The organism is Ruegeria sp., assembly GCF_965199275.1.
GTDB lineage: Bacteria > Pseudomonadota > Alphaproteobacteria > Rhodobacterales > Rhodobacteraceae > Ruegeria.
Genome location: NZ_CBDAQX010000035.1, coordinates 226,797 through 324,917 on the forward strand (window position 1 = coordinate 226,797; position 98,121 = coordinate 324,917).

93 protein-coding genes (1 of these 93 cut by a window edge) are annotated in these 98,121 nt (G+C 62.9%); 46 read left to right on the top strand and 47 right to left on the bottom strand.

The genetic code is table 11. The features are described from left to right. The 20 genes from ACOERD_RS29700 to ACOERD_RS29795 form a co-directional block, all read right to left on the bottom strand. Positions 1 to 386, bottom strand: the beginning of a protein-coding gene (locus tag ACOERD_RS29700) for a phage portal protein family protein (RefSeq protein WP_419741375.1). 1,186 nt of this gene lie to the left of the window's left edge; 386 of the gene's 1,572 nt are visible here — the first part of the coding sequence; its start codon is at positions 384 to 386; the stop codon falls past the left edge of the window. A gap of 3 nt (positions 387 to 389) precedes the next feature. After that, positions 390 to 1,817, bottom strand: a complete 1,428-nt coding sequence (locus ACOERD_RS29705) for a hypothetical protein (RefSeq protein ID WP_419738685.1) — start codon at positions 1,815 to 1,817, stop codon at positions 390 to 392. Beyond that, positions 1,814 to 2,383, bottom strand: coding sequence for a phage protein Gp27 family protein (locus ACOERD_RS29710; RefSeq protein ID WP_419737724.1), 570 nt, complete (start codon positions 2,381 to 2,383; stop codon positions 1,814 to 1,816). The genes ACOERD_RS29705 and ACOERD_RS29710 overlap by 4 nt, the downstream gene beginning before the upstream one ends. 1 nt (position 2,384) lies before the next feature. Then, on the bottom strand, positions 2,385 to 2,684 hold the full coding sequence (locus ACOERD_RS29715; protein WP_419737723.1) for a hypothetical protein: 300 nt from the start codon (positions 2,682 to 2,684) through the stop codon (positions 2,385 to 2,387). Beyond that, the gene (locus ACOERD_RS29720; RefSeq protein WP_419738523.1) at positions 2,681 to 3,109 is read right to left on the bottom strand and encodes a hypothetical protein; all 429 of its coding nucleotides are present in this window, start codon (positions 3,107 to 3,109) and stop codon (positions 2,681 to 2,683) included. Before ACOERD_RS29720 ends, ACOERD_RS29715 begins: the two co-directional genes overlap by 4 nt. Before the next feature lie 49 nt (positions 3,110 to 3,158). Beyond that, positions 3,159 to 3,413, bottom strand: coding sequence for a hypothetical protein (locus tag ACOERD_RS29725; RefSeq protein WP_419737721.1), 255 nt, complete (start codon positions 3,411 to 3,413; stop codon positions 3,159 to 3,161). Continuing rightward, positions 3,403 to 3,684: a hypothetical protein gene (locus ACOERD_RS29730; RefSeq protein WP_419737791.1), complete on the bottom strand. Its 282-nt coding sequence runs from the start codon at positions 3,682 to 3,684 to the stop codon at positions 3,403 to 3,405. Before ACOERD_RS29730 ends, ACOERD_RS29725 begins: the two co-directional genes overlap by 11 nt. 94 nt (positions 3,685 to 3,778) lie before the next feature. After that, on the bottom strand, positions 3,779 to 4,141 hold the full coding sequence (locus tag ACOERD_RS29735) for a hypothetical protein (protein ID WP_419737792.1): 363 nt from the start codon (positions 4,139 to 4,141) through the stop codon (positions 3,779 to 3,781). Then, positions 4,138 to 4,455, bottom strand: a complete 318-nt coding sequence (locus ACOERD_RS29740; RefSeq protein ID WP_419737793.1) for a hypothetical protein — start codon at positions 4,453 to 4,455, stop codon at positions 4,138 to 4,140. Before ACOERD_RS29740 ends, ACOERD_RS29735 begins: the two co-directional genes overlap by 4 nt. Continuing rightward, entirely contained in the window at positions 4,455 to 4,793 is a 339-nt protein-coding gene (locus ACOERD_RS29745; protein WP_419737794.1) for a hypothetical protein, read from the bottom strand. Before ACOERD_RS29745 ends, ACOERD_RS29740 begins: the two co-directional genes overlap by 1 nt. Beyond that, complete coding sequence (locus ACOERD_RS29750) at positions 4,790 to 5,473, bottom strand: hypothetical protein (protein WP_419737911.1); 684 nt, start codon at positions 5,471 to 5,473, stop codon at positions 4,790 to 4,792. The genes ACOERD_RS29745 and ACOERD_RS29750 overlap by 4 nt, the downstream gene beginning before the upstream one ends. Further along, a complete protein-coding gene (locus ACOERD_RS29755) occupies positions 5,470 to 5,691 on the bottom strand; it encodes a hypothetical protein (RefSeq protein WP_419737796.1) in 222 nt (73 codons plus the stop codon). The genes ACOERD_RS29750 and ACOERD_RS29755 overlap by 4 nt, the downstream gene beginning before the upstream one ends. 60 nt (positions 5,692 to 5,751) lie before the next feature. Continuing rightward, positions 5,752 to 6,462 carry a DUF3164 family protein gene (locus ACOERD_RS29760; RefSeq protein ID WP_419741376.1) on the bottom strand — a complete coding sequence of 237 codons (711 nt, stop codon included), beginning with the start codon at positions 6,460 to 6,462 and terminating at the stop codon, positions 5,752 to 5,754. Positions 6,463 to 6,535: 73 nt separating this feature from the next. Further along, on the bottom strand, positions 6,536 to 6,703 hold the full coding sequence (locus tag ACOERD_RS29765) for a hypothetical protein (RefSeq protein ID WP_419739066.1): 168 nt from the start codon (positions 6,701 to 6,703) through the stop codon (positions 6,536 to 6,538). Then, a complete protein-coding gene (locus ACOERD_RS29770; RefSeq protein WP_419737913.1) occupies positions 6,700 to 7,716 on the bottom strand; it encodes an AAA family ATPase in 1,017 nt (338 codons plus the stop codon). Before ACOERD_RS29770 ends, ACOERD_RS29765 begins: the two co-directional genes overlap by 4 nt. Positions 7,717 to 7,732: 16 nt before the next feature. After that, a complete protein-coding gene (locus ACOERD_RS29775) occupies positions 7,733 to 9,418 on the bottom strand; it encodes a Mu transposase C-terminal domain-containing protein (RefSeq protein ID WP_419741377.1) in 1,686 nt (561 codons plus the stop codon). Positions 9,419 to 9,630: 212 nt separating this feature from the next. Next, complete coding sequence (locus ACOERD_RS29780; protein ID WP_419737916.1) at positions 9,631 to 10,440, bottom strand: hypothetical protein; 810 nt, start codon at positions 10,438 to 10,440, stop codon at positions 9,631 to 9,633. A 275-nt stretch (positions 10,441 to 10,715) separates the two neighbouring features. After that, entirely contained in the window at positions 10,716 to 12,458 is a 1,743-nt protein-coding gene (locus ACOERD_RS29785) for an IS1634 family transposase (protein WP_419737624.1), read from the bottom strand. Positions 12,459 to 12,571: 113 nt separating this feature from the next. After that, a complete protein-coding gene (locus tag ACOERD_RS29790) occupies positions 12,572 to 12,802 on the bottom strand; it encodes a hypothetical protein (protein WP_419741378.1) in 231 nt (76 codons plus the stop codon). Next, positions 12,799 to 13,536 carry a helix-turn-helix domain-containing protein gene (locus tag ACOERD_RS29795; protein ID WP_419737804.1) on the bottom strand — a complete coding sequence of 246 codons (738 nt, stop codon included), beginning with the start codon at positions 13,534 to 13,536 and terminating at the stop codon, positions 12,799 to 12,801. The genes ACOERD_RS29790 and ACOERD_RS29795 overlap by 4 nt, the downstream gene beginning before the upstream one ends. Before the next feature lie 273 nt (positions 13,537 to 13,809). Between ACOERD_RS29795 and ACOERD_RS29800 the strand changes: the two genes are divergently transcribed. Beyond that, positions 13,810 to 14,079 (top strand): hypothetical protein, encoded by a 270-nt coding sequence (locus tag ACOERD_RS29800; RefSeq protein WP_419737805.1) that lies wholly within the window; start codon positions 13,810 to 13,812, stop codon positions 14,077 to 14,079. Between the two features lie 400 nt (positions 14,080 to 14,479). Here the strand turns inward: ACOERD_RS29800 and ACOERD_RS29805 are convergent, their stop codons facing one another. Both ACOERD_RS29805 and ACOERD_RS29810 read right to left on the bottom strand, forming a co-directional pair. Continuing rightward, complete coding sequence (locus ACOERD_RS29805; protein ID WP_419738681.1) at positions 14,480 to 14,761, bottom strand: hypothetical protein; 282 nt, start codon at positions 14,759 to 14,761, stop codon at positions 14,480 to 14,482. Then, positions 14,758 to 14,976 carry a hypothetical protein gene (locus ACOERD_RS29810; RefSeq protein ID WP_419737919.1) on the bottom strand — a complete coding sequence of 73 codons (219 nt, stop codon included), beginning with the start codon at positions 14,974 to 14,976 and terminating at the stop codon, positions 14,758 to 14,760. The genes ACOERD_RS29805 and ACOERD_RS29810 overlap by 4 nt, the downstream gene beginning before the upstream one ends. 333 nt (positions 14,977 to 15,309) lie before the next feature. Between ACOERD_RS29810 and ACOERD_RS29815 the strand changes: the two genes are divergently transcribed. Further along, positions 15,310 to 16,728 (top strand): S24 family peptidase, encoded by a 1,419-nt coding sequence (locus tag ACOERD_RS29815; protein ID WP_419741379.1) that lies wholly within the window; start codon positions 15,310 to 15,312, stop codon positions 16,726 to 16,728. 40 nt (positions 16,729 to 16,768) lie between these two features. Beyond that, positions 16,769 to 17,164: a hypothetical protein gene (locus ACOERD_RS29820; protein ID WP_419739072.1), complete on the top strand. Its 396-nt coding sequence runs from the start codon at positions 16,769 to 16,771 to the stop codon at positions 17,162 to 17,164. Positions 17,165 to 17,196: 32 nt separating this feature from the next. On the opposite strand, the gene ACOERD_RS29825 is transcribed toward ACOERD_RS29820, so the two are convergent. Continuing rightward, positions 17,197 to 17,931 carry a DNA adenine methylase gene (locus tag ACOERD_RS29825; RefSeq protein WP_419741412.1) on the bottom strand — a complete coding sequence of 245 codons (735 nt, stop codon included), beginning with the start codon at positions 17,929 to 17,931 and terminating at the stop codon, positions 17,197 to 17,199. On the opposite strand from ACOERD_RS29825, the gene ACOERD_RS29830 reads away from it, so the two are divergent. Further along, positions 17,885 to 18,007 (top strand): hypothetical protein, encoded by a 123-nt coding sequence (locus ACOERD_RS29830; protein ID WP_419737925.1) that lies wholly within the window; start codon positions 17,885 to 17,887, stop codon positions 18,005 to 18,007. The two genes, ACOERD_RS29825 and ACOERD_RS29830, sit on opposite strands and share 47 nt — an antisense overlap. A gap of 90 nt (positions 18,008 to 18,097) precedes the next feature. Beyond that, positions 18,098 to 19,198, top strand: a complete 1,101-nt coding sequence (locus ACOERD_RS29835) for an ISAs1 family transposase (RefSeq protein WP_419737926.1) — start codon at positions 18,098 to 18,100, stop codon at positions 19,196 to 19,198. 367 nt (positions 19,199 to 19,565) lie between these two features. Here ACOERD_RS29835 and ACOERD_RS29840 read toward each other — a convergent pair whose 3' ends face one another. The 3 genes from ACOERD_RS29840 to ACOERD_RS29850 all read right to left on the bottom strand — a co-directional run bounded on the left by ACOERD_RS29840 (position 19,566) and on the right by ACOERD_RS29850 (position 21,831). Next, the gene (locus ACOERD_RS29840) at positions 19,566 to 20,252 is read right to left on the bottom strand and encodes a hypothetical protein (RefSeq protein WP_419737927.1); all 687 of its coding nucleotides are present in this window, start codon (positions 20,250 to 20,252) and stop codon (positions 19,566 to 19,568) included. 224 nt (positions 20,253 to 20,476) lie between these two features. Beyond that, a complete protein-coding gene (locus tag ACOERD_RS29845; protein ID WP_419739128.1) occupies positions 20,477 to 21,175 on the bottom strand; it encodes a 3TM-type holin in 699 nt (232 codons plus the stop codon). Between the two features lie 11 nt (positions 21,176 to 21,186). Continuing rightward, entirely contained in the window at positions 21,187 to 21,831 is a 645-nt protein-coding gene (locus ACOERD_RS29850) for a holin-associated N-acetylmuramidase (RefSeq protein WP_419737930.1), read from the bottom strand. Positions 21,832 to 22,021: 190 nt separating this feature from the next. On the opposite strand from ACOERD_RS29850, the gene ACOERD_RS29855 reads away from it, so the two are divergent. The 6 genes from ACOERD_RS29855 (at position 22,022) to ACOERD_RS29880 (ending at position 27,233) form a co-directional block, all read left to right on the top strand. Next, positions 22,022 to 23,485 (top strand): hypothetical protein, encoded by a 1,464-nt coding sequence (locus tag ACOERD_RS29855; RefSeq protein WP_419741380.1) that lies wholly within the window; start codon positions 22,022 to 22,024, stop codon positions 23,483 to 23,485. Beyond that, positions 23,482 to 24,051, top strand: coding sequence for a hypothetical protein (locus tag ACOERD_RS29860; RefSeq protein WP_419741381.1), 570 nt, complete (start codon positions 23,482 to 23,484; stop codon positions 24,049 to 24,051). The genes ACOERD_RS29855 and ACOERD_RS29860 overlap by 4 nt, the downstream gene beginning before the upstream one ends. Positions 24,052 to 24,297: 246 nt before the next feature. Then, positions 24,298 to 25,329 carry an IS110 family transposase gene (locus tag ACOERD_RS29865; RefSeq protein WP_419737613.1) on the top strand — a complete coding sequence of 344 codons (1,032 nt, stop codon included), beginning with the start codon at positions 24,298 to 24,300 and terminating at the stop codon, positions 25,327 to 25,329. Between the two features lie 21 nt (positions 25,330 to 25,350). After that, positions 25,351 to 26,442, top strand: a complete 1,092-nt coding sequence (locus ACOERD_RS29870; RefSeq protein WP_419740356.1) for a hypothetical protein — start codon at positions 25,351 to 25,353, stop codon at positions 26,440 to 26,442. A gap of 12 nt (positions 26,443 to 26,454) precedes the next feature. Then, positions 26,455 to 26,973, top strand: a complete 519-nt coding sequence (locus ACOERD_RS29875; RefSeq protein WP_419739133.1) for a hypothetical protein — start codon at positions 26,455 to 26,457, stop codon at positions 26,971 to 26,973. Continuing rightward, a complete protein-coding gene (locus ACOERD_RS29880; RefSeq protein WP_419741382.1) occupies positions 26,970 to 27,233 on the top strand; it encodes a phage protein Gp36 family protein in 264 nt (87 codons plus the stop codon). The genes ACOERD_RS29875 and ACOERD_RS29880 overlap by 4 nt, the downstream gene beginning before the upstream one ends. 26 nt (positions 27,234 to 27,259) lie before the next feature. Here ACOERD_RS29880 and tnpC read toward each other — a convergent pair whose 3' ends face one another. The 3 genes from tnpC to tnpA are packed head-to-tail and all read right to left on the bottom strand — an operon-like array spanning position 27,260 to position 29,782. Next, positions 27,260 to 28,966: an IS66 family transposase gene (tnpC, locus tag ACOERD_RS29885; protein ID WP_419737621.1), complete on the bottom strand. Its 1,707-nt coding sequence runs from the start codon at positions 28,964 to 28,966 to the stop codon at positions 27,260 to 27,262. Between the two features lie 55 nt (positions 28,967 to 29,021). Then, positions 29,022 to 29,375: an IS66 family insertion sequence element accessory protein TnpB gene (gene tnpB / locus ACOERD_RS29890; protein WP_419737608.1), complete on the bottom strand. Its 354-nt coding sequence runs from the start codon at positions 29,373 to 29,375 to the stop codon at positions 29,022 to 29,024. Then, a complete protein-coding gene (gene tnpA, locus ACOERD_RS29895) occupies positions 29,372 to 29,782 on the bottom strand; it encodes an IS66-like element accessory protein TnpA (RefSeq protein WP_419737609.1) in 411 nt (136 codons plus the stop codon). The genes tnpB and tnpA overlap by 4 nt, the downstream gene beginning before the upstream one ends. A 290-nt stretch (positions 29,783 to 30,072) precedes the next feature. Between tnpA and ACOERD_RS29900 the strand changes: the two genes are divergently transcribed. Genes ACOERD_RS29900 through ACOERD_RS29915 form a run of 4 tightly spaced genes read left to right on the top strand, consistent with a single transcriptional unit; the run spans position 30,073 to position 32,409 of the window. Further along, positions 30,073 to 30,642: a phage virion morphogenesis protein gene (locus ACOERD_RS29900; RefSeq protein ID WP_419737936.1), complete on the top strand. Its 570-nt coding sequence runs from the start codon at positions 30,073 to 30,075 to the stop codon at positions 30,640 to 30,642. Continuing rightward, positions 30,639 to 31,070: a phage tail terminator protein gene (locus ACOERD_RS29905; RefSeq protein WP_419737937.1), complete on the top strand. Its 432-nt coding sequence runs from the start codon at positions 30,639 to 30,641 to the stop codon at positions 31,068 to 31,070. Before ACOERD_RS29900 ends, ACOERD_RS29905 begins: the two co-directional genes overlap by 4 nt. Positions 31,071 to 31,094: 24 nt before the next feature. Next, positions 31,095 to 31,877 carry a hypothetical protein gene (locus tag ACOERD_RS29910; RefSeq protein ID WP_419737938.1) on the top strand — a complete coding sequence of 261 codons (783 nt, stop codon included), beginning with the start codon at positions 31,095 to 31,097 and terminating at the stop codon, positions 31,875 to 31,877. A 4-nt stretch (positions 31,878 to 31,881) separates the two neighbouring features. After that, a complete protein-coding gene (locus tag ACOERD_RS29915; RefSeq protein WP_419737939.1) occupies positions 31,882 to 32,409 on the top strand; it encodes a DUF6631 family protein in 528 nt (175 codons plus the stop codon). Between the two features lie 243 nt (positions 32,410 to 32,652). Here the strand turns inward: ACOERD_RS29915 and ACOERD_RS29920 are convergent, their stop codons facing one another. Further along, positions 32,653 to 33,648 (bottom strand): hypothetical protein, encoded by a 996-nt coding sequence (locus ACOERD_RS29920; RefSeq protein WP_419740842.1) that lies wholly within the window; start codon positions 33,646 to 33,648, stop codon positions 32,653 to 32,655. A 221-nt stretch (positions 33,649 to 33,869) separates the two neighbouring features. Here ACOERD_RS29920 and ACOERD_RS29925 point away from each other — a divergent pair, with 221 nt between their 5' ends. The 17 genes from ACOERD_RS29925 to ACOERD_RS30005 all read left to right on the top strand — a co-directional run bounded on the left by ACOERD_RS29925 (position 33,870) and on the right by ACOERD_RS30005 (position 55,067). Continuing rightward, the gene (locus ACOERD_RS29925) at positions 33,870 to 35,192 is read left to right on the top strand and encodes a phage tail tape measure C-terminal domain-containing protein (protein ID WP_419740843.1); all 1,323 of its coding nucleotides are present in this window, start codon (positions 33,870 to 33,872) and stop codon (positions 35,190 to 35,192) included. Next, complete coding sequence (locus ACOERD_RS29930; RefSeq protein ID WP_419737943.1) at positions 35,192 to 35,596, top strand: hypothetical protein; 405 nt, start codon at positions 35,192 to 35,194, stop codon at positions 35,594 to 35,596. Before ACOERD_RS29925 ends, ACOERD_RS29930 begins: the two co-directional genes overlap by 1 nt. Next, complete coding sequence (locus ACOERD_RS29935; protein ID WP_419737944.1) at positions 35,593 to 36,096, top strand: DUF1833 family protein; 504 nt, start codon at positions 35,593 to 35,595, stop codon at positions 36,094 to 36,096. The genes ACOERD_RS29930 and ACOERD_RS29935 overlap by 4 nt, the downstream gene beginning before the upstream one ends. Before the next feature lie 13 nt (positions 36,097 to 36,109). Continuing rightward, the gene (locus ACOERD_RS29940) at positions 36,110 to 36,574 is read left to right on the top strand and encodes a hypothetical protein (protein WP_419737945.1); all 465 of its coding nucleotides are present in this window, start codon (positions 36,110 to 36,112) and stop codon (positions 36,572 to 36,574) included. Continuing rightward, positions 36,571 to 40,401, top strand: a complete 3,831-nt coding sequence (locus ACOERD_RS29945; RefSeq protein ID WP_419741383.1) for a host specificity factor TipJ family phage tail protein — start codon at positions 36,571 to 36,573, stop codon at positions 40,399 to 40,401. The genes ACOERD_RS29940 and ACOERD_RS29945 overlap by 4 nt, the downstream gene beginning before the upstream one ends. A gap of 233 nt (positions 40,402 to 40,634) precedes the next feature. Next, on the top strand, positions 40,635 to 41,666 hold the full coding sequence (locus tag ACOERD_RS29950) for an IS110 family transposase (RefSeq protein WP_419737763.1): 1,032 nt from the start codon (positions 40,635 to 40,637) through the stop codon (positions 41,664 to 41,666). 231 nt (positions 41,667 to 41,897) lie between these two features. Continuing rightward, positions 41,898 to 43,484 (top strand): hypothetical protein, encoded by a 1,587-nt coding sequence (locus tag ACOERD_RS29955; RefSeq protein ID WP_419741384.1) that lies wholly within the window; start codon positions 41,898 to 41,900, stop codon positions 43,482 to 43,484. Between the two features lie 28 nt (positions 43,485 to 43,512). After that, the gene (locus ACOERD_RS29960; RefSeq protein WP_419737949.1) at positions 43,513 to 44,223 is read left to right on the top strand and encodes a DUF4376 domain-containing protein; all 711 of its coding nucleotides are present in this window, start codon (positions 43,513 to 43,515) and stop codon (positions 44,221 to 44,223) included. 45 nt (positions 44,224 to 44,268) lie between these two features. After that, positions 44,269 to 44,445, top strand: coding sequence for a hypothetical protein (locus ACOERD_RS29965; RefSeq protein WP_419737950.1), 177 nt, complete (start codon positions 44,269 to 44,271; stop codon positions 44,443 to 44,445). Further along, positions 44,435 to 45,031: a hypothetical protein gene (locus ACOERD_RS29970; RefSeq protein WP_419737951.1), complete on the top strand. Its 597-nt coding sequence runs from the start codon at positions 44,435 to 44,437 to the stop codon at positions 45,029 to 45,031. The genes ACOERD_RS29965 and ACOERD_RS29970 overlap by 11 nt, the downstream gene beginning before the upstream one ends. Before the next feature lie 137 nt (positions 45,032 to 45,168). Then, complete coding sequence (locus ACOERD_RS29975) at positions 45,169 to 45,909, top strand: dCTP deaminase (protein ID WP_419737952.1); 741 nt, start codon at positions 45,169 to 45,171, stop codon at positions 45,907 to 45,909. Positions 45,910 to 46,245: 336 nt separating this feature from the next. Beyond that, complete coding sequence (locus ACOERD_RS29980) at positions 46,246 to 47,484, top strand: aspartate kinase (protein WP_419741385.1); 1,239 nt, start codon at positions 46,246 to 46,248, stop codon at positions 47,482 to 47,484. A 46-nt stretch (positions 47,485 to 47,530) separates the two neighbouring features. Further along, positions 47,531 to 49,774 carry a phosphoenolpyruvate--protein phosphotransferase gene (gene ptsP / locus ACOERD_RS29985; RefSeq protein ID WP_419741386.1) on the top strand — a complete coding sequence of 748 codons (2,244 nt, stop codon included), beginning with the start codon at positions 47,531 to 47,533 and terminating at the stop codon, positions 49,772 to 49,774. A 161-nt stretch (positions 49,775 to 49,935) separates the two neighbouring features. Then, positions 49,936 to 51,381 (top strand): glucose-6-phosphate dehydrogenase, encoded by a 1,446-nt coding sequence (gene zwf / locus ACOERD_RS29990; RefSeq protein WP_419741387.1) that lies wholly within the window; start codon positions 49,936 to 49,938, stop codon positions 51,379 to 51,381. Between the two features lie 2 nt (positions 51,382 to 51,383). After that, positions 51,384 to 53,189, top strand: coding sequence for a phosphogluconate dehydratase (gene edd, locus ACOERD_RS29995; RefSeq protein WP_419741388.1), 1,806 nt, complete (start codon positions 51,384 to 51,386; stop codon positions 53,187 to 53,189). 3 nt (positions 53,190 to 53,192) lie between these two features. Beyond that, positions 53,193 to 53,825 carry a bifunctional 4-hydroxy-2-oxoglutarate aldolase/2-dehydro-3-deoxy-phosphogluconate aldolase gene (locus ACOERD_RS30000; RefSeq protein WP_419741389.1) on the top strand — a complete coding sequence of 211 codons (633 nt, stop codon included), beginning with the start codon at positions 53,193 to 53,195 and terminating at the stop codon, positions 53,823 to 53,825. A 51-nt stretch (positions 53,826 to 53,876) separates the two neighbouring features. Next, on the top strand, positions 53,877 to 55,067 hold the full coding sequence (locus ACOERD_RS30005; protein ID WP_419741390.1) for a pyridoxal-phosphate-dependent aminotransferase family protein: 1,191 nt from the start codon (positions 53,877 to 53,879) through the stop codon (positions 55,065 to 55,067). 79 nt (positions 55,068 to 55,146) lie between these two features. Here the strand turns inward: ACOERD_RS30005 and ACOERD_RS30010 are convergent, their stop codons facing one another. Then, a complete protein-coding gene (locus ACOERD_RS30010; RefSeq protein WP_419741391.1) occupies positions 55,147 to 56,256 on the bottom strand; it encodes a pyridoxal phosphate-dependent aminotransferase in 1,110 nt (369 codons plus the stop codon). Between the two features lie 125 nt (positions 56,257 to 56,381). On the opposite strand from ACOERD_RS30010, the gene ACOERD_RS30015 reads away from it, so the two are divergent. After that, entirely contained in the window at positions 56,382 to 57,164 is a 783-nt protein-coding gene (locus ACOERD_RS30015) for a crotonase/enoyl-CoA hydratase family protein (protein WP_419741392.1), read from the top strand. On the opposite strand, the gene ACOERD_RS30020 is transcribed toward ACOERD_RS30015, so the two are convergent. The 3 genes from ACOERD_RS30020 to ACOERD_RS30030 form a co-directional block, all read right to left on the bottom strand. Next, on the bottom strand, positions 57,165 to 57,497 hold the full coding sequence (locus ACOERD_RS30020) for a DUF1992 domain-containing protein (RefSeq protein ID WP_419741393.1): 333 nt from the start codon (positions 57,495 to 57,497) through the stop codon (positions 57,165 to 57,167). A 39-nt stretch (positions 57,498 to 57,536) separates the two neighbouring features. Next, on the bottom strand, positions 57,537 to 58,700 hold the full coding sequence (locus ACOERD_RS30025) for a benzoate/H(+) symporter BenE family transporter (protein WP_419741394.1): 1,164 nt from the start codon (positions 58,698 to 58,700) through the stop codon (positions 57,537 to 57,539). Positions 58,701 to 58,843: 143 nt separating this feature from the next. Further along, entirely contained in the window at positions 58,844 to 62,005 is a 3,162-nt protein-coding gene (locus tag ACOERD_RS30030; RefSeq protein ID WP_419741395.1) for a valine--tRNA ligase, read from the bottom strand. 589 nt (positions 62,006 to 62,594) lie between these two features. On the opposite strand from ACOERD_RS30030, the gene ACOERD_RS30035 reads away from it, so the two are divergent. Then, positions 62,595 to 63,671: a DUF2235 domain-containing protein gene (locus tag ACOERD_RS30035; protein ID WP_419741396.1), complete on the top strand. Its 1,077-nt coding sequence runs from the start codon at positions 62,595 to 62,597 to the stop codon at positions 63,669 to 63,671. A 210-nt stretch (positions 63,672 to 63,881) separates the two neighbouring features. After that, entirely contained in the window at positions 63,882 to 64,325 is a 444-nt protein-coding gene (locus ACOERD_RS30040) for an MBL fold metallo-hydrolase (protein ID WP_419741397.1), read from the top strand. 132 nt (positions 64,326 to 64,457) lie between these two features. Here ACOERD_RS30040 and istB (ACOERD_RS30045) read toward each other — a convergent pair whose 3' ends face one another. Together istB (ACOERD_RS30045) and istA (ACOERD_RS30050) are read right to left on the bottom strand one after the other, a co-directional pair. Further along, entirely contained in the window at positions 64,458 to 65,189 is a 732-nt protein-coding gene (gene istB / locus ACOERD_RS30045) for an IS21-like element helper ATPase IstB (RefSeq protein ID WP_419737606.1), read from the bottom strand. Then, positions 65,176 to 66,684 carry an IS21 family transposase gene (gene istA, locus ACOERD_RS30050; RefSeq protein ID WP_419737605.1) on the bottom strand — a complete coding sequence of 503 codons (1,509 nt, stop codon included), beginning with the start codon at positions 66,682 to 66,684 and terminating at the stop codon, positions 65,176 to 65,178. Before istA (ACOERD_RS30050) ends, istB (ACOERD_RS30045) begins: the two co-directional genes overlap by 14 nt. Positions 66,685 to 66,783: 99 nt before the next feature. On the opposite strand from istA (ACOERD_RS30050), the gene ACOERD_RS30055 reads away from it, so the two are divergent. From ACOERD_RS30055 to ACOERD_RS30070, 4 genes are all read left to right on the top strand, one after another. Beyond that, the gene (locus tag ACOERD_RS30055) at positions 66,784 to 67,404 is read left to right on the top strand and encodes a hypothetical protein (protein WP_419741398.1); all 621 of its coding nucleotides are present in this window, start codon (positions 66,784 to 66,786) and stop codon (positions 67,402 to 67,404) included. A 38-nt stretch (positions 67,405 to 67,442) separates the two neighbouring features. After that, a complete protein-coding gene (locus tag ACOERD_RS30060) occupies positions 67,443 to 68,282 on the top strand; it encodes a SapC family protein (protein ID WP_419741399.1) in 840 nt (279 codons plus the stop codon). A 100-nt stretch (positions 68,283 to 68,382) separates the two neighbouring features. Further along, complete coding sequence (locus ACOERD_RS30065; RefSeq protein ID WP_419741400.1) at positions 68,383 to 68,694, top strand: hypothetical protein; 312 nt, start codon at positions 68,383 to 68,385, stop codon at positions 68,692 to 68,694. Between the two features lie 335 nt (positions 68,695 to 69,029). Further along, positions 69,030 to 69,365 carry a plasmid mobilization protein gene (locus ACOERD_RS30070; protein WP_419741401.1) on the top strand — a complete coding sequence of 112 codons (336 nt, stop codon included), beginning with the start codon at positions 69,030 to 69,032 and terminating at the stop codon, positions 69,363 to 69,365. Between the two features lie 435 nt (positions 69,366 to 69,800). On the opposite strand, the gene ACOERD_RS30075 is transcribed toward ACOERD_RS30070, so the two are convergent. The 3 genes from ACOERD_RS30075 to ACOERD_RS30085 form a co-directional block, all read right to left on the bottom strand. Beyond that, complete coding sequence (locus tag ACOERD_RS30075) at positions 69,801 to 74,357, bottom strand: beta strand repeat-containing protein (protein ID WP_419741402.1); 4,557 nt, start codon at positions 74,355 to 74,357, stop codon at positions 69,801 to 69,803. Positions 74,358 to 74,509: 152 nt separating this feature from the next. After that, complete coding sequence (locus ACOERD_RS30080) at positions 74,510 to 75,691, bottom strand: ISNCY family transposase (protein ID WP_419737631.1); 1,182 nt, start codon at positions 75,689 to 75,691, stop codon at positions 74,510 to 74,512. After that, positions 75,645 to 83,153, bottom strand: coding sequence for a beta strand repeat-containing protein (locus ACOERD_RS30085; RefSeq protein WP_419741403.1), 7,509 nt, complete (start codon positions 83,151 to 83,153; stop codon positions 75,645 to 75,647). Before ACOERD_RS30085 ends, ACOERD_RS30080 begins: the two co-directional genes overlap by 47 nt. Before the next feature lie 175 nt (positions 83,154 to 83,328). On the opposite strand from ACOERD_RS30085, the gene istA (ACOERD_RS30090) reads away from it, so the two are divergent. After that, positions 83,329 to 84,837 carry an IS21 family transposase gene (gene istA, locus ACOERD_RS30090; protein WP_419737605.1) on the top strand — a complete coding sequence of 503 codons (1,509 nt, stop codon included), beginning with the start codon at positions 83,329 to 83,331 and terminating at the stop codon, positions 84,835 to 84,837. Continuing rightward, positions 84,824 to 85,555 carry an IS21-like element helper ATPase IstB gene (gene istB, locus ACOERD_RS30095; RefSeq protein ID WP_419737606.1) on the top strand — a complete coding sequence of 244 codons (732 nt, stop codon included), beginning with the start codon at positions 84,824 to 84,826 and terminating at the stop codon, positions 85,553 to 85,555. Before istA (ACOERD_RS30090) ends, istB (ACOERD_RS30095) begins: the two co-directional genes overlap by 14 nt. A 132-nt stretch (positions 85,556 to 85,687) precedes the next feature. Here istB (ACOERD_RS30095) and ACOERD_RS30100 read toward each other — a convergent pair whose 3' ends face one another. Beyond that, complete coding sequence (locus ACOERD_RS30100; protein WP_419740135.1) at positions 85,688 to 87,013, bottom strand: hypothetical protein; 1,326 nt, start codon at positions 87,011 to 87,013, stop codon at positions 85,688 to 85,690. Between the two features lie 862 nt (positions 87,014 to 87,875). On the opposite strand from ACOERD_RS30100, the gene ACOERD_RS30105 reads away from it, so the two are divergent. Then, the gene (locus ACOERD_RS30105) at positions 87,876 to 89,057 is read left to right on the top strand and encodes an ISNCY family transposase (RefSeq protein WP_419737600.1); all 1,182 of its coding nucleotides are present in this window, start codon (positions 87,876 to 87,878) and stop codon (positions 89,055 to 89,057) included. A gap of 147 nt (positions 89,058 to 89,204) precedes the next feature. On the opposite strand, the gene ACOERD_RS30110 is transcribed toward ACOERD_RS30105, so the two are convergent. The 7 genes from ACOERD_RS30110 to ACOERD_RS30140 all read right to left on the bottom strand — a co-directional run bounded on the left by ACOERD_RS30110 (position 89,205) and on the right by ACOERD_RS30140 (position 94,442). Then, positions 89,205 to 89,621, bottom strand: a complete 417-nt coding sequence (locus ACOERD_RS30110; RefSeq protein WP_170375009.1) for a hypothetical protein — start codon at positions 89,619 to 89,621, stop codon at positions 89,205 to 89,207. After that, positions 89,608 to 90,942: a cell division protein FtsA gene (gene ftsA, locus ACOERD_RS30115; protein ID WP_170375007.1), complete on the bottom strand. Its 1,335-nt coding sequence runs from the start codon at positions 90,940 to 90,942 to the stop codon at positions 89,608 to 89,610. Before ftsA ends, ACOERD_RS30110 begins: the two co-directional genes overlap by 14 nt. Before the next feature lie 8 nt (positions 90,943 to 90,950). After that, on the bottom strand, positions 90,951 to 91,958 hold the full coding sequence (locus tag ACOERD_RS30120; RefSeq protein WP_419741328.1) for a cell division protein FtsQ/DivIB: 1,008 nt from the start codon (positions 91,956 to 91,958) through the stop codon (positions 90,951 to 90,953). After that, positions 91,946 to 92,863 (bottom strand): D-alanine--D-alanine ligase, encoded by a 918-nt coding sequence (locus tag ACOERD_RS30125; protein WP_419741329.1) that lies wholly within the window; start codon positions 92,861 to 92,863, stop codon positions 91,946 to 91,948. The genes ACOERD_RS30120 and ACOERD_RS30125 overlap by 13 nt, the downstream gene beginning before the upstream one ends. Positions 92,864 to 92,971: 108 nt before the next feature. Further along, complete coding sequence (gene murB / locus ACOERD_RS30130; protein WP_419741330.1) at positions 92,972 to 93,898, bottom strand: UDP-N-acetylmuramate dehydrogenase; 927 nt, start codon at positions 93,896 to 93,898, stop codon at positions 92,972 to 92,974. A gap of 56 nt (positions 93,899 to 93,954) precedes the next feature. Next, on the bottom strand, positions 93,955 to 94,197 hold the full coding sequence (locus ACOERD_RS30135; RefSeq protein WP_419741331.1) for a DUF2484 family protein: 243 nt from the start codon (positions 94,195 to 94,197) through the stop codon (positions 93,955 to 93,957). Beyond that, positions 94,194 to 94,442 carry a DUF2484 family protein gene (locus tag ACOERD_RS30140; RefSeq protein ID WP_419741332.1) on the bottom strand — a complete coding sequence of 83 codons (249 nt, stop codon included), beginning with the start codon at positions 94,440 to 94,442 and terminating at the stop codon, positions 94,194 to 94,196. Before ACOERD_RS30140 ends, ACOERD_RS30135 begins: the two co-directional genes overlap by 4 nt. Positions 94,443 to 94,605: 163 nt before the next feature. Between ACOERD_RS30140 and ACOERD_RS30145 the strand changes: the two genes are divergently transcribed. From ACOERD_RS30145 to ACOERD_RS30160, 4 genes are all read left to right on the top strand, one after another. Continuing rightward, positions 94,606 to 95,736, top strand: coding sequence for a tyrosine-type recombinase/integrase (locus ACOERD_RS30145; protein ID WP_419741333.1), 1,131 nt, complete (start codon positions 94,606 to 94,608; stop codon positions 95,734 to 95,736). A 62-nt stretch (positions 95,737 to 95,798) separates the two neighbouring features. Beyond that, the gene (locus ACOERD_RS30150) at positions 95,799 to 96,845 is read left to right on the top strand and encodes a tyrosine-type recombinase/integrase (RefSeq protein ID WP_419741334.1); all 1,047 of its coding nucleotides are present in this window, start codon (positions 95,799 to 95,801) and stop codon (positions 96,843 to 96,845) included. Between the two features lie 280 nt (positions 96,846 to 97,125). Continuing rightward, positions 97,126 to 97,857, top strand: a complete 732-nt coding sequence (locus ACOERD_RS30155; RefSeq protein WP_419737770.1) for an ISAs1 family transposase — start codon at positions 97,126 to 97,128, stop codon at positions 97,855 to 97,857. After that, positions 97,772 to 98,121: ISAs1 family transposase (locus ACOERD_RS30160; protein ID WP_419741404.1), on the top strand; the 350-nt coding region annotated here is incomplete at its 3' end. The genes ACOERD_RS30155 and ACOERD_RS30160, both read left to right, overlap by 86 nt.

Here is a 98,121-nt window from a genome sequence, read left to right on the forward strand (position 1 = left end):
ATCGCGTGCAGAAGCGCCCGGCTGACCCGGTTCATGTCGAGGCCGCCCAACTGCAAGCGCAGATCGTCGGCGGCCGCCACGTCCCGCGCGCGCGTGCCGCCGGGTTCGATCACCAGGGGGGCCGCCAGCAACCCGTCGATGCGCTGGCCCAGCACGGCGGTGGCCTTGCTGTCGGTCAGGGCGATCTCGGCGGCGTCCAGTCCGGCGTCATCGCCCGGGACACCGCCAAAGCCGCCCGGCCCGCCGGCCAGCGCGCTGCCCAGACCTTCCAGCCAGCCTGCGGTCTGACCCCAGATGCCGGTTCCGCCCAGCCGGGCGGTCTGGGCCGGTGCGGCCCGCTCTGCGGTATCGGGGCGCTTGGGGACATCACTGTCACGGGGATCCATGGCTTACCTCCAGCCAACAGGGCCCGCCAGCGGCGAGCGGATGATGTCGAGATCGGGATCGGCGCGGTAGCCCGCGCCCGCGCCTGGCCCGCCGCCCAGCCCGGCGGAGCTGAGTTGCGGACCCGGCCGCATCTCGAAGGGTCCTGCCACCGAGGCGGCTCCGAAGGCCGCGAGCGCCAGGGCCCAGAAGCGATCGGCATGCCCGTCACTGTCCTTGCGGTCGGCAACAAGGCGCGGCGCCCCGGAGACCGAGGGTTCGGCGCGCACGGAATGCAGATCATCCCAGAGCGCGGGATCGGCGGGAATGCGAATGCGGCGATCCTCGAAGGCCTCGCGCAGGGCGCCGGCCACATCGAGCTTGCGGGCCGCCGACAGGAGCACCCCTTCCACGGTGAGCGCGCCATGGTCTTCCTGGTACTGCTCGACCACCGCCTCGCCCATGCCGGTCTGATCGACCAGGATGCGCAAGGGGCGGTGCGCGCGCGCAAGACGGCGCATTTCGGCGCGCTGTTCGGCAAAGGTTTTGTTGTCCAGTGTGACAATCTCGCGCAGCCAGAGCGTGCCCCCATCATCTTCCAGCACGGCGGCCACCCAGAGGTCGCGACGGCGCGCCACATCAACACCGATATAGCAGGGACCGGAGCCGCGATGGTCGGGGTTTCCGGCGCGCGCGTCGCGTGAGGCGGCGCGGATGAGATCATAAAGCAGCCAGGCCCCGCCGCCCGCCGAAGGCACGCAGTCGAGCTCTTCCGGCCCGTGGCGGCCATATTGGGCGCGGATGGCGGCCTCCCAGGCGGTTTCGGCCGGCTGCGTGAGCGGTTGATCGGTAAGCTGTGCAATCCGCCCATAGAGCCCCTGAGCGAGCGCGTCACGCAGTGTCACCCGGTGGAGCGTGCCCGGCTGGCGAGCCTCCCGGATATCGCGCACCAGCGTGTTGAACGGGTTGGCCTCGCCGTTATGGGTGGAGATGATCCGCACCCGGCCGCCCCAGGTCAGAAACGCAAGCGCCGCTTTCAGCACCGCGTCGAGCGTGTCGACAAAGGCGGCCTCATCGATCACCGCCACATCGCCCGGACGGCCCTTGCCCCGAAACCCGCGTGGGGAAGAGGTCATGGCGAGGATCTGTTTGCCCGAGGCCAGCGCGATCCGGAAGGCCTGGATGTCGCGGCCCTCATCATGGATCAGAACCTCGCCGGCCGCCCCGGCCGCGATGTCGAGGTCCTCGGCCCAGCCCGCGCAATCGTCGATGAAGCCGCGCGTCATGTCGCGTGCGTAGCTCTGATAGTAGATATCGCCCCGGCCCGTGCCTGCATGCATCACCGCGTGATAGGCCTCGGCCCAGCTGATCCCGATGCGGCGGGACTTCTCGATCACGGCCAGCGGGGCGGGGTCCCCCACCCAGGCCGATTGATAGGGCAGAAGGGTCCTCATGCATCACCACCCTCGACCGCCTGCCGGATCAGGGCGGCAACATCCGGGCTGAGACCGGCCCCGCGCGCGGCCGCCCCGGCCCGTTCTCCCCCGGCGCGGCGCTCGGCCTCGGCCAGGCGTTTGCGTTCCTTGTCGGCCATTGCCTCGCGCAAGCCCGATGAGCTCATGACATCCTTCATCATCCGGCCCAGGAAATGCAGATCACGCGGATCGATCTCCCCGGCCTCCCGGGTCATCTGCGCTTTCATCACCTTGAAGGCCACGGTGGTGATCATCTCGAAGAGCACCGATTGGCGGCGGGCTTCCTCTTCCAGCCCGATCTCGTCCAGCCACCCCGCCGCCCAGCCGGTGGCCTCCTGCTGAAGGCGCGAGAACTCCCGGTGTTCCTGGCCGAACCGCTGCACCGTTGAGCGCCCGATCGTGACCAGCAGCCCCTTCTCGGCCAGGCGGTCATTGAGCGCGTCGGTGATCGTGTCATAGTCGGCAAACCCCTGCGCGGCGAGCTCTTCGCGCAGCCAGTCACGGATGGCCGAGGGCAGAAGATCGATCTTGCGCCGTCGCGGCATGTCACGGCCCCTTTGGTGCGGGCCGCCTCACGCCGGGATGGAGGGCCCGGCCTTGCGCGATATCCACGCCGCGCGCGGTGGCCGAGGCCAGAACGAAGCCCTCATGGTCCTCCAGCGTCACAAGCTCCTGTTCGCTGAGCCAGGCCAGCGTTGAGACCAGCCGGTCGCGCGAGGTGGTAATGCCCAGCCCATTGCAGACATCCATGAGGATCTCCGAGTTGGAGGCATATTCGAGACAGGCCGAAAGATGGGTGAGGATGGCCAGGCGGCGGTGGGCGTCCAGTGTTGCGGCATAGCTCATCTGCGGCTCTCTCCCAGAAGATGGTCCTCGATCCGGGTGATGGCGGCCGAAAGGGTGCCCACGGCCCTGGCATCGCGCTCCATGGCGGTGCGCAACTCCGAGACCGCGCCCGCCTGGCGTTCGATGGCAAGCTGCAGTCCGTGAATGTCCTCGCGGCTGGCCAGTCCGGCCACCGCGCCTTCCAGCCGCGTCAGCCGTTCGGCGTGGCGGTCGAGCCGGTCGGTGACATCTGCCCCGGGTTCGGATCGGGATGGGTGCGGGGAGGCGCTGCGCCGCAAAAGACCCAGCCGCTGCAGGGCCACCACGGCGCCGCCCAGAAGGCCCAGGATCGCAAGGAGCGCGGCAAAGCTCTGCCAGTCTTCAGGGGTGGGCATCATCAGCAGGCCTCCGGGAAAGATATGCGGGCAAAAGGGTCCTGCCCACATTAGCGGCTTTGCGCCACATCAGTCAGCGGACCATGGTCCGCTGCTCTGGTTATACCCGGGGCGGTGCGGGATCGTTGCAGACCGGACAGGGCACACCGCGCCGCACTTCACTGTCGGTCATGTCAAAAAGCCAGCCCGCCTCATGGCCGCAGCGGCCACATGTGAAATGCCCGCCCTTTGCGGTGCGCCAGCCGGGCATCAGGCCCGGAGCCTGCCCCCGGTCATCGGCATGCATCATCACGCGGCGCATCCGGGGTGGGGGCGTCAAACCCGGAAGCCAGGGCTGGCGGCGTTCAGTCTTCACTGTGAACCGCCCGCGCCGCCTCCAGCCAGGCCAGACAGGCGGCGCTCAGATCACCCCCGTGGGCGACGAGGCCGTGAAGCTGTATTTCCACGATGCCGCAGGCGAGCTGGGGGATTTCCACCTTTGCCCCGGTCTCGATGAGCGCCGTGGTTACCGCCTCGGTGATCGTCTCCACATCCTCCATTCTCGAAAGCCGCTCCAGAAGGGCGGCGCGGGCTGTGGTGCCGGGATCGGCGTTTTTGTCCTGTTCTTCCATATCCATATCCTTCATCTAGGTACATTCTCCCGCTTCCGCCTGGTACAGCGCCCGCCGGAAAAGGCGATCTGCGCCCGCCCCCCGGGCCGGCGGAAGGCACCCTGCCGGCTCATGGCTTGCGCGCCTCGCGCCGGTAGCGCCGCACGGTGCCGGTTGCAATACGCAAGGCGCGGGCGATCTCGCCTGTTCCCATGCCGCGCCCTGCCAGCCACAGCACCACCGCGCGGCGCGCCAGCGGCACCTCCAGCACATGACCGCCACAGCCCTGCATGAGCGCCTGTGCAGGCGCGTGACCCAGAAGGGCGATCAGGGCCTGGCCGTCGGGGCTTTGATCGCGCGCGGGCACCCGCCAGCTCTGCCCGCCATGTTCCAGCGCGATGGCAAGTGCTGCCTCGCGCCCGGCGTGATCGGCAATCTCGGCCAGGGAGGCCGGCAGGGGCGCGGATGCGCAAGTCTGATGCGGGCGGGTCAATGCTCAGGTCTCCGGCGGGCACCCCTTTGGTGCCGCAGGCTCAGCCGTTCGGCGCGGTTCGAGATCGGCCCGGCCTGGGCGTTGGTTATGGTGACGAGTGCGACCGTGCCATCTGCCGTGCGCCGCAGATGAAACCGCAGGCCGCCCCGGATCACCGCGCCCTCGCCAAAGGTGCGCATGGCGGCCTCCGCGCCCGGCACCTGCGCCGCAATCCGCGCCCTCAGCCCCTCCACATCCACACCCCAGCTGCGCTCGAGCCAGCGCAGCACCGCGTGTTCGGTGACATGCAGCGAAAAGTGGCTTGACCTATCCATTACGCAGCCCCCCGGTCTGGCGTCTCGCGCGACATGCGCCGCGCGGCCATCTTCCGGCGTCCGTATTCGGCAGGGGTGAGGCGAAGCCGCTTTGCCTCGATCCGCGTCTGCGCGCGCCGCTGCTGGCGGGTGAGGCGGGAGGCAGGCGGGATGGCCCTGTTGGCCTTCAGCTTTGCAACCCACCGCCTCTGCGCGCGCCCGACCCCTGCGCCCGGTGCGGCGCGCGTATACTGGCGCGTGTGCTGACCCGGGGGTGCGGGTGTGGCACGTCCGGCCTGAAGCGGCATGGAGGTCAGCCCCGCAAGCAGGGCGCCATAAAGCATCTGTGCCATCTTCATGGGGAGACCTCCGCATCTGCATCTGCCTGCGCCTCTGCGCGGGCCAGCATCGCGCGCAGCGACCGGATCACATCGGTGATGCAGCCCGTATCGGTCAGCGCATCCACATCGATGGGCACAAAGGCCCAATGCGCCCCGAAGCGCGCGCGGATGAAGGCGTTGAGCCCGGCGCGGCCCGGGCGTTTCAGCGCGCCCCGGCGCCCCAGTTCGCCCCAGAGCGCGTGAATGAGGCGCACGTCGCCCCTTTTGGCTTTGGGGCGGGGGTTTGCGCCGCTGTGGCTGTCCCGGTGGGCCGCGCTGGCGCCCTTCTGACCGCCCCTGTGGCCGCCCCCTGTGCCATCCGGGGCTCCGCCCCTGTGGCCGCCCCCTGTGCCATCCGGGGCTCCGCCCCTGTGGCCGCCCCCTGTGCCATCCGGGGCTCCGCCCGTTCGGCGCTTCATCCGTCCACTGGACGGATGACCGGTTGCACCGGACCGCGCCTCACCCTGCAGCGTGTTGAGATGGGCCAGTAGTCGGGCCAGGTCGCGGGCGGACATGTCCCGCATCGACGCCTTGCCGGTCACAGCCAGTTGCACATCATGGCGTGCGTCCGCATCGAGCCCGAGGGCGCGGCAGGCCCCGTGCGCCGCGCGCATCAGCCGGGCGCGGTCCCCTTCGGCATATCGGCGGGTGCGGGTCATGTCACCGCCGCCCCGCCCTGCGCTTTGCGCGCCGCGCGTTCGAACCTCTTCTGCCGCCGCGCGATCCGCATCCGCTGCGCTTTATGTTCGGGCGCCTTCATCGGCAGGCGCGTGACGGGCAGACCGGAGACCCCCTCGGGGATATGCCTGATCCGCCCGGCCGCCACCGCCGCGTCGATGAGCCTGCGCGCCTCGGCGGAGAGCGGGGCGCGCGTCATGCGGGTGCCAAAGACCGCCACCGCTCAGCCCGCCTTGGCCAGATCGATGCTGATCGGCTCCTAGGCCGCATCGGGGGTGGCGCGGCGATAACAGCGCATATAGGTTTTCGAGCCCACCACCCGCATCGCATCGCGGATCGCTTCCATCGCCCTGCGCCAGCGCCCGTCGGCGATATCGAGCCGCAGCAGGCTGTAGATGCCGGCGCGCGCGATCTCGCCCTCCTTGTCGACCTGGAAGGCGTGGGAGACGATGGTGCGGATCTCGGCGCGGCTGCCCTCGGCCCATTCGGCCAGGCATTCCTCCACCAGGTCGCGCGCCACCTGCAATTCGGGGCCGAAGGCGATGCGATCTGCGATCTGCACCTGCACCTTCATGGTGCCGTCATAGGACATATAGGTGCGGTTGCCCTTGACCGAGCGGCGGCTATGGCCGCCATATTCGGCCTCCAGGATCGCATCAAACCCGCCGATCTCGTCAAAGCAATGGGACCGGAACCGCCCGATCTGCCCCGAGAGATCACCGGCAAAATGAATGACCCGGCGCACCATCTCGTCCTGCAACTGGTCCTGCGGGCGCACCATCTCGAGCGGTGTCAGGCGCCCTTGTGCATCGCGCATGTAGCGCGCACCATCAATGTCCACCGTGGCCGCATCGATCCAGTTCAGCGGCGGCAGGCCCAGAGATACGGGACCGGCTTCGCTCTCCGGGTCACAGCCCTGGTCGATCCGGGCCTCGGGGCCCCTGTCGGGATGCGGGTTTGTCTGTGCCATAACATGTCCTTTCGATGTGTGAACTGTTGCAGGGGGTCTTTTGCAGCGGGGGTGCGGTCCCGGATCGGGGTCCTCAGCCCTCGGCCGCGTCCTCAAAATCCACATGCGCGAAGATCGCCGGCACCCCGTCTTCCAGCCCGACGTCATCGATCTCATGCAAGCCGCCCAGGATGTCGGCGATCCAGACCTCCTCATGGGCGGGCAGCTCAGAGAGCCGTTCGATCAGCTCCTCTACGCTCATGACAGCTCTCCCGCCGCCGCTTCGATATCGGCCTCCGTAATGGTCTCACGCCCGGCGCCGCGCGCGATCATCCAGGCCCGCGCCAGATGGCGGCGCAACCCGTGCAGCCCGCCGGGCCCTGCAGCGGCGGCGATCAGATGCTTCATCTCGCGGGCGCCCGGTTTGCGTCCCAGCGGTCCTGCGGCAATGGCGGCCACATCGTCGCGGGCCAGCGCCTTGAGATCGACCCGCATGCCGATCCGCCCCGTCACCTGCGGACAGCGCGCCAGCGTCATGCGGATGGTGTCATCGCCGATGAGCGCCAGCCCGCAGCCGGCCATGTCGCGAATGCAGCGGAGCTCATCAAGCAGGGGTGCGCGCAGATGATGCGCCTCATCGACCACGATGAGCGCGCCGCGCCCCTCAAGGCCGGCCACAATCGCCTGCTCGGCCTCCATGGAATGGGTCGGGCGTGCCCCCGCGCCAAGGGCTGTGCCGAGCCGCGAAAGCAGCCGGGGCAGGGTCGTGAGCGTCGGCGAGGCGCGCAGCCAGATCGCCTGCGCCCGGCCCGCGCAATGGGTCTCGGCCGCCCAGGTCTTGCCGCGCCCCGAGGGGCCATGGATCAGCGCCAGATCGCCGGCGGCCTGGGCATAGGCCAGCGCCGCGCTGACCGCCCGCGTGGCACAGGTCTCGGCATGGGCATCGAGCCGGGCCCCGCCAAAGGCATGGGCGGCGCGCTCGGCGCGGGTATCAAGCCAGCGCCCGATCCGCGCCTCCACGGCGTCATTGTCGCCGCCATAGCTGCCGTTCAGCCAGCTTGAGAGCGTGGGGGCGCTGACCCCGGGACCGATCTCGGCAGCAGCCCTGGCGCGCGACAGGCCAAAGGCGGCCATTTCCGCCTCCACCCGGGCGCGCAGCTCCGCCGGGGCGGGGGCCGCAGAGGCGGGATCGAGGACGCCAGAGGCGGGATCGGGGTTCGCAGACGGGCCGCGCGCCTCACGCGCAAGGGGTGTGATGTTTTCTGCCGGTTCCATCGGGGGTTCTCCTCTCTCAGATGCCTTCATCCAGAAACAGTTTCGCGGCCGCCTCCAGCGCAGGGCTGGCGCCCCCGGCCCCGCCAGCGGTGCGGCGGGAGGCTTTGGGTGCGGCGCTGGACGCAGACCCGCCTGCGCCCGCACGCGCCTCGGCCGCCTTGCCGGCCTCCTTGAGTGCCGGCGTCTCATGGGGTTGATCCGCCCGTGCCCCGCTGCGCGGCCCGACGCTGGAAAAGGCAATCACCTTGCCCGCCGCCGCCTCACCCGCGCTGAGCACATCCTCCATCGCCCCTTTGGGATTGTGGGCGCGGGCCAGATCGCGGGCGTCCTTGCGGGCGGCACTGTCGGCCTTGCGGGCCCGGGTTTTCGCCTGCGCCGCGATCCGGGTCAGATCAGCCCCGGTGCGCGCGGGGTCCTCGGCCATGAAGAGAAACCGCCCCTCAGGCGAAAACACGAAAAGACGCGCGGGATCAGCAGGGTCATAGCGCAGCTCCACCCGCTCACCCACGCGGGTGCCCATCTCCGGGGCGATGTACCAGATACCCCCCACCGAGAGGCCCTGCTTGGAGATGGTGCGGCGCGGCCCGTCTCCCGAGCGGCTCACCGGCTCGGCCAGGAGCGGATCAAGCGCGCGCGGATCACCGATCCGGCGCAGGGGCCTGTCCGGGTCTCCCGGCCAGGCCGCCATGCGCTGAAAAGGGCTCTCGCCGGTGCCGCCATGGGCGCGGCGCCCATAGATGGCCTCGACCCAGATGTCGCATTTGCGCTGCAGCTCCGCCCCGGAAAGCGCGATGTCAAAGGTCTCGGCCGCGTCCGTGCCGCGTCTCTGGGACATGGACTTTTTTGCCTCAAGCTTCTTGCGGTCCATCACGTCATGGCCGGTAAAGCCCGGCAGGAAGGCAAAGAGATCGCGCGTCATCGTGCCGAAGAAGCGCTCGATATAAGGTTTTGCCTCGGGCGTATAGGGCGGGCAGATGTCATGTTGGATGCCCAGGTCCGAGAGCACCCGGGTGAGATGGCGCGAGGTGTAGTCCCGGCCCTCATCGGTGCGCGCCACCTCCGGCACGCCCCAGTCGACAAGGCAGCGCCGCAGGAGCGCGCAGATCGCCGTTGCCCGGCTGGTGGGTACCACCAGAACCTTCGCCCGGCGCGCCCAGACATCAATGGCCCCCACGATCGTATGCCGCCCGTCGGTGCAGATCACATCCGCAGGCGTCGAATCCAGTTCCCAGAGCGCGTTGGGCGCGCGCACTTCCGCCGCCGCGCACCCAAGCGCAGGGGCCAGCCGCGCGCGATGCCCGTCAGGATCAGAGACGGCCGAGAGCGCACGGGCGTTCTCCGCATCGCCCCGCCAGGTCTTCAGCCAGCGCTGTGTCGCGCGCAAGGACGGCGTCTTGCCATAGCGCGCCTTCAGCACCCGCACCACATGGGAGGCGGTCAGATGGGGCCCATGCTCATGGATCAGCGCAAGGGCGCAGTCGCGCATCTGCGCGTCACTGAGCGGCCCGCAGCGCCCGCGCCCGGGCCGGTCGGTCAGCACCACCAGCCGCGCCTCGGGTGCCAGGCCCTGGCAGGTCAGACGCCAGCGGCGCACGGTGTCACCTGTCACCCCGGCGCCTTTTGCGGCCCGGGCATCCGCATCCGCCCGCGCTATCCCTGTGGCTATCAATCGCTCGGAGGCCGCCACCGCATCCAGCCGCATCCGCGCCTGCGCCAGTGCGGCAGACGAGCGGGGTGCGCTCGGGGGTGCGTCTGAACGAGACGGAAGACCGGCGGAAGGCACCGTGCCTGAACGGGTCTTTGAGGGGGCCTTGAGGGGGTTTGCATTTGACAGGCCTGGGGGCGTGGAGGGGCCTTGCAGGGGCGCTGCAGGGGGCGGGCTTGGCGATATGGCGGGTTTGGGTGGTGCGAATGTCATGGGCTATGGCCTGAAATCCCTGCCGGCAAGGGGCCGGTTTGTTCCGGGGTGGCGTCATCAATCGTCATGGCGTCGTGACGGTTTGCATCCGTCGCCAGGCGGGTGAGCGACGCGCTGACTTTTCCGGCCAGCTTCGTAACCCTCTCCTCCAGCGCCCGTCCGATCAGGGCCTCCAGTGACGGGGCCAGGCGGCGGCGTGCATTGCCGTGCAGACTTGCAACCGCGACCGCAAGATCCTCCGATTCCGTCGCAGCGAGAATGCGGCGATAACCCTCCTCCACCATATCAAGGCCTGCCTCGATATCGGCGCGCACACCATCAACCACGCGCCGCGCCGCATCGGGCCCCGCCCGCTCGGCCTTCAGCGCCTCGATCTCCGCCTTCAGTCGCGCGTTTTCACGCTCGGCACGGCCCCTTGCGGAGCGCTCCGCCATCACGCCGCGCAGCCGGTCCACGGACCAGTTGTAAAGCGAGGCCTCGGCCAGAACCGCGTCGCCCTCTTCCGGCTCCAGCCCCGCCACTTCGGCATGATGCGACCAGCTCAGTTCGTCCCGGCGTCGGGACGGTTCGATCCGCCGCGCCACCGAGGCGCGGTTCTTCAATGTGCCCAAAGGCACGTCCAGCTTTTCCGCCAGCCGCGTCATGTCGCCATAGGCCGTCGGGCGCTCGGCAACCCAGTCACCCATCTCCCAGGCAATGCCGTCAAGGCCACGGTCGAACGCCCTTTCGCGCGCCACAATCGAAAGACCCTTCTCTTCCCATTCGGCATCAAGGCGCGCCTCTATCTGTTCGCGGGGCTCAATCATTGCGCGTCCTCTTTTCCAGTGTGGCCTTGCTGATCTTCGGGTTCCGGCAACACGGGGGCGCGTTCGGGCGCCCCTTGAGCCGGTGGCGGGACCGGCCTCACAAGCCGGTAGAGAAAGATGCGCTCCATCGTCATCGGATCGATACCCTGGCGGCAGGCAATCTCCTGACTTCCGACATTTTTTCGTATAAGTCATTGATATTATTATGCCTTGGTTGCCAAAAGGCACTACACGGACTTTTTTCGCCAGCGATTGTTTCGGAGTGTTGAGGGAGCTCAGGCTTTGGTCTGGCCAGTTTTTCGGGTGCGCCCGGGGGGTATCTTGAAAGGGGCTTCGTTCCAGGTCAGGCCGACGCAGGTGAGGATGCGTCTGGCATCGACCGTGGCATGGCTTGGCATGCCGTAGCGGTCAGGGGTGCCTTTGTGGCGCAGGATCGAGAGCTGCAATGCGTTCAACTCGTTGCGGATACGAGCCGGGCTCATCGGGTGTCCGAGCAGGTCCAGATGCTTGCGCAGGTGCTGCAGGCAGCAGAAGGCCATGTAGCAGATGGCGATATGGGCCCGGACCCGACGCGGCGACCAGTGATAGATGGGCCGGATTTTCAGATCGTGCTTGTTGGTGCGGAAGCAGGCTTCGATCTCCCACAACTGGTGATAGCGGGCAATGACGTCCTGTGCCTCCAGTTCGTCCGCACCATGAACAACAATGGCATGCAGCCCGTCCCATTGTGCCGCTGCCTTGATCTTTGCATCATCCAGCGTGACGTCCCCGCTGTCGGGGAAGGCCAGGAAGCGGCCATATCCCCGGCTGCTGAAGCTGCCGGGTTTGCGAGAGCGCTTGAGCTTCTTGTGCAGCTTTTCGATTGCCTTGTCGCGCTTGTGGGCATCATTGCGTGCCCGGGTGGGTGACCAGGTCACAATGACCCGCGCTCCCTCCTGGTCGATCACCTTGTACCAGCCCTTCTCGGTTGCCTCTTCAGAACCGTGTCCAGCCCAAGGCTGGCGTCCCTCCGGGCTCAAAATGTTCGCCTTCACGGCGGCCGGGGCGGACTTCATGCGATAGCCGAGGATGTAGGGCAGACCCTTGTTCTGCAACATCTGCTGGTTGTCCTTGCTGAGCATGGCGGCATCGGCCACGAACGTGACCCTGGCCACGTCGAAGCGTCCCTCCAACGCCTTCAGCGCAGCTTCCAGCGTATGACCTTCCCAGGTGTTTCCCGGGAAGAGTTCATAGCCCACAGGCAGCCCATCGGAGGTGACGATCAGCGCCAGCATGACCTGAGCGCGGTGATGCTTGCCATCCTTGCTGAAGCCCTTGGCCAGAAGATGATCCTGCTCGACCCCGTCCGCATCCTCGGCCGGGTCCTCGCGCTCGGTGTCAAAGGCCAGGGTCGTGCAATCGTAGAACAGCACGGTCACTGGCCCGCCCAGCAACTTCTCTGCCGCCGCGTGAGAGGTTTTGCAAATCCCGTCTATCACCGGCGTATTGATGTAATCCATGCTCCGATAGACCACGTCCAGATTGAGCGTGATGCCTGCCTGGTTCTCCAACGCCTCCACGGTCGCGCGCTTGCTCTCGGGCTGTGCGATCCGCGCCATAACCAGCTCTTTCACAATGCGATTGGCACTTTTACGCGCCGCCCCCAGAAGGGCCCCCCAACCCAGTTGGTCATACATCGTCCCCATGACATCCCGCAGACCCAGAGAGACCCGCGCCTCCTCACGGCACTCGGCAAGATCAACGCCAAGCTTGTCCGGCCGCGGAGCGCGGCGCACCAGCGCCTGCAGATCGGCATATTCCGTGGGCGTGAACAGTTCCATTTGCGGCGAGCGATCAATGCGTAATTGCTCCATCAAGCGGCCCGCCAGACGCTTGATATCCTCAATCTCGCTGTCGTTATGGGCCACACCCACATGGCGCAGGATCTTCTGGCGTACCTTGGAGCCGGTGCGGACGGATTCAACGATCTGGATCCGTGTGCGGTTGAGCTTTGCGTCATGTTTGGTGCGGATGAACATGGGCGAAGAGGTTAGCCATCTGAAGGCCCATGTCAATACTTTTTATAATAATGGGGCACTACAACGCGCCTCTGAGCAACCACACCTGAAAACAAACCAAAAACCCAGTCAGATCAACAAAAAGGTCGGAAGTCAGGAAAGATGCGCTCCATCGTCATCGGATCGATACCCTGGCGGCAGGCAATCTCCGCGCCGTTGGCGCGCAATTCCGCCACGGCCGCATTCACGGCGCAGACATCCGCCCCCGTCACGATCTCGCGCGTCGAGTGCTCCCGCCCGTCGCGCAAAAACGCGTGCAGGCGCTGCAGGCGCGGGGAGCGGGAGAGGCGCGCCGCATGCATCATGAGCGCCCTCCCCCACAGGGCGCACCGCCACCCGCAGGGGTCTCGTTGAGATGCGCAAGCACCTCCGCCACCATCAGCGCCGCCCCATCACAGGCCTCGATGCGCGCCTGCGCCCGGGCAATGCCACGGGTCACCGCCTTATGATCGCGCCCGCCAAGGGCCGCACCGATGCGCCCATACGTGGCTTGCGTGAGGGCAGCGCACAGGCACATGGCCATCTGCCGCGCCTGTGCAACCTCCCGATCCTTGAAACCCCCGCGCAGCGCATCCGCCTCCAGCCCGGCCACATGGGCGCTCACCAGGACAATCCGCGCCAGCGCGCGGTCCTGCCCGCCCGGCAGATGCGGCAGCGGCGCAAGCTCGCTGAGCAGGGCGCGCAGCTCCGCGCGCGAAAGGGGCGGTGTGTCGCTTTGCGGGACGGGTGCGTGCCCCGTCGCAGGGGATGTTTCCGGGGTTATCTCGGGGAGTGTTTCGGGGGCGGTCTTGTCGTCCGCCTCGCGCCCGATCCTGTCGCCCGTCTCAAACGCCATCACGCCGGTGAGCGCCGCCTCTGCGCGGGCCATCGCGCCGCAGGCTTCAAGCTCTGCGCCAAGGGCCGCCGCCTTGCGCAGTCCGCCCAAGGTGGCTTTGGCGGTGCGGGCATCCATGCGGCCGCAGGGTTCGGCCGGGCCGATCGACCGGCCCGCCTCCGCAAGGGCGCGGCGCAATTGCCGGAAATCGGAGGCGGCGCTCATGGGCTCACCGCCCAGGCAAGCACCAGCAGAACCCAGAGTGCCCCGAACAGCGAGACCGCGCCAATGAGATCGCTCAGCCAGTGATCGTCCAGGGCGCGGACGAGCCGGGCAAGAAGGCCTCCACGGACAGGGCCGTGGGGGCAGGTGCTGCGCGCTACAGGCGGGCGCGCAGAGCCAGGGAGTAACCGGTCAGGGGTGGCGGCCGGGTCAGGCGTGACGCCCTCCCCCGCCGCCGGTACCATCGGAGATGCAAACCAACCGATGGAGGAAAAGATGGATCCAGATAACGCCGAAATAATCGCCAAGGTCGCAAGCCGCTCAGCCCGAAGCACACACCATTTACTGATCGCGCTGATTGCCTCCCTGATCGACAGCGGCGCGCTATCAGCGGAGGTATTTGCGGAAAAACTCAACGATATGGAGCGCACCATTCGGAGCGTCAGCCCCGAAGACGCCTGGGATGAACTGGAGATGAGGGTCACGATCAGCCTCATTGATCAAATTCGTGATCTTGTTTCTGGCGGCGAGAAAACGTCACCCTGAGCGCGGCGGCGATCGGCCCCCTGCAATCCATCTCGTCGACGAGCACATTGATCAGCCGATCAGCCGGATCGGCAATCTCGTCAAGATTCGGAGTAGGATGGTTATGCATGGCCGTTACCTCGTTGCTGCAGGGGTGTCGGGCGGGCGGATCATGACAGACCCTCCGCTTTGGCAGGACCGGGCGTAACGCCTGGTCCCGCCGCCGGTTCCATCGGAGATGCAAACCAACCGATGGAGAGATAAATGGATGCGGAAAAATACATGTTAATGACGGAGATCGACCGGCGTATAAGTGAGGCCGGCAATCGGGATTTTGAAACGATCATGAGCATTATGCGCCCCCTCATGGCTGTGGTCAGGGCAGGCCTGCTTTCGGGCGCGATTTCTGTTGATGACGCCATTAAGCTGCTGCCCCCGGGCCGGAATGAGGATCAGGATCGCGGGACGATTGAGCAGTGGGCAAACCCGCGATCCGGCGAATGAACGCACGATCATAGTCGTTTATCTCGATACCCGCCCCGGAGAGATCGTACTCAATCCAGAACACGCCAAGGTCCGAAGATGCGGTGGCAAAGGCGGCGATGACCTTGCGGGTCGCAAGGCGTTCCACCGGGTCTTTCCGGGTTGCCAGAACATCCACGCCACAGATGTATTGTTGCCTGTCGAAGAGTGTGGTGATCATGCAGTCCGGTCCTTGTTCATAGCGGGATCGCCCTCCCAGACCGGCAAGAGGCCCGCCACGCGGGTGGCCAGCGCATCGCGGCAGGGTGCGCAAAGTGCTGTCATGCGTGCGCAGGCCACGGCGTCCGGCTCCATCAGGTGATCATCCACCCGGATCAGCGCCAGCTCGTAGACGCCCGCATCGCGGCCGCCGCAGTGATCGCAGCGCCCGCTCATGCAGCCGCCTCCGCAGCAGGCGAGCCCGGCGTCGGGGTCGGGCGCGGGATGTCAGAAGGCCAGGCAAGGTCCAAAGGCCAGTGGTCGGAAAACCATTGCAGCGCGCGACTGTAAGTTCGATCCGTAAACCCGAGCCCTTGTCGAATGCGGCTGAAAAGCCGGGCATGGCCGACAGCCCAACCGGAAATTGTCGCTTCGCTACGGTCAACTCTGGTTCGGAAAGTGTCTACAAGGGCTATGAGTTCAGATCGCTGCATAAAAGCAGCATTGCATAATTGCAGTAATCATTCAATGTATATTTGCAACGCGCATAACTTGTGTAATTTTACAGCAATGCAAACCGCAGAATTACACAAGTTATTTGATAACAGACGTATTGACCTCGGCATTTCGCAAGCGCGCGTCAGCGAATTAGCCTTTGGGAGCCGAAAAAAAACACCAATCCAAGCAATGCGACGGGGAAGTTCGCCTACGGCTGAAACGCTTAGCGCTCTCTGCCGCGCCCTTGGTCTCGAGTTCTACATCGGCCCGCCGCGCGATGGCGTACCTGTCGAATCGCCGCGCGCGCCGAACTGGGAGCGCTTCACCGAGGCGACCCTGCCGCACCGGGGGCTGGCCACCTGCTCGGTGCAGGGCTGGTCGAAGAGCCAGCCCTTGCGCGACCCCCTGCCCAGACCGGAGGATATCATGGACGATCAGGCTTTCTGGGTGTCTGCCACGGGGCAGTCGATGATCCCCGAAGGCATCGACGGGTGCTGTGTGTGCCTTGTCTCGCCGGGCCGTGAGGTGCGGGACGGGGACCGGGTCTGGATACTGGATTTTCAGGGGCGCGCGGCGATCAAGCGTCTGGTGGAAAAGACAGAAACCGGTTCCCTCAAGCTCCGGGGCTGGCTTCCCAAACGCGACGGCGAGCAGCAGAGCTTTGACGAGGAGCGGCTGCCGGCGGGCATCCGCGAGGTCTACCCGGTGGTGGCGGTGTTCCGGGGCAAGCCGGGTACGGAAGGGGCCGAATATATCCCCGACCCGAAAGCGCCTGCCCCCGCCGCGCCACCCGAGGGATCAAATGTCGCCCCTGTGGAGCGGGTGCCGAAGGCGATCACCGACATGCTGGGCCTGCCCGAGGGCGCAAGCGCGGATGCGGTGCTGAAAGCGATGGAGGCAAAGATTGCCACCCGGGGCACGGCCCATGCCACGCCCGTGGCGGCGCTGGAGCGGAAGGTGGCGCGCGCGCTCAAGTCCGAGACGCGGTCCCTGAAGGACGATCTGGAAGCCAAGCTGGATGCGCTTGCCGCCCGCCTGCCGCCCGCAGCGGACGAGGACGAGACCCGAATCAGTCTGCCCTTTGCCGGCGACGTGCGCGCGGCGGCGGGTGCGGGCGAAGAGGTGTTCGAGGAAACGGAAATGAACTTAAGCATTCCGAGCGAGGCCCTGCCACCGGGCCTGAAGCCCGAGCGGGCCATTGCGCTGCGCGCCGAGGGCACATCAATGCACCCCACGATTCGCTCGGGCGATATCCTGGTGATCGATCACGGCGACCGGGAGGCGCGCGAGGGCACGGCTTTCGTAATCCGCACCGGGACCGGTCTTGTGGTCAAGCGGCTCAGACAGAAGGGGCACGGGGGCACGGGGGAATGGATCATGACCAGCGACAACCCTGAGGGCTACCCGCCGCGCCCGGTCGGGCCGGGGGATCACATCCTGGGCCGGGTGATCTGGTTCGGGCCGGAGAAGGCCGTTGTGGTGGGGGGGTGATGATAGGATCAAACGGCGAATCAGTGATGAGGATGGGGATATGGACAGCAACCGAATTATTAACGGCGCTATTAACGGCGCGATAAGTGCAGTATTGGCAACGGTGTTTATTGGGCTGCTCACCGCCGCCGCAAATTTATTGTCCAACGGCAAAATGGCTGAAGCCCTGGGCGCGGTATCTGATCGAGAGATGAAACAGGTCATCAGCGATTTCGACAAAAAGATCGCACCGAAGCTTGAGGCTTGCAGGGTGTGTTTTCGGGAGGTGGCTAAATCACCAAATCAGTGCAAGCCTCAATATCCGGAAGCGGAAACTTGTAGCGGGTGGAGCACATCGTCTGCAAAAGGCCCGTGGACGCAGATATTTCTCGACGACACAGACGATGGTGCGGGCGGTTGCAAGTATCAATGGCGTCTTGAGTGCCGCGCGAATTAGCCTTCATCAATGGCTTGAACTCCAGCAGTGCCTCACCCGCCGCCTGAGATCAGCAACTCGCTGACCCGCTTGCTGGCCTTTGCATTGGCCGAATAGCGCGTCTCGACCTCTTCGCAATCGGCCCATGCGAAGATCTCGCGAATCTCTGCCCGGTCATTGATCGACAGGATGAACCTTCCCTTGATGCCTTTCAGGATCTGAGCCATGCGCGCAAAATCGGCGCGTGCGAACATGTGCGGGCCATAATCGCCCTCATGGCCCAGGTAGGGCGGGTCGAGATAGAACAGCGTACCCGGCGCGTCATAGCGGGCAATGAAGGCCTCCCAGTCCAGGCATTCGATCACGACCCCTGCCAGGCGGGTGTGCAGGTCTTCCAGCAGGGGCTCCAGCGTTGTGAGGTTGAAGCGCGCGGGCCGCTCCTTGCTGACCCCGAAGCTGCGCCCGGTGACCTTGCCGCCAAAGCTTGTGCGCTGCAGGTAGAGAAAGCGCGCGGCGCGTTCGAGGTCCGTGAGCGTGTCGGGGTCCGTTGCACCCAGGCGCTCGAACTCGGGCCGCGTGGTCAGCTGGAAGCGCAGGGTTTCGATGAATTGCGGGTAATGGCGCTGCAGGATGCGAAAAAGCGTGCTGACATCGCGGCTGAGATCATTGATCACCTCCGCGCGCGGGCGCATCTCGCGGCGCAGGAACACCCCGCCCATGCCCACGAAGGGCTCGGCATAGGTGACATGCGGGATGGCGGCGATCCGCGCGGCGATGCGCGCGGCCAGACAGCGCTTGCCGCCCAGTCAGGGGGCCACGGGCGCGGCCGGCTCCACCGGCGCCATTCCGGTCTTGGGCGTGTAGCGATCGGGTGTGGCAGGGGAATCGCACTTAAGCTTTGACAGTTGAGTCGAATTGGATTCTTGAGGTTTCATCATGCGATGGAGTTTCGAGATGCCGACATTATCCAGCTATTTCAATGAAGAAGACGATCCACGTGGAGGTAACGCGCCGCGGCATAAGTTCTGTGACCTGATGACGATCAGCCTGTTGTGTGCGCTGTCTGGCGGGGAGACTGCGGTCGATATGGAGCATTTTGGGCAGATGAAGGAGGAATTCCTTCGTGAATTTCTCGATTTGCCCCACGGCATCCCCTGCCATGATGCCTACTCGCGGCTCTTTCGCTTGATGAAGCCAACCAGCCTACAGGCCTTTTTCGACAAGTTCAGAAGCGACTTTGCTGCGGCCCATGCCGAGCATCCAGCGATCGCCATAGACGGCAAGGAGATGCGGCGCAGCTTTGACAGAGCGGCCTCCCAATCGAACCTGAACGTCGTCACTGCCTTTGCTCATGGCGCACGTCTGAGCCTTGGAGTGACGCAAAGTGCCAAGGGCGGCGGCGAGATTCTGGCTCTGCGCGAGCTGATTGAGATGCTGGACATTCGTGGCATCACCATCACGGCCGATGCCTTGCACTGCCAGCGGGAAACCTGTGACCTGATCGTGCAGGAAGGCGGTGACTATTGCATGCAGCTCAAGGGCAATCAGGGCGACATGCAAGCCGACGTGCGGGCTTTCGTGGCTGACCAGAATATTGAATACATTGATGAATACATCTCTGTAGAGGGTGACCATGGCCGGGTTGAGGAGCGGTCATATCGCGTCTACGACGTGCCAAACTATCTCGTCGACACCCATCAATGGCCGCACCTTGGCGCATTCGTTCATGTCGTTTCCAGGCGCACAGCAGGCGACACGACCAAGCAGTCCGAGCGGGTGTACCTCCTGTCAAAATGCTTCACCGCTCAGGCAGCCGCCACGCTGATCCGTGGCCACTGGGAAATCGAGAACAGCTTGCATTGGTCACTGGATGTTGTGATGAACGACGATCATCACCGCGCGCGGAAAGACAACGCGCCCGCAAACTTCGCCGCGTTACGACGGATCGCATTGGGCATCATCAAGACAAATACCGCGAAAGGCTCAAACCGCGTGAAGTTCAAAAAGGCAGGCTGGAGTAACGACTTTCTGCGCACTCTAATCGCAGGGCTTTGAAGCGCGATTGCCCTGTCGGGTGTGGACAAGGGCATGGACATGGGAAAGGACTTCCACGATCATGATCCCGCCCTGTGCAGGGTGGCGGGATGGCCAGTGCTGGCCTGTTCTGGTCGTGGGAGGCCTCGTTCTCCCGGTTCGGGATGTTTGCGCATCCCGGCCCCCGTCCCGGCCTTTTGGATGGCGCGATGCGGGCGGCGTCGGGGGGTCCATAGCATGGGCAGCGGGTGCCGTGCAGCGGACCATGGTCCGTGCGGGGCTTTGTCCGGTTTTTAATCACATAGTGTGCAGCCTGGATGTGTTGAGGAGGTGGCTCGACATCCGCACTCTGCCCAAAACTCAGAGAGCGGGCGCAACGCCGACAGGCTCAATAATTACCTGCTTCCACATCTTTCAAAACCGGGATCAGGCGCCAAAATTCCCGGGCGATACAGGTGGCGTATTCAATCTTGTCAGGATAAGGGTCAACTTTCTGGTCCCACAAATAGCGAAGCTGACCAACCAAACTAGCGGTTCCTTCGGCAAATCGCAGGAGATCATCATACGTCGCACCGTCAACATTCAGGTCAGCTTTTTCGGCATTTACCCTATCGCGGCTCCCGATAATCCTGTGTGCGAGCCATTCTGATCGCAACACCCTAAATGCCGCTCTCTCGGGGCAGGCACTTATGGCGACGTATTTGGCTTTCAGGCATTCGAGAGATGACGACAGGCACTGTTTATCTTCGGCGTCCAGCGCGCGATCAAGCCGATCCCTTTTGCGAGCCTCCAGAACCTCTAATCCAGGCAGGATTTTCATCACCTTCGGTAAGGAGATTACGTCATGGCCCTCATCCCATGCACGATTGCAGTAGAGAATGACCGAGTTTTTTGCGCCTGCGCGCGCGACCACACCCGCATGCCCGCAGATTGACCCATTCAGACGATCGCAAACGTCCGGATTATCAACCGTGGCTTTAAGGAAGCCGATATACCAACTTGCCTGATCAGCGTCGCTTTCCAGTTCTTTCAACTGCGCACTGAATTCACATTCATTTTCTTTTTCTGCTTCCAATTGTCCCTGCCTTGACTTGCTGTCAAATTCAATGGGTTCCGGCTGATGGAACCCCGCTCCGGCTCAAGCGCTTTAATGCCCGGGCAGGCAATTTCCGTGTTGCCGGGGCCATGGCGATCTCAACTGCACTTTTCTCAACATTGTACAGAATCGGCCCTCTGTCAAAATGATCCCGATATCTGTCCGGGATGGCAAAACCGGTCGGCCGCCTCAATCGTGTCTTCTCACGCCGTTCCGGCCAGCCATTCATCAAGGGCGGCATTGCCTGTGGTTTTGCGGGGCTGTTGGGCCTCGCGCCTGGCGGTGCCTGCCCCGGTGCCGGGTACGCGCGGTTCGGCGGTCGCGCCTCGACTGTCCGCTTCGGGAGTGCCCGCTGACGTGCCGTGGCCTTCGGGCTCTGCCGGGGTGTCGTGATGTGCGCCTGTTTCCCCTGCCACTTTCCCTGATGCCGTTTCGCCCGATGGATGATCCTGAGCCGGTCTCAGCCCTTCGATGGCGGCCATGGTCTCGAGGGTGCGGGCGACGTCTTTTGGCGGGCGGGACCTGCGCATTTTCTCAAAAGTGCGTGCCCCGAAATAAAAGCTCATGATCATGCCCAGGATGATCCAGAGATTGTCGGGAACAAGCTCGAGCGCGGTCATGCGGATGGCAAAGCCCTGGGGGTCCCACATGGCGAAGGCAAAAAGCGCGATGGTGCCGAGCGCCATGACCGGGCGTGGCAGGCGGTTGAGCGCGTTGACGACGCGGTCGAAGGCTCCGGCGGGCGGGCTTGCGAACTCGGCGGCAAACTGCGCCAGGGCGGCGGCTTTGGCATCGGCGGCGCGCTGTGCGGAACTTTCCGCATTGGGGCGGAAGGTTTCGATCACCTCGGTGGCGACATTGCGGGTGCCGCCGAAGAGGCCGGAGAGGATGCGCAGGAACATGTGGGGCCTCCTCAGGTCCAGGTGGCAATGCGGGTTTCGAACTGGCGCTGCGAGAGATGGAAGCGCGGGGCGATGAAGTCTTCCGCGCGGCGGATCCAGCCGCCCTTGCCGCCATCGCGGCGGCGCACGTATTTGCGGAACTGCGCCCGGCGCTCGGCGAGGCGGAAGTAATAATCGCGCCGGGCGATGCCATAGGCGTCCGCGAGCGGCGCGCCCTGTGCGGCCAGCGCGTCTGCTGCCCGCGCGGTCTGGGGTCCGATGGCGCCATCGACGCTGACGTCCTGGCCGCAGAGCCGCAGCAGGCGCTGGAGGATCTTGATGGCGTTTGAGCCGGCGTTGACCTGCATGTCGAAGACGCTGGCGTGCAGCGCCTGCGGCAGCCAGTCGATGCGGGGCGCGCGAAAATAGTGCCGCAGGAAGATATCGACGGCCATCTCCTGGGTGAGGCACCTGACATCTTCGCCATCCACATCGCCGTCGCCGTCAAGATCAAGCATGAGGGTGCGCATGGTGTGGATCGTCACGCCCCATTTGGTGGGCCCGCCGGGATCGTCCGGGTCATCCACATAGCCGCCCTCGCGGGCCACGATCTCGCGGGCGATGGCCTCCGGGGTCTGCTCTGTGGTCTGCTCCGGGTGTTGCTCCGGGTGTTGCATGGCGCGCTTTCGTCACATGGGAGGGAGGGGCCGCCCCGCCGCGAGCGGCCCCCCCCCGATATGGTCGCGCCTGTCGGCGGGCGCGCTCGGGGTATATGTGTCTGCGCTTCAGGGTAGCGCGGTTTGGGCTCTTGCGTCAGCGGACCATGGTCCGCTGACGCGCAGGGCTGTGGCTGATAGCCTGGGCCTCATGAGAGTTTCCGCCGCCCCTGCCGCAGCCCCATCCGCTGCCTCTGCCGCCTTTTCCGCGCTGGACGGGTGGATCGATATTTTCCGGGCGGGCACCCATACCGATGCCCATGGGCGGCGCGCGACCTGGACGCAAGGCGATCTGGCCGCGATCGTGGGTGATTATGCCGGGGCCGACCCGGCCCCTGTGGTGCTGGGCCATCCGGACACGGACGGGCCTGCCATGGGCTGGGTCAGCGGGTTGCGGGTGACAGGCGATCGTCTGCAGGCGCGTCTGAGCCGCCTGGATGCGGGGTTTCGGGCGGCGGTGGAGGCGGGGCGTTATGGGCCGCGCTCGGTGGCGCTTGCGCCCCTGTCCACGGGCTGGCGCCTGCGGCATCTGGGCTTTCTGGGCGCATCGCGCCCGGCCATTGAAGGTCTGTCACCTTCGCAGTTTTCCGCGCGCGCCGATGGCGTGCTTGTCTTTTCCTGTCCCCAACCGGAGGGTGTGATGAACCAACCCGTTTTCACCAGCGTAAGGGTGCCGCCGCAGGCTGCAGCCCTGCCGCTTGACGCGCAACCCAGCCCCGTGATGCAGCCCGTGATGGAGCCCGTGATGGACCCGGGGGCGGCCCGGTTCACGGCCCAGCCCCCCGCACAGCCCCCCGCGCAGATGCCAGCCCAGCCCCCAGCACAGATGCAAGTACAGCCCATCCAACAGGGACCGGGTGAGGCGCTTGAGCCCCACCCCCTTTCACAAGATGTGGCGCCGCAATTTACAGCCCAGGCGGCCCAACAAACCCCTCAGCAGGCCTCTCAGCAAGCCCGGCAGCCGGCTCTACAGTTTGTGCCTGTCTCACAGCCGCAGGGTGCGGTCCAGCCGCTTTTTGCGGCCGCCCCGCCCGCCGGGGCGCTGCCGCCGGGGGCCAGTGGTGTGACGGGGCCCCAGACCCGGGATGCGGCGGAAGTGGCCGAGCTGGCCTCGGAACGCCAGCTGCTTTTTGCCGAGCGCCAGCAGATCGCGGCCGAACGCCTGGCGCGCGAAGGCATGGATCGCGAGCGGGGCGCAAGCGCGCGTGTGGCGGCGCATGTGCAGGCCGGGCGTGTATTGCCGGCGGAAGCGCAGGCCTATGCGGCGCTGTTCTGCGCGCTCGATCAGGGCGGTGGCCAGATCACCATGGCGGGGGTGGACGGGCGGCCGATGGCGCTCAGCCCGTCGCAGGTGCTGGATGGGCTGATCTCGGCCCTGCCGCAACGGGTGCCGCTGGGGCAGGGCACAGCCCTGCACCCCGCACATGCCCCTGCCCCCGCATTCGCGCAGGTGGGCGCACAGGTGGGCGCGCAGGTTTCACCGGAGGCACAGTTCACGGCGGCCACCCAGGATCTGGCCAACCGGGCGCGGGCGCTGATGGCGGCGGACAAGAGCGGTGCGCTTGATCTGCCCACAGCGATCCACCGGGCCGCAAACGGGGAGACGGCGCAATGATGGAGTATCTGCTCACAAAGAGCTTCAAGGCCGGTGCCGGTGTTGCCGCGCGCCGGGTCTGCCGGATCACCGATCCCGACGCGGAAGCGGTTCAGGCGGCAGGTCCGGGCTTCCTGCCGCTCGGGATCAGCGCCGATCTTGGTGCACGCGCCGGCGGGGCGGTGGACATTCATCTTGCGGGCATTGCGATGCTGGAGGCGGGGGGCGCGTTCAGCGCCGGCACCCTGGTGAGCGGCGATGCGAAAGGCCGGGGCATTCGCGCCCCGCGCGGCGGTCTGCATCAGCGTGTCGTGGACGGGGGTGCGGCGAATGCAGCCCTTGCGGTCCCGGGTCTGGGGGCCTCTGACAGGCTTGTCGGTGTGATCGAACTGGCAGACGGCTATGCCGACCGCCTGGGCCAGGCCACCCTCACGGATGATGCGGGCCTGACCCTATCGGAGGCGACCACCGGGGACCGGCTCCTGGTGAGCTGGCAGGCCCGCGCGCATGCGGTGGGCATCGCCCTGCAAGCCGCGCACGCGCCGGGGGACCTGATCCGGGTTCTGATCGCGCCGCAACAGATCTGAGGAGGGGGTATGAATGATTTGTGATCGGCCAAACGCCCTGAATCTGTTAGAGGATTCGGGGAGGCGGATAGGTCTCAGGCTGAATTGTGTCTTAGGGCATTGTGACCCTGTTGAGGAGCTTAGCTTTCGCCTGTTTCCGAACAGCCCCCATAGGGCCCGGTTTTGGCCGGTGATCCTGCATAGGAGCTTGGTTTGGCCGTTCACGCCCCATTGGGGGCTCCGCCTCCTTGAGCAGGGAGTATAGCCATGGCTTACATAGGTGTCGATCTTCATACGAATTCCTTCACGATCTGTCGGCGTGAGACGGACGGATCGGAAACATTCCAAACCTTTCATCTGTCCGCGCAGGCGCTTGAGCGGTTCTGTCAGAGCCTTGATGCGGATGACGAACTGGCGGTCGAGGCCACCGGCAACACGGCCTGGTTCTGCGGTGAGGTGGAACCCTGTGTCGGCCGGATCGTTGTGGTCAACCCGCGCCAGTTTAAAGTGATCCGCACATCGGTGAAAAAGACCGACAAGAACGATGCGCGCGCTTTGGCCTTCTTCCTGTCGAAGGACATGCTGCCGGAAACCCGGCTCAAGTCCACTCAGGAAAGCGAACTGGCCTCGCTGACCCGGACGCGTGACATGCTGGTCAAACAGCGCACCATGCTGCTGAACGGCATCCACGCGATGTTTGTCCGTCACGGCATGAAGCTGAAGAAGGAAGGGTTGTCCAGCAAGAAGCGCCTGCGCGACCTGGATCTCAGCCGCTTCACACCGCTTGAGCAGGTCGAACTGGCGGCATTGCGGGACCAGGCGCTCGGCCTGACCGAGACCCTGAACCGTATCGACAAGGCCATCGAGGAGGCCGCCTCGGCCATGAAAGGCTTTGAGGGGCTCACCAGCATCAAGGGGATCGGTGCGCGATCTGCCGCGGTCCTGCTGGCGGGGATCGGCAGGGTTGAAGACTTCTCCGACGCGGACAAGCTGGCCGCCTATGTCGGCATCGTGCCCAAGGTGAGTAACTCGAACGAAACCGAACATCACGGGCGGATCACGAAGCGCGGCAACAAGCTCATGCGCACCACGCTGGTGCAATGTACGCTCATCGCGATCCGCTATTCGGGATATCTCAACAGTTATTATCGGCGCATCAAGGAACGCCGTGGCGCGGGCAAGGCGATCATAGCCACGGCCCGCAAGCTGCTCAAGATCATCTATGACACGCTCAAGAACGGCTGGGTCTTCGACGATTTTGCCGAATTTAAAATCAAACAAAATCAATGCCCTGCTTGACAATCATCATAGGAGGCAGTCATGTTCCAGTTTCAACATCCCGATCCGGCGCAGCTGATGCCGGTTGCGGCCGGGGGCGCGCAGGGGCAGCCCATTCAGGGCGGGGGCCTTCCGGGCCCCGCGCTCTTTGCGACCCCGCCCGGTCAGGGCAACCTGCCGCCCGGCGCGCGCTTTGCCGCCGGTCCCGCGCCCAGCCCCTATCCGGTGGATTTTCATCGCTCGGGCATTGCCGTGGGCTATGCCAATGATGAATATATCGCCGATCTGATCCTGCCGCGCCTCGCGGCCCTGATGCGCCGCGAATACCGGTTCAACCGCTATCCCATTGAGGAGCATTTCACGGTGCCGCCCACCCGGGTGGGGCGCCGCTCCGCGCCTGCCATGGTGCATCTGAGCTCGGCCGAGGACACCCGGTCCGTGGAGGATTACGGGCTGGATGACGCGATCCCGGCCGATGACGTGACCAACACAGCCCCCACCGCGATGAACCCGATCGACCGCGCGTCGATGGTGCTGACCGATCTTCTGATGATCGCGCGCGAATTGCGCGTGGCGGAACTGGTGTTCAATCCGGCCCATTACCCCGACACCAACAAGATCACCCTGTCGGGCAGCTCGCAATGGACCCATGCCGACAGCAACCCGCTCAGGGATATCGTTGCGGCGCAGACCGGCATGATCGTCAAGCCCACCGATATCGCCATGGGCGAGGAGGTCTTTGCCGCCCTGCGCACCCATCCGCGCATGCTCAAGGCCACCCATGCCAATGACGGGGATTCCGGCATTGCCAGCCGCGAGGCGATGGAGCGGGTGTTGATGCTGCGCATCCATGTCGGCTCAGCCCGGGTCAACACCGCCCGGCCCGGCCAGGCGGCCAACCTGGCCCGCTGCTGGGGCAAGCACGCGCTGCTTTATCGCCGCGATCCCAACACCGACTATAAAGGCCCGCCCAGCCTGGGCTTCACCGCCCCCTATCTGGGCCGCCAGGTGATGGTGGGGTTCGATCCGCGCATCGGGGTGCGCGGCACCTATGTGGTGCGCGTGGTCGACAGTTGCGACGAGGCGATGGTTGCGAAACTGGCGGGGTATTTCTTCCGCAACGCGGTGGCGTGAGAGGAGGGGCGAATGACACGGACACAAGCTGCGAACGCAGGCGCACATCCCGCCCCGGCCGTTCAGAAAGGTGATCTCGAGATCCGGCTTTTGAGCGCAGTCAAACATGACGGGCTGCATTACCCGGCGGGCGCGGTCGTGACCTGGCCGCGCGCCGCCGCAGAGCCGCTCATCGCGGGCGGGGATGCGGTGGTGCCCGGCGCGGGGGCCGACACCGACCTGCCTGACCCGGATGCCCCGCCCGGCCCGCCCGGCCCGGATGCCCCTGCTCCCCCTGCCGACCCGGAGCCCACGGAGCGCACAGAGCCCGCGCAGCGCAGAGAGGCCCTGATCCGCGCGATGGCCGCCCTGGAGCCGGGCCATCCCGATCACTGGACGCGGGGCGGCAAGCCCGAGGTCCGTGCGCTGGCTCAGATCACCGGGCTGCGCGACATCCGCGCGGCGGAGCGCGATGCGGCCTGGGAGGCCGCGCAGGCCGCAGAAGGCGGCAGGGCGGAGACGGGGCCAGAGACGGGGCGAGACACCACATGAGCTACGCGGCGGCAGCGGATTTGCGCGCCCGCTTTGGCGCGGACGAGATCGACCAGCTTCTGGATCAGGACGCTGACGGCCGGCCCGATGACGGCCGGCTTGAGGCGGTGCTGGCGGATGCGGCGGCGGCGATCGATGCGCGCCTTGCCCGCCTCTATGATCTGCCCCTGCCGGAGGGCGATTACCCGCTTTTGCGCGCCATCGCCTGTGATCTGGCCCGCGCGCGTCTTTATGACGACGAGATGTCCGATACGGTGTAAGCGTAACGAGGCACACACATGGCATTTCAGCTTGACTTTTGAAAGTTCCATGGCAGGAGCTCGTCGATACGGCTTTGGGGGTGACCGGCTGCTATTTTTTGGAGCGTTGAGGTCAGATATGCATTGGGTTCCACGCCGTTCAACTTCGCGGTCTGTATCAGAGATGCGATACGGCCCCAACTGGCGCCGCCTTCATCATGACCCGCAAACAGTGCGTTTTTCCGCCCAAGGGCAATTGGTCTTTGGAGATTTTCGACGTTGTTGGAGTCGATCTCAACCCGGCCGTCACTGAGAAAGACCTGCAAGCCGTCCCAATGTTTGTGAATGTAGTTGAGCTTTTCACCAAGTCTGGATTTTTTAGAGACCTGCAGGCGCTGCTCCTGAAGCCAGGTGCCGAACTCGGCAACCAAGGGCGCGGTTTGTGTCTGGCGCGCAGACAGGCGCTGTTCGGGTGGAAGGCCCCGAATTTCAGTTTCAATTGCGTAAAATTCGGCAATCCGACGCAAGCCCTCTGCTGCGATCCCGGACTTGTCGCGGTCAAAGACCTCCTTCAGTTTGCGGCGAGCGTGGCTCCAACAATAGGCGGCTCGGATCGGAGAGCCCCCTTTCCGCGTTGGCCGCATCAACCGATTATACCCCTGATACCCATCCAACTGCAGAACACCGTTGAACCCCTTGAGAAACTTCTCTGCGTTTTCGCCAGCCCGACCGGGTGCATAGAAATAAACAACCCCTGGTGGTGCATCGCCCCTCCAGGATCGGTCGTCACGTGCCAACGTCCAGAAATAACCGGTTTTCGTTTTACCCTCTCCCGGATCGAGGACTGGGACCGTGGTTTCATCCATGAACAGTTTGGTCGAAGACTTCAGGTGTTCCGCCAGCCGCTCAACAACCGGCTTGAGGTGGAACGCGGCCTTTCCGACCCAGCCCGCGAGCGTGGCGCGATGAATGTCGATGCCAGAGCGCACAAGTATCTGCGATTGACGGTACAGAGGAAGGTGGTCTGCATACTTGCTGACCAACACGTGCGCGATGGCCGCTTCGGTCGGAAGTCCGCCCTCGATCAGCCACGATGGTCCCGGTGCTTGTTTCACGCCTCCAGCACATGACCGGCAGGCATATTTCGGACGGACCGTTACGATCACACGCAACTGCGCGGGCACGATGTCCAGCCGTTCACTGCGATCTTCACCAATCTTATGCATCGCGCCGCATCCGCACGGACATTCAACACTGTCAGGTTCGATCACCTGTTCGATCCGCGGCAGATCTTCAGGCAGATTGCCGATATTGCGCTCAGGCGCTTTCCTGGGCTTTGCCTTTTTCTCTTTGTCACAGGATTGAGTGGCTGCCTCGCTTGAGGCCTCCGCCTCGCTGAGCGCAACTTCAAGATCTTCGGCCCCGAGATTACGCTCGTCCTGAGTTAGTTTTTCCGATTTCTTGCCGTAAAGCGCCCGCTTCAATTCCGCAATCAGGCTTTCATAACGAAGGATCAAAGCGTTTTGCTCTGCAATCTGTTGGTCTTGACCCGTTATCTGCCGATCTTGATCCGATATTTGCTGGGCCTGATCTGCAATGTGCGCCCCCTGATCTGATATGCAGGCGCTCTGCTTGGTTGTCAGTTCCTCCAACTCGGCAACCCGACGTGCATTGTCCTCGACAAAGGCCTGAACAGCCTCTTTATGTTCGGCGGGCAGAGCATCAAGATTGAAACCATTGGAGTCGGCAGTCATACCTGCGAGCATACACAGCCCGAACTTCTAAATCCTGCCCAATCAACCGCCTGATTCACTCTGCCGCAGTTGGCCGCCGCGTCTCGACAGGTTTGACCTTCCGCCAGTCCAGACCAGAAAAAAGCGCCTCAAACTGTGCTCTGTTCAGCGTCATCACCCCATCGCGAATAGCAGGCCAGACGAAGTCTGTATCTTCCAGACGCTTATAAGCCATAACCAGACCTGACCCATCCCAAAAAACCAGCTTCAGCCGATCCGTTCGCTTCGCGCGAAATACGAACACCGTCCCGCTGAACGGGTCTTCCCGCAGAACCGACTGCACCAGAGCACATAAGCCATCATGACCCTTGCGAAAATCCACCGGCTGTGTGCTGACCAGAATGCGCAACTTCTGTGCAGGGAAAATCATTCAACAACCCCAACCGCTCGGGCAATCTCGGCAATTCGCTGTGCCGATGTATCGGTGCCCAAATTGATCGACACCCCGCGGAAAACGATCTCGACCTTTTCCGCTGGTGACGATGGCGGGCGAACCTGCGGCTGAACACTTGCCTCATCACCGTCACAAAGAACCACGGGCGCAAACTCAACATGTTCATCAGGCTCCGGAGCTGGAAGCACCAGTTTCCCATCTTTTGCCAGACAACGCCATTCCGACAATCGGTTCGCATTGACCCCGAATTTACCAGCCACAGCTTTTACCGTCGCCCCCGGCTTCAAAGTCTCGGCAACAATGTATGCCTTCGCATCATGCGACCATCGGCGACGGCCATCAACTTGATACTCAACGCCCAACGAGCGGAGGAACTCCGTCATCGACTCCATGGAGAAAATCCTTATCCCTGTTACGATAAGGAAAATCTGACAGCGCAGGGGCTAGCGCGCGAGGCAAAAAATGGGTGAGCACCTCGTTACGCTTACGATACGGTCAAACACGGCGCCCGGCGGGCGCGGGCGCAGCTTGGCGCCCTGGCCGGGGGCCAGGCCGTTCTGGTGCGCGCGGACGGCAAAGCGGTGAGACGGCGGGCGCAAACCCCGCGCATCGCGGCCCCTCAGGGTCCGGTCGCGGACGGCTTTGGCGACACATCCTGCCCGGAGCGCGGGCGATGAGCGGGGCGCGGATCGAGATCGCGCTGGAAGGCAGCGCGCTGCGCGCCACGCTGGGCACTCTGGCCGGACGGCTTGGAGAGCCTGCCGAGCGCGCCGATCTCCATGACGCAATCGGGGCGCTGCTGGCCGACGGGGTGCAGCGGCGCTTCATTGCCGCGCAAGACCCCGACGGCACCCCCTGGGTCGAAAGCGAACGGGCAAAAGCCGGGGCGCGCGGCGGCAGGACACTGACCGATACCGGGCGTTTGCAGCACTCGATCACCTGGTCGGTTGAGGCCGATGGCGTGCTGGTGGGCACCAATGTGGAATACGCCGCCATTCACCAGTTCGGCGGCGAGATCGAACAGAGCGCGCGGACCCAGGTTCTGGCCTTCGATGGGCAGGGGCGGTTTGCCGCGCGCAAGAGCACGCGCCGGCGCAAGACGGGCAGTGTGCCCATTGCGATCGCGCAGATCGGCGCGCGGCGCATCACACTGCCCGCGCGCCCCTTTCTCGGGATCGACGCGGAGGATCGCCTGGGCCTTGCCGGGGTGATGCAGGACTGGCTTGAGGCCGCGCTGCCATGAGCCGGGTGACGGGACATGAGGCGCCCCGGGCCATCGTGGAGCGGCTTTCCGAGGTGGGCGGGCTTGAGGGTGTCGAGATCTGCGAGAGCCTGCGCGGAGTGCCGCAGATGAAGGGCAAACCCGTGATCGCGGTGCTGACCTTGCGCGAAAGCGGCGCCGATCCGGTGAACCGGCAGAGCGCTGCCGCCCGGATCATCACCCGCCTGGCCGTGGTTGTGGCCATCCCGCTGCGCAACGATCCCGGAGGATCAAGGGCCAGATTGCAGCTGACACCGATCCTGGAGACGATCCGCACACATCTTGCGGCGTTTCGCCCGCCCGGCGCCAAAGAGCCGCTCATCTGGCGCGAGGGACGCCTGGCGGAACTGACCCCGTCGCGCGCGGTCTGGGAGGAGGGGTTTGATCTGCTCTGGTGGGTGAAGACCTGAACAGCACATGGAAGGAAAGACGCGATGCGCGAGGAGCACCATAAAAACCAGATCGTGGTGGGGGCCGGCTGGCTCTACCTGATCGAGCCGGAAGGCGGTGAGCGGTACCTGGGCGAACTGCCCTCCTGTTCCGTCACCGTGACAAGCGAGTATATCACCGTGGAAAGCAGCAACGGGCCTGTGCGCCGCCGCCTGGTGCACAAGCCCCGCAGCGTGACGCGGCGGATGGATATCGAACTGGAGGATATGAGCGCAAAAAACCTCGCGCTCTTCATCCTCGGCGAAACCGGCCGTGATGCGCAATCCGCGCAGGTGGTGGAAGGCGAGCTGCTCTCCGCCTTGCGCGAAGATGTCTGGTACCAGCTGGGCGTGAGCCGCGCGCGCCCCGAAGGGGTCTCGGCCATCGCCGCCACCCCGGCGGTGACGGTCAGGAAAGGCGCGAGCGGCAACACCGCCCTGGACGCGGCGCATTACAGGATCGATCATGGCAGGGCCCGGATCCTCTTCACCGATCTCGAGCCCATCAGCGGCGCCTCCAAGGCGGTGCGCGTGAGCTACACCCCGGTGGCACAGACCCTGGCCCGCGCGACCTCCTCGGAGGCACAGCTGCGCGAGTTCGGCCTGCGCTATATCGAGGATGCGGTGGAGGGCGTGGGCAAGCGCCTTTTTGCGCCGCGCTGCACGGTGTCGCCCAACGGGCAGATGGCCCTGAAAAACCCGACCCAGGCGCAGCGCATCCCGCTGCAGGTGGAAATTCTCGAACCAGATGCGGGCGCGGCGCTGGTGATCTACGGACCGGAGGGCTGATCCGATGCGCAAAACCCGCAAACATACCGCAGAGACAGATCCCGGGACAGCGGAACCCGGGACCCCCGATCCGCGCCAGTGTGAGGCGGCGGTTCTGCTCCCGGACATGGATCTGATGCTGCAGGACCCCGAAACCGGCGCGGAGGTGAGCGTAACCGTGCGCGAGTTCCGCTTTATGGACGGGCTGAACGTGCAGGCCCGCGCGCGGGGGCTCATCGAGGACCTGGCCGCGCTTCTGGGGGAGCCCGAGGGCATGACGCCGGCGCGGGTGGCGGAAGTTCTGGGCACACATGCCGATCTCTGGGCGGATATCTGTGCGATCTCGACGGGTCGCGAGACGGGCTGGATCGCGGCGCTGCGCGAGCCCTGGGCGGGGATGCTCACGATGGCGGTCTGGCAGGTCAACACCGATTTTTTTACCGCGCGTCTTCTGGGCCAGCACCTGGGCCGGGAGACGATGAGCGCATATTGGGCCTCGCTGAGCTCCTCAGCCTTCTTGCCAGCGCAGGACATGGACGCCCCGACGAGCTGATGGCGACCCTCACCTGGCGGCAGATGGTGCTTTACGGGCGCGCCGCCGAGCGGCAGCGGATGCGCGGGCTTGAGAGGATGATGGCGGCGGCGCTCATGGGCGGGGGCGGAGGAGAGAGCGGAGGAGAGAGCGGAGGAGGGGGCGGAGATGGCGGGTAACACGCTTGAGCTGGCCCTGCGCATCACGGCGGATACAAAAGCGGCCGCGACGCAGGTGCAACGGCTGGGCGGGGTGATCAAACGCTCAAGCCGGGAGGTGGCGCGCGCCAATGCGGTCGCTGCGCAATCGGCGGGTGAGGCGGCGCGCGCCGCGCATGAACTGGAACGCGCCCAGGCAGAAGTTGGACGCGAACACTCCGACGCCGCGCGCACAGCGCTGGAGGACGCGCGCGCAAAGGACCGGCTGGCCCGCGCCGCCCTGCGCACAGCCCGCGCGAATGTTCAGGCCGCAGGTGCCACGCTCGCGGCGGCGCGCGCCGCGGCCCGTGCGGCGGGCGCGATGGACATGCAGGCCGCATCTGCCAGCCGCGCGGCCAATGCCAACCGCGCGCTTGCGGGCGCAGGCCGCTCCAGCCGCGCGGCGATACAGAACCTGGCTTTCCAGGTACAGGATTTCGCGGTGCAGACCGCCGCCGGGACAGCCGCCAGCGTGGCGCTGGCGCAGAACCTGCCGCAGCTTTTGGGCGGCTTTGGCGCCCTGGGGGCGGTTCTGGGGGCCGTGGTCGCGGTGGGCCTGCCGCTGGCGGGAGCGCTTTTTGACCTGGGCGAAGAGGCGGGTGAGGCGGGTGAGGCCTCCGAGCGGCTGGCGGAGGCCGCCGAGCGGCTGCGGTCCCTGCGCGCCCTGGCGCGCGACGTCGAGGCGCTGGCGGAAAGATACGGGGCCGCCGCCGACCAGGCGCGCGGATTGATTGCCGCCCAGGAGGCACTGGCGCGGCGCGATGCGGCGCGGGCCGTTGCGGAGGTGATCGGAGAGCTGGAGGATGCGGCTGGCCCGGCCTCTCTTGCGGCCACGCGCCGGACACGAGCCGATGAAGAGGCGCTGCTGGCAGATCTGGCCGCCCGGGCCCGGGCGGCGTTTTCCGGCCCGCTTGAGGACCTGGTTAGCCAGGTCACCGAGACACGGGAAGCGGCGCAGGCGGAACTGGCGCAGATCTTTGAGGGGCCCGAGCTCGACGCGGCGGCGCAGCGCTTCGGCGTCACGGTGGAGGCGTTGCTGGAGGAGATTGCCCTTCAGGCGCAACCGGAGGCGTTTGCGCGGGCCTCGCGCGACATTGACGATCTGGGCGCGCGGGCGCGCGCGGCACAGACAGAGCTGGCCCGGGCCTTCGGTCTCACCGAAGAGGCCGCCGCCCGGGTGATCGAGGCCTTCCGGGGCTTGCGGGCGGGTGAGGGGGAAGAGGCGCGGCGCGCAGGGCAGCCTTTGAGGCGCTGCGCGCAGCGCTCGTCACCACGGGGGCGACAGTGCGGAGCCAGAGCGAGACCCAGCGCGCCGCCCTTGAGGCCTTTATCCGCAAGGTGCTGGAGGCCGAGGACCAGGTGCTCGCGCTGGCCGGTGCCGGCGCGCAGATCGCGCCGGGGCTGGAAAGCGGGGTTCTCGTGGCCGACCGCCTGGCCGAGCGGTTGCGGCAGGCGGCAAGCGAGATGGAGCGCTTTGGCAGATCGGCCGATGCGCGCCTGGACGAGGCCAGGCTGCGATTGCAGCATCGCGGCGATCCGGCGGCGCTGGCGCGCGCGCTCAGCCTGCAAAGATCTGACCGCGAGATCGCGCCTGTTGAACAGGGCTATGTGGCAGGTGGCCTCACGGCCGAGGAAGCGCGGGCGCGCACAAGGGGTTTGCGCGAGACGGCGGAGGCTGCGGCGGAGGCGGCAGCCGAGACCGCCCGGCTCGGGGCGCAGTTGCGTGCGGCAGGCAGCGCCGAGCGCGCGGGGTCTCGCGCGGCCGCCCGCGCGGCGGCAAGACTGCGCCGCGAGATGGAAAAGGCGCGGCAAGAGGCGCGCAAGCTGGAAACCGCGCTGGCGCGGACGCTGGGCACTTATGCGCGCGATGCCATCGAGAGCCGCGACGAGGTGGCGCAGGCCTGGGGTGCGGGGTTTAAGGGGCTGGAAGACGCCCTCACCCGCTTTGTCACCACCGGCAAGGCGTCTTTTGGCGATCTGGCCAATTCCATCATCGCCGATCTGGCGCGGATCGCCATTCGCCAGAATATCACCGGGCCGCTGGCCGATGCCCTGGGCGGGGTGTTCGGGTCAGGTGCAGCCCCCCGCAGCTCCCCGCGCCCCCGCGCGCGCCCGTTTCATGACGGCGGTGTCCCGAAAGTGGAGCGTAATCCTGCCCCGGTCGCTTTTGCCCCTGCACTCAAGCCGGGCGAGGTCCATACCGTGCTGATGGAAGGCGAGGCGGTGCTGACCTCGGCGCAATCGCGGGCCCTGCTGGCGGGGCGCGCGGACAGCCCCGATCAGGCCCGGGCCCAGGCGATCCTGCGCGAGGCGGCGCGCTATCATGCCGGCGGCGTGGCCGGTGTGCCGGGCGTGCCGGGGCTGCGCGGCCACGATATCCCCAGCCTGCGCCTGCCGGGGCGCAGCGGTTCAGAGGCATCAGGGGCCGGGCCGGGACCGCGCGTTGATATCTCGATCGACAATCGCGGCACCGCGCAGCGGGCGGTGGAGGCGCACGCCAGTTTCAGCCCCGATCGCTGGGTGATCGGCCTCGTCGTCGAGGACATCCTCACAAACGGCCCCATCGGCCAGGCCGTCCGCACCACCACCGGGGAGAGCCCCTACTGATGTCCGCCCCCCTCTCTCCCACAAGGCCCGCATGGCCCGCCTATGCACGGATCGACCCGGCCCGGCAGATCCTGCCCGTCACCGTGGTCGAGCGCACCGGGTTCGACGATGGCGCGATACGCCAGGTGCGCCGCTTTACCGCCACCCCCGCCCGCCGCCGGATCCGCGCCTGGCTCCTGGGCAGCCGGGAGGCAGGTATCACGCGCAGCCCCGATGAAGACCTCATCCGGTTCCGCGCCTGGGCCGGGGCCAATGCCCATCGCCCGTTTCGCTTTCCCGACGAGACCGGGGCGCGGGTCATGATGCGCGTGGTGGGCGGGGATGGCGGCATCAGCTACCGCGCGCATGTCGCGCCCGCCGGGCGGCGCAGCTGGGAACTTGAGATGGAGCTGGAAACCACATGAGCAAAGCCGAAAACGCCGCGCGCGCCCGCGCGCGCATTGCCGCAAGCCCGAAAGACAGCCAGTTGGCGGCGCTGGAGATTGCCCACCCGGAGCTTTCCGCCCGGGTGCGCATCATCAATGACGGCCAGAGCCGCGACCGGGTGGTCGGGGGGCGCAAATATATCGCCCTGGGCTTTGAGGCCCGCATCGCCACGGACGCACCCGACCGGGTGCCGGCGGCGGAACTGGCGATTGACAATGTGGGCCGCGAGCTCACCGCCTGGATCGATGGGGCGCGCGCCACCGCCAGCGGCATCCATGGCATCACCGTGCGGGTCATGATCGTCACCGCGCGCGCGGATACCCCCGTTGCCACCCCCGATTATGACGTCACCATGGATGTGCTGCAGATCACCGCCACCAGCCGCACGGTGACCGCCCGGCTGGGCTTTGATCCGCTCCTGGGCCGCGCGGGTGTAACCCTGCGCCACGATCCCGCCACCTCTCCCGGCCTGTTCTGATGGGGCTGTTCTGATGGAAGCTCAGCTGATGGAGACGCACTGGACAGAGCGCTGGATCGGGCATCGGGCGGAAGATTGCGCCGCGCTGGTCTCGCATGTGCTGCGCGTCGAGTTCGGGTCCGACATCGCCCTGCCCGCCGCGCCGGGCGGCATCCGCGCCAATGACGCGGCCATCCGGGACGCGCTCATGTGTGAAGCCGGGCGCAAAACCGGATGCGCAACCGGGCGCGCAACCGAAGGCGGGATCGCCCGGCGCCTGGGTGCGCGCGAGAGGGCGTGCGACGGGGACGGGGTGCTGATGCGGGCGCGCGGACGCCGCGCGGGGCTGGGCCATCACATCGGGCTTTATGCCGACATGACCGAGCCGGCCTGCCTGCACTGGCAACCGGGGCTGGGCACGGTGCTGCACCGGTTGCGCATATTGCCCGCACGCGGGCTTGTGGTGGTCGGGCTCTATCGCTGGGAGACAGGATCATGACCTCAAAAACACCCTCAAAAACACCCTCAAAAACACCCTCGCAAACGCCCTTCAAACCCCCTGTGACGGCCTCTCAGGTCGGCTTTGCAAGCGCCGATCTGTGGCCGCACCCGCTGACCGCGCAGGCCCGGGTGCCGGAGATCATCCTGCCCCTGCCCGCGCGCACCCATGACGCCCCACCTGAACCCTTGAGCGTGGCCCAGGCGCTGGATCTCGCCTGGCCCGCGCGGGGGTCCCTGCCGGTAAACGTAAGCCTTGACGGGATCGCCCTGCCGCCCGGGGCCTGGGCGCACACGGCCCTGCGCCCCGGCCAGCGCCTCACATTGCGCGCAGCCCTTCAGGGCGATGATTCCAACCCGCTTGCGGCCATCCTGACCATCGCCACCATCGCCATCGGCGGCTGGGCCGCCTCCGCCATCGCCTCAAGCGGCGCGCTTGGTTTTGGGGCCGGCAGCCTGGGGGCACAGGTTGCCGGCGCCCTGGCCGGGGCCGCCATCTCCACCGCCGGCGGGCTGATCATCAACGCGCTGGTGCCCGTGCGCGACGCGGACGGGCTGGACCAGGACGCGCCCGCCCGCCGCGATTATTCGCTGAGCGGCGGTGCCAACCGGGCCCGGCCCTACGCGCCGCTCCTGCTCACCTTCGGACGCCACCGCGTCTTTCCCGATCTCGGCGCAAAACCCTGGACCGAGTTCGAGGATGACGCGCAGTTCCTTAATCTCAGCCTCACATTCGGCCTGGGCAACCTGCATCTGGAGCGCGCCGACCTGCGCATCGGCAACCAGCCGCTGTCGGACTTTCCAGGCGCACAGGCGCAGATCCTGCGCGGGCCCGATCCCACATGGCCTGCCAATGTCGACACCATCCAGGGCGCAGAGCTCGAAGGCCGCCGCCTGATCTCGCGCCGTACAAGCCCCGGCACCAACCGCTTCGATCTCGACATCACCGGGCAGCTCTTCGGTCTGCGCAAACGCTCCGGCAAACCCTACGCTCTCTCCCGCGAGATCGTGATCAGCTATCGCAGGGTGGGCGTGCGCGAGGGCTGGACCCGCCGCCGCGTCACGCTGCGCGCAAATGGCGACAGCCCCCGCGACGGGCTGCGCCGCACCATCCGCATCCACCCCGGGGCGACCGCGCAGTGGGAGGTCCGCGTGCGCCGCCGCACCGCGCCCTCGGGCGCGGATAACGAGATCGACGCGCTGGCCTGGGCCGCGCTGCGCTCCTTCCAGCCCGATACCGCCGACTATAGCGGCCAGACCCGGCTGCGCCTGCGCCTGCCCGCCTCGGCCCAGGCCTCCGGCCAATTGCCCGCCATCCACGCCATCACCCGGCATCTACTGCCCCGCTCGGTCTCGCGCCGCGCCAAACCCCGCGCCACCTCCAACCCGGCCTGGATCCTGCTCGCCTTCCTGCGCGGCGGCTTTGTCTCGGGCCGCCTTGCCTGGGGGCTGGGACTGGCTGACCGGCGCATCGACCTGCCCTCCTTCACCGCCTGGGCCGCCTGGTGCGAGAGGCAGAACCTCACCTGCAATCTCAGCCTCGACCGCCCCGTTCCCTCGGCCCGGATCATCCGCACCATCTGCCAATGCGGGCGGGCCAGCCCCACATGGGCCAGCGGCAAGCTGGGCGTGGTGTGGGACGACCCCGCAACCCCCGCCACCGCGCTCATCACCCCCGGCAATATCATAGCGGGCAGCCTCGAGATCACCTGGTCCGGCGAAAAACCCGCCGATGAGATCGCCGTGCGCTATCTCGACCCGGACGCCGACTGGCAATTCCAGACCCTGCGCCGCACCATGCCGGGCGTCACCACGCCCAAACGCACCGCAACCCTCACGCTGCCGGGCGTCACCACGCCCGCTCAGGCCGCCACCGAAGCCAATCTGCAGGCCGCCCGCCAGCTCTATCACCGCCGCCGTCTCACATGGGAGATGGCCGCCGAAGGGCTCTCCATCGCCCGGGGCGACGTGGTGCGCCTCACCCATTCCCTCATCGATGGCGGCCAGACCGGACGGCTCGTCACGGTCCTGCCGGCTGACGCCGCCAGAAACCTTCCCGAACGCTGGGACCTGGGCCAGAGCTTCGAGATCGCGCAAGACGAGAGCTGGTATGCGATGCTGCGCCTGGGCGATGGTCGCCTCATCACCCGCGCGATCACCGCCGACGGAGCCCTGGTGCGCCCCGCCAGCGCCCTGCCCGATGACTGGCAGCACGAAGAGACGGAGGTGTCGGATGTGCTCTGGCGCGTCTATCCCGGTGACGCCCCGCCCGCGCCCCTGCGCATCGTGGGCTTTGAACCGGTCTCGGCCACGCGCATCCGGCTCGAGGCCATCGACGAGGTGGCCGCCTATCACAACGCCGCCACCGCCGATCTCAGCGCGCCCCTGCCGCTGCCCGCTCCCCAAAGCCCGGCCGTGCTCGATGCCGCGATCACCGATCGGGCGCGCGCCGACGGAACCACCGAAGTGACCCTGCGGCTCACCACATCCGGCCCCTGGCAGGGCGCGACCATCCGCGCCCGCGACAGCCATGGCTGGCGCGTCGTGGCAGACGACCGGCAGGCCGTCACCACATATATCTTCTCAACCGATGATGCCTCCGGCCGCGAGATCGACATCGAGATCACCCCCGGCTCCCGCGCCGCCCCCCTCGGGCCCGTCTTCACCACCACCCATACCCTCATCGGCGACAAAACCGTCCCCATCGCCGCCCCCGAAGGCTTCGGGGTCGAGATGCTGGGCGATGGCGCCCGCCGCTTTACCGCCACCCCGCCCCCTGACGGGCGCGTCGCCGGCTACGCCCTGCGCTACGGGCCCGCGCGCGCTGCGGCCACATGGGAGGCGCTCACCCCGCTCCTGCATGGCCGGATCACCGCCCTGCCGCTCGAGACACGCCTGCCACCCGCCGGGCGCTGGCGCTTTGCGCTCGCCGCCCTGAACAGGGATGGCGTGCCCGGAGAGGCCGCCTTCACCGGCCCCGTCGATCTGGCGGATGCGGTCAAACTGCCCGTCACCCAATATGCGTTCCGCGCCAGCGCCACGCAGAACGCGCCACCCGCCCGCCCGGGGCCTGGCGGCAGCGACAGCGATACCCATCTGCCCGCAGGATGGCAGCGCATACCGGTCAGCCTCACATCCAAGGCCCCCTTCCAGTGGATCACCGAACGCAAGGGCCGCACCGGCGGCGGGCCCTGGACCCGCTGGAGCAGCCCCACGCTCTGGTCCTCCCTGGGAGCGCAGGGCCGGCCCGGACAGGACGGACAGGACGGGCAGGATGGACAGGACGGCGCCAGCGTCGAGCGGCTCTTCACCCGCACCGCCCATGCCACCGCGCCACCGCCGCCGGGGCTGACCGGCTCAGGCACGCAAGAGGCCCCCCATGTCCTGACCACCCCGCTCGGCATCCGGGCGCTCGATATCTTCCCCCTCCTCAAGGGCCTCGACCCGCCGGGCCCGGCCTGGACCGCCACATGGTTCCGCTTCACCGCACCCCGGGGACGCGCCGGCACCTGGCGCATCACCATGGACGGCGCCCCCGACCAGGGCACCGACTGGGCCATCTTCAGCGCCAAGGGCAATGCCGCGCGCCGCGGTGCAGATGATCATCTCGACATCACGCTGAGGGCCGGCGAGCGCTTCACCTTCCGGCTGCTTTTCTACAATCTGCGCTCCCGCGACACCGTCACCGCCATGACCCTCAGCCTCACCCCGCCCGCGCAAACGGGTGAGGCGGCAACAGGGGCGGCAACAGATCCGGCCCAGATGCCCGGCTACACGCCCCCGCCCTGGTCCGCCACGCCCCTGGGTGTCACCGTGGAGGGGGTATGAATGATTTGTGATCGGCCAAACGCCCTGAATCTGTTAGAGGATTCGGGGAGGCGGATAGGTCTCAGGCTGGATGTTTTCGTAGGGCATTGTGACCCTGTAGTGGAGCTTAGCCTTCGCCTGTTTCCGAACAGCCCCCATAGGGCCCGGTTTTGGCCGGTGATCCTGCATAGGAGCTTGGTTTGGCCGTTCACGCCCCATTGGGGGCTCCGCCTCCTTGAGCAGGGAGTATAGCCATGGCTTACATAGGTGTCGATCTTCATACGAATTCCTTCACGATCTGTCGGCGTGAGACGGACGGATCGGAAACATTCCAAACCTTTCAACTGTCCGCGCAGGCGCTTGAGCAGTTCTGTCAGAGCCTTGATGCGGATGACGAACTGGCGGTCGAGGCCACCGGCAACACGGCCTGGTTCTGCGGTGAGGTGGAACCCTGTGTCGGCCGGATCGTTGTGGTCAACCCGCGCCAGTTTAAAGTGATCCGCACATCGGTGAAGAAAACCGATCGCAACGATGCCCGCGCCCTGGCGTTTTTCCTGTCGAAGGACATGCTGCCGGAAACCCGGCTCAAGTCCACTCAGGAAAGCGAACTGGCCTCGCTGACCCGGACGCGTGACATGCTGGTCAAACAGCGCACCATGCTGCTGAACGGCATCCACGCGATGTTTGTCCGCCACGGCATGAAGCTGAAGAAGGAAGGGTTGTCCAGCAAGAAGCGCCTGCGCGACCTGGATCTCAGCCGCTTCACACCGCTTGAGCAGGTCGAACTGGCGGCATTGCGGGACCAGGCGCTCGGCCTGACCGAAACCCTGAGCCGTCTCGACAAGGCCATCGAGGAGGCCGCCTCGGCCATGAAAGGCTTTGAGGGGCTCACCAGCATCAAGGGGATCGGTGCGCGATCTGCCGCGGTCCTGCTGGCGGGGATCGGCAGGGTTGAAGACTTCTCCGACGCGGACAAGCTGGCCGCCTATGTCGGCATCGTGCCCAAGGTGAGCAACTCAAACGAAACCGAACATCACGGGCGGATCACGAAGCGCGGCAACAAGCTCATGCGCACCACGCTGGTGCAATGTACGCTCATCGCGATCCGCTATTCGGGATATCTCAACAGCCATTATCGGCGCATCAAGGAACGCCGTGGCGCGGGCAAGGCGATCATAGCCACTGCCCGCAAGCTGCTCAAGATCATCTATGACACGCTCAAGAACGGCTGGGTCTTCGACGATTTTGTCGAATTTAAAATCAAACAAAATCAATGTCATGCTTGACAATCATCATAGGAGCAGCCATATGAATGGATCAGCGAGCGGCGCGGGCGCGCGGGGCTCTGGGGGGCGTTTTCGCGCCCCGCGCTCCTGGGCAGATATGCACGCGACGGCATCCCGGGGGCCGCCGGTCAGCCGGGACGCGACGGCACCGACGGGGACCCGGGCCAGGACGGGCAGCCGGGACGCGACGGGCAGGATGGGCGTGACGGGCAGGATGGCGCTGGGGTCGAGATGATCTTCCGGCGCACCGCCACCCGCCGGGCGCCCGCAAGACCGCAGACAACGCCCGCGCAGTCCAGGGCAAATGATCATGTGCCCCCCGGCTGGTCCGATGATCCCGTCGGGATCACGCGCGACGCGCCCTATCTCTGGGCCAGTCGCCGCACCGGCTCTTCGGGCAACTGGGGCGCGTTTTCGCCACCCGAGCTTTGGGCCCGCTATGCACGCGACGGCGCCCCGGGGCGACCGGGCAGGAAGGGCGATACCGGCGATACCGGCCGGCAGGGGCGACCGGGCCTTGATGGTCCGGGTGTCGAGTTCATCTTTCGCGCCACCAGCACCCCGATCCGCCCCGCCACCCCGCGCACAACAGCCACCCAGCGGCGCCTCGACGATCATGTGCCCGAGGGCTGGGTTGATGATGCCCCTGACGTCAGCGCCGCCAGACCCTATCTCTGGGCCAGCCAGCGCAAAGGCTCCTCCGGCAACTGGGGGGCGTTTTCCCGACCGGTGCAATGGACCAGATATGCACGCGACGGCGCCCCGGGGCGGCCGGGCAGGAAGGGCGATACCGGCGATACCGGCCGGCAGGGGCGACCGGGCAGGAAAGGCGATACCGGCGGCAAGGGAGACAGGGGGGACAAGGGAGACCCCGGCCGCAACGGGCGTGACGGGCGCAACGGCATCAACGGGCGTGATGGCAGCAATGGCGCGCGCGGGGCGGGCAGCTATGCCCGGCGCGTCAGCGCGCGCGGCTGGGTGAACAGCATCGCCGATCGCGCAACCCCCGGCGCCAATGTCACCGGCGATGTGGTCACCCTCACCGACAGCGCCGGAGGCTGGGCCGAAACCCGCGCCTGGACCGGCACCGCATGGCTCCCCGTCACCCATGTCATCAACGGCAATACCGTCATCCCCGGCACGCTGCTGGCCGAGGCCCTCGCCGCCGGCCAGATCGACGGCACCCATCTGCGCGCCGACACCGCGCTCATCACCGGCGGCGTCCAGATCGGCCCCGGCCTCATCACCCTCACCCATCTCGATGACAGCCTCATCGGCGATGTGGCCCGGGGCGCGCGCTGGCGATTGGACGCGTCGGGCAGGGCGCGCACAAGAAAAAACCAGCGCTTCTCCACGCGCCGCAGTGATGGCGGCTCCGATATCGTGGTGCGCAGGGACAGTGCCGACGAGATCATCCGCTACGCGGTCGAGGTCTCGGGCGGCGGGTTCACCCCGCCTTCCTCGTCCTATTGGTACGAACATAGCCGCAACAGCGAGGGTTCAGAATCGGCCGTGGGCACAAGATACAACAGCGCAACCTTCAACGTCCGGCTCGAGGTCCGGCTCGACAATGTCGTCATCCGGACCCTCAGCATCAGCGTCACCACCGGCGCCGCAGGCCGTGCCGTTCTCAGCGGGGTGCTGCCCGCCCGGCTCACCCCGGTCGGCCGGCAGAAAAGGCTCACCCTGCGCGCAACAGGAACCGTACGCACCGGGGGCGCGAGCGTCGCGGGTATCAGAGGCGGCAGCACACGGGTCGCATGGAGTGCTGCCGCATATCTCACCCTCACCGCACGAGAAACCCGCCCCTTCGCCTGATCCCGTCGCCTGACCCAGGATATGACCCATGACACAAAGCCCAGTGACACAAAGCCCAGTGACACAAGACCCCACCGCACAAGACCCCGCGCCACAAACGCTCTCCTACGACGCCTTCGCACAGGCGCTCCTGGCCCTCACCGAGACAGGTCTTGCCCTGCCTCACGACATCCTGCCATGGACCGCTTTCCCCGAAGAGGCCGAGCCCCCGGAGACCATCACCAAAACCATGTGGGACCGCTACACATGGAACCCGCCGCAATTCGCCGCCGCCACACAGCCCGACCCCTATGGCCGCGAAGATGCAAAGGCCGGCGACAAGCCCGCATGGGACAGCCTCACCCGGCACGCCGTGCACCAGGCCTGCGAAGAGGCCCGGCAGCACAAGCACGCCCAACTGGCCGCAGAGCTTGCACGCCGCACCACCTTCACCCACAACGCCCGCACCTGGCAGGGCGATACCAAAAGCGCCGCAGCCATCACCGCCGCCGCCCTGCGCGCCGCCGCAGAACCCAACTGGCCCAAAGACTTCGTCTGGATCGATGCCGCAAACACCCGCGTCCCCATGCGCGCAGAGGACATCACAGCCCTCGCCAAAGCCCTCTCGGCCTGGCAGAGCGCCCGCCGCATCCACGCCCGCACACTCAAGGATGCCATCACCGCCGCCACAACCGCAGAGGCAATCCTTGCCATAAACGTCGCACAAGGATGGCCGGAGCACGCCACCCAGCCCCAATGACGCGCCCGCGCGGATATGCTAAAACACGTACAACGGAGATCGGACATGAGCCAGTACACACCGTCCTCAATGGAATATCTCGCCGCCAGAATCGACGACAAGCGCAAGGAACTCGAGGCGCTCGAGGCGCTCCACAAGACCCTGCTTGAGGCTTTCGGCCGTCGCCTGCCAAATGAAGCCGCCGATCTGGCCCTTTCAGAGATCCTCCTCAATGGCCGCTGACGGGCAGTTCGTCACACGGCTTGTCATGCAGGAGGGCGCGACCAGCAGATTTGAGCCCCGCACCTTCACGCGATGGCTCGGCGTGTTCCTGTCCGACATCGAAGCCATGCTGGGGCCCAGAGATCCCGCCTTCACTGTCCTCGGCATCGAGTTTGTCGATACATGCCATGAAATGCCCAAGACATGGTTCCCGGACACCCATCCTCATGGCAAGCATGTCATTGTGCACTTGAACCGGTCCGCAATGCAGGACGGGGCAAGGGCGCGCTGGCAGCTTGCTCACGAATGCGTCCACCTCATTGATCCCGCACAGGGCGTTGCCAGTGTCATGGAGGAAGGCATCGCGACATGGTTCCAGAATACCGCAACCACACGCAGCTTTCACAACGGCAGCGGGCCATATGCAGAAGCCGAACGCCTTGTATCACCCGTGATCAGGGAACTCTGCGAGACCATCAGGTTCCTCAGAACGCAAAACCGCCTGCACCTTGATGATATCGCGCCAGCACACCTTCAGAACCACAACCCGAACTGGTCCGGCGACTTCTGCCGCGCTCTCACCGAGCCGTTTTCTGCGCTGAAGTAATGAGGCTGATCAAAAGCAAAAATGGCAAAACAACAACCCGATTGGGCGCGAAACTGTCGCGGCGAAAATCAACGCGCGGGATTCCATTGTGCGGTCGGGAATGTTAATCTTTCTGCAAGGCAGGAAAAGGCGCAGGCATGGCAATCCTTGGACGAAAAGATATCGGTGACAGAATCGCAACGGGCGCGATCAAAATCGAGCCGTTTGACAAGACTAAAATCGAGCCCGCGAGCTACGATTGTCGAATAGGCGATGTTCTTGCCGCCGGTGCCGGTCGTCATGTCTGGGGAGAGGGCGATGAGTTCATTCTCGAAAGCAACTCTTGGGCGTCTGTATCCTCGGAAGAGTTTTTTGAACTGCCCAACAGCATTTGCGCGTCATACGGCATCCGCTCTGGTCTTGCGAGGAGGGGTGTCATCGCGTTTGGGGGTCCTCAAATCGATCCCGGCTATAAGGGAAAAATTTTTGTTTCCCTATATAATCCGACGCTGGAGCCGATTATTTTGCAATACGGCCAGGTGATCATGTCGGTCATTTTCTATGAGCTATCATCAGAGGACGAGCACGGATATACCGGGCCATATCAAGGGCAAAAGGACTTTCCGTCACAAGATGTCGAATTTATGATGAGAATGCGCAGCCGGAACCTTGCTGATGTTATTGACAACGTTGAAACGCTTGATCACTCGGTCAAAAATCTTGCCAGTAACCTGAAAATCCTGACCTCCGATGTACATGAAATTCGGCAGATTGTGAATGATGCCAAGCCTTGGCTAAAGGTCATCGGCTGGATTTTGGGTGCCGCTGGAGTTGCCGCCGTCGGGTGGATTGTTATGTCACTCCTGCAGAGTTTCTTTGGAACACCCCCCGCGCCCTAGAGTCCTGCTGTACTGCACTGTCAGCAGTGCGCATCCGGTGTGTGACAACAATACTGCCGCACAAAATCCCGATTGAGCACGAAACTGTCGCACCGGAAATCAACGCGAAAATCACATCGATTGGGCGCGAAACTGTCGCGGATTGAGCAATAATTCTGTCGCGCTACACATGAATAACCTCTTGGAATTGCTTTAGCGCTAGGCTGACATTGCGTTTTCGGAAAGTAAAGCGGCCCCTTGACGCAATATCTGTTATGCGGCGCCCCTTGCTCTTGGTGTCCCCCTCGCATATGAGGCTCGGGACTTTAAATCCAAGGCGCGGAGACACTTGCCCCCATGCCCGTACTCGTGATGAAATTCGGTGGCACATCGGTTGCCAATCTTGACCGCATCCGCCGCGCGGCGAAACGTATCGGCGTTGAGGTGGCAAAGGGCTATGACGTCATTGTCATCGTCTCGGCAATGTCCGGCAAAACCAACGAATTGGTAGGGTGGGTGAACGAGACCTCGCCAATGTTCGACGCCCGCGAATACGATGCTGTAGTGTCATCGGGCGAAAACGTCACCGCCGGCCTGATGGCGCTGACGTTGCAGGAGATGGAAATTCCGGCGCGCAGCTGGCAGGGCTGGCAAGTGCCGCTGCTGACCAATGGCGCGCATTCCTCCGCCCGGATCGAAGAAATTCCGACCGACAACCTGAACCAAAAGTTTGGCGAAGGTATGAGGGTGGCCGTGGTTGCCGGTTTCCAGGGTATCAGCCCCGAGGGCCGGATCACGACGCTTGGCCGTGGCGGCTCGGACACGACTGCTGTGGCCTTTGCTGCCGCGTTTGAGGCGGAGCGTTGCGATATCTACACTGATGTCGATGGCGTCTACACGACCGACCCGCGTATCTGCGAAAAGGCGCGCAAGCTGCACCGGATTTCGTTCGAGGAAATGCTCGAACTTGCATCGCTGGGTGCGAAAGTGCTGCAAACCCGCTCGGTCGAGCTGGCGATGCGCTATAAGGTGAAACTGCGTGTTCTTTCAAGTTTCGAAGAACAATCCGACGAGGCCGGTACGCTGGTCTGCGACGAGGAGGATATCATGGAATCCAATGTTGTGGCCGGTGTGGCCTATTCCCGCGACGAAGCCAAGATGACCGTCGTTTCCGTGGCCGACCGCCCCGGCATCGCCTCGATCATCTTCACCGCGCTCAGCGATGAGGGCGTGAATGTGGATATGATCGTCCAAAACATCTCGGACGAAGGGCGCACGGATATGACATTCTCGTGCCCAACCGATCAGGTTGCGCGCGCCGAAAAAGCGCTACTGGCGATCAAGGGTGCGGGTGAGCTGAACTATGCCGAGCTGGTGGCCGACGAAGACGTCTGCAAGGTTTCTGTTGTGGGCATCGGCATGCGCTCGCAATCGGGTGTTGCGGCTAAAATGTTCAAGGTACTCTCGGATGAGGGGATCAACATCAAGGTCATTACAACCTCTGAGATCAAAATTTCCGTCCTTGTCGACAGGAAATACATGGAACTTGCTGTTCAGGCACTGCATGATGCCTTTGAACTGGACAAGGCGGCCTAAGCTGATCGGCCAAAGGTTTCGCCTGACGCACTAATTGGGTTGGGCCATGGCGGACGGTACGGAAACAGAATCCCGCAAGCTGCTGGTTCGGCTGCGCGAGGAAATGGCGAGCGAGGCGGCCGGTCAGGAGCGTCTCGACCGCATCACGCAGCTGATTGCCGATAGCATTCGTTGCGAGGTCTGCTCGATCTACCTGTTCCGTGACGAAGAAACCCTTGAGCTTTGCGCGACCGAGGGCCTCTCGCCCGAGGCGGTCCACCAAACCCGGATGCGTCTGGGTGAGGGTCTTGTGGGCCGGGTGGCTAAATCCGGCAAGGTGGTGAACACAGCGGATGCACCCGCGGCCAAGGGGTTCCGGTTCATGCCGGAAACAGGCGAGGAACGGTTTTCTTCATTCCTCGGGGTGCCGGTACAGCGGCTAGGTCAGAAACTGGGCGTTCTTGTGGTGCAGTCCCGTGACGCGCGCGAGTTCTCCGCCGATGAGATTTATGCGCTGGAAGTGGTGGCAATGGTTCTGGCTGAGATGGCCGAACTGGGCGCGTTCGTTGGCGAAGGCGCGGCCCTGTCTCCCTTGCACCAGCAATCGGTGCAATTGACCGGCGGTCCGGCGCAGGAAGGGTCTGCCGAGGGGCATGTCTGGCTGCACGAGCCGCGCGTTGTTGTGACCAACCCGATTGCCGAAGACCCGCAACGCGAAAGCGAGCGGTTGAATGAGGCGGTAGAGGAACTGCGCGTCGGCGTCGACAAGATGCTCGAAATCTCGCAGAACGGCGACAAAGAGCAGCTGAAAGTTCTGGAAGCCTACCGCATGTTCGCCAATTCCAAGGGCTGGATGCGGAGGATGGAGGAAGACATCGCCCTCGGCCTCAGCGCCGAGGCCGCGGTCGAAAAAGAGCAATCGCAGGCCCGGGCCCGCATGGGGCAGGTGACCGATCCCTATTTGCGGGAACGGCTGGCGGATCTGGATGACCTCAGTAATCGCTTGCTGCGAATCCTGACCGGACAAGGCAAGACCGACAGCGCCGATCTGCCGCCCGATCCGATCCTCATCGCCCGCAACATCGGCCCCGGAGACCTGTTGGAATATGGCCGGTCCCTGAAGGGGATCGTGCTCGAGGAAGGCTCGGTCGGCAGCCACGCCACGATTGTGGCCCGCGCGCTGGCGATCCCATTGGTTGTGCATGTCGGGCGGATCACGACCGAGGCTCTCAACGGCGACCACATCCTTGTTGATGGGGACAATGGCGTCGTCCATCTGCGCCCCGAAGACTCTGTGGTCAGCGCGTTTCGCGACAAGATCGCGATGCAGGCCAAAGCGCAGGAGCGCTATGCTTCGATCCGGGAAACGCCAACCGTTACGCAGGATGGCGCGCGGATCAACATGGCGATGAATGCGGGCCTGATGGCCGATCTGCCCTCGCTCGGGAACTCGGGCGCGGAAGGGGTTGGTTTGTTCCGGACCGAGCTGCAATTCCTAATCCGTAACCAGATGCCGAAACGGTCTGAGCTGGTGACCCAATACCAGCGGGTTCTGGACGCGGCCGGAGAAAAACGCGTAGTGTTCCGGACCCTCGATATCGGATCGGATAAGGTTCTGCCCTACATGAAGCACGTGGCGGAACCGAACCCGGCGCTGGGCTGGCGTGCAATCCGTGTCGGTCTGGACAAGCGCGGCGTAATGCGGATGCAGCTGCAGGCCCTGTTGCGCGCCGCCAATGGCCGCCCACTGACCATCATGTTCCCCTTCGTTGCGCAGGCCGAGGAGTTCCGCGAGGCCCGATGGGAGGTCAACAAAACCATCGAGCGTGAAAAGCGTCTTGGCCATATCCTGCCAGAAACGCTTGAGGTTGGGGCGATGCTGGAAACGCCTTCGCTGGCGTTCTCACCGCAAAAGTTCTTTGACGAGGTGGATTTCATCTCGATCGGGGGCAACGACCTGAAACAGTTCTTCTTTGCCGCCGACCGTGAAAACGAGCTGGTGCGCCGTCGATATGACACGTTGAACGTCAGTTTCCTCAGCTTCATCGAACGGATCGTAGAGCGTTGCAACATCTCGGACACGCCGCTGAGTTTCTGTGGTGAGGATGCCGGTCGCCCAGTTGAGGCACTGTGTCTGGCTGCGATGGGTATCCGCACTTTGTCCATGCGTCCGGCTTCGATCGGGCCGGTCAAAAGCCTGTTGCTGAGATCGAACCTGCAGGACGTCCGCAAGATCATCGCGGATGCACGTCATCGTGGTGAGCAATCCGTGCGCCCGGCGGTCATGGAGTGGTTGCGGTCGCAATCGTGACCCATCAGTCGGCCTATTGGGGATTCCGGGCTTGATTTTTATTTCAAGGTTCCGTATCCAGCGGTGGAAATGTTAGCGATAACATTCAGGGCCGCACTAGCGACCCCCATCGCGACTGAGGTTCTGCTTCTTGGGGCAGGAAGCATAAAAGGAAGCTGATCATGGTTTCACGCGTCATCCCGGTAGACCCGTTCGACCTCGTGCTGTTTGGCGCGACGGGCGATCTGGCGCAACGCAAGATCTTGCCGGGGCTGTATCATCGGTTTGAAATGGGCCAGATGCCGGAGGATGCGCGGATCATCGGAACCGCCCGGTCCGACATGGACAGTGTTGGGTTTCGGGACCAGTTGCGCGCGTCGATGGATAAATTCGCGCCGAGTTACGACAAGAAAACTCTGGATCGCTTCCTGACCCACGTTGACTATGTGCCGGTGGATGCGCTGGGCGATGCGGGCTGGTCCGATCTGGCCAAAGCCCTGAGGCCTGACGTGGTGCGGGCTTTCTATCTGTCTGTCGGACCGAGCCTGTTCTCAGGCATTGCGCAGCGTCTGAACGATCACGGGCTTGCCACGCCCGACAGCCGGATCGTGGTGGAAAAGCCCTTCGGTCATGATCTGGCCTCGGCCAAGGCGCTAAACGAGGGGCTACGCGCCTGTTTCGAAGAGCATCAAATCTACCGGATCGACCATTATCTGGGCAAGGAAACCGTGCAGAACCTGATGGCGCTGCGCTTTGCCAATTCCCTTTTCGAGCCGCTGTGGAACGCGACCCATGTCGATCACGTGCAAATCACCGTGGCCGAGACTGTCGGTGTCGAGGGGCGCGGTGCTTACTACGACCAATCCGGCGCGATGCGGGATATGATCCAGAACCATCTGGTGCAGCTTCTCTGCCTGACCGCGATGGAGCCGCCCTCGAAATTCGCGCCTAACGCGGTGCGCGATGAAAAGGTTAAGGTGATCGAAGCGCTCGAACCTGTCGAGCCGAAGGATATCGCGCGTGGTCAGTATCGCACAGATAAGGGCGGCGACGGTTATCTCGATCATGTCGGCGATCCCGCCAGCCGCACCGAAAGTTTCATAGCTTTGAAGGCGCATATCGGTAACTGGCGCTGGGCGGGTGTGCCCTTCTACCTGCGCACCGGCAAACGCCTAAGGGCGCGCGAGTCCGAAATTGCGGTGTTCTTCCGCGACCCGCCGCATACGATTTTTCCCAATGTGGGGCCTCTGCACGGCAATGTGCTGGTGATCCGTCTGCAGCCGGACGAGGGCATCACTCTGCGCACTACGATCAAGGAACCGGGGCAGGGCGGGTTCCGTCTGTCCGACGTCGCGCTCGATATGAGCTTTGCCGATGCGCTGGGCGATGCCGCGCAATCGCCCGACGCCTATGAACGCCTCATCATGGATGTGATCCGCGGCGACCAAACCCTGTTCATGCGCGGCGATGAAGCCGAGGCCGCCTGGGCCTGGGTTGATCCCATCATTCGCGGCTGGGAAGAGCGTGGCGACAAGCCCGCAAAATACGATCAGGGCAGTTCAGGGCCCGAAGAAGCATTGATGCTGATGCATCGCGATGGACGCCGCTGGCGTCAGATCGGAGGGTAATCATGGTCAATACAGTTATTTCGGACGTCACTAAACGCATCATCGACCGCAGCGCCGACCTGCGCGGCCCGCATCTTGAGCGGATGGAACAGGCCAAATCCAAAGGCCCCGCCCGTGCGCATCTGTCCTGTAGCGGTCAGGCGCATGCCTATGCCGGTGCGGGCGAGGATCAGAACTCGATGGCAACCGGGACGGCTGGAAACCTTGGTATCGTCACCGCCTATAACGATATGCTCTCGGCCCACCAACCGTTCGAGCGGTATCCCGAGTTGATCCGTCAAGCGATCCGCGCGGCAGGCGGTACAGCGCAGGTCGCAGGCGGAGTTCCCGCCATGTGCGACGGCGTGACCCAAGGCGAGGCGGGGATGGAGCTGTCTCTGTTTTCGCGAGATGTGATCGCGCTGGCGACGGGCGTGGCGCTCAGCCACAACACCTATGACGCGGCGGTGTTTCTTGGGGTCTGCGACAAGATCGTGCCGGGCCTAATCATCGGCGCGCAGGCCTTTGGCCATCTTCCGGCCGTCTTCCTGCCGGCTGGTCCGATGACCAGCGGTCTGCCGAATGACGAAAAAGCCAAGGTGCGCCAGCAATTCGCTGCCGGAGAAGTGGGTCGCGACGCCCTGATGAAGGCTGAAATGGCAGCTTACCATGGCCCCGGCACCTGCACCTTCTACGGTACCGCCAACACCAATCAGATGCTGATGGAGTTCATGGGCCTGCACCTGCCGGGCTCAAGTTTCGTCAATCCCAACACGCCTCTGCGCGATGCGTTGACCGAGGAAGGTGCGCGCCGCGCCCTGTCTCTCAGCGCTTTGGGCAATCACTACACGCCGGTTTGTCAGATCCTCGATGAACGCGCCTTCGTCAATGGTATCGTTGGCCTGATGGCCACTGGCGGGTCGACCAACTTACTGATCCACCTGATCGCCATGGCGCGCGCGGGCGGTATCGTGCTGGATTGGGAGGATTTCTCGGATATTTCTGCCGTGGTCCCTCTGGTCGCGCGGGTCTATCCCAACGGTCTGGCCGATGTGAACCACTTCCACGCCGCCGGGGGCTTGGGCTTTACCATCAGCACACTGTTGGATGATGGACTGCTGCACCCCGACACACTGACCGTCGCGGGGCAGGGGCTTCACAACTACACCAAGGAACCCAAGCTGAAAGACGGCGAGTTGGTCTGGGAAGACGGCGCGGGCCATAGCCTGAATGAAAAGATTGTGCGCCCGGCCAAGGACCCGTTCCAGTCTACAGGTGGCCTGTCGCGCCTGACCGGAAATCTGGGCACGGGTGTCATGAAGGTCTCGGCCGTGGCACCCGAACACCAAGTGGTCGAAGCGCCCGTCCGTGTGTTTCACGACCAGAACGATGTCAAAGCCGCCTTCAAGGCCGGGGAGTTCACCGATGACGTCATCGTCGTTGTTCGGTTCCAGGGTCCGAAGGCCAACGGTATGCCCGAGCTGCACTCGCTGACGCCGATACTGTCGATCCTTCAGGGCAGAGGCCAAAAGGTCGCTTTGGTCACCGATGGCCGAATGTCTGGTGCGTCGGGCAAGGTTCCCGCCGCCATCCATGTCTGCCCCGAAGCTCTGGACGGTGGCGCCATCGGCTATCTGCAAGACGGTGATCTGCTGCGCGTCGATGCCGTAAAGGGTGAGCTGGAAATCCTCACCCCCGGCGTCCTCGACCGCAGCCCAGCGACTGCTGATCTGTCTGCCAACCATCACGGCGTCGGCCGCGACCTTTTCGGCGCTTTCCGCCAGAATGTCGGGTCCGCCGACACAGGTGCCAGCATTTTCGGAGTTTAACCCATGACCAAAACCCAACGCACCCGCGAGATCTGCGCGCTGGCCCCCATCGTTCCGGTGCTGGTTGTCGATGACGCCGCACACGCCCGCCCCTTGGCAGAGGCGCTGGTCGCAGGTGGTCTTCCCGCGCTCGAAGTCACTCTGCGCACCCCTGCCGCGCTGGACGTGATCCGCGCCATGGCCGCTGTGCCCGGAGGCGTCGTGGGCGCAGGCACGCTGGTCACTCCCGAAGACGTCCGCGCCGCCAAAGAGGCTGGCGCGCAGTTCGGCGTCTCGCCCGGCGCGACGGATGCCCTGATCGCCGCCTGCGAAGCAGAAGGCCTGCCCCTTTTGCCCGGCGCGGCCACCGCGAGTGAGGCCATGACCCTGCTGGAAAAGGGCTATGACATGCTGAAATTCTTCCCCGCCGAGGCCTCGGGCGGCGCGCCGGCCCTGAAAGCGATTGGGGCGCCCCTGCCTCAGATCACATTCTGCCCCACAGGCGGAGTATCGCCCTCGAATGCCCGCGACTACCTTTCGCTATCCAACGTAGCCTGCGCCGGTGGAAGCTGGGTCGCGCCAAAGCAGATGGTTCAAGAGGGCGATTGGTCTGGGATCGAAGCGCTTGCGCGTGAGGCAACCCACCTGACGGATTGACGCCGCAAGGCGAAACGCTAGGGTAGGCCACAAGTTAAGCAGGTTGCCCTCATGACAAACCAAACCTCCCTCGTGCATGGGCGCGAGTATTTGGCCATTCCGGGCCCTTCGGTGATGCCCGACGCGGTGCTGCAAGCCATGCACCGACCGTCGCCCAATATCTACGACGGCGCGTTGATCGAGATGATGCCCGCGCTGACGCAGGACCTAAAGCGCGTGGCCGGTACCCAGCACGAGGTCGCTATCTATATCGCCAACGGCCACGGCACGTGGGAGGCCGCGCTGTCGAATGTGATCGCCCCCGGAGAAACCGTTCTGGCCCCAGCCTCGGGTCGTTTCACTCATGGCTGGGCCGAGATGGCCGAGGGGATCGGCGCAAAGGTTGACCTGTTAGACTTCGGCTTGTCTTCACCCTGGGATCTCGACCGTATCGCCGAGGCGCTGAACGCTGACAAAGAGCACAAAATCAAAGCTGTGCTTGCCGTCCACGTGGATACGTCCACCTCGATCCGAAATGACATCCCTGCCTTGCGCGCTTTGCTGGATGACTTGAACCACCCGGCACTCCTGATGGCCGACTGTATCGCCTCACTGGGGTGCGACAGGTTCGAGATGGATGCTTGGGGAGTCGATGTCACCGTGACAGCCTGCCAGAAGGGCCTTATGACCCCGGCGGGCACCGGCTTTGTCTTCTTCAACGACAAAGCGCAGGCGAAACGCGCTTCAATGCCCCGCGTTTCGCAATATTGGGATTGGCAACCGCGCGCCAACCCAGAGTTGTTCTATCAGTATTTCAATGGCACCGCGCCCACCCATCACCTCTACGGTTTGCGCGCCGCGCTGGACCTGATCCACGGTGAGAGTCTCGAAAACGTCTGGGCCCGACATGAGCGCCTTGCCAAGGCCATCTGGGCCGCCAGCGACGTCTGGGCGCAAGGCGGAGCGCTTCATTTCAACGTCACCGACCTGACCCATCGTAGCCACGCCGTAACCGCCCTGCGTCTAACCGAGGGGCGCGGCACGCCGCTGCGCAACTACACCGAAAACCAGCTTGGTCTAACGCTGGGCATCGGCTTGGGAATGGAGGACTGGGACGGTTGCTTCCGACTGGGCCATATGGGGCACGTCAACGCGCAGATGATCATGGCGATGCTGGGCGGCATGGAAACTGCCATGGCGGCACTAGATATCCCTCGCGGCCAAGGCGCGCTGGAAGCCGCCGCCGCGATATTGGCCACATAGCGCCGATCCGCATCTTCATCTGGCCGATAATATCATCGGGGGGAATCGCGCCTTGGCGCGATAGGGGGCAGACAGCCCCCTAGACCGCGCGAGCTTGCGCCAAGGCCAAAGGCAAGGCCGCTTCAAAAGCCGCCATCTCTGCCTCTCCACCACAACTCACCCGGATACAGCGGTTCTGCGGGGCCGCAAATGGCATCCGCACAAACACACCCTGTTCAACCAGCGAGTCCAGCACGGCCCTCGCAAACACCCCGTCACGCCCGCAGTCAATCGCAACGAAATTCGTGGCCGAAGGCAACGGGGTCAAACCGTTGGCCTGCGCAATTTGCCCGATACGGTCCCGAGCCTCAGTGATCCGGGCCTGCACTTCTGACAGCCAGTCGCCATCCTCAAGCGCGGCCAGCGCCCCGGCTTGTGCAGCCCGGTTCATGCCGAAATGGTTGCGCACCTTGTTGAACGCCGCGATCAGATCAGGGGCACCGATGGCATAACCAACCCGCGCCCCGGCCATCCCGTACACCTTTGAAAACGTCCGCATCCGGATCACGCGCCGATCATCGGCGGCAACGGGCGCAGCAGTGCCGTCCGGCGCGCATTCGACATAGGCCTCGTCCAGTACCAGCAGGCACCCTGCGGGCAAAGCCTCCATCGCGGCTACGATATCGGAACCCGAATGCCAGCTTCCCATCGGGTTGTCGGGGTTGGCCAGATAGACCAGCTTGGCGCCCACCTCTGCGGCCTTGGCAAACAAAGCGGCGGGGTCTTCGCGATCGTCGCGATAGGGGACCTTGTGCAAAACCCCTCCAAAGCCCGCCACATGGTAATTGAATGTGGGATAGGCCCCGTCTGAAGTCACCACCGCGTCGCCCGGCCCGATCAATAGTCGCACCAGATAGCCCAAGAGCCCGTCAATGCCTTCGCCCACTACTATGTTCTCGGGGGTAACACCGTGATGTGCGGCCAACGCATGGCGCAGATCATGGTTCTCGGGGTCACCATACATCCAAATCTCACCAGAGGCCCGTTGCATCGCTTCGATGACACGCGGAGAGGGGCCAAACACGCTTTCATTCGCGCCAAGCCGCGCCTTGAACGGGGCACCGCGTTGGCGCTCCTGCGTTTCCGGCCCCACAAACGGGACGGTTGCGGGCAGGGATTGGGCGAGCGATGTGTAGCGAGGTTTGGTCATAGGCGCAGATAAGCCCACCGTGCGGGTTGCTGCAAGCCCGCGCCTCAACATGCCTTAACGTCGCGGTGGAACTGCACTCGCATTCGGGGCAGTCTTATTAAGACTGCAAAACAAGGAGGTCCGGAATGGCGCGCGTATCTGTCGAGTACAAGGATCACATCGCTCATGTCACGCTGACGCGCGGCGACAAGATGAATGCTCTGGACGAGGCAATGATCAAGGCGCTGCTGGCCGCTGGGCAAGAGGTCGCGGCATCGGACGCCCGCGCTGTGGTCCTCTCGGGTGAGGGCAAAAGCTTCTGCGCCGGTCTCGACATGGCGAGTTTCGCGAAAATGGCCAATATGGACCCGACCGAATGGCTGATGACCCGCAGCCATGACGACGCCAACGAGATGCAGGAACTGGCCCTAATCTGGCGGCGCATCCCTGTTCCTGTAATCTGCGCAATCCAAGGCGCGGCCTATGGGGGCGGCCTGCAAATTGCTCTGGGCGCGGATATCCGCATCGCCCACCCCGATGCGAAGCTGGCAGTGATGGAGATGAAATGGGGCATCATCCCCGATATGGGGGGCATGGTTCTGCTGCCTAAACTGGTTCGCTCGGACGTTTTGCGGCTGCTGACCTATACCGCGCGTCCCATTGGGGCTGCACAGGCGGCCGAGTGGGGCCTGGTCACCAAGCTGTCCGATGATCCTCAGACCGAAGCACTGGCCTTGGCTGAAAACATCGCCTCACAAAGCCCCTCGGCCATCCGCGCTGCCAAGCGGCTCATAGACTTTGCCGAAACCAATCCGCGCGCCGCTGTATTGCTGGCCGAGTCCTCGGAACAGGTGGATCTGATTGGAAAGCCTGACCAGGTGGAGGTTGTGATGGCACAGATGCAGGGCCGAAAGCCCGAGTTCAAGTGATCACCGCATGAAGGCACGCCGCGCGTCTCGGGCCATGTTGTAGCGCATTTCGAGATCGGCGATCTTAGACATCGTGGCTTTGCGGGCCTCGGGATCGGTCAGTCCGGCATATTCCTTGCGTGCCTCGTCCAACTGTTTTTTGATGTCGAACTCCTCGGGCAGTACCCCGGCCTGCGCCATGATCCGATGACCGGCCGCCATGGCGGGATCGCTTTGCGCTTCGCCAGAGCGATCAGGCAGAGGCGCACCTTCGCCCTCAAGACCCTGTAATTGACCCTCGGCCTGAGCCTTCTTTATCTGGCGTTCCACCAGTTTTCCAAGTGATCCGAACATGGGCGCAGGATAACTTTTTCAGGCGTGGGGAGAAAGGGATCATCGCAGTTTGGTGGTCAAGATGTAGGCGACGCCCCCAGCCATCAAGCCCCAGACCGCAGCGCCCAGACCGAACACCGTGATCCCTGAAGCCGTGATAGCGAAGGTCAGGATTGCGGCTTCGCGCTCGGCGGGTATTTCGAGTGCTGCGAAGGTGGCGTTGGCCATCACTCCGATCAAGGCCACGCCGGTCAGCGTGCCCATCAGTAGCGGGTCGGCATGGGCGGCAAAGCCTGTGATCGCCACGGCGAAGATACCGAAGACGCAGTAGAACACACCGGCCATGATTGCCGACCAATAGCGCAGCGTGCGGTCCGGGTGGCTGTCTTCGTTCGAACACATCGCGGCGGTGATGGCCGCCAGACAGGTGGCGGGAGCTCCAAATGGGGCCGACAACATGCTTGCCCCTCCGACGGAGGAAAACAGCTTGCCAGGTGCGGGTGTGTAGCCAAAGCTGCGCATCACGGCGATGCCGGGGATGTTTTGGGTTGCCATTGTGACGACGAACAGCGGCAGGCCGATGCCGATAGCTGACGCAAGCGAGAATGACGGCATCGTCCAGACGGGCGCGGCCAGATAGGCCTCGGGCCGGACGGATGCACCTTCGGCGCTGAACACCACCACCAGCGCTGCGGCTACGACGGCTGCGGGAACGGCAAACAGCCGGTTCAGGCGTCCGGCGATGAACCATGTCAGGATCACGGGCAGTGCCTGCCAAGGTAGCTCAACTGCTGCTTTGAACGGGACAATGCAAAGGGGTAAAAGAACACCGCCGAGCATCGCCTGTGCCAGAGTGGTCGGGATCGCAGCGGCCAGGCGCCCCAAGGGTTTCCAAAGTCCGGCCAGAATCGTCAAGGCTCCGGCGCAGAGGAAGGCTCCGATTGCGCCTGAGAAGCCTGCGGCCGGGGTAGCCGAAACCGCCAGCAACGCCGCCCCTGGGGTAGACCAGGCCACGCTGATGGGTTGCCGGTAGCGCAGGCTGAGAACAATCGCGGCCAGCCCCATGGCAATCGCAGCACTCATCAGGCCAGAGGCAGCTTGGGCAGCTGATGCGCCCATTGCAGCCAGCCCTTGTAGCACGATGGGAAACGAGCTGAAGAACCCGACAATGGCGACTACGAGTCCTGTTGAGACGGTCTGCATCGGAGGAAAAGGTCGTGCCATAGGGGCCTCGGAGGGTTGTTATTCCGAACTGCTAACAAGCGCGGGCTGGCGCGAACAAGGGGAAAGCTCTGAGTGCAAAGAAAAACCTCACCACCGCTTCGGGTGGTGAGGTTGGGATTTCCCTATTTGGAACGAGAAGGAAATCAGGCGAGTTCGGCCAGACGAGCGAGGGCTTCGTTCAGCTTGGCCTCTTCTTCTTCACGCGCAGCGAGGTTTGCTTTGGCTTCCTCAACTACTTCTTCCGGGGCCGAGGCCACGAATTTGGGGTTGTTCAGACGCCCACGAAGACCGCCGAGTTCTTTGGCCAGTTTGCCCTTGGCTTTCTCCAACCGTTCCTTTTCGGCGCCGATGTCGATGATGTCCGCCAGAGGCAGGCCGAAGCTCGCGCCCGGGGCGGCAATCGAGATCGTGCCTCTTGGCAGCTCATCAGCCTTGGTCAGACTATCGATCCGCGCAAGACGTTTGATCAGTGCTTCGTTGCGCTCCCACGCGGCTTGACCGTGATTGTCGATCTCGGTCACCAGCATCGGCACGTAGAGGCCCGCCGGAACCCGCATTTGCGCACGGGCGGAGCGGGTGTTTTCGATCACCGAGATCACCCAGTTCATTTCGCGATCCGCGTCGGCGTCGATCAGGTCGGCAGCGGCGTAGGTCGGCCAGTCGGCGTGGACAACCATCTTGGCGCGGTTGCCGGTCAGCGCCCAAAGCTCTTCGGTGATGAAGGGCATGATCGGGTGCAGCAGGACCATGCACTGATCCAGAACCCAGCGCATGGTGGCGCGGGTCTCGGCCTGTGCCTCGGTGTCGTCGCCTTGTAGTAGGGGTTTCGACAGTTCTACGTACCAGTCGCAGACCTTGCCCCAGACAAAGGCATAAAGCCCGTTGGATGCATCGTTGAAACGATAGCTTTCCAGCGCAGCATCGACCTCTTCCCGCACGCGGGCAGTTTCACCGAGGATCCAGCGGTTCACGGCCGCCTTGGGCTTCAGGTCGGCCACATCCAGTTGTGGGACGGCGTCGGTGAATACCTCGTTCATCTCAGCAAAGCGGACGGCGTTCCACAGCTTGGTGCCGAAGTTCCGGTAGCCGGTGATGCGTTCGCGGGACAGTTTCAGCACACCACCAATCGCCGCCATCGAGGCGTTGGTAAAGCGCAGCGCGTCGGCGCCGAATTCGTCCACGATTTCCAGCGGGTCAATGACGTTGCCGGTGGTCTTGGACATCTTCTTGCCCTTCTCGTCACGGACGAGCTGGTGCAGGTAGACGGTGTGGAACGGGATCTGATCGACCACGGCCAGTTGCATCATCATCATCCGGGCGACCCAGAAGAACAGGATGTCGAAACCGGTAACCAGAACGTCCGTCGGGAAATAGCGTTCCAGTTCCTCGGTCTGTTCGGGCCAGCCTAGCGTACCGATGGGCCAGAGGCCGGAGGAGAACCATGTGTCGAGCACATCCGGGTCGCGCCAAACCGGATAGACCAGCTTGGTCGGGTCTTGTTCGACCGCGTATTGAGCAAGGCTTTCGGCGAACTGATGGATCGCTTCCTGCTTGTCGGCGACTTCGACAACCGTCGCGTGGCTCAGCGGACTGGGGATGTTTGCGTTGTCGTCGAGGAATTTCTCGGTGACGGCTTCAAGGCTAGCAGCGCATTCCATGACATTGCCACGATGCAACATGCCGCCTTCGTTCAGCAAACGGCCCAATTCGACCAGATCAAGGTCGCCGTCGTTTTCGTCGTCCTTGAAGTTCTCAGCCGAGAGATCGAGGCCATACCAAACCGGAATCTGATGCCCCCACCACAGCTGGCGCGAAATACACCAGGGCTCGATGTTTTCCAGCCAGTGGTAGTAGGTTTTCTCGCCCGAATCGGGGATGATCTTGACCGTACCGTCCTTGACCGCATCCAGCGCGGGGCCGACGACTTTGGCGGCATCAACGAACCATTGGTCTGTGAACATCGGCTCGATGACCACTTTGGAGCGGTCGCCAAACGGCTGCATAATCGGTTTGCTCTCGACCAGCGGGACCAGCTTGTCCGCGCCTTCATGATCGGGCTTCAGAGCGGTTGAACCCAGACGCGGATCATCCGCGCGGGTCATAACAGCCAGACCGTCCGCAGTGATTTCTTCGACAACCTTCGCGCGCGCTTCGAACCGATCTAGGCCGCGCAGGTGGTCAGGGATCAGGTTGATCGCGTCGATCTCGTTCTCGGTGAAATCCTTACCACGCGCGTATTCCTGCGCCTTGTCCGCTTCTTCCGCGTAAGGCACACCATCGGCCCGCATCGCGCCTTTGGTGTCCATCAGGCGGTACATCGGAATGCCACCGCGCTTGGCGACCATGTTGTCGTTGAAGTCATGCGCGCCGGTGATCTTCACCGCGCCAGAGCCGAAATCGGGGTCCGGATACTCATCGGTGATAATCGGGATCTGACGGCGATGCTCTTTCGGACCCACCGGGATTTCGCAGAGCTTGCCCACGATGGGCGCATACCGCTCATCCGAGGGATGAACCGCGACCGCGCCGTCGCCCAGCATGGTCTCAGGTCGGGTCGTGGCGATCGAGATATAGTCGCGCTCTTCCTCAAGCACGATATTCCCGTCCTCGTCTTTCTCGACATAGGTGTAGGTCTCGCCCCCGGCCAGCGGGTATTTGAAGTGCCACATGTGGCCCGCGACTTCGATATTCTCGACTTCGAGGTCCGAGATCGCAGTTTCGAAATGCGGGTCCCAGTTGACCAGACGCTTGCCGCGATAGATCAGGCCCTTTTCGTACATGTCGACGAAAACCTTGATCACCGCGTCGTGGAAATTGGCCGAGTTCTCATGCCCTGTGCGCGGATCGCCCGCCGCACCGGCCATGGTGAAGGCGTTGCGCGACCAGTCGCAGGAGGAGCCCAGACGTTTCAGCTGCTCGATAATCGTGCCGCCGTATTCGCCTTTCCATTCCCAGACTTTCTCAAGGAATCTCTCGCGACCCAACTCGCGCCGACCCGGCTGCTGTGTGGCGGCCAGCATCTTTTCCACCTGCATCTGCGTGGCGATGCCTGCGTGGTCCTGACCGGGCTGCCAGAGAGTGTCGAAGCCGCGCATCCGGTGCCAGCGGATCAGGATGTCCTGCAGCGTGTTGTTGAACGCGTGGCCCACGTGCAAAGCACCGGTCACGTTGGGCGGGGGGATCATGATGGTAAAGCTCTCGTCACGCGATTTGTTCGCGCCTGCCTTGAAGGCTCCGGCCTGTTCCCAGGCCTCGTAGATGCGGGCCTCGGCCTCGGCCGCGTTGAATGTCTTTTCCATCGCCATGGGGTGCGTCCTGCGTCATCAATCTTGGGTTAGTGCGTGCAATAGCGAAAGGATGGCAAAAGGGGAAGGCTTTGCGCTCAAATCCACAAGGCATTCGATCCGCCGGGACCGTGAACCAGGCCACAGACGGCCAGTGGGTTGTTCAGCTACACTTGTAGCGTGCAGTCACGAGACGGTGCGACCCAATAAGATGCGGCTTAACTGCTCGTTTCGTGATTTGTCGTCAGACGGTTTAGGGAATTTTGCAATGCGTTTGAGCTTTCATAATATATTCAGACATATGGTGGCTGCAACGACGAGGTCACGCATGCCGCACGCCTTAGTCATGATGATGCCCAAATGCCCGCTTAGGCTTGCAGCTATGCTTCAACGTTTCACGGTTTCGTTGGATCTCTTGTCCGGCATGCGGATGATACCCATCCTTGAGTATAGCCCGCCTTTACCAGTGCGCGGGCAAGTGATGGGCCGGCGTTTGAGCAGAGGTGGGATATGGGCGCATAGCCATCAGTTGCAGATGCACCTTGAAGGTCAGGGTGGCGCAATGCTGAGACGCGCGCGCACCCTCGAAGAGTACAGGAGTGGCTGAGATATGATTCTGTCACGGTTAAGCAGAAAGGTACTTGGATGGCTCGGGCGGCCCTTACGCTCTGAGCATTCCGCCGAAGCGCTGCACCGTGAGCCGATCAGCCATGTTGTCATTCTGGACGGAACAATGTCGACGCTGGAACCCGGCCTCGAAACCCATGCCGGGCAGACGTTTCGCCTGTGTCAGGAAATGGGGCCTCAGGTTTCAGTATTTTATGAGGCTGGAGTGCAGTGGGAAAGCTGGAAGTCTTCGCTCGATGTGATGATGGGGCGGGGGATCAATCGGCAGATCCGTCGGGCCTATGGCTATCTGGCCTCGCGCTACAAACCCGGAGACCGGATTTACTTTATAGGGTATTCGCGGGGCGCCTACGGTGTTCGCAGCCTTGCGGGTGTGATCGACATGATCGGCTTGTTGAAGGCGGAACACGCGACCGAGCGGAACATCAAGCAGGCCTACCGCCACTATGAATGCAATCCCAGCGGCACAGCCGCCCGCGATTTTCGCCGCAAATTTTGCCATGAGGATGTGGCGATCGAGATGGTCGGAGTATGGGACACGGTCAAAGCGCTGGGTCTGCGCCTGCCGCTGCTGTGGCGCTGGGCCGAGGAAAAGCACGCCTTCCACAATCATCAACTGGGCCGCGCGATCCGCCACGGATATCACGCGATGGCCCTGAATGAGACCCGCGAGGTCTATGAACCTGTCCTGTGGAAATGCACACCAGAGTTCAAAGGCCATGTCGAACAGGTCTGGTTCCGGGGCACCCATGGCGATGTGGGTGGTCAGTTGAACGGCTATGAAGAAGCACGCGCCCTCAGCAACATCTCTCTCATCTGGATGCTGGACAAGGCCGAGCGGCATGGGCTGCCGCTGCCGGAGGGATGGCGCGCTCGTTTTCCGACCAATGCTCAGGGGGCGTCGGTTGGAACGTGGCGCGGGTGGGGCAAGATTTTTCTTCTGCGCAAAAGACGGATAGTGGGCAAGGACCAGTCCGAACACCTCCACGCCTCGGTCGCGCCCGAGGATGTGCCTGGGTGGCAACCTGAACCAGACCTACCATCCCATCCGGCGCAGTAAAATGCCGATCATGTGCCCGCGGCTCCAAGATCACTGACACTTCAATGTCAGGTTCGAGCCCAATGCAGCAACCGAAATTTAATGAAAGCCCTACCCTAAATCCGCCGATTTCTTGAAGCCTTGCCAGACGCATTCAAAATCTGCAATCTTATTATGAGTCGGCTTCAAACTATTGAAAATTCCCGGTGGTCCTAATCGGAGGCAATTGCAATGGCTTTTTCCGCCCAAAACAGAAACTGTATTTTGGCGTTAATATCTACGTTTTTTTTGGCCTCGGCGAATACTTTAGGCGCGCAAAGTAATGATCCAACCGAGTGGTCTAGGACGGAGCCGTTTCCTAACCAAACTGTTTATTTTCCAGGAACCGAGGCTCTGGGTCCTGACGAAATGCGAGTTGTCGCCTGTGGCACCGGTATGCCTCAGCCGCGTCTGAAACAAGCTGCGGCATGTTTCTTGGTTGAATTGGGAAATGGCGAAAAGTTTATCTTCGATATGGGAGAGGGATCCTATGAAAGGATCATGGCGCTTGGGATTCCACTGGATCAGCTGGATAAAGTCTTCTTGGGTCACCTGCACCTAGATCATGCTGGCTGTCAATCGGCATTGAATAATGACCCCCCATCGGCGTCCAAATTTGACCCCCCTTGGAGCTAAGAGGGGCGTTGAGGGGGTCGTGTTTAGGTTGATTCAGGAGGGGGTGGACAGCAGGTCAAACCGAAAAGAGAGCGTAGCTCGACTGAAGGTTTGACCTGCTGTCTGTTTTGAATTTATTCCCCGATTTCGAGGTTAGTCGCGGTGGTTAATTCGCCAGCTTTCGTTCCCGGTTTCGATGATATCGCAATGGTGTGTCAGTCGATCCAGGAGAGCAGTGGTCATTTTGGCATCTGTGAACACACTCGGCCATTCAGCAAATGCGAGGTTGGTTGTTAGCAGAATAGACGTTCGCTCGTACAGTTTGCTGATGAGATGGAAGAGTAATCGTCCACCAGACTCTGCGAACGGCAGATAACCGAGTTCGTCTATAATCACGAGGTCGACGCGGATCAGCTGCTCGCTGAGCCGCCCGGCGTTGCCTTCGCGATGTTCAGCCTCCAGCTTGTTCGCGAGATCCACAGCGCTGAAGAACCTGACCCGCCGGCGGTTATTGACCGCGTGGCCCCCGATCGCTGTTGCGAGATGCGTTTTGCCCGATCCGGTTCCACCGACCAGCACGCCATTCCTGGCCTGGTCCATAAAATCGCCGTCATGAAGATTGCGCACGACTTCCTCGTTGACGGGGCTGACCGTGAAGTCGAACTCAGGTAAGGACTTGCAGACCGGGAACTTTGCGGCACCCATCTGATACCGGATCGAGCGCGCAGTCTTTTCGGCCAGTTCGGCCGTGAGGAGTTCGGCCACGACCTGTTGGGGCCGCCAGTTGTTTTTGGCTGCGGCCTGCATCACTTCGTCAAAGCAGTTGACGATGCCTGGCAACTTCAGTTGACGGGCAAGTTCGAGAATTTCCTTACGCAGTTGCATGGGAGCCTCCAAGCCTGTCATAGCGAGCGCAATCCGCGATCGGTGCCATTTTCAGCTGCAGGTGGGCAGGCGGCTCAATCGCCTTTGGCGGCGGGGGATTGGTGCGCCGAGAGACAATGTTCAGGATCGCATCGGCCTTGCGCAGGCCAGATTTTAGAGCTTCTTCGCAGGCAGCCTCGACCACATCAATGTCGTGCTGGTAAGCAGCGAAAAGAATATCGGCAAGTTGCCGGTCTCCGTCGGATGTGCCCCGCAGATGGGTCCAGATCTGCGTCATTGCCGGTGGTAGGTCCCAGTCACGGAACGGTGCTCCATTGCGCAGAGCGCCAGGCTTGCGCTTGAGGACGGGCACATAGTGCCAAGGGTTGAAGATCGTTTTTCCTCGGCCGAAGCACCGTTCGTGCTCTCCGACAATCTCACCGTCTTGGCGCAGGACAATCCGCGTGGCGTAGACCTGCAACTGGACCTGACGTCCAACAGCTCTTGCCTCAACGCTGTATTTGTTTCTTTCGAAGTTGATCAGGCAGGTTCGGCTCACGGCGACCGTCTTTTCACGGAACCCGACGAAGGGCTTCTGCAGATGCGTCAGCAGCGGCTTTTCCTGCTGGAACTCCTCCCAGACCGTCACCTCCAGGTTTTCCGGATGCCGCAGTTCTTTTGCGCGTTTGATCGCGTCTTTTTGCAGCCGGGCATTCAATTCATCGAAGTCGGCCACCTCCAGACGCGGTGTAAAACTATAGGCGCGGCTCTCCTTGACCAGATTCTCAACCTGACCCTTCTCCCAACCGGCCGCGCGCGTACAGGCGATCGGGTTCACCAGATGATGAGAACACATCCGGGAGAATGCCTTGTTGAACTTTCTTTCCTTGCCCGACAGGATCGCATCGACGGCGGTCGTCATGTTATCGTAGATCCCGTTGATGCAGCCTCCACCAAAGAATTTGAAGGCCTCGTCGTGGGCATCAAAGACCATCTCCTGCGTCTCGCGCGGATAGGCAATGGAGAATGGCATGCGGCTATGGCAAAGTTTGAAATGGGCAACCTTCACGGTCGTGAGTGCACCGTCCATCAAAACCGTCTCCACACTCCAGTCGAACTGGTACGCCTCCCCAGGATCAAAGATCAGCGGGATGAACGCCTGCGCCTGTTGTCGGCCGTGCGCAATGCGCCAATTCTTTGTGTAGCGTCGAACACTGTCATACCCGCCGCCAAAACCATCATCGGAGAGTTCCTTCCAGATTTTGGTCATCCGCTTGCGGTGTTTCTTCGGAAGCGCCTCGTTCTCCTCAAGCGTTTCATCCAGACGCGCGCGCCAAGGCCCGAGCACCGGGTATGGCTGCGATTTGCGCTCATATTTGAACTCCGTCACTCCCGATCGGATTATCTTTCGAACCGTTGCACGGCTCAAATTGAGCGAACGGCAAATTTCCTTGATGCTCTTTTTTTCGATCAGGTGTAAGCGACGCACTTTTCTAATAGTTTCCACGCAAATCATCCCGCTTGCCTCTCCATCGACTGCTCAATGAAAAGGATGTCTACAACCATAGGGAGGGGTCAAATTTGGACGCCGATTTCCCCGCTTAGGGGGTCAAAATTGCACGCTTTTCTACACTTTGAGCTGAAGATCGTCACGCCAAACGGAGGCGACTCTTTCTACCAATCAGGGACGACCACTGACGATGCCATAAACGCAAGCAATGTGGATACGATCATCAGAGGGGGCGACGGCGACGATACGATTGACCTTGCGGAAGCTGGCCGAGACATCGTTGTGTTCGAAGCAGACCCTGCAATCAATGGCACGGATATCATCACGGGGTTTAGCACCGGAACTGCAACGGAAGTCGCAGATGCCCTGATGTTCAGGGGCCTCGACGTCGCCACGTTGCGAGGCACGGGAACGGACGTGGAGTTCCTGAGCCAAGGCGGCAATCTGGGAATAGATACAGGCTTCATCGGCTTTACGACCATCCTCAGCGACCTCACGGGCAGCACCATTGAATTGGCATTGGAGAGCCTGGTCGGAGCGCAGGCCGGAGACGAGATCTATGCCCTGACAACCGATGGAACCGACGCCAAGCTCGTCAAAGCCAACTTCTCAGCGTCAGACGACGTCACTGTTGATACGCTCGCCGTGTTCGATGGTCTGAATGATCTTAGCAGCCTGAGTGCAGACAATATCCTCCACACCGATCCCACAGGTGCCACAGCCTGATCCTTTTCGAGGATTGTACTTTAGTTTGGAAAGCCGCCATGACAAGAACCCACCTCAAACCGCTTTCATTCCAGAGACATGGGCATATGTTCTGGAAACGGTTCACCTCGTTCGAACATACGAGGCACGTGACTGAGTGTTCAGTTGTCGAGGCTGAAGTCTTCCCCGTCGCGGCTTCTTTTCCGCTTGTTTTCCGCAAAACGGAGGGCCGGGTAGAGCCGGTCGCAGTGTTTTCCCTGACAGAAGAGGCCGAAAACCCATTTGTGTCTGAAACAGGCGGATGGTTGGCACCCTACTTGCCCTCTGCGATGAGGTGCCCGCCTTTCGATGCCGAACCAATGCCAAGAGGTGGGCAGGTCAAGGACGCTCAATTCCAATTGCTCGTCGACGAATCCCTTGGCTTGATCAGTGATGACCCCAGAGATGAGGCGTTCTACCGTGAAACAGGAGCGCTTTCTTCCAATCTTGAAGCCGTAATGACGTTCTTCCAAGGTCGAATGTCGTCCGCGCAAACCACAAAGGCCATTTGTGATGTGCTTGTGGAAATGAACTTGTTGGACCGACTCACCCAATACGAGAGCTGCATTTTGCCAAGGAGCTGTTGGGGTATCTCGACCGATCGGTTGAACAGTTTGACAAACAAGCAGCTGGCCACACTGACGGCTTGTGGCGCTCTGCGGCTAGTCCATGCGCATCAAATCTCGCTGTCTCACGTAGCTTGGTTGACCCAAGCACAATCACGAATGACACATAATCCGGGTTCAAAGGATGCTGAGCGGAAGGCCAATGCCGAAGGCTTCTTATCTGCATTGGCCGAAGCGCAAACGAGCGAAACCTCTTGGGGCCAGAATTCGGAGATACACGCTTGTGCCCGATAACCCCTGGTCGCCATACGACGCAACAAATCCGAAAACAGATCCTATCAGCGGACGCACGCCATTTCTTCGCTGCCCTAACTTGCCGGAGAGGAACTGATTCTTGACGCGGCACGAAACCCGACCGGACACATCTCGTTTAACAGAACTCGAAACGTGTATGCGCCATGTGGGTGAGACACTTGAACGCCCAATAACAAAAGCGTCTCTCTTTAACGCGCAGTCAGATTTGGAAAATGGCCTCTCGATAAGTGATGCACTGGCGCTTGCCCGCCAAAGCGGTCTTCAGGCGGGATATGGCACACGCTCACTGAGCAAATTGGATGACGATTTGTCACCAGCCATACTGTTGCTGGAGGGGGGACGATCCGTTGTCTATCATGGGCGCAGCGACAACGGCATGCTATTGGTGTGAACCCACTATTTCGCCAAATTTCAGGCCTGCTCACCTTGCATAGCTTGTTTGATACCTCTCATTAGTGACGTTAATACAGTATGTTACAGATCACCGCAAGACAGTTTTATGTGCATTGCATATATGATTTTGGCGCGCGCTTTGAGGCCAGAAGTTGCATTTTCGGAACATTAACTATGCATGTTTGTGTCTGTTCATGTTGCTGTTTAATGCAGTTTGCGGCTTACGATTGCATATAGGCACTATGTAAAGCATAGTGGTTTTTGTGTAGTGTCGCTGCTCATGAAGGTGCTATACACATAGTGTTTCCTGCTTGCACATACCGGGATCGTGCGATGTCAGACAGGTCAGTCAGAAAGCAACGGGTGATCAACGCCACCGACAGCGAGCGGGACATTGTCCGGGCGCGGGCCAAAGCCGCGCGGCTCTCGGCAAGCGGCTATGTGGTCCGGCGCGCCTTGTCTGCCGAAGTCTCCGATGGCCCTTCGCTCACTACGCTGTCGGCGCGGCTTGAGCGGATCGAGACCGCCCTGCTGACACTGTGCGAAGTGGAACGGGTACGATTGGCGGAGCGCGGGGAAGAGGAGGGCTGGACAGCAGCCCTGCGACGGGTCGCGATGCAGCAGCGCACGGACCTGCGCAATCCGGTGACATCCGCCCATCGGTTCTGAACACATCCGCCCGGGGGTTCCAACACATCCGGCCCCCCCTCAGGGCTATCAGAATCGTCACAGATCAACCCAAAAACACCGTTCTCTAAATCGCCTTGTCCATGTGTGGACCCATGTGCAGGCCTCGACCCGCGCAGGCTACACTGCAGCTTCAGCGCCAGGCGCGACGGATGGCCTGACTCACCCCCGCGTATGCGGACAACAGTTAAAGCTTACCATTCCGACATATCCGCAGCAGATTCTGATACCGACAAGACGTTCGCAGTTTCGTCTTTGCTTACAGCACATCCTGGAACGTTTGAGGTTGTCTTACTGGTTCCAGTATCTGCCGTATCGTACCGAGTGTAGCCGCCGATGGTCGCTCTCTTCTCTCCCCTGCATCGGGTGTTCCCCGATGCTCCCCGGTGAGCGCACCATCGGCTACCTCGCCTGCCATCATACAGTCGTCACCTCCGGGTCGAAGTTGACAGTCGAATTGGTCAGAGTGGTGGCGATTTCGCTTTGTTGATAATCCCCCTCCAGGGTGATGCTGCCGTTATTTTCGGGCCGGGTGATGACAAGGTCTCCTTCACTGTTTACATCTGTAGCCGCGACCAGTTCGGCCAGGTCTGCCGCATCGTCACCAGCCCCCCATTCCTCTTCATCGAAGACCAGAATATCATTCCCAGTCCCCCCCACGGTGTTGAAATCGGTGATGGTATCATCCCCTTCCGCGTCTCCCTGGAACAGGTAGCGGTTCGTACCAGCCCCACCGGTCAGAATGTCATTGCCGGCACCGCCGATCAGTACGTCAATACCGTCAATGCCCGTTTCAAACTTATCGCCGTTGGCCAGCCCAACCAGCGCATCCAGTTCGGACACCTCGTCCGCCCCCTCACGCTCCGCACCGGCAACCCGCACATTCACCCTGTCCAGGTTGTCAGCCGTCACGCCCGTCACGCCCGCCGTGGTGTAGGTCGCCACATCCGGCGCTGGATTGGCCTGATCCTCGGCATAGTCCGCGATGGTCTCAAGCGCTGCCACTTCCGGGCGGACTGCCACCGCGTTCGTCGCCGTACTGATGACCTCTTCCTCCTTGCCACCCTCATCCTGGTAGCGGACGGCAACCCGGACGGTCCGGCCCGCATCTGCGTCTGTCAGCGTATAGCTGGCGCTGTTGGTGCCGATATCCTCATACCCGCCTGCACCGTCACTGCGCTGCCACTGGTAGCGGAAGCCGGACGCCTCACCCGGTAGCCCATCCGCATCGCTGATACCGGTCCGGTCGGCGCTCAGGACCGCGCCCGCCGTCAACGCGCCGCTCGCTGGGCCGCTGATCACGGGCACGCCCTCCGGCGCGTCATTGACATTACTGACCGGGGCTGTGGGGGCCGAGGTCACCTGTTCGTCATTGCCGTCATCATCGCTATAGATGGCCACAAGCCGGAGGGTATGACCCACATCCGCCTGACCGGGGGTATAGCTTGCGCTCTCGGCCCCGCCGATATCCTCATAATCACCTGTCCCGTCACTGCGCTGCCACTGGTAGCTGATAAAGGGTGTGGTCGATATGCCGTCGCCGTCCGTAACCGTTGCGGTGAGCGGGCTGCCCTGCGCCGCCGTGCCCGCAAGGGCCACCGTGCCGTTCCCGGCAACCCCGGTGACGACGTCCGCCGACACAATGCGCACATTGGCGGCCGTCAGCGCGTCCGGGCTGTCAAGACCGCTCACCGTCAGCGTGCCCGCTGCCGAGGTCTCGACCGCCGGCAGATCAATCCTCAAACCGCCATTCTCCGGCAGCACCGTGGTCGCAGCCTTCACCGCAGCAAGGTCCGCAAACAGCCCCTCCCGGAACTCCAGCACATCCTGCGCAGGGTCAAAGTCCGTGACGCGGTTGGTGCCATTGTCTCGACCAATCCGGAAGATATCCCGTCCGTCGCCGCCGGTGAGCTGGTCCTCATCCGGGCCGGGGACCAGCACATCATTGCCGGTGCCGCCCGAGAGCGTGTCATTGCCGCCCCAGCCCAAAAGCATGTCATGGCCGCCGCGGCCCTCAAGCAGATTAGCGCCCAGAGGCCCGCCGTCCAGACGATTGGCACCACTGTCGCCCCTGAACGTGTCATCGCCGAGGATGGAGCCGATGACGTTCTCGATCCCGCTGAGCCGGTCGCCTTCCGCGTCGCCGCCCGTGCCCGTGCCAGCCGCAAGGTCCACACTGACACCTTTCGACCCGCCATAGACAACCGTGTCATTGCCCGGCCCGCCGTTCAGTATATCGCTGCCATCGCCGCCGTTCAGTATATCATCCCCGGGGCCGCCATTGAGCCGGTCATCTCCAGCACGGCCCTCAAGGTGGTCATCGCCCGCCAAGCCATTGAGCGTATCATTGCCCGGCCCGCCTCTGAGTATGTCGTTGTTCGCTGTACCCGTGAGGGTCTGGTCGCCAGAACTGCCATCAGGTGCCGCTGCCGCCGCAACATCCCCGTTGGCCAGCCCAACCAGCGCATCCAGTTCAGACACCGTGTCCGCACCCTCGCGCTCCGCACCGGCAACCCGCGCATTCACTGCCGCAAGGTTGACATCCGTCACGCCGGTCACGCCTGCCGTGGTGTAGGTATCAACCGTCGGCTCAGTATTGCTCTGATCATCGGCATAGGCCACGATGGTCCCCAGCGCTGTCAGCCCGGGCGAATACTCGATGTTCACTGCAGTCACATCAGTGACACCGGCAAGGCTGATCTGTGTGCCCGGAATCGTGAGCCGCAGAGTGCCGTCCACCACCTGCGGGTTCAGCGCCGTGCCCTCCGCCACATCAAGATAAAGCCGGTCCTCGCCCGTGTTGAAATCCGTGATGGTGACACTGTCCTCATCAGGTCCGACCCTGAACTGGTCCGCACCAGCACCACCCGTCAGTGTGTCATTGCCGGCACCGCCAGCGAGCACGTCATCGCCGGCACCGCCATTGAACACGTTGGTGTTTCCGTCGCCGGTCAGCCTGTCGTCCGCCGCAGAGCCGATCAGGTTTTCAATACCGGATACGACGTCACCCTCGGCATGGCCGCCGGACGGCGTGCTGAAGGGCAATTGTGAAAGATCCACAGTCACACCCCCAGCGGCCCCGGTGGCGTCCACAGACCCGGAATAGTCCGCCGTATCGGTGCCAGCGCCGCCGTTCAGTACATCCCGACCGGCCCCGCCGACCAACATGTCATCGCCCGCACCGCCCAAAAGAGCGTCATTGCCGTCACCGCCCGACAGAACATCATTACCGGCACCGCCGCCAAGAACGTCATTGCCGGCACCGCCCGAAAGCGTGTCTTTACCCGTGCTGCCGGTGATAGCATCACTGTAAGGTGTTCCATCCACTTTTGCGGCGGTCTCCAGGGTGCGGGTGACCGTGTTGTCCAGGGCCTCCTGGATTGCAGCATACACCGATTGAGAGGCCGCTTGAGCCTGCACAATCGCCGCATTCGCCGCCGCCACTGCCGCATTCGCCGCCTCAAGATTGGTCGGCGTTACGCCATTGATCCCCGCCGCCTCGTAAGTCTCAACCGTCGGGGCGGGTTGCGTCTGGCTACCAGCATACGCCGTAATTATGGACACCGCTGTTTCAGCCCCACCTGTGAGGACCGCCTGACCGACCAATGCGCTCAGTTCCGCATGGCTGTCCACTTGCTCCCGGGTCGCTGCTGCCACCGCCCCGTTCACCGCAGCAAGATTGACGGCGTTGACCCCGAACACATCCACGGTCGTGTAATCCTGCGCCGTCGGTGCAGGATTGTTCGCGTCATCTTCCGCATAGGCCTCGATCTTCGCCTGTGCCAGCGTTGCAAGCGTGGCATTCACGAGGCTCTGGACCTCAACCCGCGTATCCGCACCCGCGCGATCTGCGCCTGCAACCCGCGCATTCACCGCCGCGAGATTGACATCCGTCACACCCGTCACACCTGCCGTGGTGTAGGTATCAACCGTCGGCTCAGTATTGCTCTGATCATCTTCGGCATAGGCCACGATGGTCCCCAGTGCTGTTGCCGCAGCCGCTGCTGCATCCAATGCCGCCGCTGCCGCCGCAACATCCTCGTTGGCCAGCGTAACCAGCGCATCCAGTTCGGACACTTCGTCGGCCCCGTCGCGATCTGCGGCTGCGACCCGCGCATTCACCGCCGCAAGGTTGGCATCCGTCACGCCGGTCACGCCCGCCGTGGTGTAGGTATCAACCGTCGGCTCAGTATTGCTCTGATCATCTTCGGCATAGGCCGCGATGGTCCCCAGCGCTGCCGTCGCAGCCGCTGCTGCCGCAACATCCTCGTTGGCCAGCGTAACCAACGCATCCAGTTCGGCCACCGTGTCCGCACCCTCGCGATCTGCACCGGCAACCCGTGCATTCACCGCCGCGAGATTGGCATCTGTCACGCCGGTCACGCCCGCCGTGGTGTAGGTCGCCGCATCCGGCGCAGGATTGTTCGCGTCATCCTCGGCGTAATCCGCGATAGCGCCCAGTGCTGTTGCCGCAGCCGCTGCTGCATCAGCGTTCCCGCCCACATCACCGTCGCCGGTTCCATCGGGGGTCTCTGTAGATGTTGTATCTGTTGGTGAGGTCTGGTTTTCACCATCACCGGTTTCCGACGAGGATATCACTCGGTTCACGACGCCCTGAACAAAGACCGTCGGTTCCACAAGAGTATCGGGCACAAAGGCACTGCTGCCCCCTGTTGCAATCGCCGCATTCACTGCCGCAAGATTGGCATCCGTCACACCGGCCACACCTGCCGTGGTGTAGGTATCAACCGTCGGCTCAGTATTGCTCTGATCATCGGCATAGGCCACGATGGTCCCCAGTGCTGTTGCCGCAGCCGCTGCTGCCGCAACATCCCCGTTGGCCAGCGTAACCAGCGCATCCAGTTCGGCCACCGTGTCCGCACCCTCGCGATCTGCACCGGCAACCCGCGCATTCACCGCCGCGAGGTTGGCAGCCGTCACACCGGTCACACCTGCCGTGGTGTAGGTCGCCACATCCGGCTCAGTATGTCGAGAACATTCTGAATTGTCCGGTGTAGGTAACATGCCAATTGTCCGCTTCAGTTGATTGCGCGGTGGCCCAATTCGGAGGGAGCCGTAGGCGACCGTAGATTTGGGCCACCGCGTTCGCGCCACGTCGAAGCGGGTCACGCGACTTTGTGTTTGCTATCCTCCTGTGTGATGGGTGATCCGTCAGGCTGGTAGCGGCCAATGCATCTCGGGCCGTGGAAGATGACCAGTTGACCATCGGGGTATTCGTGGACCCTGACCTTCGCCTTGACGAAATGATGACGGTGCCTGTCTGCCGCGATCTGCATGACCAGGCCCTTGTAGCGCACCGTATTGTCGTTGCCGACGACGCGGTCTTCCTGCACACACAGGGTGTCGCGCACATTGCCTGTAAACGGCACGAAGGCCGAGGTCGTATCCTCCGGCTCCTTTGCAAACAGGGCATTGTGTTCGGGAAGATAGACCTCTTTCAGGAACTGATTGGCCTCTTCAATGGTTGTGATCCCATGGGACCGCAGTTCCTGCGGCAATCGGTTCTGGAACGTGCCAAACATGCGTTCAGACCGTCCACGGGCCTGCGGTGAATAGGCCGGGATCAGCTCAATGCCGAGTTGCTGCAAGGCGCGCCCGACCTGGGTCAGATTGTCCTTGTCCACTTTGCCGCCCGCTTCGGGCGTATGCCAGTAATGAGAGCCCCGATCGGCATAGAGCGAGCAAAACAGACCTTGCGCCTCGATCACCTCTGTCAGCCCCTGAAAACTGCTCATCGTCCCTTCTTCCTCGACAAAGAATGCCGAATAAACCCGGTTGGTGGCATCGTCCATGGTGACGATCAGATCCCACCACTGACCCGGAACCCATTCATGGCTGGAGCCGTCCTGATGCAACATCATGCCAACCATCGGACGGCGGGGCCGCTTGCGCCGATGGGCACCTCGTCGGGGTGCTGCCTGAACCCGGCCGTGGCGCTGCAGTGTAAGCCGCACCCAGTTGTAGCTCTGTGTGAAACCATGGTGGGCCACCAGCTTCTCGTGGAAATGCTTCGGCGTGTAATCCCAGTACTTGGTATCAAACAGTTCAAGCATCTCCATGACCTTATCCGTGGCAACACGATTGTTGGCCAGTTTGCCAAGCCGACGGTCGTACAGACCTTCTGCACCATCCGCCTCAAATCGATCCTCCCAACGCCTGACGGTGCGCACGGATACACCCAGTATCTCAGCCGCCTGTTCTTGCGTCAGCTTGTTCGCGCTTCGCCGCGAATACACATCTTCAAACTTCATCAGTCGAACTTCCTGTAACACTTCTGCTCGGTTCATAACGCCTCCTCTCAGAGACAGAATAGAACCGGACAGATCGCATGTTACATACACCGGACATATCGCGTGTTAGCGACACAACCGTCGGCTCAGTATTGCTCTGATCATCGGCATAGGCCACGATGGTCCCCAGTGCTGTCGCTGCAGCCGCCGCTGCATCAACATCCCCGTTGGCCTGCTGAACCAGCGCATCTACTTCGGCCACCGTATCCGCACCCTCGCGATCTGCGGCTGCGACCCGCGCATTCACCGCCGCGAGATTGGCATCCGTCACGCCGGTCACGCCCGCCGTGGTGTAGGTCGCCGCCGTCGGTGCGCTATTGCTCGTGTCATCCTCGGCGTAATCCGCGATAGCGCCCAGTGCTGCCGCTGCCACATATACCAGTTCCACGGCGTCCTGAACGTCTTCCCGCGTGGTCACACCACCAAGTTCCTCAGTTAAATCGTCTAGTTCAACAACCCGCGCATTCACCGCCGCGAGATTGGCATCCGTCACGCCCGTCACGCCTGCCGTGGTGTAGGTCGCCGCATCCGGCGCAGGATTGCTCTGATCATCGGCATAGGCCACGATGGTCCCCAGTGCTGCCGTCGCAGCCGCTGCCGCCGCAACATCGCCGTTGGCCAGCCCAACCAGCGCATCCAGTTCGGCCACCGTGTCCGCACCCTCGCGCTCTGCACCTGCAACCCGCGCATTCACCGCCGCGAGATTGGCATCCGTCACGCCCGTCACGCCCGCCGTGGTGTAGGTCGCCGCCGTCGGTGCAGGATTGTTCGCGTCATCATCAGCGTAATCCGCGATGGTCCCCAGTGCTGTCGCCGCAGCCACTGCTGCATCAGCGTTCCCGCCCACATCACCGTCGCCGGTTCCATCGGGGGTCTCTGTAGATGTTGTATCTGTTGGTGAGGTCTGGTTTTCACCATCACCGGTTTCCGACGAGGATATCACTCGGTTCACGACGCCCTGAACAAAGACCGTCGGTTCCACAAGAGTATCGGGCACAAAGGCACTGCTGCCCCCTGTTGCAATCGCCGCATTCACTGCCGCAAGATTGGCATCCGTCACGCCGGTCACGCCCGCCGTGGCGTAGGTATCAACCGTCGGTGCAGGATTGTTGGCGTCATCTTCCGCGTAAGACGCGATGGTCCCCAGTGCTGCCGCTGCTGCCGCAACATCCTCGTTGGCCAGCGTAACCAACGCATCCAGTTCGGCCACCGTGTCCGCACCCTCGCGATCTGCACCGGCAACCCGTGCATTCACCGCCGCAAGATTGTCAGCCGTCACGCCGGTCACGCCTGCCGTGGTGTAGGTCGCCGCATCCGGCGCAGGATTGCTCTGATCATCTTCGGCATAGGCCGCGATGGTCCCCAGCGCTGCCGTCGCAGCCGCTGCCGCCGCAATATCCTCGTTGGCCAGCGTAACCAGCGCATCCAGTTCGGCCACCGTGTCCGCACCCTCGCGATCTGCACCGGCAACCCGCGCATTCACCGCCGCAAGATTGACATCCGTCACGCCGGTCACGCCCGCCGTGGTGTAGGTATCAACCGTCGGCTCAGTATTGCTCTGATCATCGGCATAGGCCACGATGGTCCCCAGTGCTGTTGCCGCAGCCGCAGCCGCCGCAACATCCCCGTTGGCCTGCTGAACCAGCGCATCTACTTCGGCCACCGTATCCGCACCCTCGCGATCTGCGGCTGCGACCCGCGCATTCACCGCCGCGAGATTGGCATCCGTCACGCCGGTCACGCCCGCCGTGGTGTAGGTCGCCGCCGTCGGTGCGCTATTGCTCGTGTCATCCTCGGCGTAATCCGCGATAGCGCCCAGTGCTGCCGCTGCCACATATACCAGTTCCACGGCGTCCTGAACGTCTTCCCGCGTGGTCACACCACCAAGTTCCTCAGTTAAATCGTCTAGTTCAACAACCCGCGCATTCACCGCCGCGAGATTGGCATCCGTCACGCCCGTCACGCCTGCCGTGGTGTAGGTCGCCGCATCCGGCGCAGGATTGCTCTGATCATCGGCATAGGCCACGATGGTCCCCAGTGCTGCCGTCGCAGCCGCAACATCCTCGTTGGCCAGCGTAACCAACGCATCCAGTTCGGCCACCGTGTCCGCACCCTCGCGCTCTGCACCTGCAACCCGCGCATTCACCGCCGCAAGATTGTCAGCCGTCACGCCGGTCACGCCTGCCGTGGTGTAGGTCGCCGCATCCGGCGCAGGATTGCTCTGATCATCTTCGGCATAGGCCGCGATGGTCCCCAGCGCTGCCGTCGCAGCCGCTGCCGCCGCAATATCCTCGTTGGCCAGCCCAACCAGCGCATCCAGTTCGGACACCGTGTCCGCACCCTCGCGATCTGCGCCTGCAACCCGCGCATTCACCGCCGCGAGATTGACATCTGTCACGCCGGTCACGCCCGCCGTGGTGTAGGTATCAACCGTCGGCTCAGTATTGCTCTGATCATCGGCATAGGCCACGATGGTCCCCAGTGCTGTCGCTGCAGCCGCCGCTGCATCAACATCCCCGTTGGCCTGCTGAACCAGCGCATCTACTTCGGCCACCGTATCCGCACCCTCGCGATCTGCGGCTGCGACCCGCGCATTCACCGCCGCGAGATTGGCATCCGTCACGCCGGTCACGCCCGCCGTGGTGTAGGTCGCCGCCGTCGGTGCGCTATTGCTCGTGTCATCCTCGGCGTAATCCGCGATAGCGCCCAGTGCTGCCGCTGCCACATATACCAGTTCCACGGCGTCCTGAACGTCTTCCCGCGTGGTCACACCACCAAGTTCCTCAGTTAAATCGTCTAGTTCAACAACCCGCGCATTCACCGCCGCGAGATTGGCATCCGTCACGCCCGTCACGCCTGCCGTGGTGTAGGTCGCCGCATCCGGCGCAGGATTGCTCTGATCATCGGCATAGGCCACGATGGTCCCCAGTGCTGCCGTCGCAGCCGCTGCCGCCGCAACATCGCCGTTGGCCAGCCCAACCAGCGCATCCAGTTCGGCCACCGTGTCCGCACCCTCGCGCTCTGCACCTGCAACCCGCGCATTCACCGCCGCGAGATTGACATCCGTCACGCCGGTCACGCCCGCCGTGGTGTAGGTCGCCGCCGTCGGTGCAGGATTGTTCGCGTCATCATCAGCGTAATCCGCGATGGTCCCCAGTGCTGTCGCCGCAGCCACTGCTGCATCAGCGTTCCCGCCCACATCACCGTCGCCGGTTCCATCGGGGGTCTCTGTAGATGTTGTATCTGTTGGTGAGGTCTGGTTTTCACCATCACCGGTTTCCGACGAGGATATCACTCGGTTCACGACGCCCTGAACAAAGACCGTCGGTTCCACAAGAGTATCGGGCACAAAGGCACTGCTGCCCCCTGTTGCAATCGCCGCATTCACTGCCGCAAGATTGGCATCCGTCACGCCGGTCACGCCCGCCGTGGCGTAGGTATCAACCGTCGGTGCAGGATTGTTGGCGTCATCTTCCGCGTAAGACGCGATGGTCCCCAGTGCTGCCGCTGCTGCCGCAACATCCTCGTTGGCCAGCGTAACCAACGCATCCAGTTCGGCCACCGTGTCCGCACCCTCGCGATCTGCACCGGCAACCCGTGCATTCACCGCCGCAAGATTGTCAGCCGTCACGCCGGTCACGCCTGCCGTGGTGTAGGTCGCCGCATCCGGCGCAGGATTGCTCTGATCATCTTCGGCATAGGCCGCGATGGTCCCCAGCGCTGCCGTCGCAGCCGCTGCCGCCGCAATATCCTCGTTGGCCAGCCCAACCAGCGCATCCAGTTCGGACACCGTGTCCGCACCCTCGCGATCTGCGCCTGCAACCCGCGCATTCACCGCCGCGAGATTGACATCCGTCACGCCGGTCACGCCCGCCGTGGTGTAGGTATCAACCGTCGGCTCAGTATTGCTCTGATCATCGGCATAGGCCACGATGGTCCCCAGTGCTGTCGCTGCAGCCGCCGCTGCATCAACATCCCCGTTGGCCTGCTGAACCAGCGCATCTACTTCGGCCACCGTATCCGCACCCTCGCGATCTGCGGCTGCGACCCGCGCATTCACCGCCGCGAGATTGGCATCCGTCACGCCGGTCACGCCCGCCGTGGTGTAGGTCGCCGCCGTCGGTGCGCTATTGCTCGTGTCATCCTCGGCGTAATCCGCGATAGCGCCCAGTGCTGCCGCTGCCACATATACCAGTTCCACGGCGTCCTGAACGTCTTCCCGCGTGGTCACACCACCAAGTTCCTCAGTTAAATCGTCTAGTTCAACAACCCGCGCATTCACCGCCGCGAGATTGGCATCCGTCACGCCCGTCACGCCTGCCGTGGTGTAGGTCGCCGCATCCGGCGCAGGATTGCTCTGATCATCGGCATAGGCCACGATGGTCCCCAGTGCTGCCGTCGCAGCCGCTGCCGCCGCAACATCGCCGTTGGCCAGCCCAACCAGCGCATCCAGTTCGGCCACCGTGTCCGCACCCTCGCGCTCTGCACCTGCAACCCGCGCATTCACCGCCGCGAGATTGGCATCCGTCACGCCCGTCACGCCCGCCGTGGTGTAGGTCGCCGCATCCGGCGCAGGATTGTTCGCGTCATCATCAGCGTAATCCGCGATGGTCCCCAGTGCTGTCGCCGCAGCCACTGCTGCATCAGCGTTCCCGCCCACATCACCGTCGCCGGTTCCATCGGGGGTCTCTGTAGATGTTGTATCTGTTGGTGAGGTCTGGTTTTCACCATCACCGGTTTCCGACGAGGATATCACTCGGTTCACGACGCCCTGAACAAAGACCGTCGGTTCCACAAGAGTATCGGGCACAAAGGCACTGCTGCCCCCTGTTGCAATCGCCGCATTCACTGCCGCAAGATTGGCATCCGTCACGCCGGTCACGCCCGCCGTGGCGTAGGTATCAACCGTCGGTGCAGGATTGTTGGCGTCATCTTCCGCGTAAGACGCGATGGTCCCCAGTGCTGCCGCTGCCGCCGCAACATCGCCGTTGGCCAGCGTAACCAGCGCATCCAGTTCAGACACCGTGTCCGCACCCTCGCGCGCCACCCCGGCAACCCGCGCATTCACTGCCGCAAGATTGGCATCCGTCACACCGGTCACACCCGCCGTGGCGTAGGTCGCCGCCGTCGGCGCAGGATTGCCCTGATCATCCTCGGCGTAATCCGCGATGGTCCCCAGTGCTGTTGCCGCAGCCGCTGCTGCCGCAACATCGCCGTTGGCCAGCGTAACCAGTGCATCCAGTTCAGACACCGTGTCCGCACCCTCGCGCGCCAACCCGGCAACCCGCGCATTCACCGCCGCAAGATTGGCCGCTGTCACGCCGGTCACGCCCGCCGTGGCGTAGGTATCAACCGTCGGTGCAGGATTGTTGGCGTCATCTTCCGCGTAAGACGCGATGGTCCCCAGTGCTGCCGCTGCTGCCGCAACATCCTCGTTGGCCAGCGTAACCAACGCATCCAGTTCGGCCACCGTGTCCGCACCCTCGCGATCTGCACCGGCAACCCGTGCATTCACCGCCGCAAGATTGTCAGCCGTCACGCCGGTCACGCCTGCCGTGGTGTAGGTCGCCGCATCCGGCGCAGGATTGCTCTGATCATCGGCATAGGCCACGATGGTCCCCAGTGCTGTCGCTGCAGCCGCCGCTGCATCAACATCCCCGTTGGCCAGCCCAACCAGCGCATCCAGTTCGGACACCGTGTCCGCACCCTCGCGATCTGCGCCTGCAACCCGCGCATTCACCGCCGCAAGATTGACATCTGTCACGCCGGTCACGCCCGCCGTGGTGTAGGTATCAACCGTCGGCTCAGTATTGCTCTGATCATCGGCATAGGCCACGATGGTCCCCAGTGCTGTCGCTGCAGCCGCCGCTGCATCAACATCCCCGTTGGCCTGCTGAACCAGCGCATCTACTTCGGCCACCGTATCCGCACCCTCGCGATCTGCGGCTGCGACCCGCGCATTCACCGCCGCGAGATTGGCATCCGTCACGCCGGTCACGCCCGCCGTGGTGTAGGTATCAACCGTCGGCTCAGTATTGCTCTGATCATCGGCATAGGCCACGATGGTCCCCAGTGCTGTCGCTGCAGCCGCCGCTGCATCAACATCCCCGTTGGCCTGCTGAACCAGCGCATCTACTTCGGCCACCGTATCCGCACCCTCGCGATCTGCGGCTGCGACCCGCGCATTCACTGCCGCAAGGTTGGCCGCTGTCACACCGGTCACGCCCGCCGTGGTGTAGGTCGCCGCCGTCGGTGCAGGATTGTTCGCGTCATCATCAGCGTAATCCGCGATGGTCCCCAGTGCTGTCGCCGCAGCCACTGCTGCATCAGCGTTCCCGCCCACATCACCGTCGCCGGTTCCATCGGGGGTCTCTGTAGATGTTGTATCTGTTGGTGAGGTCTGGTTTTCACCATCACCGGTTTCCGACGAGGATATCACTCGGTTCACGACGCCCTGAACAAAGACCGTCGGTTCCACAAGAGTATCGGGCACAAAGGCACTGCTGCCCCCTGTTGCAATCGCCGCATTCACTGCCGCAAGATTGGCATCCGTCACGCCGGTCACGCCCGCCGTGGCGTAGGTATCAACCGTCGGTGCAGGATTGTTGGCGTCATCTTCCGCGTAAGACGCGATGGTCCCCAGTGCTGCCGCTGCTGCCGCAACATCCTCGTTGGCCAGCGTAACCAACGCATCCAGTTCGGCCACCGTGTCCGCACCCTCGCGATCTGCACCGGCAACCCGTGCATTCACCGCCGCAAGATTGTCAGCCGTCACGCCGGTCACGCCTGCCGTGGTGTAGGTCGCCGCATCCGGCGCAGGATTGCTCTGATCATCTTCGGCATAGGCCGCGATGGTCCCCAGCGCTGCCGTCGCAGCCGCTGCCGCCGCAATATCCTCGTTGGCCAGCCCAACCAGCGCATCCAGTTCGGACACCGTGTCCGCACCCTCGCGATCTGCGCCTGCAACCCGCGCATTCACCGCCGCGAGATTGACATCCGTCACGCCGGTCACGCCCGCCGTGGTGTAGGTATCAACCGTCGGCTCAGTATTGCTCTGATCATCGGCATAGGCCACGATGGTCCCCAGTGCTGTCGCTGCAGCCGCCGCTGCATCAACATCCCCGTTGGCCTGCTGAACCAGCGCATCTACTTCGGCCACCGTATCCGCACCCTCGCGATCTGCGGCTGCGACCCGCGCATTCACCGCCGCGAGATTGGCATCCGTCACGCCGGTCACGCCCGCCGTGGTGTAGGTCGCCGCCGTCGGTGCGCTATTGCTCGTGTCATCCTCGGCGTAATCCGCGATAGCGCCCAGTGCTGCCGCTGCCACATATACCAGTTCCACGGCGTCCTGAACGTCTTCCCGCGTGGTCACACCACCAAGTTCCTCAGTTAAATCGTCTAGTTCAACAACCCGCGCATTCACCGCCGCGAGATTGGCATCCGTCACGCCCGTCACGCCTGCCGTGGTGTAGGTCGCCGCATCCGGCGCAGGATTGCTCTGATCATCGGCATAGGTGTAGAAAAGCGTGCAATTTTGACCCCCTAAGCGGGGAAATCGGCGTCCAAATTTGACCCCTCCCTATGGTTGTAGACATCCTTTTCATTGAGCAGTCGATGGAGAGGCAAGCGGGATGATTTGCGTGGAAACTATTAGAAAAGTGCGTCGCTTACACCTGATCGAAAAAAAGAGCATCAAGGAAATTTGCCGTTCGCTCAATTTGAGCCGTGCAACGGTTCGAAAGATAATCCGATCGGGAGTGACGGAGTTCAAATATGAGCGCAAATCGCAGCCATACCCGGTGCTCGGGCCTTGGCGCGCGCGTCTGGATGAAACGCTTGAGGAGAACGAGGCGCTTCCGAAGAAACACCGCAAGCGGATGACCAAAATCTGGAAGGAACTCTCCGATGATGGTTTTGGCGGCGGGTATGACAGTGTTCGACGCTACACAAAGAATTGGCGCATTGCGCACGGCCGACAACAGGCGCAGGCGTTCATCCCGCTGATCTTTGATCCTGGGGAGGCGTACCAGTTCGACTGGAGTGTGGAGACGGTTTTGATGGACGGTGCACTCACGACCGTGAAGGTTGCCCATTTCAAACTTTGCCATAGCCGCATGCCATTCTCCATTGCCTATCCGCGCGAGACGCAGGAGATGGTCTTTGATGCCCACGACGAGGCCTTCAAATTCTTTGGTGGAGGCTGCATCAACGGGATCTACGATAACATGACGACCGCCGTCGATGCGATCCTGTCGGGCAAGGAAAGAAAGTTCAACAAGGCATTCTCCCGGATGTGTTCTCATCATCTGGTGAACCCGATCGCCTGTACGCGCGCGGCCGGTTGGGAGAAGGGTCAGGTTGAGAATCTGGTCAAGGAGAGCCGCGCCTATAGTTTTACACCGCGTCTGGAGGTGGCCGACTTCGATGAATTGAATGCCCGGCTGCAAAAAGACGCGATCAAACGCGCAAAAGAACTGCGGCATCCGGAAAACCTGGAGGTGACGGTCTGGGAGGAGTTCCAGCAGGAAAAGCCGCTGCTGACGCATCTGCAGAAGCCCTTCGTCGGGTTCCGTGAAAAGACGGTCGCCGTGAGCCGAACCTGCCTGATCAACTTCGAAAGAAACAAATACAGCGTTGAGGCAAGAGCTGTTGGACGTCAGGTCCAGTTGCAGGTCTACGCCACGCGGATTGTCCTGCGCCAAGACGGTGAGATTGTCGGAGAGCACGAACGGTGCTTCGGCCGAGGAAAAACGATCTTCAACCCTTGGCACTATGTGCCCGTCCTCAAGCGCAAGCCTGGCGCTCTGCGCAATGGAGCACCGTTCCGTGACTGGGACCTACCACCGGCAATGACGCAGATCTGGACCCATCTGCGGGGCACATCCGACGGAGACCGGCAACTTGCCGATATTCTTTTCGCTGCTTACCAGCACGACATTGATGTGGTCGAGGCTGCCTGCGAAGAAGCTCTAAAATCTGGCCTGCGCAAGGCCGATGCGATCCTGAACATTGTCTCTCGGCGCACCAATCCCCCGCCGCCAAAGGCGATTGAGCCGCCTGCCCACCTGCAGCTGAAAATGGCACCGATCGCGGATTGCGCTCGCTATGACAGGCTTGGAGGCTCCCATGCAACTGCGTAAGGAAATTCTCGAACTTGCCCGTCAACTGAAGTTGCCAGGCATCGTCAACTGCTTTGACGAAGTGATGCAGGCCGCAGCCAAAAACAACTGGCGGCCCCAACAGGTCGTGGCCGAACTCCTCACGGCCGAACTGGCCGAAAAGACTGCGCGCTCGATCCGGTATCAGATGGGTGCCGCAAAGTTCCCGGTCTGCAAGTCCTTACCTGAGTTCGACTTCACGGTCAGCCCCGTCAACGAGGAAGTCGTGCGCAATCTTCATGACGGCGATTTTATGGACCAGGCCAGGAATGGCGTGCTGGTCGGTGGAACCGGATCGGGCAAAACGCATCTCGCAACAGCGATCGGGGGCCACGCGGTCAATAACCGCCGGCGGGTCAGGTTCTTCAGCGCTGTGGATCTCGCGAACAAGCTGGAGGCTGAACATCGCGAAGGCAACGCCGGGCGGCTCAGCGAGCAGCTGATCCGCGTCGACCTCGTGATTATAGACGAACTCGGTTATCTGCCGTTCGCAGAGTCTGGTGGACGATTACTCTTCCATCTCATCAGCAAACTGTACGAGCGAACGTCTATTCTGCTAACAACCAACCTCGCATTTGCTGAATGGCCGAGTGTGTTCACAGATGCCAAAATGACCACTGCTCTCCTGGATCGACTGACACACCATTGCGATATCATCGAAACCGGGAACGAAAGCTGGCGAATTAACCACCGCGACTAACCTCGAAATCGGGGAATAAATTCAAAACAGACAGCAGGTCAAACCTTCAGTCGAGCTACGCTCTCTTTTCGGTTTGACCTGCTGTCCACCCCCTCCTGAATCAACCTAAACACGACCCCCTCAACGCCCCTCTTAGCTCCAAGGGGGGTCAAATTTGGACGCCGATGGGGGGTCATTATTCAATGCCGATTGACAGGCATAGGCCACGATGGTCCCCAGTGCTGCCGTCGCAGCCGCTGCCGCCGCAACATCGCCGTTGGCCAGCCCAACCAGCGCATCCAGTTCGGCCACCGTGTCCGCACCCTCGCGCTCTGCACCTGCAACCCGCGCATTCACCGCCGCGAGATTGGCATCCGTCACGCCCGTCACGCCCGCCGTGGTGTAGGTCGCCGCATCCGGCGCAGGATTGTTCGCGTCATCATCAGCGTAATCCGCGATGGTCCCCAGTGCTGTCGCCGCAGCCACTGCTGCATCAGCGTTCCCGCCCACATCACCGTCGCCGGTTCCATCGGGGGTCTCTGTAGATGTTGTATCTGTTGGTGAGGTCTGGTTTTCACCATCACCGGTTTCCGACGAGGATATCACTCGGTTCACGACGCCCTGAACAAAGACCGTCGGTTCCACAAGAGTATCGGGCACAAAGGCACTGCTGCCCCCTGTTGCAATCGCCGCATTCACTGCCGCAAGATTGTCAGCCGTCACGCCCGTCACGCCCGCCGTGGCGTAGGTATCAACCGTCGGCGCAGTATTGCCCTGATCCTCGGCATAGGCCGCGATGTCGCCCAAGGCATTCTCGCGGTCAATCGCCGTCACAGTCGCAGCGTCGCTATCCGCATCACCACCGCCGGGTCCCTGGGCAGGCGTCGTGCCTGGGTCGGTGGTCTCTGTCGATGTTGTGTCCGGTGTTGGGGTCGGGTTGTTGCCATCGCTCTTCGAACTCGATCCACCGCTACTGGTTGCAATGGCGGCGATTGCACCTGCGCCGAGAATTCCCGCAGCGACCAGGCCCGGATTGATTGCGGCCAGTTCGACACCGGATTGTGTTGAAAGCGTCACGTGATCGCTGTCGGCAAACCCGGCATCCGCATCCGCCCCATGGGCTGCAGACAGCGCCTCAACCTCCTCCTGCGTCGCGCCAAGTAGCTCCGCAATATCCGCAACGGACCTCGGCTCAACCCCGATCAGGGAACCGTCCGGCGCGAGGCTGACCTCGAACAGATCCCCGCTCTCCGGGTCCTGCGCGACCAAAACACGATCACCCGTGTCAAAAAAACCGGCAATTTGAACCTGGCGACCATCCTGGTAAACAATCACAAGGTCATCACCTTGCCGGAAGGTGCGTGCGATCACGTTCGGACCAAGCGGAACCAGTAAACCCTGAACCCCTTCAGGGAATACAATCACGGATTGAGACGCAGACGCGCCAGTCGATACAGTCGAAAGTTGTGCTTGGGTCATGGTGAGGGGGTCTCCATAAGAAAGGGTTGATTACAGCATGTGTCTTGCCCGCCAGAGCGGGGATGAAGGGCAGTCGGAAGCCTGATGACAGTGGGATTGGCAGAGGGATTGGCAGAGGGCGCGCCTGAAGCAGCGACGAAAGACAGCGAAGGCTGCCTCAATCGGGCCAGCAAACGCTTTGTTTTCTGTCTTGTCCAACAAAGACGGAAGCAGCAGGACAGCCAGAGAGCCAAAGGGGGTGGCAAAGCGTGCCTCCGAAGCCGCGACGACTGACACGCAATGAAACCTCAACCATTCCGCACAGGCGCGATGTATCGAGGTCGTGCAGGTTTCCCTGCGCTGGAGCGCCAACGCGCCTGCAGCCGCATGCCGGCTCAAGGTCTGCCGGACACATGCAGCACAACACAAACGAAGGCTTGCGCGAGGCACAAAATCGCCAGCGCAACGACAGGGATCACAATATCGGAAAAGCCCGAACCGGGCGCGCTCTACCCGCCGTGAGACCGCGCCCCAATCTGACAGGCCCTCAACAGACATGAAGCGACGAGCGACGAGCGACGAGCGACGAGCGACGAGCGACGAGCGACGAGCGACGAGCGACGAGCGACGAGCGACGAGCGACGAGCGACGAGCGACGAGCGACGAGCGACGAGCGACGAGCGACGAGCGACGAGCGACGAGCGACGAGCGACGAGCGACGAGCGACGAGCGACGAGCGACGAGCGACGAGCGACGAGCGACGATATCGCCCAACTGCGCATTGTCAAGCGCTGATGTCGCTAACTGTCGCTAACACGCGATATGTCCGGTGTATGTAACATGCGATCTGTCCGGTTCTATTCTGTCTCTGAGAGGAGGCGTTATGAACCGAGCAGAAGTGTTACAGGAAGTTCGACTGATGAAGTTTGAAGATGTGTATTCGCGGCGAAGCGCGAACAAGCTGACGCAAGAACAGGCGGCTGAGATACTGGGTGTATCCGTGCGCACCGTCAGGCGTTGGGAGGATCGATTTGAGGCGGATGGTGCAGAAGGTCTGTACGACCGTCGGCTTGGCAAACTGGCCAACAATCGTGTTGCCACGGATAAGGTCATGGAGATGCTTGAACTGTTTGATACCAAGTACTGGGATTACACGCCGAAGCATTTCCACGAGAAGCTGGTGGCCCACCATGGTTTCACACAGAGCTACAACTGGGTGCGGCTTACACTGCAGCGCCACGGCCGGGTTCAGGCAGCACCCCGACGAGGTGCCCATCGGCGCAAGCGGCCCCGCCGTCCGATGGTTGGCATGATGTTGCATCAGGACGGCTCCAGCCATGAATGGGTTCCGGGTCAGTGGTGGGATCTGATCGTCACCATGGACGATGCCACCAACCGGGTTTATTCGGCATTCTTTGTCGAGGAAGAAGGGACGATGAGCAGTTTTCAGGGGCTGACAGAGGTGATCGAGGCGCAAGGTCTGTTTTGCTCGCTCTATGCCGATCGGGGCTCTCATTACTGGCATACGCCCGAAGCGGGCGGCAAAGTGGACAAGGACAATCTGACCCAGGTCGGGCGCGCCTTGCAGCAACTCGGCATTGAGCTGATCCCGGCCTATTCACCGCAGGCCCGTGGACGGTCTGAACGCATGTTTGGCACGTTCCAGAACCGATTGCCGCAGGAACTGCGGTCCCATGGGATCACAACCATTGAAGAGGCCAATCAGTTCCTGAAAGAGGTCTATCTTCCCGAACACAATGCCCTGTTTGCAAGGGAGCCGGAGGATACGACCTCGGCCTTCGTGCCGTTTACAGGCAATGTGCGCGACACCCTGTGTGTGCAGGAAGACCGCGTCGTCGGCAACGACAATACGGTGCGCTACAAGGGCCTGGTCATGCAGATCGCGGCAGACAGGCACCGTCATCATTTCGTCAAGGCGAAGGTCAGGGTCCACGAATACCCCGATGGTCAACTGGTCATCTTCCACGGCCCGAGATGCATTGGCCGCTACCAGCCTGACGGATCACCCATCACACAGGAGGATAGCAAACACAAAGTCGCGTGACCCGCTTCGACGTGGCGCGAACGCGGTGGCCCAAATCTACGGTCGCCTACGGCTCCCTCCGAATTGGGCCACCGCGCAATCAACTGAAGCGGACAATTGGCATGTTACCTACACCGGACAATTCAGAATGTTCTCGACAGGTGTTTTTCAACTGATTGGGGCACTTGGACAATTCAGGCTGTGATTGGTCATGCTGCGCACCTCCTGGATTTCACCATTGCTGAGCTCTGCCAACCGAACCATCAAACGGCCCTGATATTCGAATGGCCACCAGCAGACGGGAATGCCGTCTGTATCATCGTCATAGAGAAAACAGATCTGCCCATTCGGTGTTGTGATCTGACCGTAGACGCATCCCCCACCTTCGACCCGCCAGACCGAGGTTTTGCGGTTCAGGAATTGCTCGGTTCCCACCAGATCTCCGCTGCGGATTTCGTGGAACTGCACCGTTTTGCCAAGCACAGCATCCAGAAACGTCTCAGGTGAGATGACGGACTGCGCCGAAGCGAGGCCGGGCGCAAGCGCCGCGCACAAGGCGCAGCGCAGGGCTCTACCAATTGTCACGGAACCACCGAACGGCGCGCTTGAACGGGCGCGCGGCATAGGTGTCGACGGGGATTTCGAAATCCCACCATTCATCCTGCGGATGCGCCGCAAACAGGCTGAGACCAACGGCCGAGGAAAAGCCCGGCCCCGTCGCGGATTGTGGCAGGCCGTGAACGCGCAGCGGGCGACCCAGACGGACGCGCTGGCCAAGGATACGGGTCGCGAGGCCGTCCAGCCCCATGATCTGACTGCCCCCACCAGTCAACACGATCTGCTGGCTGGGCATATGTTCGAACCCGGCCGCATCCAGACGCACACGAACCTCTTCCAGAATTTCTTCGACCCGAGGGCGCATGATCCCGATCAGCTCGGCCCGGCTGACGGTGCGGCGATCATGTTCCCAGTCGCCTGTATCGCCGCCAATATCGATCAGGTCGCGATCGTCAGCTCCGGTCGCGTGGACACCGCCATTGAAGGTCTTGATCCGCTCGGCCACGGCAGTTGGCACGCCAAGACCCATCGAGATGTCCTGTGTGACGTGATCACCGCCCATGCGTACGCAATCGGCGTAGATCATGTGCTTCTTCATGAAGATTGACACGCTGGTGGTACCGCCACCCATGTCAATACAGGCCGCGCCCAGCTCCTGCTCATCCTCAACCAATGCCGAGATTCCCGAGACGTAGGCTGAATTCGCAATCCCTGCGAGCTCCAGATCACAACGCTTGATGCAGCGGACGATGTTCTGGATCGCAATCGCGTCGACGGTCAGCATATGCATGTCGACGGCCAGAGATTGCCCCATTTGCCCGCGCGGATCGATCAGGCCCGAGCGGTTGTCCAAGGCGAAATTCACCGGTTGGGCATGCAGAACCTCACGCCCCGCCCCGTAATCCGGGACATCGCAGGCGTTCAGAACACGTCCAACCTCGGCCTCGGTCACAAGTTGGCCTTCCAGATCGACCTGCGCGTCCAGACCGTAGGAACGCGGGTTCGCGCCCGAGAAACAGGCGATCACGTGATCGACGCGGATATCGGCCATCTTCTGCGCGGCTTGCAGGGCGGTGCGGATCGCACGCTCAGTTTCCTGCATGGCCGTGACTTCGCCGAATTGTACACCGCGCGAGCGGGTGGTCGCCGCGCCAATGACCCGGAACCCGGTCTGCCCAGCCATCGAACCGATGGTGTTATCTTCACTCAGCCGTCCGGTGCCGTCAAAGCGCAGCACGAGGCACGAGATTTTCGAGCTACCCACATCCAGAATGGCGATAACGCCCCGCTGCATCGCTTGTCTGCGCATTTGCCGCATGGCGCGTTGGGACTGATAAAGATCGGTCATCATGGTCGTTACTGCCCGTTACCCACTGTCACTTTTGTATTCCACCAGTCTTCGCTGGCGGCTTTGGTCATTCTGATTGTTGGCCGCTGTCCGAGGCGCATATCCACAACGGCCACGTCACGCTCCAACAGGTCCTGTACTTCGTTCACAGCCAGCACCCGTTCGAGCGCGCGCACTGGGCGATCCGTCGGCAGCATGATGCGCTGGCCGCGATCCAGCACCAGATCCCAGCGCCGCTCACCAATGCGCACAAGACCCCGAACGCGGGTGCCAAGGCTGCGCGAAGTGCGGAAAATCTCAAGCGCTTCGGCGACATGCTCATCCGCGCCCTTGCCCGCGATCAAAGGCAGATCGCTGTGATCCTTGCGTGAGGCGATCAGGTCCACATGAACGCCGGTCTCATCCAAAAGCTCGATAGATTCTCGGGTGCGCCAGACGATGACAGGCTGACGCTCGACAACGTCCACCTGCAGGATGCCACCGGGCCGAATGCGCACAGTCGCCGATTTCACCGGGTCCAGACCGGTAATCGTGTCGCGCATCTGCTCGACATCCAAATCCCAAGAGCTGATCGGGAAATCCAAAGGCACCACTTCGCGAATGTCATCCGACAGGCCGGGACCCGCACCATCAATGGCCATCAGATTGACCATGAACTCAGGACGTTCCTGAATCGAGGTGCGTATGTCGGCGATATAGGTATTGAGCGCCTCGCGCCGCTCCTCTGACGCGAAGTAAAGACCAACGGCAGCCGCAACAGCGCAGACAGGCAGCCCCAGCTTGACGCCCATGCGGATGCCCGGTGTCAGCATCCAACGCTGGAACCGGTAGCTGAGGCGCGATGGTGCCGGGTCAGACCGGCGCGCGGTGCGGGTGAACAGCTTCACCCCGCCCAAGCGCAGAACGGGCTGCGTATCATGGGATTCGGTATCAGCGGATTCGAAATCGGCATCTGGCCCGGCCAGAGGTTTGGCCCGATGGATCACTGGCGCGCGGAAGGCCCTTAGCGGTCGCATGTGGCATCCTCCACCATCCAGGCGCAGAGCTGTCCGAAACTCATCCCGCAGTGTTCCGCCTGTTCCGGCACCAGCGAGGTCGGCGTCATCCCGGGCTGGGTGTTGGTTTCCAGCAGGAACAACCCATCCGCACCCATAGTGTCGTCCCACCGGTAGTCGGTGCGGGTCACGCCGCGACAGCCCAAAGCGTTATGCGCTTTCAAAGCGTAGTCCATGCAGCGGTCAAAGATATCCTGCGGGATGTCTGCGGGCAGCACATGCCACGAGCCGCCGGGCTTGTATTTGGCATCGTAATCGTACCAACCGCCATCCGTCATGATCTCGGTCACGGTCAGGGCGCGATCACCCATAACGGTCACAGTCAGTTCTCGACCCGCCACGTATTTCTCGACCATGATGTGATCGGGCATATCCTCCGACAATTGCGGAGGACCATTCGACCCCTCGTGTACGATATAGATGCCGACGCTGGAGCCTTCGTTGTTGGGCTTGGCGACGTAAGGCGGCTCCATCACATGGACCTCGACCACCTCGACCTTGGGCACGATCACGCTGGGAACAATGGGCAGTCCTTCGGCCTGATAGACCTCTTTGCTGCGCTGCTTGTCCATTGCAAGCGCCGAGGCCAAAACACCCGAATGGGTGTAGGGAATACGCATCCACTCCAACAGACCCTGCACGCAGCCATCCTCACCCCAGCGGCCATGCAGGGCGTTGAAAACCACATCCGGCTTGATGTCCAAAAGGCGCGCGTAGAGGTCGGGACCTGCGTCCAGCTCAACCACTTCAAAGCCTTCTCCCACAAGGGCGGCTGCGCATTCGCGCCCAGAGCTGAGAGACACCTCGCGTTCCGCCGAGGGGCCACCCATCAATACCGCCACTTTGGGGTTTGTCCTGCTCGACATACCCAACGTGCGCCTCAATGTCCCCGGACCTTATGTGGTGGTCCGTACTGCGTTTATGCCTTTGATCCGTCGCCGTTAATTGCCTGTTATGGTCTGACGGTTGGGGCTTTATTCTTTCAGCGGGTCACCGACCCGCATGATTTCCCACTTTAGCGTGATGCCGCTTGTTTCGTAAACCTTTTTTCGCACCTCTTCACCCAGACCTTCGAGGTCCGCGGCAGTGGCATCACCGGTGTTGATCAGGAAATTCGAGTGCTTGGGGCTCATCTGCGCGCCACCTTTCTTGGCCCCACGCATGCCCGCATCGTCGATGACCTTCCAAGCCTTGAGGTCATGCACATCATCTGCCTTCCCGGTCGAGGAGAACCCTGCCGGATTGCGAAAGGTCGACCCGGCGCTGCGGTCTTTGGTGGGCTGGGTCTCGTCGCGCTTTTGCAACTGCGCCGTCATTCGGGCATGAAGCGCGTCAGGTTCACCTTCCGGGCCTTCGAAACTTGCCGAGATCAGCACCGCGCCATCAGGCAGATCGGATTGACGGTAGCGGAAGTTCAGGTCCTCGGGGCCAAGCTCAATCACTTCACCCCGCCGTGTGACGACAGTGGCCCTTTTCAGAACATCCGCCGTGTAGCTGCCATAACACCCTGCGTTCATGCGCACAGCACCACCGATAGAGCCCGGTATTGTGCGCAAGAAGGTCAGATCCACACCAGCATCCGCCGCTTTGCGCGCCACATGCGCATCCAAAGCCGCCGCGCCAGCGGTTACCCTAGTGCCCTCGATCTCAATCCCATTGAAGCCCCGCCCCAGCCGTATCACCACGGCGCGCAATCCGCCATCGCGCACTATGAGGTTCGAGCCGACGCCCATCGGGAAGATTACGACGTCATCGGGAAGCTCGCGCAAAAAGCCCTGCAGATCTTCTACATCCGCAGGTTGGAACAAATAGTCAGCTGGACCGCCGACACGCAGCCATGTCAGGTCGCTGAGACTTCGGTTTTCGGACAGTTTGCCACGAGGCACAGGAAGAACAGTCATAGCTGCTAACTCGCGGATTCAGAGCGAGTTGGCAACATGTATCCGCAGTGAAACGGTCAAATCCGACGACGAAGCCACCGCCCCAGATAGATCACCGGCCAGCGCAGTATCGACATACCCATAACGAGGACTATCAGCCCGACCCATGGGCCGTTCTCATAGGTGACATATCCAAGCAGAGGGATACCGACCGCGATCAGGACATAGGCGCGGGTCCAGTGGTTGTCCTTGCTGGGGATCATCGCCAGAAGGTTCGCAACAAGGCCCCAAAGGGCCGCGAGGGCAAGAGAAAGGGTCATTCCATCACCTCTCCGCGCACCCATTTGCGCCAATAATAGCGGATCGGGTTGCGGAACATTGAGGCGAAACCTCCGAAAGCAAGAGCCGACCAGACCCATCCATGATCATAGCCCAGCCAGATGATCATTGCCGGCGCGCATATCAACAGCACAATCCCCGGAGGGAATTGTAGGCGCATCGGCAGCAAGGCCACGATGGTGGCGCTGATCACCCATAGGGCAGCAAAGATGGTCGAATAGTCCATTGTCCCCTCCTGGGACGTGGTCTTGGCAATAGATCACACACCCTCAGCCGCACCTTCGGTTCTAAATCACTGAAACAGTGCATGTTTTATCCTCTCTATGTCGAGGTTTCGGGCGAAACCCTGCGTGGTTTTGTCCGGGATTGCAACCGGATGGAGGGATATTATGCCGAGATTGACGGACGCGCGCGTGCGCGACCTGCGCGCCAGAAAAACCACACGCAATGTCAGAGACACCACCCTTGCGGGCTTTGGTGTCAGGGTTCTGCCCGGCGGCGGGAAGCGGTTCTTTTTGCACAGCCAGCACGAGGGGCAGCGTGTCTGGAAGATTTTGGGCGATCCGGCCACTATGTCGGTTGCCGAGGCCCGCGCGCGGGCGCAGGCCCTGCTGGTCTCGCTCCGGTCGGGGCAGCGCGACGGGGAGATGCTGTTTGAGAGCGTTGCGGAAGAGGCCTTCCGCCGCCATGGCCGACAGTGGAAGCCGGGCACGCTCATGGTCAACCGGAACTATCTCAAGAACCACATTCTTCCGCGCTTCGCGGGGCAGCGCATTGCGGATATCACGCGGCAGGACGTGCGGGACTGGTTTGCCGCGATGCACGCAACGCCGGTATCGGCGGATCGCTCGATGCCAGTGCTGTCGGTCATCATGACGGTGGCCGAGATGGACGGGCTGCGCCCGGAAGGGTCCAACCCCTGCAAGGGGATCAGGCGCTACCGGCGCAGGAACAGGGAGAGGTTTCTGTCGGAGGCCGAGTTCGGACGCCTTGGCGCGGCGCTGTGCTGCGCGGCCCCATCCCCGGCCGTGCCGCTCATTCGGCTGCTGGCGCTGACGGGATGCCGGTCGAGCGAGATCAGGACACTTCGCTGGGCAGAGTATCGCGACGGGCATATCTTTCTGCGCGACAGCAAGACGGGTCCGCGCACGGTGTGGCTGTCCAGGGCGGCGCGCAGGGTCCTTGACGCGCTTGCCCGCACATCGCCTTGGGTGTTTCCGTCCGTCCGGGGTGCGGGCCCGATGCCGGGTGCGACGCTCACCCGGGCGTGGTTCAGGCTGCGCGTGCAGGCCGGTCTGAGAGATGTGCGCCTGCATGATTTGCGGCACTCCTATGCAAGTGCGGCCATCGCGAGCGGGGAAACCGTTCTGGCAGCGGGTCGGCTTCTTGGGCATAACAGCCCCGAAACCACCCTCAAATACGCCCATCACACGCAAAGTGATGTGGAGAATGCCGCCGCCGCGATGGGGGCGGTTCTCGGAGGAACGCGGAGAGGAACAGGGGGAGGAACCCGGCCATGAGCAAGGTTCGGTTGACGGATGCGCGGGCACGGAGGTTCAGACCGTGTGCGCGGGAATATTGCGTGCAGGACAGCGCGGTGCCGTCCCTGAGCCTTCGGGTCTATCCCACGGGGACGAAGACATGGACCTGCACGGTGGCGGGACGCAAGGTCTCGCTGGGCCGGATTGAACTGATGCCCGCCTGCGCCGCGCGCCGGGAATGTCACCGGTTGCAGGTCGAGGGGGTCGCGCCGGTCTGGGACCTGCCCACCTACCGGGGCTTTGCGCTGGATATGTGGCACAAGACATGGTCCACGCGCTGCAAGCCATCCACGGTCAGGGGGCGGGATCACATTCTGGCGCGGCAGCTTCTGCCCGCGTTCGGAGCGCTTCGGATTGACCGGATCACGCGACAGATTATTGAGGACTGGTTTGCCGCCTATAGCGCCTCTGCGCCCGGCGGCGCGAACCATGCGCTGAAACTTTTGCGCCAGAGCCTGAACTTTGCCCTTGAGCGCGGCCTCATCGACAGCAACCCGGCGGGTTTTGTGCTTCCGAACCGGCGCGCCAGGCTGACGCGGTTCCTGTCGCGGGATGAAATCGCGCGGCTGAACGCGGCGCTTGACCGGCACAGCGCGGGGCGCAATGGCGTGCAGGCTGACATCATCCGGCTTCTGCTGCTCACGGGCTGCCGCAAATCGGAAATCACCCATCTCAGGCGCAGCGAGGTCGATGGCAGCCGCCTCAGGCTGGAAGACAGCAAGACGGGTCCGCGGATTGTGTATCTCAGCGCCGAGGCCCGCGCCATCGTTGAGAGGCGCATGAAGGGGGCCGGGGCATATCTGTTCCCCTCGCCGCGCAACCCGGCGCGGCCCGGCTCGGGAGGGTTGAGGCTCTGGTACAGGATCAGACGGGAGATCGGCATTGAGGACGTGCGTCTGCACGACCTGCGACATTCCTATGCCAGCCAATCTGTGATGGCGGGTATTCCCCTGCCGGTGGTGTCGAAGCTCCTGGGTCACAGCCAGGTCACGATGACGCTGCGCTATGCCCACAGCGCAGACAGGGACGTCGAGGCCGCAGCCGAGCGGGTCGGGGCGCGCATTGCCGGGCTGTTGCGGTCCGGCTGAGCGCTTTGCCTGTCTTATGATGCGTGGAGGCGTCCGGTTTATTGGAAGCCCCTTCCAGTTTGCCATTCAGGGCGGGCCGTTCTGACGGTTGGATCGTAATATGTCTGGTCATTGATGGGACCGTCTTGAAGGGCATATGCCTGGCTGGCCTTGGGTTTTGCCACAGTTCAGCCGCAGTTCTGACAATATCAGGGCTATTTACCAGACGTCAAAAAGCGCTTGCAAATCATTTGATTGAGTGAATCCATTCCATGGATGTGAGGTAGAGGAGGTTTCAGCGATGGTATCGGTTCGTTCAGTATTGCGTCAAATTCCCGACCCGCGCGGCAAAAAGGGCCGTCAACACCCACTTGAAGCGCTGGTCGGGTTGATGCTTCTCTCCATGCTCAGTGGGCGCAAGGGTATGATGGCGGCGTTCCGCCTTGGTCGTACGCTCACGCCGCGTCAACTCATGCGCTTGGGGTTCCGTCGCGGGCGCGCGTCACCCTGCCATGCAACGCTAACGGAAACGCTACGTATCCTCGACCCGGCTACCCTGGCGCAGGCGTTTGGGCGGCTTACGGCGCCAGCACAAGATGATGAAGCTCACCATCAGATCGCCATTGATGGCAAAACTCTACGCGGCAGCAAGGACGCGGCAGGCAAGGCGGAACATGTGTTGTCGGGGTTCTGCGCGACGCTTGAACAATCCGTCGGACACACATCATCGCGTGGCAAGGGCATGGAAATACCTGATGCCCTGCGGCTGCTGAACCAGATTGACCTTGCGGGACAGATCGTCACCGGGGATGCCATTTTCTGCCAAAAAACAGTCACTTCCAAAGTTGTGGAGAGGGGTGGCGATTACGTGTTCCCTGTAAAGAACAATCAGAAAGACCTGCGGGGAGAAATCGAAACGGCGTTCAAGACGCCGGTTTTTCCCCCTGTTGGAATGGCGGGAGACGCCGCAATCGGGGCACGGCAGAATCGACCAGCGCCGCATCGAGATCCTTCCCGTCGAGGCATTGAGTGAGCACATGCGCAAGCAGTGGCCAACGATCCGCAGTATCGCCTGCATCAGCCGAACCCGCGAGCATATCCGCGCCGGGCAGATTACCAGAACACAGGCCGAGACAGTGTATCTCATCACCAGCCTGACGCGGCCCAAACCCAAAGACATCCTGCGCCTGAACCGTAACCATTGGCGCATCGAGACCATGCACCGCGACAAGGATGTCACTCTGGGAGAGGATCGCTACACCAACCGATCTGACAACGCGCCACGCAATATCTTTAC

Excerpts from the sequence above, each read along its gene's own strand:
- ACOERD_RS30135 (WP_419741331.1), bottom strand. The coding sequence starts at position 94,197 with ATGACCCTTTCTCTTGCCCTCGCGGCCCTTTGGGGCCTTGTTGCGAAC.
- ACOERD_RS29900 (WP_419737936.1), top strand. The coding sequence starts at position 30,073 with ATGAGCGGGGCGCGGATCGAGATCGCGCTGGAAGGCAGCGCGCTGCGC.
- ACOERD_RS29705 (WP_419738685.1), bottom strand. The coding sequence starts at position 1,817 with ATGAGGACCCTTCTGCCCTATCAATCGGCCTGGGTGGGGGACCCCGCC.
- istB (WP_419737606.1), top strand. The coding sequence starts at position 84,824 with ATGCAACTGCGTAAGGAAATTCTCGAACTTGCCCGTCAACTGAAGTTG.
- ACOERD_RS29755 (WP_419737796.1), bottom strand. The coding sequence starts at position 5,691 with ATGACGCGCGCCCCGCTCTCCGCCGAGGCGCGCAGGCTCATCGACGCG.
- ACOERD_RS30080 (WP_419737631.1), bottom strand. The coding sequence starts at position 75,691 with ATGAACCGAGCAGAAGTGTTACAGGAAGTTCGACTGATGAAGTTTGAA.
- ACOERD_RS29710 (WP_419737724.1), bottom strand. The coding sequence starts at position 2,383 with ATGCCGCGACGGCGCAAGATCGATCTTCTGCCCTCGGCCATCCGTGAC.
- ACOERD_RS30125 (WP_419741329.1), bottom strand. The coding sequence starts at position 92,863 with ATGTCGAGCAGGACAAACCCCAAAGTGGCGGTATTGATGGGTGGCCCC.
- murB (WP_419741330.1), bottom strand. The coding sequence starts at position 93,898 with ATGACTGTTCTTCCTGTGCCTCGTGGCAAACTGTCCGAAAACCGAAGT.
- ACOERD_RS29715 (WP_419737723.1), bottom strand. The coding sequence starts at position 2,684 with ATGAGCTATGCCGCAACACTGGACGCCCACCGCCGCCTGGCCATCCTC.
- ACOERD_RS29875 (WP_419739133.1), top strand. The coding sequence starts at position 26,455 with ATGACACGGACACAAGCTGCGAACGCAGGCGCACATCCCGCCCCGGCC.
- ACOERD_RS29720 (WP_419738523.1), bottom strand. The coding sequence starts at position 3,109 with ATGTGGGCAGGACCCTTTTGCCCGCATATCTTTCCCGGAGGCCTGCTG.
- ftsA (WP_170375007.1), bottom strand. The coding sequence starts at position 90,942 with ATGACCGATCTTTATCAGTCCCAACGCGCCATGCGGCAAATGCGCAGA.
- zwf (WP_419741387.1), top strand. The coding sequence starts at position 49,936 with ATGGTTTCACGCGTCATCCCGGTAGACCCGTTCGACCTCGTGCTGTTT.
- ACOERD_RS29910 (WP_419737938.1), top strand. The coding sequence starts at position 31,095 with ATGCGCGAGGAGCACCATAAAAACCAGATCGTGGTGGGGGCCGGCTGG.
- ACOERD_RS30070 (WP_419741401.1), top strand. The coding sequence starts at position 69,030 with ATGTCAGACAGGTCAGTCAGAAAGCAACGGGTGATCAACGCCACCGAC.
- ACOERD_RS29860 (WP_419741381.1), top strand. The coding sequence starts at position 23,482 with ATGATGGAGTATCTGCTCACAAAGAGCTTCAAGGCCGGTGCCGGTGTT.
- ACOERD_RS30015 (WP_419741392.1), top strand. The coding sequence starts at position 56,382 with ATGGCGCGCGTATCTGTCGAGTACAAGGATCACATCGCTCATGTCACG.
- ACOERD_RS29795 (WP_419737804.1), bottom strand. The coding sequence starts at position 13,536 with ATGAGCGCCGCCTCCGATTTCCGGCAATTGCGCCGCGCCCTTGCGGAG.
- ACOERD_RS29835 (WP_419737926.1), top strand. The coding sequence starts at position 18,098 with ATGCCGACATTATCCAGCTATTTCAATGAAGAAGACGATCCACGTGGA.
- ACOERD_RS29780 (WP_419737916.1), bottom strand. The coding sequence starts at position 10,440 with ATGATTGAGCCCCGCGAACAGATAGAGGCGCGCCTTGATGCCGAATGG.
- ACOERD_RS30005 (WP_419741390.1), top strand. The coding sequence starts at position 53,877 with ATGACAAACCAAACCTCCCTCGTGCATGGGCGCGAGTATTTGGCCATT.
- ACOERD_RS29975 (WP_419737952.1), top strand. The coding sequence starts at position 45,169 with ATGGCAATCCTTGGACGAAAAGATATCGGTGACAGAATCGCAACGGGC.
- ACOERD_RS29740 (WP_419737793.1), bottom strand. The coding sequence starts at position 4,455 with ATGGATAGGTCAAGCCACTTTTCGCTGCATGTCACCGAACACGCGGTG.
- ACOERD_RS29815 (WP_419741379.1), top strand. The coding sequence starts at position 15,310 with ATGCAAACCGCAGAATTACACAAGTTATTTGATAACAGACGTATTGAC.
- ACOERD_RS29775 (WP_419741377.1), bottom strand. The coding sequence starts at position 9,418 with ATGCGGCTGGATGCGGTGGCGGCCTCCGAGCGATTGATAGCCACAGGG.
- ACOERD_RS29845 (WP_419739128.1), bottom strand. The coding sequence starts at position 21,175 with ATGTTCCTGCGCATCCTCTCCGGCCTCTTCGGCGGCACCCGCAATGTC.
- tnpB (WP_419737608.1), bottom strand. The coding sequence starts at position 29,375 with ATGATTTTCCCTGCACAGAAGTTGCGCATTCTGGTCAGCACACAGCCG.
- ACOERD_RS30010 (WP_419741391.1), bottom strand. The coding sequence starts at position 56,256 with ATGACCAAACCTCGCTACACATCGCTCGCCCAATCCCTGCCCGCAACC.
- ACOERD_RS29790 (WP_419741378.1), bottom strand. The coding sequence starts at position 12,802 with ATGATGCATGCGGCGCGCCTCTCCCGCTCCCCGCGCCTGCAGCGCCTG.
- ACOERD_RS29945 (WP_419741383.1), top strand. The coding sequence starts at position 36,571 with ATGACCTCAAAAACACCCTCAAAAACACCCTCAAAAACACCCTCGCAA.
- ACOERD_RS29760 (WP_419741376.1), bottom strand. The coding sequence starts at position 6,462 with ATGGCACAGACAAACCCGCATCCCGACAGGGGCCCCGAGGCCCGGATC.
- ACOERD_RS29855 (WP_419741380.1), top strand. The coding sequence starts at position 22,022 with ATGAGAGTTTCCGCCGCCCCTGCCGCAGCCCCATCCGCTGCCTCTGCC.
- ACOERD_RS29880 (WP_419741382.1), top strand. The coding sequence starts at position 26,970 with ATGAGCTACGCGGCGGCAGCGGATTTGCGCGCCCGCTTTGGCGCGGAC.
- ACOERD_RS29970 (WP_419737951.1), top strand. The coding sequence starts at position 44,435 with ATGGCCGCTGACGGGCAGTTCGTCACACGGCTTGTCATGCAGGAGGGC.
- ACOERD_RS29730 (WP_419737791.1), bottom strand. The coding sequence starts at position 3,684 with ATGAAGGATATGGATATGGAAGAACAGGACAAAAACGCCGATCCCGGC.
- istA (WP_419737605.1), top strand. The coding sequence starts at position 83,329 with ATGATTTGCGTGGAAACTATTAGAAAAGTGCGTCGCTTACACCTGATC.
- ACOERD_RS29785 (WP_419737624.1), bottom strand. The coding sequence starts at position 12,458 with ATGTTCATCCGCACCAAACATGACGCAAAGCTCAACCGCACACGGATC.
- ACOERD_RS29805 (WP_419738681.1), bottom strand. The coding sequence starts at position 14,761 with ATGATCACCACACTCTTCGACAGGCAACAATACATCTGTGGCGTGGAT.
- ACOERD_RS29955 (WP_419741384.1), top strand. The coding sequence starts at position 41,898 with ATGATCTTCCGGCGCACCGCCACCCGCCGGGCGCCCGCAAGACCGCAG.
- ACOERD_RS29930 (WP_419737943.1), top strand. The coding sequence starts at position 35,192 with ATGTCCGCCCCCCTCTCTCCCACAAGGCCCGCATGGCCCGCCTATGCA.
- ACOERD_RS29940 (WP_419737945.1), top strand. The coding sequence starts at position 36,110 with ATGGAAGCTCAGCTGATGGAGACGCACTGGACAGAGCGCTGGATCGGG.
- ACOERD_RS29865 (WP_419737613.1), top strand. The coding sequence starts at position 24,298 with ATGGCTTACATAGGTGTCGATCTTCATACGAATTCCTTCACGATCTGT.
- ACOERD_RS29905 (WP_419737937.1), top strand. The coding sequence starts at position 30,639 with ATGAGCCGGGTGACGGGACATGAGGCGCCCCGGGCCATCGTGGAGCGG.
- ACOERD_RS29870 (WP_419740356.1), top strand. The coding sequence starts at position 25,351 with ATGTTCCAGTTTCAACATCCCGATCCGGCGCAGCTGATGCCGGTTGCG.
- ACOERD_RS29965 (WP_419737950.1), top strand. The coding sequence starts at position 44,269 with ATGAGCCAGTACACACCGTCCTCAATGGAATATCTCGCCGCCAGAATC.
- ACOERD_RS29960 (WP_419737949.1), top strand. The coding sequence starts at position 43,513 with ATGACACAAAGCCCAGTGACACAAAGCCCAGTGACACAAGACCCCACC.
- ACOERD_RS29750 (WP_419737911.1), bottom strand. The coding sequence starts at position 5,473 with ATGACCCGCACCCGCCGATATGCCGAAGGGGACCGCGCCCGGCTGATG.
- tnpC (WP_419737621.1), bottom strand. The coding sequence starts at position 28,966 with ATGACTGCCGACTCCAATGGTTTCAATCTTGATGCTCTGCCCGCCGAA.
- ACOERD_RS30000 (WP_419741389.1), top strand. The coding sequence starts at position 53,193 with ATGACCAAAACCCAACGCACCCGCGAGATCTGCGCGCTGGCCCCCATC.
- ACOERD_RS29765 (WP_419739066.1), bottom strand. The coding sequence starts at position 6,703 with ATGAGCGTAGAGGAGCTGATCGAACGGCTCTCTGAGCTGCCCGCCCAT.
- tnpA (WP_419737609.1), bottom strand. The coding sequence starts at position 29,782 with ATGACGGAGTTCCTCCGCTCGTTGGGCGTTGAGTATCAAGTTGATGGC.
- ACOERD_RS30025 (WP_419741394.1), bottom strand. The coding sequence starts at position 58,700 with ATGGCACGACCTTTTCCTCCGATGCAGACCGTCTCAACAGGACTCGTA.
- ACOERD_RS30145 (WP_419741333.1), top strand. The coding sequence starts at position 94,606 with ATGCCGAGATTGACGGACGCGCGCGTGCGCGACCTGCGCGCCAGAAAA.
- ACOERD_RS30040 (WP_419741397.1), top strand. The coding sequence starts at position 63,882 with ATGGCTTTTTCCGCCCAAAACAGAAACTGTATTTTGGCGTTAATATCT.
- ACOERD_RS29820 (WP_419739072.1), top strand. The coding sequence starts at position 16,769 with ATGGACAGCAACCGAATTATTAACGGCGCTATTAACGGCGCGATAAGT.
- ACOERD_RS29770 (WP_419737913.1), bottom strand. The coding sequence starts at position 7,716 with ATGGAACCGGCAGAAAACATCACACCCCTTGCGCGTGAGGCGCGCGGC.
- ACOERD_RS30035 (WP_419741396.1), top strand. The coding sequence starts at position 62,595 with ATGATTCTGTCACGGTTAAGCAGAAAGGTACTTGGATGGCTCGGGCGG.
- ACOERD_RS30155 (WP_419737770.1), top strand. The coding sequence starts at position 97,126 with ATGGTATCGGTTCGTTCAGTATTGCGTCAAATTCCCGACCCGCGCGGC.
- ACOERD_RS29980 (WP_419741385.1), top strand. The coding sequence starts at position 46,246 with ATGCCCGTACTCGTGATGAAATTCGGTGGCACATCGGTTGCCAATCTT.
- ACOERD_RS30060 (WP_419741399.1), top strand. The coding sequence starts at position 67,443 with ATGACAAGAACCCACCTCAAACCGCTTTCATTCCAGAGACATGGGCAT.
- ACOERD_RS29800 (WP_419737805.1), top strand. The coding sequence starts at position 13,810 with ATGGATCCAGATAACGCCGAAATAATCGCCAAGGTCGCAAGCCGCTCA.
- ACOERD_RS29810 (WP_419737919.1), bottom strand. The coding sequence starts at position 14,976 with ATGAGCGGGCGCTGCGATCACTGCGGCGGCCGCGATGCGGGCGTCTAC.
- edd (WP_419741388.1), top strand. The coding sequence starts at position 51,384 with ATGGTCAATACAGTTATTTCGGACGTCACTAAACGCATCATCGACCGC.
- ACOERD_RS30020 (WP_419741393.1), bottom strand. The coding sequence starts at position 57,497 with ATGTTCGGATCACTTGGAAAACTGGTGGAACGCCAGATAAAGAAGGCT.
- ACOERD_RS30120 (WP_419741328.1), bottom strand. The coding sequence starts at position 91,958 with ATGCGACCGCTAAGGGCCTTCCGCGCGCCAGTGATCCATCGGGCCAAA.
- ACOERD_RS30105 (WP_419737600.1), top strand. The coding sequence starts at position 87,876 with ATGAACCGAGCAGAAGTGTTACAGGAAGTTCGACTGATGAAGTTTGAA.
- ACOERD_RS29950 (WP_419737763.1), top strand. The coding sequence starts at position 40,635 with ATGGCTTACATAGGTGTCGATCTTCATACGAATTCCTTCACGATCTGT.
- ACOERD_RS29935 (WP_419737944.1), top strand. The coding sequence starts at position 35,593 with ATGAGCAAAGCCGAAAACGCCGCGCGCGCCCGCGCGCGCATTGCCGCA.
- istB (WP_419737606.1), bottom strand. The coding sequence starts at position 65,189 with ATGCAACTGCGTAAGGAAATTCTCGAACTTGCCCGTCAACTGAAGTTG.
- ACOERD_RS29915 (WP_419737939.1), top strand. The coding sequence starts at position 31,882 with ATGCGCAAAACCCGCAAACATACCGCAGAGACAGATCCCGGGACAGCG.
- ACOERD_RS30030 (WP_419741395.1), bottom strand. The coding sequence starts at position 62,005 with ATGGCGATGGAAAAGACATTCAACGCGGCCGAGGCCGAGGCCCGCATC.
- ptsP (WP_419741386.1), top strand. The coding sequence starts at position 47,531 with ATGGCGGACGGTACGGAAACAGAATCCCGCAAGCTGCTGGTTCGGCTG.
- ACOERD_RS29745 (WP_419737794.1), bottom strand. The coding sequence starts at position 4,793 with ATGAAGATGGCACAGATGCTTTATGGCGCCCTGCTTGCGGGGCTGACC.
- ACOERD_RS29850 (WP_419737930.1), bottom strand. The coding sequence starts at position 21,831 with ATGCAACACCCGGAGCAACACCCGGAGCAGACCACAGAGCAGACCCCG.
- ACOERD_RS30100 (WP_419740135.1), bottom strand. The coding sequence starts at position 87,013 with ATGACCCAAGCACAACTTTCGACTGTATCGACTGGCGCGTCTGCGTCT.
- ACOERD_RS30140 (WP_419741332.1), bottom strand. The coding sequence starts at position 94,442 with ATGGACTATTCGACCATCTTTGCTGCCCTATGGGTGATCAGCGCCACC.
- istA (WP_419737605.1), bottom strand. The coding sequence starts at position 66,684 with ATGATTTGCGTGGAAACTATTAGAAAAGTGCGTCGCTTACACCTGATC.